The sequence below is a fragment of the Mesorhizobium sp. WSM4848 genome (genome assembly GCF_055811375.1).
In genome coordinates, this window is sequence record NZ_JBVVPX010000009.1 from 51,223 (window position 1) to 166,565 (window position 115,343).

General features: G+C 63.1%; 99 protein-coding genes. 45 read left to right on the forward strand and 54 right to left on the reverse strand.

The features are described 5' to 3' along the window. Positions 1-318 precede the first annotated feature (318 nt). Positions 319-1,146 carry a formate dehydrogenase accessory sulfurtransferase FdhD gene (fdhD, locus tag AC0L16_RS11270; protein WP_473620757.1) on the forward strand — a complete coding sequence of 276 codons (828 nt, stop codon included), beginning with the start codon at positions 319-321 and terminating at the stop codon, positions 1,144-1,146. After that, positions 1,136-1,483: a formate dehydrogenase subunit delta gene (locus AC0L16_RS11275; RefSeq protein WP_473620759.1), complete on the forward strand. Its 348-nt coding sequence runs from the start codon at positions 1,136-1,138 to the stop codon at positions 1,481-1,483. The genes fdhD and AC0L16_RS11275 overlap by 11 nt, the downstream gene beginning before the upstream one ends. A gap of 59 nt (positions 1,484-1,542) precedes the next feature. On the opposite strand, the gene AC0L16_RS11280 is transcribed toward AC0L16_RS11275, so the two are convergent. From AC0L16_RS11280 to AC0L16_RS11310, 7 genes are all read right to left on the reverse strand, one after another. Further along, positions 1,543-2,970: a gamma-aminobutyraldehyde dehydrogenase gene (locus AC0L16_RS11280; protein ID WP_473620760.1), complete on the reverse strand. Its 1,428-nt coding sequence runs from the start codon at positions 2,968-2,970 to the stop codon at positions 1,543-1,545. Positions 2,971-2,999: 29 nt separating this feature from the next. Next, positions 3,000-3,815: an ABC transporter permease gene (locus AC0L16_RS11285; RefSeq protein WP_473620761.1), complete on the reverse strand. Its 816-nt coding sequence runs from the start codon at positions 3,813-3,815 to the stop codon at positions 3,000-3,002. Continuing rightward, on the reverse strand, positions 3,805-4,770 hold the full coding sequence (locus AC0L16_RS11290) for an ABC transporter permease (protein ID WP_473620762.1): 966 nt from the start codon (positions 4,768-4,770) through the stop codon (positions 3,805-3,807). Before AC0L16_RS11290 ends, AC0L16_RS11285 begins: the two co-directional genes overlap by 11 nt. A gap of 226 nt (positions 4,771-4,996) precedes the next feature. Further along, a complete protein-coding gene (locus tag AC0L16_RS11295; protein WP_473620763.1) occupies positions 4,997-5,995 on the reverse strand; it encodes an ABC transporter ATP-binding protein in 999 nt (332 codons plus the stop codon). A gap of 214 nt (positions 5,996-6,209) precedes the next feature. Next, positions 6,210-7,361 carry an ABC transporter substrate-binding protein gene (locus AC0L16_RS11300; RefSeq protein WP_473620765.1) on the reverse strand — a complete coding sequence of 384 codons (1,152 nt, stop codon included), beginning with the start codon at positions 7,359-7,361 and terminating at the stop codon, positions 6,210-6,212. 124 nt (positions 7,362-7,485) lie between these two features. Further along, positions 7,486-8,412 carry a LysR family transcriptional regulator gene (locus AC0L16_RS11305; RefSeq protein ID WP_473620766.1) on the reverse strand — a complete coding sequence of 309 codons (927 nt, stop codon included), beginning with the start codon at positions 8,410-8,412 and terminating at the stop codon, positions 7,486-7,488. 76 nt (positions 8,413-8,488) lie between these two features. Continuing rightward, positions 8,489-9,265 (reverse strand): DeoR/GlpR family DNA-binding transcription regulator, encoded by a 777-nt coding sequence (locus AC0L16_RS11310; RefSeq protein ID WP_473620883.1) that lies wholly within the window; start codon positions 9,263-9,265, stop codon positions 8,489-8,491. A gap of 423 nt (positions 9,266-9,688) precedes the next feature. Between AC0L16_RS11310 and AC0L16_RS11315 the strand changes: the two genes are divergently transcribed. Continuing rightward, the gene (locus AC0L16_RS11315; RefSeq protein WP_473620768.1) at positions 9,689-10,573 is read left to right on the forward strand and encodes a phosphotransferase; all 885 of its coding nucleotides are present in this window, start codon (positions 9,689-9,691) and stop codon (positions 10,571-10,573) included. After that, complete coding sequence (locus AC0L16_RS11320) at positions 10,570-13,023, forward strand: GcvT family protein (RefSeq protein ID WP_473620769.1); 2,454 nt, start codon at positions 10,570-10,572, stop codon at positions 13,021-13,023. The genes AC0L16_RS11315 and AC0L16_RS11320 overlap by 4 nt, the downstream gene beginning before the upstream one ends. Before the next feature lie 11 nt (positions 13,024-13,034). Here AC0L16_RS11320 and AC0L16_RS11325 read toward each other — a convergent pair whose 3' ends face one another. Continuing rightward, positions 13,035-13,673 (reverse strand): class I SAM-dependent DNA methyltransferase, encoded by a 639-nt coding sequence (locus AC0L16_RS11325; protein WP_473620771.1) that lies wholly within the window; start codon positions 13,671-13,673, stop codon positions 13,035-13,037. Positions 13,674-13,830: 157 nt separating this feature from the next. Here AC0L16_RS11325 and AC0L16_RS11330 point away from each other — a divergent pair, with 157 nt between their 5' ends. Further along, positions 13,831-14,733: a phosphotransferase gene (locus tag AC0L16_RS11330; RefSeq protein ID WP_473620772.1), complete on the forward strand. Its 903-nt coding sequence runs from the start codon at positions 13,831-13,833 to the stop codon at positions 14,731-14,733. Positions 14,734-14,752: 19 nt separating this feature from the next. Here the strand turns inward: AC0L16_RS11330 and AC0L16_RS11335 are convergent, their stop codons facing one another. The 4 genes from AC0L16_RS11335 to ilvD all read right to left on the reverse strand — a co-directional run bounded on the left by AC0L16_RS11335 (position 14,753) and on the right by ilvD (position 19,298). Continuing rightward, on the reverse strand, positions 14,753-15,673 hold the full coding sequence (locus tag AC0L16_RS11335; RefSeq protein ID WP_473620773.1) for a DMT family transporter: 921 nt from the start codon (positions 15,671-15,673) through the stop codon (positions 14,753-14,755). A gap of 140 nt (positions 15,674-15,813) precedes the next feature. Then, positions 15,814-16,068 carry a hypothetical protein gene (locus tag AC0L16_RS11340; RefSeq protein ID WP_473620774.1) on the reverse strand — a complete coding sequence of 85 codons (255 nt, stop codon included), beginning with the start codon at positions 16,066-16,068 and terminating at the stop codon, positions 15,814-15,816. Between the two features lie 46 nt (positions 16,069-16,114). Then, positions 16,115-17,425 (reverse strand): amidohydrolase family protein, encoded by a 1,311-nt coding sequence (locus AC0L16_RS11345; protein WP_473620775.1) that lies wholly within the window; start codon positions 17,423-17,425, stop codon positions 16,115-16,117. A 28-nt stretch (positions 17,426-17,453) separates the two neighbouring features. Beyond that, positions 17,454-19,298, reverse strand: a complete 1,845-nt coding sequence (gene ilvD, locus AC0L16_RS11350; RefSeq protein WP_473620777.1) for a dihydroxy-acid dehydratase — start codon at positions 19,296-19,298, stop codon at positions 17,454-17,456. 286 nt (positions 19,299-19,584) lie between these two features. Here ilvD and AC0L16_RS11355 point away from each other — a divergent pair, with 286 nt between their 5' ends. Then, positions 19,585-20,058: a VOC family protein gene (locus AC0L16_RS11355; protein ID WP_473620778.1), complete on the forward strand. Its 474-nt coding sequence runs from the start codon at positions 19,585-19,587 to the stop codon at positions 20,056-20,058. Between the two features lie 203 nt (positions 20,059-20,261). Here AC0L16_RS11355 and AC0L16_RS11360 read toward each other — a convergent pair whose 3' ends face one another. Further along, positions 20,262-21,854, reverse strand: a complete 1,593-nt coding sequence (locus tag AC0L16_RS11360) for a peptide chain release factor 3 (protein ID WP_473620779.1) — start codon at positions 21,852-21,854, stop codon at positions 20,262-20,264. Between the two features lie 136 nt (positions 21,855-21,990). Here AC0L16_RS11360 and AC0L16_RS11365 point away from each other — a divergent pair, with 136 nt between their 5' ends. Continuing rightward, a complete protein-coding gene (locus tag AC0L16_RS11365) occupies positions 21,991-23,061 on the forward strand; it encodes an NAD(P)/FAD-dependent oxidoreductase (RefSeq protein WP_473620780.1) in 1,071 nt (356 codons plus the stop codon). Here AC0L16_RS11365 and AC0L16_RS11370 read toward each other — a convergent pair. The 3 genes from AC0L16_RS11370 to AC0L16_RS11380 all read right to left on the reverse strand — a co-directional run bounded on the left by AC0L16_RS11370 (position 23,055) and on the right by AC0L16_RS11380 (position 25,666). Beyond that, complete coding sequence (locus AC0L16_RS11370) at positions 23,055-24,428, reverse strand: amidase (protein WP_473620781.1); 1,374 nt, start codon at positions 24,426-24,428, stop codon at positions 23,055-23,057. The two genes, AC0L16_RS11365 and AC0L16_RS11370, sit on opposite strands and share 7 nt — an antisense overlap. Before the next feature lie 169 nt (positions 24,429-24,597). Beyond that, complete coding sequence (locus AC0L16_RS11375) at positions 24,598-25,398, reverse strand: class II glutamine amidotransferase (RefSeq protein ID WP_473620783.1); 801 nt, start codon at positions 25,396-25,398, stop codon at positions 24,598-24,600. Between the two features lie 13 nt (positions 25,399-25,411). Next, positions 25,412-25,666, reverse strand: coding sequence for a DUF6356 family protein (locus AC0L16_RS11380; protein ID WP_473620784.1), 255 nt, complete (start codon positions 25,664-25,666; stop codon positions 25,412-25,414). A gap of 115 nt (positions 25,667-25,781) precedes the next feature. On the opposite strand from AC0L16_RS11380, the gene AC0L16_RS11385 reads away from it, so the two are divergent. The 5 genes from AC0L16_RS11385 (at position 25,782) to AC0L16_RS11405 (ending at position 29,640) form a co-directional block, all read left to right on the forward strand. Further along, positions 25,782-26,252 carry an Lrp/AsnC family transcriptional regulator gene (locus AC0L16_RS11385; protein WP_473620786.1) on the forward strand — a complete coding sequence of 157 codons (471 nt, stop codon included), beginning with the start codon at positions 25,782-25,784 and terminating at the stop codon, positions 26,250-26,252. An 84-nt stretch (positions 26,253-26,336) separates the two neighbouring features. Next, a complete protein-coding gene (dut, locus tag AC0L16_RS11390) occupies positions 26,337-26,822 on the forward strand; it encodes a dUTP diphosphatase (protein WP_473620787.1) in 486 nt (161 codons plus the stop codon). A 151-nt stretch (positions 26,823-26,973) separates the two neighbouring features. After that, positions 26,974-27,642, forward strand: a complete 669-nt coding sequence (locus AC0L16_RS11395; protein ID WP_473620788.1) for an HAD family hydrolase — start codon at positions 26,974-26,976, stop codon at positions 27,640-27,642. A 202-nt stretch (positions 27,643-27,844) separates the two neighbouring features. Further along, positions 27,845-28,648 carry an isocitrate lyase/PEP mutase family protein gene (locus AC0L16_RS11400; RefSeq protein ID WP_473620789.1) on the forward strand — a complete coding sequence of 268 codons (804 nt, stop codon included), beginning with the start codon at positions 27,845-27,847 and terminating at the stop codon, positions 28,646-28,648. Further along, positions 28,645-29,640: a proline racemase family protein gene (locus AC0L16_RS11405; RefSeq protein ID WP_473620791.1), complete on the forward strand. Its 996-nt coding sequence runs from the start codon at positions 28,645-28,647 to the stop codon at positions 29,638-29,640. Before AC0L16_RS11400 ends, AC0L16_RS11405 begins: the two co-directional genes overlap by 4 nt. Positions 29,641-29,740: 100 nt before the next feature. Here AC0L16_RS11405 and AC0L16_RS11410 read toward each other — a convergent pair whose 3' ends face one another. Further along, on the reverse strand, positions 29,741-30,436 hold the full coding sequence (locus AC0L16_RS11410; RefSeq protein ID WP_473620792.1) for a sulfate transporter family protein: 696 nt from the start codon (positions 30,434-30,436) through the stop codon (positions 29,741-29,743). Positions 30,437-30,644: 208 nt separating this feature from the next. On the opposite strand from AC0L16_RS11410, the gene AC0L16_RS11415 reads away from it, so the two are divergent. Then, the gene (locus AC0L16_RS11415; protein WP_473620793.1) at positions 30,645-31,637 is read left to right on the forward strand and encodes an adenosine kinase; all 993 of its coding nucleotides are present in this window, start codon (positions 30,645-30,647) and stop codon (positions 31,635-31,637) included. 17 nt (positions 31,638-31,654) lie between these two features. Here the strand turns inward: AC0L16_RS11415 and AC0L16_RS11420 are convergent, their stop codons facing one another. Beyond that, on the reverse strand, positions 31,655-33,934 hold the full coding sequence (locus AC0L16_RS11420) for an NADP-dependent malic enzyme (protein ID WP_473620795.1): 2,280 nt from the start codon (positions 33,932-33,934) through the stop codon (positions 31,655-31,657). A 142-nt stretch (positions 33,935-34,076) separates the two neighbouring features. On the opposite strand from AC0L16_RS11420, the gene mutS reads away from it, so the two are divergent. Continuing rightward, the gene (gene mutS, locus AC0L16_RS11425; RefSeq protein WP_473620796.1) at positions 34,077-36,827 is read left to right on the forward strand and encodes a DNA mismatch repair protein MutS; all 2,751 of its coding nucleotides are present in this window, start codon (positions 34,077-34,079) and stop codon (positions 36,825-36,827) included. 222 nt (positions 36,828-37,049) lie between these two features. On the opposite strand, the gene AC0L16_RS11430 is transcribed toward mutS, so the two are convergent. The 3 genes from AC0L16_RS11430 to AC0L16_RS11440 form a co-directional block, all read right to left on the reverse strand. After that, positions 37,050-37,895, reverse strand: a complete 846-nt coding sequence (locus AC0L16_RS11430) for an aldo/keto reductase (RefSeq protein ID WP_473620798.1) — start codon at positions 37,893-37,895, stop codon at positions 37,050-37,052. Between the two features lie 82 nt (positions 37,896-37,977). Then, a complete protein-coding gene (gene copM, locus AC0L16_RS11435) occupies positions 37,978-38,376 on the reverse strand; it encodes a CopM family metallochaperone (RefSeq protein WP_473620799.1) in 399 nt (132 codons plus the stop codon). Positions 38,377-38,418: 42 nt separating this feature from the next. After that, positions 38,419-40,923, reverse strand: a complete 2,505-nt coding sequence (locus AC0L16_RS11440; protein WP_473620801.1) for a heavy metal translocating P-type ATPase — start codon at positions 40,921-40,923, stop codon at positions 38,419-38,421. Between the two features lie 309 nt (positions 40,924-41,232). On the opposite strand from AC0L16_RS11440, the gene AC0L16_RS11445 reads away from it, so the two are divergent. Together AC0L16_RS11445 and murJ are read left to right on the forward strand one after the other, a co-directional pair. Then, positions 41,233-44,034, forward strand: a complete 2,802-nt coding sequence (locus AC0L16_RS11445; protein WP_473620802.1) for a [protein-PII] uridylyltransferase — start codon at positions 41,233-41,235, stop codon at positions 44,032-44,034. A gap of 46 nt (positions 44,035-44,080) precedes the next feature. Then, complete coding sequence (gene murJ, locus AC0L16_RS11450; RefSeq protein ID WP_473620803.1) at positions 44,081-45,679, forward strand: murein biosynthesis integral membrane protein MurJ; 1,599 nt, start codon at positions 44,081-44,083, stop codon at positions 45,677-45,679. On the opposite strand, the gene AC0L16_RS11455 is transcribed toward murJ, so the two are convergent. After that, positions 45,654-46,058 carry a type II toxin-antitoxin system VapC family toxin gene (locus AC0L16_RS11455; RefSeq protein WP_473620805.1) on the reverse strand — a complete coding sequence of 135 codons (405 nt, stop codon included), beginning with the start codon at positions 46,056-46,058 and terminating at the stop codon, positions 45,654-45,656. The genes murJ and AC0L16_RS11455 overlap by 26 nt on opposite strands. Further along, positions 46,058-46,303, reverse strand: a complete 246-nt coding sequence (locus AC0L16_RS11460; RefSeq protein ID WP_473620807.1) for a type II toxin-antitoxin system VapB family antitoxin — start codon at positions 46,301-46,303, stop codon at positions 46,058-46,060. Before AC0L16_RS11460 ends, AC0L16_RS11455 begins: the two co-directional genes overlap by 1 nt. Positions 46,304-46,661: 358 nt before the next feature. Here AC0L16_RS11460 and trpS point away from each other — a divergent pair, with 358 nt between their 5' ends. The 3 genes from trpS to AC0L16_RS11475 all read left to right on the forward strand — a co-directional run bounded on the left by trpS (position 46,662) and on the right by AC0L16_RS11475 (position 49,081). Then, complete coding sequence (gene trpS, locus AC0L16_RS11465) at positions 46,662-47,744, forward strand: tryptophan--tRNA ligase (RefSeq protein ID WP_473620809.1); 1,083 nt, start codon at positions 46,662-46,664, stop codon at positions 47,742-47,744. Positions 47,745-47,832: 88 nt separating this feature from the next. After that, positions 47,833-48,324, forward strand: a complete 492-nt coding sequence (locus AC0L16_RS11470; protein WP_023796709.1) for a universal stress protein — start codon at positions 47,833-47,835, stop codon at positions 48,322-48,324. A gap of 187 nt (positions 48,325-48,511) precedes the next feature. Beyond that, positions 48,512-49,081 carry a NifU family protein gene (locus AC0L16_RS11475; RefSeq protein ID WP_023796710.1) on the forward strand — a complete coding sequence of 190 codons (570 nt, stop codon included), beginning with the start codon at positions 48,512-48,514 and terminating at the stop codon, positions 49,079-49,081. Positions 49,082-49,194: 113 nt separating this feature from the next. Here AC0L16_RS11475 and AC0L16_RS11480 read toward each other — a convergent pair whose 3' ends face one another. Then, positions 49,195-49,812, reverse strand: coding sequence for a L,D-transpeptidase (locus AC0L16_RS11480; protein WP_473620884.1), 618 nt, complete (start codon positions 49,810-49,812; stop codon positions 49,195-49,197). A gap of 226 nt (positions 49,813-50,038) precedes the next feature. Between AC0L16_RS11480 and cueR the strand changes: the two genes are divergently transcribed. Together cueR and AC0L16_RS11490 are read left to right on the forward strand one after the other, a co-directional pair. Next, complete coding sequence (cueR, locus tag AC0L16_RS11485; RefSeq protein ID WP_473620810.1) at positions 50,039-50,461, forward strand: Cu(I)-responsive transcriptional regulator; 423 nt, start codon at positions 50,039-50,041, stop codon at positions 50,459-50,461. Between the two features lie 76 nt (positions 50,462-50,537). Continuing rightward, positions 50,538-51,038: an MmcB family DNA repair protein gene (locus AC0L16_RS11490; protein WP_473620812.1), complete on the forward strand. Its 501-nt coding sequence runs from the start codon at positions 50,538-50,540 to the stop codon at positions 51,036-51,038. A gap of 368 nt (positions 51,039-51,406) precedes the next feature. Here the strand turns inward: AC0L16_RS11490 and nhaA are convergent, their stop codons facing one another. The 4 genes from nhaA to hrpB all read right to left on the reverse strand — a co-directional run bounded on the left by nhaA (position 51,407) and on the right by hrpB (position 57,381). Next, positions 51,407-52,603: a Na+/H+ antiporter NhaA gene (gene nhaA, locus AC0L16_RS11495; RefSeq protein ID WP_473620813.1), complete on the reverse strand. Its 1,197-nt coding sequence runs from the start codon at positions 52,601-52,603 to the stop codon at positions 51,407-51,409. Positions 52,604-52,786: 183 nt separating this feature from the next. Further along, complete coding sequence (locus AC0L16_RS11500; RefSeq protein ID WP_023796717.1) at positions 52,787-53,350, reverse strand: ActR/PrrA/RegA family redox response regulator transcription factor; 564 nt, start codon at positions 53,348-53,350, stop codon at positions 52,787-52,789. A 63-nt stretch (positions 53,351-53,413) separates the two neighbouring features. Beyond that, positions 53,414-54,739: an ActS/PrrB/RegB family redox-sensitive histidine kinase gene (locus AC0L16_RS11505; RefSeq protein WP_473620886.1), complete on the reverse strand. Its 1,326-nt coding sequence runs from the start codon at positions 54,737-54,739 to the stop codon at positions 53,414-53,416. Between the two features lie 32 nt (positions 54,740-54,771). Then, a complete protein-coding gene (hrpB, locus tag AC0L16_RS11510; RefSeq protein WP_473620815.1) occupies positions 54,772-57,381 on the reverse strand; it encodes an ATP-dependent helicase HrpB in 2,610 nt (869 codons plus the stop codon). Between the two features lie 401 nt (positions 57,382-57,782). Between hrpB and AC0L16_RS11515 the strand changes: the two genes are divergently transcribed. The 14 genes from AC0L16_RS11515 (at position 57,783) to AC0L16_RS11580 (ending at position 71,171) form a co-directional block, all read left to right on the forward strand. After that, a complete protein-coding gene (locus tag AC0L16_RS11515; RefSeq protein ID WP_473620816.1) occupies positions 57,783-59,114 on the forward strand; it encodes an ABC transporter substrate-binding protein in 1,332 nt (443 codons plus the stop codon). A gap of 126 nt (positions 59,115-59,240) precedes the next feature. Next, positions 59,241-60,188, forward strand: coding sequence for a carbohydrate ABC transporter permease (locus tag AC0L16_RS11520; RefSeq protein ID WP_473620887.1), 948 nt, complete (start codon positions 59,241-59,243; stop codon positions 60,186-60,188). Next, positions 60,185-61,135 (forward strand): carbohydrate ABC transporter permease, encoded by a 951-nt coding sequence (locus AC0L16_RS11525; protein WP_473620817.1) that lies wholly within the window; start codon positions 60,185-60,187, stop codon positions 61,133-61,135. Before AC0L16_RS11520 ends, AC0L16_RS11525 begins: the two co-directional genes overlap by 4 nt. Further along, on the forward strand, positions 61,132-61,338 hold the full coding sequence (locus AC0L16_RS11530) for a hypothetical protein (RefSeq protein WP_027151572.1): 207 nt from the start codon (positions 61,132-61,134) through the stop codon (positions 61,336-61,338). The genes AC0L16_RS11525 and AC0L16_RS11530 overlap by 4 nt, the downstream gene beginning before the upstream one ends. Before the next feature lie 3 nt (positions 61,339-61,341). Next, positions 61,342-62,454: an ABC transporter ATP-binding protein gene (locus tag AC0L16_RS11535; protein ID WP_473620818.1), complete on the forward strand. Its 1,113-nt coding sequence runs from the start codon at positions 61,342-61,344 to the stop codon at positions 62,452-62,454. Beyond that, the gene (locus AC0L16_RS11540; protein WP_473620819.1) at positions 62,447-63,466 is read left to right on the forward strand and encodes an ABC transporter ATP-binding protein; all 1,020 of its coding nucleotides are present in this window, start codon (positions 62,447-62,449) and stop codon (positions 63,464-63,466) included. Before AC0L16_RS11535 ends, AC0L16_RS11540 begins: the two co-directional genes overlap by 8 nt. 29 nt (positions 63,467-63,495) lie before the next feature. Next, entirely contained in the window at positions 63,496-64,098 is a 603-nt protein-coding gene (dhaL, locus tag AC0L16_RS11545; RefSeq protein WP_473620888.1) for a dihydroxyacetone kinase subunit DhaL, read from the forward strand. Continuing rightward, positions 64,095-64,484: a dihydroxyacetone kinase phosphoryl donor subunit DhaM gene (gene dhaM, locus AC0L16_RS11550; RefSeq protein WP_473620821.1), complete on the forward strand. Its 390-nt coding sequence runs from the start codon at positions 64,095-64,097 to the stop codon at positions 64,482-64,484. Before dhaL ends, dhaM begins: the two co-directional genes overlap by 4 nt. A gap of 20 nt (positions 64,485-64,504) precedes the next feature. Next, a complete protein-coding gene (locus AC0L16_RS11555) occupies positions 64,505-64,807 on the forward strand; it encodes an HPr family phosphocarrier protein (protein WP_473526172.1) in 303 nt (100 codons plus the stop codon). After that, the gene (gene ptsP / locus AC0L16_RS11560; protein WP_473620822.1) at positions 64,791-66,392 is read left to right on the forward strand and encodes a phosphoenolpyruvate--protein phosphotransferase; all 1,602 of its coding nucleotides are present in this window, start codon (positions 64,791-64,793) and stop codon (positions 66,390-66,392) included. The genes AC0L16_RS11555 and ptsP overlap by 17 nt, the downstream gene beginning before the upstream one ends. A gap of 8 nt (positions 66,393-66,400) precedes the next feature. Beyond that, positions 66,401-66,826 (forward strand): hypothetical protein, encoded by a 426-nt coding sequence (locus AC0L16_RS11565; RefSeq protein WP_473620823.1) that lies wholly within the window; start codon positions 66,401-66,403, stop codon positions 66,824-66,826. Positions 66,827-66,861: 35 nt separating this feature from the next. Beyond that, on the forward strand, positions 66,862-67,848 hold the full coding sequence (dhaK, locus tag AC0L16_RS11570; RefSeq protein ID WP_077376896.1) for a dihydroxyacetone kinase subunit DhaK: 987 nt from the start codon (positions 66,862-66,864) through the stop codon (positions 67,846-67,848). A gap of 198 nt (positions 67,849-68,046) precedes the next feature. Next, positions 68,047-69,954, forward strand: a complete 1,908-nt coding sequence (locus AC0L16_RS11575; protein ID WP_473620825.1) for a propionyl-CoA synthetase — start codon at positions 68,047-68,049, stop codon at positions 69,952-69,954. A gap of 134 nt (positions 69,955-70,088) precedes the next feature. Further along, positions 70,089-71,171, forward strand: a complete 1,083-nt coding sequence (locus AC0L16_RS11580) for an acyltransferase family protein (RefSeq protein ID WP_473620826.1) — start codon at positions 70,089-70,091, stop codon at positions 71,169-71,171. A gap of 386 nt (positions 71,172-71,557) precedes the next feature. On the opposite strand, the gene AC0L16_RS11585 is transcribed toward AC0L16_RS11580, so the two are convergent. The 6 genes from AC0L16_RS11585 to AC0L16_RS11610 form a co-directional block, all read right to left on the reverse strand. Next, positions 71,558-73,939 (reverse strand): polysaccharide biosynthesis tyrosine autokinase, encoded by a 2,382-nt coding sequence (locus tag AC0L16_RS11585; protein WP_473620827.1) that lies wholly within the window; start codon positions 73,937-73,939, stop codon positions 71,558-71,560. A gap of 264 nt (positions 73,940-74,203) precedes the next feature. Then, the gene (locus AC0L16_RS11590; RefSeq protein WP_023796734.1) at positions 74,204-75,100 is read right to left on the reverse strand and encodes a UTP--glucose-1-phosphate uridylyltransferase; all 897 of its coding nucleotides are present in this window, start codon (positions 75,098-75,100) and stop codon (positions 74,204-74,206) included. A gap of 58 nt (positions 75,101-75,158) precedes the next feature. After that, positions 75,159-76,127 (reverse strand): glycosyltransferase family 2 protein, encoded by a 969-nt coding sequence (locus AC0L16_RS11595; protein WP_473620829.1) that lies wholly within the window; start codon positions 76,125-76,127, stop codon positions 75,159-75,161. Next, entirely contained in the window at positions 76,117-77,067 is a 951-nt protein-coding gene (locus AC0L16_RS11600) for a glycosyltransferase family 2 protein (RefSeq protein WP_473620830.1), read from the reverse strand. The genes AC0L16_RS11595 and AC0L16_RS11600 overlap by 11 nt, the downstream gene beginning before the upstream one ends. Beyond that, the gene (locus AC0L16_RS11605) at positions 77,067-78,062 is read right to left on the reverse strand and encodes a glycosyltransferase family 2 protein (protein WP_473620832.1); all 996 of its coding nucleotides are present in this window, start codon (positions 78,060-78,062) and stop codon (positions 77,067-77,069) included. Before AC0L16_RS11605 ends, AC0L16_RS11600 begins: the two co-directional genes overlap by 1 nt. Before the next feature lie 25 nt (positions 78,063-78,087). After that, positions 78,088-79,257 carry a glycosyltransferase family protein gene (locus tag AC0L16_RS11610; protein WP_473620833.1) on the reverse strand — a complete coding sequence of 390 codons (1,170 nt, stop codon included), beginning with the start codon at positions 79,255-79,257 and terminating at the stop codon, positions 78,088-78,090. Between the two features lie 205 nt (positions 79,258-79,462). Here AC0L16_RS11610 and AC0L16_RS11615 point away from each other — a divergent pair, with 205 nt between their 5' ends. Then, positions 79,463-80,959, forward strand: coding sequence for a lipopolysaccharide biosynthesis protein (locus AC0L16_RS11615; protein ID WP_473620835.1), 1,497 nt, complete (start codon positions 79,463-79,465; stop codon positions 80,957-80,959). 38 nt (positions 80,960-80,997) lie between these two features. Further along, a complete protein-coding gene (locus AC0L16_RS11620) occupies positions 80,998-82,020 on the forward strand; it encodes a phosphoribosyltransferase (RefSeq protein WP_473620836.1) in 1,023 nt (340 codons plus the stop codon). Between the two features lie 55 nt (positions 82,021-82,075). Here AC0L16_RS11620 and AC0L16_RS11625 read toward each other — a convergent pair whose 3' ends face one another. The 8 genes from AC0L16_RS11625 to AC0L16_RS11660 form a co-directional block, all read right to left on the reverse strand. Then, a complete protein-coding gene (locus AC0L16_RS11625) occupies positions 82,076-83,155 on the reverse strand; it encodes a glycosyltransferase (protein ID WP_473620837.1) in 1,080 nt (359 codons plus the stop codon). Positions 83,156-83,237: 82 nt separating this feature from the next. Beyond that, positions 83,238-83,687: a hypothetical protein gene (locus tag AC0L16_RS11630; RefSeq protein WP_473620838.1), complete on the reverse strand. Its 450-nt coding sequence runs from the start codon at positions 83,685-83,687 to the stop codon at positions 83,238-83,240. Beyond that, on the reverse strand, positions 83,684-85,144 hold the full coding sequence (locus AC0L16_RS11635; protein ID WP_473620840.1) for a GMC oxidoreductase: 1,461 nt from the start codon (positions 85,142-85,144) through the stop codon (positions 83,684-83,686). Before AC0L16_RS11635 ends, AC0L16_RS11630 begins: the two co-directional genes overlap by 4 nt. A gap of 91 nt (positions 85,145-85,235) precedes the next feature. Continuing rightward, positions 85,236-86,567, reverse strand: coding sequence for a UDP-glucose dehydrogenase family protein (locus tag AC0L16_RS11640; protein WP_473620841.1), 1,332 nt, complete (start codon positions 86,565-86,567; stop codon positions 85,236-85,238). A gap of 61 nt (positions 86,568-86,628) precedes the next feature. Continuing rightward, the gene (gene exoK / locus AC0L16_RS11645; RefSeq protein ID WP_473620842.1) at positions 86,629-87,498 is read right to left on the reverse strand and encodes an endo-1,3-1,4-beta-glycanase ExoK; all 870 of its coding nucleotides are present in this window, start codon (positions 87,496-87,498) and stop codon (positions 86,629-86,631) included. A 145-nt stretch (positions 87,499-87,643) separates the two neighbouring features. Next, positions 87,644-88,042: a hypothetical protein gene (locus tag AC0L16_RS11650; protein WP_473620844.1), complete on the reverse strand. Its 399-nt coding sequence runs from the start codon at positions 88,040-88,042 to the stop codon at positions 87,644-87,646. Positions 88,043-88,305: 263 nt separating this feature from the next. Beyond that, the gene (locus tag AC0L16_RS11655; RefSeq protein WP_473620845.1) at positions 88,306-89,319 is read right to left on the reverse strand and encodes a glycosyltransferase family 2 protein; all 1,014 of its coding nucleotides are present in this window, start codon (positions 89,317-89,319) and stop codon (positions 88,306-88,308) included. Positions 89,320-89,741: 422 nt separating this feature from the next. Continuing rightward, positions 89,742-90,062: an exopolysaccharide production repressor exox gene (locus AC0L16_RS11660; protein ID WP_473620846.1), complete on the reverse strand. Its 321-nt coding sequence runs from the start codon at positions 90,060-90,062 to the stop codon at positions 89,742-89,744. Positions 90,063-90,616: 554 nt separating this feature from the next. Between AC0L16_RS11660 and AC0L16_RS11665 the strand changes: the two genes are divergently transcribed. From AC0L16_RS11665 to AC0L16_RS11675, 3 genes are all read left to right on the forward strand, one after another. After that, on the forward strand, positions 90,617-91,291 hold the full coding sequence (locus AC0L16_RS11665) for a sugar transferase (protein WP_023796749.1): 675 nt from the start codon (positions 90,617-90,619) through the stop codon (positions 91,289-91,291). 172 nt (positions 91,292-91,463) lie between these two features. After that, entirely contained in the window at positions 91,464-92,672 is a 1,209-nt protein-coding gene (locus AC0L16_RS11670) for a polysaccharide biosynthesis/export family protein (protein ID WP_473620847.1), read from the forward strand. 176 nt (positions 92,673-92,848) lie between these two features. Continuing rightward, positions 92,849-93,637, forward strand: a complete 789-nt coding sequence (locus AC0L16_RS11675) for a class I SAM-dependent methyltransferase (protein ID WP_473620848.1) — start codon at positions 92,849-92,851, stop codon at positions 93,635-93,637. Between the two features lie 135 nt (positions 93,638-93,772). On the opposite strand, the gene AC0L16_RS11680 is transcribed toward AC0L16_RS11675, so the two are convergent. Both AC0L16_RS11680 and AC0L16_RS11685 read right to left on the reverse strand, forming a co-directional pair. Continuing rightward, on the reverse strand, positions 93,773-95,035 hold the full coding sequence (locus AC0L16_RS11680; protein ID WP_473620889.1) for an O-antigen ligase family protein: 1,263 nt from the start codon (positions 95,033-95,035) through the stop codon (positions 93,773-93,775). 105 nt (positions 95,036-95,140) lie between these two features. Continuing rightward, positions 95,141-95,416, reverse strand: coding sequence for a hypothetical protein (locus tag AC0L16_RS11685; protein WP_473620850.1), 276 nt, complete (start codon positions 95,414-95,416; stop codon positions 95,141-95,143). A 67-nt stretch (positions 95,417-95,483) separates the two neighbouring features. Here AC0L16_RS11685 and AC0L16_RS11690 point away from each other — a divergent pair, with 67 nt between their 5' ends. From AC0L16_RS11690 to AC0L16_RS11700, 3 genes are all read left to right on the forward strand, one after another. Then, positions 95,484-96,413 (forward strand): TIR domain-containing protein, encoded by a 930-nt coding sequence (locus tag AC0L16_RS11690; RefSeq protein ID WP_473620852.1) that lies wholly within the window; start codon positions 95,484-95,486, stop codon positions 96,411-96,413. A 208-nt stretch (positions 96,414-96,621) separates the two neighbouring features. Next, positions 96,622-97,374 (forward strand): SDR family NAD(P)-dependent oxidoreductase, encoded by a 753-nt coding sequence (locus tag AC0L16_RS11695; protein ID WP_473620853.1) that lies wholly within the window; start codon positions 96,622-96,624, stop codon positions 97,372-97,374. 51 nt (positions 97,375-97,425) lie between these two features. Continuing rightward, positions 97,426-98,766: a glucoamylase family protein gene (locus AC0L16_RS11700; RefSeq protein WP_473620855.1), complete on the forward strand. Its 1,341-nt coding sequence runs from the start codon at positions 97,426-97,428 to the stop codon at positions 98,764-98,766. Positions 98,767-98,972: 206 nt separating this feature from the next. Here the strand turns inward: AC0L16_RS11700 and AC0L16_RS11705 are convergent, their stop codons facing one another. Further along, the gene (locus AC0L16_RS11705; RefSeq protein WP_473620891.1) at positions 98,973-100,409 is read right to left on the reverse strand and encodes an aldehyde dehydrogenase family protein; all 1,437 of its coding nucleotides are present in this window, start codon (positions 100,407-100,409) and stop codon (positions 98,973-98,975) included. A gap of 265 nt (positions 100,410-100,674) precedes the next feature. On the opposite strand from AC0L16_RS11705, the gene AC0L16_RS11710 reads away from it, so the two are divergent. Next, positions 100,675-101,706, forward strand: coding sequence for a hydroxyacid dehydrogenase (locus AC0L16_RS11710; protein WP_473620857.1), 1,032 nt, complete (start codon positions 100,675-100,677; stop codon positions 101,704-101,706). Positions 101,707-101,734: 28 nt separating this feature from the next. On the opposite strand, the gene AC0L16_RS11715 is transcribed toward AC0L16_RS11710, so the two are convergent. From AC0L16_RS11715 to AC0L16_RS11755, 9 genes are all read right to left on the reverse strand, one after another. After that, positions 101,735-102,220 carry a hypothetical protein gene (locus tag AC0L16_RS11715; protein WP_473620858.1) on the reverse strand — a complete coding sequence of 162 codons (486 nt, stop codon included), beginning with the start codon at positions 102,218-102,220 and terminating at the stop codon, positions 101,735-101,737. A gap of 101 nt (positions 102,221-102,321) precedes the next feature. Beyond that, on the reverse strand, positions 102,322-105,189 hold the full coding sequence (locus AC0L16_RS11720) for a nitrate reductase (RefSeq protein ID WP_473620860.1): 2,868 nt from the start codon (positions 105,187-105,189) through the stop codon (positions 102,322-102,324). A gap of 2 nt (positions 105,190-105,191) precedes the next feature. Further along, the gene (gene nirD, locus AC0L16_RS11725; RefSeq protein ID WP_473620861.1) at positions 105,192-105,527 is read right to left on the reverse strand and encodes a nitrite reductase small subunit NirD; all 336 of its coding nucleotides are present in this window, start codon (positions 105,525-105,527) and stop codon (positions 105,192-105,194) included. Further along, on the reverse strand, positions 105,527-108,013 hold the full coding sequence (nirB, locus tag AC0L16_RS11730) for a nitrite reductase large subunit NirB (protein WP_473620862.1): 2,487 nt from the start codon (positions 108,011-108,013) through the stop codon (positions 105,527-105,529). The genes nirD and nirB overlap by 1 nt, the downstream gene beginning before the upstream one ends. An 11-nt stretch (positions 108,014-108,024) precedes the next feature. Continuing rightward, on the reverse strand, positions 108,025-109,776 hold the full coding sequence (locus AC0L16_RS11735) for an ABC transporter ATP-binding protein (RefSeq protein WP_473620864.1): 1,752 nt from the start codon (positions 109,774-109,776) through the stop codon (positions 108,025-108,027). A 9-nt stretch (positions 109,777-109,785) separates the two neighbouring features. Continuing rightward, positions 109,786-110,871 carry an ABC transporter permease gene (locus AC0L16_RS11740; protein WP_473620866.1) on the reverse strand — a complete coding sequence of 362 codons (1,086 nt, stop codon included), beginning with the start codon at positions 110,869-110,871 and terminating at the stop codon, positions 109,786-109,788. A gap of 75 nt (positions 110,872-110,946) precedes the next feature. Further along, positions 110,947-112,347, reverse strand: coding sequence for a CmpA/NrtA family ABC transporter substrate-binding protein (locus AC0L16_RS11745; protein ID WP_473620868.1), 1,401 nt, complete (start codon positions 112,345-112,347; stop codon positions 110,947-110,949). A gap of 355 nt (positions 112,348-112,702) precedes the next feature. Continuing rightward, positions 112,703-113,941 (reverse strand): CmpA/NrtA family ABC transporter substrate-binding protein, encoded by a 1,239-nt coding sequence (locus AC0L16_RS11750; protein ID WP_473620869.1) that lies wholly within the window; start codon positions 113,939-113,941, stop codon positions 112,703-112,705. A 2-nt stretch (positions 113,942-113,943) separates the two neighbouring features. Next, positions 113,944-114,543: an ANTAR domain-containing response regulator gene (locus AC0L16_RS11755; protein ID WP_023796771.1), complete on the reverse strand. Its 600-nt coding sequence runs from the start codon at positions 114,541-114,543 to the stop codon at positions 113,944-113,946. Between AC0L16_RS11755 and AC0L16_RS11760 the strand changes: the two genes are divergently transcribed. Continuing rightward, a complete protein-coding gene (locus AC0L16_RS11760) occupies positions 114,499-115,146 on the forward strand; it encodes a hypothetical protein (protein ID WP_473620871.1) in 648 nt (215 codons plus the stop codon). The two genes, AC0L16_RS11755 and AC0L16_RS11760, sit on opposite strands and share 45 nt — an antisense overlap. Positions 115,147-115,343 lie beyond the last annotated feature (197 nt).

The following is a 115,343-nucleotide window of genomic DNA, read 5'->3' on the forward strand; positions in this document are numbered from 1 at the left end:
CCCCAACCCCCCGCCCCATCGCGCCTGTTCACGCCGTGTACTATGGGGCCCGCCTAATCCCACAAAAACCTAAAAAACCCCCCCCCCGGCCCCCCCCCCACCCCCCCCCCCCCCCCCCCCCACCTCTCCCCCGATCGACGGGGGAGAGGAAAGCGCGCGAACTCCAGGCTCCCTTCCTCTCCCTCCGGAGGGAGAGGTGGCGCTGCGAAGCAGCGATGGAGTGGGGGATGGCCTAGGAAAGCAACTGCCATTTGAAGCAAGAGACCTTCGACGCTTGCTAAGTAAAATGGCCGGCAGGCCAGAGGGGGGTGCCGCGTGATGCCCAAACGTTGCGCTATCACCCAGATCTCCCGCCTCGCCCACCGCGCTGGCGGCAGTGCGGCCGCCAACCGGATGGTGCCGGAAGAGACGCCGGTGGCGTTCTCCTTTGCCGGCACCACGCACGCGGTGATGATGGCAAGTCCGGCCGATTTCGAGGATTTCGCGCTCGGCTTCTCGCTGACCGAAGGCATTGTCGCCGACGGCGGGGAAATCGAGGCGATCGAGGTCGAGGATCACGGCGCCGGCATCGACATCCAGATCAGGCTGAAGGACCAGGCCAATACGCGCTTCGAGGCGCGGCGCCGACGCCTGGCCGGCCCGGTCGGCTGCGGGCTGTGCGGCATCGAGTCGATCGAGGAGGCGATGCGCTCGGTCGAGGCGGTCGGTTCGTCCAGACTTACGCTTGCGGCGGACGACATCGTCCGTTCGGTCAAGCTTCTGTCGAAAGTGCAGCCGTTGCACGCCGAGACCGGTGCGGTCCATGCCGCCGGTTTTTATATCCCAGGCAAGGGCATCGTCATGGCGCGCGAGGATGTCGGCCGCCACAATGCGCTCGACAAGCTGGCCGGGGCACTCGCCAAAGCCGGCATCGATGGCACCTTGGGTGCCGTCGTGGTGACGTCGCGCGTTTCGGTCGAGATGGTGCAGAAGACGGCGGCGATCGGCGCTGCGTTCATCATTGCCGTTTCGGCGCCGACGGCACTTGCCATCCGTACCGCCGGGGACGCCGGCATGACGCTGGTGGCTTTGGTGCGCGGCGATGATTTCGATATTTTCACCCACCCCGAGCGGGTGGCTTGCGGAGTTGCCAAGCATGTCGCATGACGAAGGCCACATCATGAGCACCAGCGAAAAGCTGGTCCGCATGGCCAACCAGATCGCCGCCTTTTTTCACTCCAAGCCGCGCCAGGAAGGCATTGCCGGCGTCGCCGAGCACATCAACAAGTTCTGGGAGCCGAGGATGCGCCGGCAATTGTTCGAGATGCTGGACAAAGGTGGCGAAGGCTTCAAAGAGCTTGTTATCGCCGCCGCGCCCAGGATCAAACGGCCGGCCGCGCCTGAAGCAGCGGGCTTAGGCCTCGATGCCGGGGCGTCGTTCCAGGCGGAAAAGGCCCTGGGGCCCGGTGAGTCGAAAGCGGGGATCGCCGCTTCGCAGAAGTAGGGCTGCCCCTCATCCGGCCCTTCTGGCCACCTCTCCCCAAACGGGGAGAGGAAAAGGCGCTACCCGTGCGCAACCATTACATGGCGGACGGCGGTATAATCTTCCAGAGCATAGAGCGACATGTCCTTGCCGTAGCCGGATTGCTTCAGCCCGCCATGCGGCATCTCGTTGGTCAGCATGAAGTGGGTGTTGATCCAGGTGCAGCCGTACTGAAGCCGCGCGGCCGTCGCCATGGCGCGCGAGACATCCTTGGTCCACACCGAGGAGGCTAGGCCATAGTCGCTGTCATTGGCCCAGTTCACCGCCTCGTCGACTTCGGAAAAGCGGGTGACGGAGACAACCGGCCCGAACACCTCGCGGCGCACGATCTCGTCTTCCTGCAGCGCGCCGGCGACGACGGTCGGCTGGTAGAAGAAGCCGGAGCCCTCGCCCGGCTTGCCGCCGGTGGTGATCTCGATGTGTTTAAGCTCCGAGGCGCGCTCGACGAAGCTCGAGACGCGGTCGCGCTGGCGGCGTGAGATCAGCGGCCCGATCTCGTTTTCGGTGTCGTCGGGGCGGTTGTACTGGATGGTCGAGACGGCGGAGGAAAGGTCGGCGACGAGCTTGTCGTAGATCTTCTTGCCGGCATAGATGCGGCAGGCGGCGGTGCAGTCCTGGCCGGCATTGTAGTAGCCGAAGGCGCGCAGGCCGTTGACCACCGCGCCGAGATCGGCATCGTCGAAGACGATGACCGGCGCCTTGCCGCCGAGCTCGAGATGCGTGCGCTTGACCGATTTGGCGGCGGCCTGCAGCACCTTCTTGCCGGTGGCGACATCGCCGGTGATCGAGATCATGTTGATTTTCGGGTGGTTGATCAGCGTGTTGCCGACGCTGTCGCCGCGGCCGAGCACGACGTTGACGACGCCCTCGGGCAGAATCTCGGCAAGGATCTTTGCCAGCTTCAGCGCCGTCAGCGGCGTCTGCTCGGACGGCTTGAAAACGACCGTATTGCCGCCGGCAATCGCCGGCGCCAGCTTCCAGGCCATCATCATCAGTGGATAGTTCCACGGCGCGATCGAGGCGACGACGCCGATGGCATCGCGGCGGACCATCGAAGTGTGGCCCGGGATGTATTCACCGGCGACCTGGCCGGGCATCGAGCGGACAGCGCCGGCAAAGAAGCGGTAGCAGTCGACGATTGCCGGGATTTCGTCGTTGAGCACGGCATTGATCGGCTTGCCGCAATTGAGCGCCTCTAGGGCGGCGAAATCTTGTGCCGCGGCCTCGATGCGATCGGCGATTTTCAGCAGATAGGCTGAGCGCTGCGCCGGCGTGGTGCGCGACCAGGTGACGAAAGCCTTTTCGGCCGCCAGCACCGCCGCCTCGATCTGCGCCTGGCTGGCTTCAGGCAGGTTGAGGATAGTCGCCCCGGTCTTTGGATTGAGGATCGGCTCCTCGGTGTCGGTGCCCCTCTCGAATTTCGAGCCGATCAACATCTTCGTGTCCATGGCAGTCTCTCCCTTATGGATTCTTGACGTCATTTGCCCGAACCGGCGATCTGGTCGCCGTCGCGGGTCAGGTAATAGGCGACGAGGATGGGCAGCAGCGTCACCAGCACGACGACCACGGCCACCACGTTGGTGACCGGGCGCTGGCGCGGACGGATCAGCTCTTCCAGCATCCAGATCGGCAGCGTCTGCTGCTGGCCGGCGGTGAAGGTGGTGACGATGACCTCATCGAACGACAGAGCGAAAGCGAGCATGCCGCCGGCAAGCAGGGCGGTGGCGATGTTGGGCAGCACGACATGCCGAAAGGTCTGGAAGCCGTCGGCGCCGAGGTCCATCGACGCCTCGATCATCGAGCCGGAGGTGCGGCGAAAGCGGGCGACGGCGTTGTTGTAAACGACGACGACGCAGAAGGTGGCGTGGCCGAGCACGATCGTCCAGAACGAGAACGGAATCTCGGCCAGCGAAAAGGCTGAACGCAGCGCGATGCCGGTGATGATGCCGGGCAGCGCGATCGGCAGGATGACCAGCAGCGAGATGATTTCGCGGCCAAAGAACCGGGTTCGCGACACGGCGGCCGCGCAGAGCGTGCCGAAGACCAGGGCGACAACTGTCGAGATGGCGGCGACACGGACCGACAGCGACAGCGCTTCCCACACGTCCGGGCGGTTCCAGGTGACGGCGAACCATTGCGTCGTCAGCCCCGGCGGCGGCCAGGCGAAGCTCTTTTCCTCGGTCGTAAAGGCATAGACGAAGATCAGGAAGATCGGCAGATGCAGGAACAGCAGGCCGCCGGCGGCGGCGACCTTCAGGCCGAGAGGAGCGGATGGCGAGCCATCAGAGCGCATCGAAGGCCCCCATGCGCTTGGCGCCCCAGAGGTAGAAACCCATGATGACGATCGGCACCACGGTGAAGGCGGCTGCGAGCGGGATGTTGCCGGCGGTGCCCTGCTGCGAATAGACGGCCTGGCCGATGAACAGCCGCGAGGTGCCGATGATCTGCGGGATGATGTAGTCGCCAAGCGTCAGTGAGAAGGTGAAGATCGAGCCGGCGACGATGCCTGGCAGCGCCAGCGGGAACAGCACGTTGCGGAAGGTCTGGCCGGGCGAGGCGCCGAGATCGGATGAGGCCTCGACCAGATTGCCCGGCACGCGCTCGAGTGCCGCCTGCACCGGCAGGATCATGAACGGCAGCCAGACGTAGACGAAGACGATGAAGGTGCCGGTGGACGACACCGACAGCGAGTTGCCGCCGACGACCGGCAGCGACAGCCAGCCATCGAGCAGCCACAGCAGATGCAGCTTGGCGAGCAGCCAGGTGAGAATGCCTTCCTTGGCGAGAATGAGCTTCCAGGCGTAGATCTTGACCAGATAGCTCGACCAAAGCGGCAGCATCACGCCGAGATAGAACAGCGCCTTCCAGCGGCCGCGCGCATAGCGCGCCGCGTAATAGGCGATGGGAAAGGCGATGATCGCCGCGGCGAACGTGACCAGGGCCGCCATCGTCACCGTGCGCAGGATGATGTCGAGATTGGCGGCCTGCAGCAGGTCGCCATAGGTCTTCAGCGTGAACTGCCGGTTGATGAGGCCGGAGAATTCGTCGATCGAGAAAAAACTCTGCAGGAGCAGCGCGAACAGCGAGCCGACATAGACGATGCCGAGCCACAGCACCGGCGGCAGCAGCATCAGCAGCAGCAGCAGCTTGGGCTTGCGCCAGAACAGGTCGGACAGGGCGCCGCGCACGCCGCCCGCGCGAGGAAGGAGGGCTGGGGCAGATTTTGCCTGGGTCGCGGTCAGAGTCATGGTTTCTTCGACAGGTCGCGTTCCTTCGCACCCCCCTCTGTCCTGCCGGACATCTCCCCCACGAGGGGGGAGATCGGCAGCCTCGCCAGCGGCGCCTCTTCTGCAACGTTGGTGACTGGCGAAAGTGGTTGCAACAGCCGATCTCCCCCCTCGTGGGGGAGATGTCCGGCAGGACAGAGGGGGGCGCCGTGAAGCGCCTTGCCTCGGCTATTTGCCGAAACCTTCATCATCCCGGCTCGTCCATCAGGTGCAAATGCTCGCGGTTGAAGGTGAGCACGACCGCCTCGCCTTCCCTGGGCAATTTCGCACCGGCCGGCACAATAGCATGCAATCTCAGCCCGTCGGCATCGAGCGCCAGTCTGGTCGTGGCGCCGAGATAATTGGTCGAGACAAGGCGAGCAGCAACGCCGTCGCCCTTCGCTGCCCGACCGATGCGAATGGATTCAGGACGCAGGCTGCCCCAGCGATGCTGGCCGGAGTAACGCTGGACGAAATCCGGCGGCAGCACATTGGACGAGCCGACGAAATCGGCGACGAAGCGCGTCTTCGGCCGCTGGTAGATGTCCTCCGGCGTGCCGATCTGCATGATCTTGCCGTCGTTGAAGACCGCGACGCGATCAGCCATCGACAGCGCCTCGCCCTGGTCGTGGGTGACGAAGATGAAGGTGATGCCGAGCGCCTTCTGCAGCGACTTCAGCTCCTCCTGCATGTTCTCGCGCAGCTTGAGGTCGAGCGCGCCAAGCGGCTCGTCGAGCAGAAGCACCTTCGGCTGGTTGACCAGCGCGCGGGCGAGCGCGACGCGCTGGCGCTGTCCGCCGGAAAGCTGGCTCGGGCGGCGGGCGCCGTAGCCGGGAAGCCGGACCAGCGACAATGCTTCCTCGGCGGCCTTCTGCCGCTCCGGCTTGCCGACGCCCTTGACCATCAGCCCGTAGGCGACGTTGTCGAGCACGTTCAGATGCGGAAACAGCGCGTAGTCCTGGAACACGGTGTTGACGTTGCGGCGATAGGGCGGAACGCCTTCGGCGCGTTCGCCGAAAATGGAGATTGAGCCCGATGTCGGCTGCTCGAAGCCGGCGATCAGCCGCAGGCAGGTCGTCTTGCCGGAACCTGAAGGTCCAAGCATGGCAAAGAACTCGCCCGGCACGATGTCGAGATCGACCATGTCGACGGCGCGCACGCTGCCGAAATGGCGCGAGACTTTTTCGAAGGAAACGGCTGATGTCATGGGCTGTCAGTCTGTTGCCGGTTTGGTGTGTTGACATCGCCGGCGCCGCCACGGATAGCAGGCGGGGCCAGCGAACTGCGCGGCGCCCTACCTCCCCCTTGTGGGGAGGTCAAGGCGAAGCCGCGGGTGGGGGTCCTTTGGCAAGAACTGCCGAGCGGACCCCCACCCCGACGCTGCGCGTCGACCCTCCCCACAAGGTGGAGGGTAAGAGAACTCACCGTCCGCCGATGACGCCGATATAGTCCGACACCCAGCGATAGTAAGGCACGCACTGGTCCTGGCTGGCGCATTTCGACACCGGCGTCTTCCAGAACTTGATCTTTTCGAAATTGTCGTATCCGTTGGTCTTGCAGCCTTCGTCGCCGAGCAATTCGTTGCCCTTGCAGGCGGCCGGCACCACCGGCAGCGAACCGAACCAGGCGGAGACATCGCCCTGCACTTTCGGCGACAGTGAGTGCTCCATCCACATATAGGCGCAGTTCGGGTGGGCTGCGTCGGCTGCCAGCATGGTCGTGTCGGCCCAGCCGGTGACGCCTTCCTGGGGGATGGTCGAAGCGACCGGCTTCTTGGCAGCAACCAGCGTGTTGACCTGATAGGGCCATGAACCGGAGGCAACGACGCCTTCGTTCTGGAAGTCGTCGACCTGGATGGCGGCGTCATGCCAGTAGCGTCCGACCAGCGTGCGCTGGACGCGCAGCAGATCGAGGGCGGCCTTGTACTGATCCTCGGTCAGCTCGTAGGGATCCTTGATGCCGAGCTCCGGCTTGTGAAACATCAGATAGTTGGCAGCATCGGCGATGTGGATCGGCCCGTCATAGGCCTGAACGCGGCCCTTGTTCGACTTGCCGTCAGGCAAGCTCATCTCCTCGAAGACGACGTTCCAGCTCTTCGGCGCTTCCTTGAACACCTCGGTGTTGTACATCAGCACATTCGGCCCCCACTGGTAGGGGGCGCCGTAGTGGACGCCGCCGACCGTGAACCACGGCGCATCCTTGAGCCGGTCGTCGACCGTGTTCCAGCTCGGGATGAGATCGGTGTTGATCGGCTGGACCCGCTTGCCGGCGACAAGGCGCAGCGACGCGTCGCCCGAGGCGGTAACAAGGTCGAAGCCGCCCTCATTCATCAGCGCCACCATCTCGTCGGAGGTGTTGGCGGTCTTGATATTGACCTTGCAGCCTGTGTTCTTCTCGAAAGAGGTGACCCAATCATAGTTCTTGTCGGTTTCGCCGCGTTCGATGTAGCCGGGCCAGGCGACAATGTTGACTTGGCCTTCGCCCTTGCCGAGTTCCTTAACCTGGGCGATCGCCTGGCCGGAGAAGGCCAGCGCGACCGTCAATGCAGTGCATGACTTCAGGAATGAATTCATCTCGATCTCCCATCTGAGGGGCCGCACTCTCGCGGCGGCTTGGTCCCTGATTGTCAAAGTGCTGCGAAATTTCCGGTTTCGCAAATTCATTTGTCAGAAAGACGATATCGGTTTTTCCGATAGGTCAGCGGCCATTCTTGTCCGGCCGCTGACGAACCATGCGCTGCGACTGGGCAAGCCCGATGAAGTCGCGCGCCGCCTGCGGCAGGCTGGAGCCGCGCCGCCAGACCGTGCCGACCTGGACAACCGGCAACGAGCCCGAAATATCGCGCGATTCGATGCGGTCGCCTTCCAGCGACCATGGCCGGTAGACGAGGTCCGGCAGCAGCGCCACGCCGGCGCCGGTGGCGACAAGGCTGCGCACCGCTTCGACCGAGCGGGTGCGGAAGGCGACATGCGGCTTGGCGGCGATCGCCGCCAGCAGTTTTCCGGTATTCTCTTCGATCTCGTCGACGGTCAGCATGATCAGCGGCTCCGACGCGATATCGCTGATGCCGATGATGTCGGCGCTGGACAACGGATGGCCAAGCGGCAGCCATAGCCGGTAGGGCGAGACTTCGAGAATTTCCGATTGCAGGGCGGTGCGGTCGCGCAGGTTCGAGGTGACCATGACGGCGATGTCGAGCTTGCCGCCGACCAGCAGATGTTCGAGGTAGTCGCCATTGTCCTCGATGGCCGAGATCTCGACGCCGGGATAGGCGCGGCGATAGCGGGCAAGAAGGTCGGACAGCACATAGCCGGCGACCAGCGAGGTGACGCCGAGTTGCAGCCGGCCGCCAGCCGCCGCTTGCTCGCCGGAGAAGGCGCGGCGCGCATCGGAAACATCGGCAAGGATCTTTGTCGCGTGGCGCAGGAACTGGTGGCCTTTGTGGGTGATGTTGAGGCCGCGCGGATGGCGCTCGAACAGTTCGACGCCGAGATCGCCTTCAAGCTCCTTGATCGCTTCGGTGACCGACGATTGCGAGATCGACAGGTTTTGGGCGGCGCCAGACACGGTGCCTTGCTCGGCGACGGCGATGAAGAACTGCAATTGGCGGATTGTGAAGGCCATGGCCGGACTAAACACCGGGACGGCAAGGAAGAAAAGCCGTCGATCCCAGGCTCACCGCATTACTGCTCTGGCCAGGTCAGATCCCGTTTTCGCTGCCGGCAATGCTGAGCCGTGCGCCGGCCTGGGCAAGGGCTGCGGCGATGGCGCGCGGCGGCGGCCGATCGGTGACGAGCTCGGAAAAACCGTCGAGGCCGCAGACCTGGACCAGGCCTTGGCGGCCGAACTTGGTGTGGTCGGTGATGACGAGCGAGCGCTGGCCGCGCGACAGCACCATGCGGGCGAATTCCGCCTCTTCCAGATCGTAGTCCATCACCCCGGTGACGGCATCGACCGCGCCGGTGGAGATCACAGCGTGGCTGACGGAAAAGCGGCTGACGAATTCAATGGCCGTGACGCCGAAGGCGGCGCCCGAATCGCTGCGCAGTTCGCCGCCGGCCATATAGACCTTGTTGCCGTTGACCGTGGCCAGCGTGCGGGCGATGTCCGAGGAGTTGGTGACCACCGTCAACCGCCGGTGGCCGAGCAGTTCGCGGGCCAGGAAAGAGGTGGTGGTGCCGGTGTCGAGCATGATCGCTTCGCCGTCGCGGATGGTGGCGGCAACCATGCGGGCGATGGCGCGCTTGGCATCGGCATTCTCGCGCATGCGCCGCTCGAACGGCGCCTCGCCGGCCATCGACGGCAGGCCGACGGCGCCATGCATCTTCAAGATCGAACCGTCACTGGTCAGTGGCTTGACGTCGCGGCGCACGGTCTCCAGCGAGACGCCCAGCCGGTCGGCCAGGCTGGCGATGGTGACGGTGCCTTCCTCATGCAGGAGACGCAGGATTTCGCCATGCCGCTTCGAGTGCATCAGTCTCACCCACTCGGCTTGTTGTGCTACTGACCGCTTCTAAGGCAAATCGGCCACAGTTTTCAAGAAATCCTTGTGATTTCGGGCAAAAAGCCACAAGTTTTCGTTGACAAGCCAGATCACATAGCGTGACACTGGCTTGTGACAGGCTTCGGAACTGCCACGGGAGAACGATGGCAGAGCCGCACCAAAATTCGCCTGCCCGAACGTCCGGGAAATCGTCTGACGTAAGGGAAAAGGACTTTTTTGAATCCGCGGGGGCGGATGCCGGAGTCAAAGAACCCGGCACTGGGGCTCGTCGGTGCGGTGCGGGGTACCGATCCCGGGATCCCGCACCGACGAGAACTTCGCATTGCTCCCTCCTGCCGGCCGCCATCCTTGCGTCGCCCGCGACGCCCTGACCGCCGCCCAACGAGGGATGAACCTGTGACCGCCGAGGACCGCATCCGCGCCCTGCCCTGCTGGACCGGCAGCGTCGAGATCGCGCCGCTGCCGGGCGGCCTGAGCAACGCCAACTATCTGGTCAAGGACGCCGCCGGGCCGCATGTCGTGCGCTTTGGCCAGGACTTTCCATTCCATCACGTCTTCCGCGAGCGCGAGGTGATGACCGCGCGCGCGGCGCATGCCGCCGGCTTCGCGCCGGCGGTCCACCATTCCGAGCCCGGCATTTTGGTAACGGAATTTCTCGGCGCCAAGACCTATGTCGCGGAAGACGTCCGCGCCAATATCGACCGCGTCGCCGCCCTGATGCGCGGCTTCCATCGCAAGATGCCCAATCATGTCTCCGGCGCCGGCTTCATGTTCTGGGTATTCCATGTCATCCGCGACTATGCGCGAACGCTGGAGGAAGCCGATAGCCGCATGCGAAGCGAGTTGCCGCGGCTGCTGACGCTTGCGGACGAGCTCGAACGGGCGCAGAAATTGCTGCCAATCGTCTTCGGCCATAACGATCTCCTGCCGGCTAACATTCTCGACGACGGCCATAGACTGTGGCTTATCGATTTTGAATATGCCGGCTTCAACACGGCGATGTTCGACCTCGCCGGCGTCGCCTCGAACGCCAGCATGAACGACGAGCAGTCCTTCGCCTTCCTGACCGCCTATTTCATGAAGGAGCCGGACGAGGCGATCCGCCGCTCGCATGCGGCCATGCAATGCGCATCGCTGCTGCGCGAGGCGATGTGGAGCATGGTTTCCGAACTTTATCTCGACGCGCCCGGCATCGACTACGTCGCCTATACCTGCGAAAACCTGACGCGGCTCGATGCCGCGCTGGAAAACTACAGAACAAAATACGGACAGAAATCATGACATTGCCCGCCCACGCCGAGATCGTCGTCATCGGCGGCGGCATAATCGGCTGTTCGACGGCTTATCATCTGGCGCGTGACCACAAGGCCGATGTCGTGCTCCTGGAACAGGGCAAACTGACTTCGGGCTCGACATGGCATGCGGCGGGGCTGGTCGGTCAGTTACGGTCTTCGGCCTCGATCACCCGCCTGCTCAAATATTCGGTCGATCTCTATAAGGGGCTGGAAGCCGAAACCGGGCTGGCCACCGGCTGGAAGATGACAGGGTGCCTCAGGCTCGCCACCAAAGCCGACCGCTGGATCGAGTACAAGAGGCTGGCGACGACGGCGAAAAGCTTCGGCATGGATATGCAGTTGCTGTCACCGGCCGAGGTCAAGGCAATGTGGCCGCTGCTGGCAACCGGCGATCTCATCGGCGCCAGCTGGCTGCCGACCGACGGCCAGGCAAGCCCTTCCGACATCACGCAGTCGCTGGCCAAAGGCGCGCGCATGCACGGCGCCAGGCTGTTCGAAGATATCCGCGTCACCGGCTTCGACATGAAGGATGGCCGCATCACCGCGGTGAAGACCAACAGCGGCGATATCGCCTGCGACAAGGTGGTGAACTGTGCCGGGCAATGGGCGCGGCAGGTGGGGGCGCTGGCCGGCATCAACGTGCCGCTGCAGCCGGTGAAGCACCAGTACATCGTCACCGAGAGAATAGACGGGTTGGCGAGCGATGCGCCGACGATCCGCGACCCCGACCGCCGCATCTATTTCAAGGAGGAGGTCGGCGGGCTGGTGATGGGCGGCTATGAGCCGAACCCGCAAGCCTGGACGACCGATCTTCCCGGCGGGGATGTCCCTGACGACTGGCAGTTCCGGCTGTTCGACGACGACTACGATCATTTCGAGCAGCATATGAAACAGGCGATCACGCGGGTTCCGGCGCTCGAAACCGTCGGCGTCAGGCAGATGATCAACGGGCCGGAGAGCTTCACGCCGGACGGCAATTTCATTCTCGGCGTGGCGCCCGAATGCGCCAACATGTTCGTCGGCGCCGGCTTCAACGCCTTCGGCATCGCGGCAGGCGGCGGCGCCGGCTGGGTGCTGGCGCAGTGGGTGGTCGACGGCGAGGCGCCACTCGACCTGTGGGTGGTCGATATCAGGCGCTTTTCCGACCTGCACCGCGACCGGCAATGGGTCCGCGACCGCACGCTGGAAGCCTATGGCAAGCACTATACGATCGGCTTCCCGCATGAGGAGTATGTCACGGGTCGGCCACGGATCGTGTCGCCGCTCTATGAACGGCTGCAAAAGCACCGCGCCGTGTTCGGCTCCAAACTCGGTTGGGAGCGGCCGAACTGGTTTGCGCCCGAAGGCGTCGAGCCGAAGGATATCTATTCGATGGGCCGGCAGAACTGGTTCGCGCCGGTCGGCGACGAGCACCGGCACGTGCGCGAGAACGTCGGCATCTTCGACCAATCGTCCTTCGCCAAATACGAAATGACCGGCGCGGATGCGCTGAAGGCGCTCGACTGGATCTGCGCCAACGACGTCGCCAAGCCGGTCGGCCGGCTGACCTACACGCAGCTTCTCAACACGCGCGGCGGCATCGAGGCCGACCTGACCGTGGCGCGGCTCGGCGAAGACCGATTCTACGTCGTCACCGGCACCGGCTTTAGGACACATGACTTCTCGTGGATCGGCGACCATGTCGGCAGCGAACTCGACGTGACGCTCACCGATGTCACCGAGGATTTCGGCACGCTGTCGCTGATGGGGCCGCGCGCCCGCGACGTGCTGGCTGCGGTGACCGATGCGGACGTGTCGAACACCGCTTTCGCGTTCGGACACGTGCGGGAAATCTCCATCGCCGGCCACACAGTTCGGGCGCTGCGCGTCACCTATGTCGGCGAGCTCGGCTGGGAGCTGCATGTGCCGATCGCGGCCACGGGCGAAATCTTCGACGCGCTGATGACGGCGGGCGAGAAATACAGCATCCGCCCGGTCGGCTACCGGGCGCTGGAATCGCTGCGGCTGGAAAAAGGCTACCGCGCCTGGGGCTCCGACATCACGCCCAACGACACGCCGCAGGAGGCAGGCCTCGGCTGGGCGGTGAAGCTTCGCAAGAATACAGATTTTCTCGGGCGGCGCGCGCTGGAAGACATCGGCGGCGCGGCGCTGAAAAAACGCTTTGCCGGCTTCACCGTCGATGATTGCGAGATCGTGCTGCTCGGGCGCGAAACGATCCTGCGCAACAGCGAGCCGGTCGGCTACCTGACCAGCGGCGGCTATGGCTACACGGTCGGCAAGAACATCGGCTACGGCTATGTGCGCAACGCCGACGGCGTCAGCGACGATTTCCTCACCTGCGGCGACTACGAGTTGGTGGTGGCCATGGAGCGGACGCCGGCAAAAATCCATCTCGAGTCGCTTTACGACCCGGCCGGAGAAAGGATCAGAGCCTAAGAGCGGGATGGTCAGTTCACGCGCAGAACGAGGCCGCGGCTGGGCACGGTGTCGGCCTCGCCCGGCATGGAGACATAGGGCGATGTCTCCTCGGCGCGCGTGACGACGCCCTTCGCCTCGAGGTTGGCGATTCGTCCGGAAAAGCCGGCGTCCCACAGCGTGTTCTTGACCGTCAGCACGATTATCCCGCCCGGCCGGCAGATGCGGATCAGTTCGTCCAGCCCCTCAGCGCCGACATGGCCTGAGGTGAAGACGCCGGCCGATATGATGCCGGCATAGGCATCATCCGCGAAGGGCAGCGGTCCGCCGAGCGCCAGGCAGTGAAGCGCCGAATAGACGCCCTTGCGCGCTGCCTGGGCCAGCATGCCTTCGGAAATGTCGAGCGCCTCGACCTGCGGATAGCCCGCGATCTTCAGCCACTCGCCGATGAGCCCGGTGCCGGCGCCGGCATCGAGGAGCGGTGCCGCGCCGCGCGGCAGGTGGCGGGCAAGCAGGGCGAGGCAGATGATCGGATGGCGATAACCGGCCGCCGACATGTCGGCGTCGTAGGTGTCCGACCAGCGGTCGTAGAGCGCCGCCACTTCTTCAGGCCGCTTCGCCGCATAGGCCTCGGCGAGCGCGCCTTTATTTTTATTTTTCCTGTCCGCCATCACAGTCTCGTCCGCAAATCAAAGCGCCGCAGCGCCCCTAGCGCGTCCTGCGGGAGCGCACGGCGCTGAAGTGAATCGCATGCCGGCAATGATAGCCAAACGGTGAAATTTGTGGAACCGTCGTCACCACAAATAGACGCGAAAGAGGGCAGAAGCGATGGTGGACGAGGAAGCACGCGCGGCGCTTGCAGCCATTCCGGCACTGGCCGGCTACGAGGGGCCGCTGGAGCGGCTGGGTGGCCTCACCAACCTCGTCTTCAGGGCTGGAGATGCCTGCCTGCGGATTCCCGGCAAGGGCACGCAGGAGTATATCAACCGCGCCAACGAGGCGGTGGCGGCGCGGGAAGCCGCCAAGGCTGGCGTCAGCCCCGAGCTGCTGCATGTCGACGGCGAGACAGGCGTGATGGTGACGCGCTTCGTCGCCGGCGCCGAGACGATGTCGCCGGAAAAATTCAAGACCCGGCCGGGCAGTCCGGCGCGTGCCGGCAAGGCCTTCCGCAGATTGCATGCATCCGGCGCGGTGTTTCCCTTCCGCTTCGAGCTGTTTGCGATGATCGACGACTACCTGAAGGTGCTGTCGACCAAGGACGTCGCCCTGCCTGCCGGCTACCACGACGTCGTGCGCGAGGCAGAAACCGTGCGCTCGGCGCTTGCCGCGCATCCCCTGCCTCTCGTCGCCTGCCACTGCGATCCGCTGTGCGAAAACTTCCTCGATACGGGCGACAGGATGTGGATCGTCGACTGGGAATATTCCGGCATGAACGACCCGCTTTGGGATCTCGGCGACCTCAGCGTCGAAGGACAGTTTGATACGGCGCAGGAGGAAGAGATGATGGGCGCCTATTTCGGTGGCGAGCCAACGCCGGCGGAGCGCGGCCGCATCGTCATCTACAAGGCGATGTGCGATCTGTTGTGGACGCTGTGGGGGCTGATCCAGCTTGCCAACAACAATCCGGTCGACGATTTCCGCGCCTATGCCGACGGTCGTTTTTCACGATGCAGTGCGCTGATGGAGACGCCCGACTTCTCAACGCATCTGGCGGCGGTGCGCGCGGGCTAAGACCAGAGAAAATCTGGATTCAGTTGACGCCTTTCGGCACGTTTTCGGGCGGCACGGTGTCGACCACCTTCTGGCGATGGAAGATGAACAGGCCGGCCAGCACGACGATGCCGGAGCCGATCAGGATGCGCGTGCCGGGCATGTCGCCGAAGAAGGCCAGCCCGAAGATGACGGCCCACAGCAGCAGGCTGTAATGCAGCGGCGCCAGCGTCGACGCCGGCGCCAGCTTCAGCGCCCTGGTGATCATCAGATGCGCGCCGCAGGAGACGATGCCAAGAAGCAGCATGGCGCCGAAATCGGGCGAGGACGGCGTCTGCCAGTTGCCGATGGTGAGAAACCCGCCGACCAGCAGCGTGCCGATGGTTTGCCAGGTAACGAGCGAGGTGTCGCTGGTGCCACGCAACCGACGGTTGAGAATGATGGCGAAGGCGAATGAAACGCTTCCGGCCAGCGCGAAGGTCGACGACAGCGAAAACGCGGCCGAGGACGGTTCGAGCATGATCAGCACGCCGCAGAAGCCGAACAGGATTGCCATCCAGCGGCGCCAGCCGACCTTTTCGCCGAGCAGCAGGTGGGACAGCGCCGCCACGTAGATCGGCCCCGCCATGTAGAAGCTCATGACGTCGGCGAGCGGCAGATAGACGACGGCGGCGTAAAACAGCGCCGTGTCAAGCGTCGTCATGACGACGCGCAAGACCTGCAGTTCCAGGCGCTCCATGCGGAACAGCTTGGCCGCGCCTTGACGCCCGATCATCGGGCCGAGCACGAAAAAGGCGCCGATCGAGCGGATCAGCACGACCTGGCCGACGGAAAAGCTGGCGACCAGCCATTTGCCCATCGCATCGTTCAGCGCAAACAGGAAATCGCCGGCCAGCATCAGCAGAATGCCAGCCAAAAGCACGTTCCTGATCTTCGAATTCTGGGCTGTTGGCTCTGCCATGCCGATGTCGCTTGCTCCCGCATGAATGCCCGGTGAGCAGCGTCGTAGACGCAAGCAGCCGCTTTGACGAGTGGAAATCGGGAAGCCGGCCAGACCAGGGACCGGAAATCGGCTGGGCCTGTACGGACGATCGCAACCGCCTACTTTGGCCGTGGCCGAATGATAACCGGACGATAGATCACCGGCCGATCCCAGGGATCGAAGACCGACGCACTTGTGAGCTCGGCGCGGCGCGCCAGATCGATGCGCTGCAGACATTCGGCGAAGGCATCATTCTTCCTGACGAAGCCGTAGGAACGGCATTTCGCCTCGTCCGCGGCACGACGGTCTTCGGCCGTCATGCAACCTGCACAGGCCGCCGCCAACACGGCCACCATCGCCGTCATGTGCCACATGGTATCCTCCTCGGCATAAAACTGGAGGTTGATTGTAGGCTTGCGGTCAGGACCTATCAATCTGGTTGATGGAGTCTTGAGACGGGCGATGCCTGCGGCTCACTGTTGCCGGCCGTCCGGCGATCGAGAGCCGTGTTTCCTGCCTGGCCCGCTCGGCCACCACCTTGCCCCTGGCGATGACGCAGAGTCGCTCGGGACGCAGGCGCAAGGCCTCGATCGGATCGCCGCAATCGAGGACGACGAGGCTGGCGCGCTTGCCGACCGCCAGGCCGAGATGGTCGAGGCCCATGATGGCGGCGTTGACGTTGGTAACCATGTCGAAGCAGCGCGTCATGTCGGCCGGGCTGGACATCTGGGCGACGTGAAGGCCCATGAAGGCGACGTCGAGCATGTCGGCGGTGCCGAGCGAATACCAGGGGTCGAGCACGCAATCCTGGCCCCAGCCGACCCGGATGCCGTGGGCAAGCATTTCCTTGACCCGCGTCAGGCCGCGGCGTTTGGGGAATGTGTCGTGGCGGCCCTGCAGCATGATGTTGATCAGCGGATTGGGGATCGCCGAGACGCCTGCCTCTGATATCAGCGGCAACAGCTTCGAGACATAGTAATTGTCCATCGAGTGCATCGACGTAAGATGCGAGCCGGCGACCCTGCCCTGCAGGCCGAGGCGTTGCGTCTCATAGGCCAGTTGTTCGATATGGCGCGACAGCGGATCATCGGTCTCGTCGCAATGCAGGTCGACCATGAGGCCGCGTTCTGCCGCGATTTCGCACAGTTCCGTCACCGAACGGGTGCCGTCGGCCATGGTGCGCTCGAAATGCGGAATGCCGCCGACGATGTCGACACCCATGTCGAGCGCGCGGATGGTGTTATCGAGCGCCGTCGGCGAGCGATAAAACCCATCCTGCGGGAAGGCGACCAGTTGCAGGTCGATATAGGGCGCGACGGTCTTCTTCACATCGAGCAGGGCTTCGACCGCCAGCAGCCTGGTATCGCAGACATCGACATGGCTGCGGATGGCGAGCAGGCCCATGGACACTGCCCAGTCGCAATAGGCGAGCGCGCGGTCGCGCACCGTTTCGTGCGTCAACAGCGGCTTCAGTTCGCCCCACAGCGAGATGCCTTCGAGCAGCGTGCCCGACACGTTGATGCGCGGGATGCCCAGGGAGAGCGTGGCGTCCATGTGAAAATGCGGATCGACGAAGGGCGGCGAGATCAAATTGCCATGGGCGTCGATCGCCGTACCCGCGGTTACGGTCAGCTCCGGCTCGATGGCGGCGATCGTCTCGCCGATGATGCCGATATCGGCGATCCTGCCGTCGGGCAGCGTGCCGCCGCGGACGATAAGGTCAAAATCCATCTATCGTCATCCCTTTGCAGAAGCGAACCTACTCCGGCACATGCCGTACCGCACCCTTTGCAGCACTGGTCGCCATCGAGGCGTAGGCGCGCAAGGCCATTGTCACCTTGCGCTTGCGCTTTTCCTCGGGTTTCCAGGCGGCGGCTCCCTTGGCCTCCATCGCGGCGCGGCGGGCGGCCAGTTCGGCATCGTCGACGGCAAGCCGGATGGTGCGGTTCGGGATATCGATCTCGATCGTGTCGCCCTCATGCACCAGCCCGATCAGCCCGCCTTCCGCCGCCTCGGGAGAGGCATGGCCGATCGACAGGCCGGAGGTGCCGCCGGAGAAGCGGCCGTCGGTGACCAGCGCACAGGCCTTGCCGAGGCCCTTCGACTTCAGATAGCTGGTCGGGTAGAGCATTTCCTGCATGCCGGGGCCGCCGCGCGGCCCTTCGTAGCGGATGACGACGACATCGCCGGCCCTGATCTCGTTGGACAGGATCGCCTTGACGCTGGCGTCCTGGCTTTCGAACACCCTGGCCGGGCCGGTGAATTTCAGGATCGATTCATCGACGCCCGCGGTCTTCACGATGCAGCCGTCGAGCGCCAGGTTGCCTTTCAGCACGGCAAGGCCACCATCCTTGGAAAAAGGATATTGGGCCGAGCGGATGACGCCCTTCTCCCGGTCGAGATCGAGTTCGTCCCAGCGCCGATCCTGGCTGAAGGCGACCTGCGTCGGCACGCCGCCCGGGGCTGCCAGAAAGAAGTCGCGAACATTCTGGCTCGACGTGCGCGAGATATCCCAATGGTCGAGCGCTTCGCCGAGAGTTGCGGTGTGCACGGTCGGCAGGTCGCGGTTGATCAGTCCGGCGCTATCGAGCTGACCGAGGATCGCCATGATGCCGCCGGCGCGGTGGACGTCTTCCATGTGCACATCCGCCTTGGCGGGGGCAACCTTGCATAGCACCGGCACCTTGCGTGACAGCGCGTCAATGTCGTCCTGATCGAAATCGATCTCACCCTCATGCGCGGCAGCCAGGATGTGCAGCACGGTGTTGGTCGAGCCGCCCATGGCGATGTCGAGCGTCATGGCGTTCTCGAAAGCGCCCTTCGAGGCGATGCTGCGCGGCAGCGCGGTGTCGTCGTCCTGCTCGTAGTAGCGCTGGGCGAGATCGACGATCAGATGGCCGGCCTCGACGAACAGCCGCTTGCGGTCGGCATGCGTCGCCAGCGTCGAACCGTTGCCGGGCAGCGAAAGGCCGAGCGCCTCGGTCAGGCAATTCATCGAATTGGCGGTGAACATGCCCGAGCAGGAGCCGCAGGTCGGGCAGGCCGAGCGCTCGATGGTCTTGACGTCCTCGTCGGAGATCTTGTCGTCGGCAGCCGCGACCATGGCGTCGACCAGGTCGAGCGCCTGCGTCTTGCCGGCGAGCACCACTTTGCCGGCTTCCATCGGCCCGCCGGAGACGAAGACTGTCGGGATGTTGAGGCGCAGCGACGCCATCAGCATGCCCGGCGTGATCTTGTCGCAATTGGAGATGCAGACCATGGCGTCGGCGCAGTGGGCGTTGACCATGTACTCGACCGAGTCGGCGATCAGTTCGCGCGACGGCAGCGAATAGAGCATGCCGTCATGGCCCATGGCGATGCCGTCGTCGACAGCGATGGTGTTGAACTCTTTCGCAACGCCGCCGGCCTTCTCGATCTCGCGAGCGACCAGCTGGCCAAGATCCTTGAGATGTACATGCCCCGGAACGAACTGGGTGAAGGAATTGACGACAGCGATGATCGGCTTGCCGAAATCGGAATCCTTCATGCCGGTGGCGCGCCACAGGCCGCGGGCGCCGGCCATGTTGCGGCCATGGGTGGTGGTGCGGGAACGATAGGCAGGCATAGGCAGTCCTTGCTGTCTGCGTCGCGCCCGGCAAGGCGCGGAAAACCGGAATTGAGCGGCGTTATATACGCCGCGGTCCGGTCTGGCCACGGTTTTGCGATGCGCCAGATAGTGGAACCAGCGGCGATGGTCTCGAGCCAAAGCCGGCAGCCGGGCCAGACCGTAAAAAAAGTCGGAGGTGTTGTCGGATCGTGTTTTGTTTGAGCGTCCTTGGGCAGACGGCGGCGACCGGCATCAATCGCCAGCCGGCCGTTATACGAGTGAAAACCAGCGCGAGGAGCAAGAAATGCAAAAGATCACCCCCTGCCTGTGGTTCGACGACCAGGCCGAGGAGGCCATGAACCATTACATCTCCATCTTCAAGAACTCGAAGGTGCTGAGCGTGATGCGCTGGCCCAAGGGCAGCGGCGATAATGAGGGCAAGGTGCTGGTGACCTATTTCGAGCTCGACGGCGTGCAGTTCCAGGCGCTCAACGGCGGGCCGCAATTCAAGTTCTCCGAGGCAGTCTCGCTGTCCATCGACTGCAAGACGCAGGAGGAGGTCGACTATTTCTGGGACAGGCTCATCGAGGGCGGTGGCGAGCCCAGCCAGTGCAGCTGGCTGAAGGACAAATTCGGCGTCTCCTGGCAGGTCGTGCCGGAGCAATTGCCGAGGCTGCTGCAGGACCCCGACACCGAAAAGGCCGGCCGTGTCATGCAGGCGATGATGCAGATGACCAAGATCGATATCGCCAAGATCGAAGCGGCGGCCATGGGGTGAGTGATCTTCCCTTCTCCCCTTGTGGGAGAAGGTGGCCGAGCGAAGCTCGGTCGGAAGAGGGGTGCTGGACGGATCCCTACCTTGAAGAAGTAACTGCTTAATATCCTTCGACGTTTCACGCCGAGTTTCTTCCAACACCCCTCTTCCGTCTCGACGCTGCGCGCCGATCCACCTTCTCCCACAAGGGGAGAAGGAGAAGGTGCTCAAGCCGCCTTGTCGCGGACCTGATAATCCTTGACCGCCGCAAAACGGATCGCCTTCCAGCGCTCGGCCTCGTAGTTGAGGGAGAAGGCGTGCTGGGCCAGGAACACCGGATCGTTGTCGAGGTCGCGGGCGATGTCGCCGCGATGCGCCTCGATGAAGCGATGCATCTCGGCCTTGTCGTCGGCCGCTATCCAGCGGCAGACGGAAAAGCGCGACATCTCGAAATCGACGGGCAGCGTGTATTCGATGTTCAGCCGCTCCTTCAGCACGTCAAGCTGCAGCGCGCCGACGACGCCGACGATCGCCGGCGAACCGTCCTCCGGCGAAAACAATTGCACGACGCCTTCCTCGGCCATCTGGTGCAGCGCTTCCTTCAGCTTCTTGGCCTTCATCGCGTCGCCGAGGCGGACGCGGCGCAGGATTTCCGGGGCGAAATTCGGCACGCCGCGAAACAGGATCTCCTCGCCCTCGGTCAGCGTGTCGCCGATGCGCAGCGTGCCGTGGTTGGGGATGCCGACGACGTCGCCGGCAAAGGCCTCGTCGGCGGTGACGCGGGTGCGGGCAAAGAAGAATTGCGGCGCCGACAGGCTCATCGGTTTTCCCGTGCGCACCAGCTTGGCCTTCATGCCGCGCTCGAGCTTGCCCGAGCAGACGCGGACGAAGGCGATGCGGTCGCGGTGGTTGGGGTCCATATTGGCCTGGATCTTGAAGACGAAGGAGGTCATCCTATCCTCGGTCGCCTCGACCTTGCGGGTGTCGGCCTCCTGCGCGCGCGGCGGCGGCCCGTAGGCGCCAAGCGCCTCGATCAGATCGCGCACGCCGTAATTGCGCAGCGCCGAACCGAAATAGACCGGCGTCAGATGGCCCTCGCGGAACGCACCGATGTCGAGCGGACGGCAGGCTTCGCGCGCCAGCTCCAGCTCCTCGATGAAAGCCTCGCGCTCGTTCTCCGGCAACAGGCCGGCGACGCGGTTGGAGTCGGGACCATTGACCGGCGTGCGTTCCTTCTCCGCGTCGCCCTTGCGCACGGCGTTCAGCGCCAGGTGGTAGGTGCCGGAAAAGGTCTTGCCGCGGCCGATCGGCCAGGTGATCGGTGCGGTGTCCAGTGCCAGCTTCTGCTCGATCTCGTCGAGGATCTCGAACGGGTCGCGGCTTTCGCGGTCCATCTTGTTGACGAAGGTGATGATCGGGATGTCGCGCAGCCGGCAGACCTCGAACAGTTTTAGCGTGCGCGGCTCGATGCCCTTGGCGGCGTCGATGACCATGACCGCCGCGTCGACCGCCGACAGCGTGCGATAGGTATCGTCGGCGAAATCCTCGTGGCCGGGCGTGTCGAGCAGGTTGAAGACATTGTCCTCATACTCGAAGGTCATCACCGAGGTGACGACCGAAATGCCGCGCTCGCGCTCGATCTTCATCCAGTCCGACCGGGTCTGGATGCGATCCTTCTTGGCCTTGACCTCGCCGGCAAGCTGGATGGCGCCGCCGAACAAAAGCAGCTTTTCGGTCAGCGTCGTCTTGCCGGCGTCCGGATGCGCGATGATCGCGAAAGTGCGGCGGCGCGCCACCGCGTTCGTGATGTCTTCAGCCAATTTGTGGAATCCCATGTGGTGCGCGGGCTTCTAGCAGCGCTTTTGCAGCCTGTCGAACAATTTTGGGCGGTTGCCCGGCCTTGAGATAGGTCCGCCGCAATGGCATCAACAGAGGCGGTTCGATAAAGGTCCATCCATGAGCGCAGCCAAGCAGGTCATCGTCGTCGGCGCCGGCATCATCGGCGCGTCCATCGCCTGGCATCTGGCGAAGGCTGGCGCGAACGTGACGATCGTTGCCGACAGCGGCGGCGTCGCCACGCCGAATTCCTTTGCCTGGATCAATGCCAGTTGGGGCAATCCAGAGCCGTATTTCCGGCTGCGTACCCGTTCGATGGCCGAGTGGACGCGGCTTGCTCATGACGTGCCCGGCATTCCGTTGAAATGGTGCGGCGGCCTGTGCTGGGACCTGCCGCCGGCCGAGCTTGAGGCCTATGCCGCCGAGCATTCTGCCTGGGGCTACGGGATCGCCCGAGTCGACCGCGTGGGAGCCGCACGTATAGAGCCCAATTTGACCGAGCTTCCCGACTTCGCCCTTCACGTCGCTGAGGAGGGCGTCGCCGAGCCGGTCGCGGCCACGCAGACGCTGCTGGCCGATGCCGAGCGGCTTGGCGCGCGGGTGATGACCGGCACGACAATCACCGCGCTGATACAGACCAATGGCAGGATCAGCGGCGTGGATACGTCAGGCGGACGGATCGTCGCCGACGAGGTGGTGATCGCGGCCGGCGCCGGCTCTGCGGCAATTGCGGCGACGGCCGGGCTAAAACTGCCGATTGAGACGCCGCCCGGCCTGATCGTCCATTCACGCCCCCACGAAAAGCTGCTCAACGGCCTGGTGATCGGCGACCGGCTGCACATGCGCCAGACTGTCGAGGGCCGCATCATCGCCGGTTCGGATTTCGGCGGCGCCGATCCGGGCATGGATGCCGAAGCCACCGCTTGTGAGCTGTTTGCGGCGATGAAGAGCATGTTGCGCGGCGCCGACCAGCTGGAGTCGGATTTCCACACGGTCGGCTACCGGCCGACGCCCGTCGACGGCTTTCCGATCATCGGACGGGCTGAAGGCATCGGCGGACTCTACGTCGCGGTCATGCATTCCGGCATCACGCTGGTGCCTGCCGTCGGCCTGTTTGCCGCCCGGGAAATCCTCGACGACGCGCGCGATCCGCTGCTTGAGCCCTATGGGCTGGCGCGGTTTGCTCAATAGCCGGGCGGACGGCGAAAACCGCCGCTCAGCGGCGCTATCGCCCTACCGATGCCAAGCAGCCGCGATTCGGACCAGCGACGGCCGACCAGTTGTACGCCGATGGGCAGGCCGTCGCGGTCCTGCCCGCAGGGCAGCGAAAGTGCGGGGTGGCCGCTGTAGTTGAACACCGCGCCATAGGCCGGCAGCAGCCAATAACTCTGCTCCCTGTCATCGACCTTGATCGGTGTTCCCGGCTCGCAATGCGCAAAGGCCGTCGTCATGGCGACGGGGCAAAGCAAGACATCGCAGCCTTCGAAAAACCGGTCCCAGGCAAGGATTGACCGGTCACGGCGGGCGAGCGCCTCGAACCAGCGCGAGACCGGCGTCGGCTGCTCTGGCGGCTCAGGCTGCGTAGCCTCCAGCATCATGCCGATCAGCGCACCGCCTTGCGTCAGATCGTCATCCAGGTCGAGCGTCGGCAGTCTTGCTTCGTCGACGGTCGCGCCCGCAGATTTGAGTTGCTCAGCCAGACTTTCGACCGCGGCCCTGATCTCGCCGGCCACGGGAAAACCCGGAAAGGCCGGCGCGAAAGCGATGCGCAGGGTCTTGAGATTGACCTCAGGCATGTCCTCGACCAGCACCGGGGCAAGGTCGGTGTCGCTGCCATCCGGTCCTGCAATGATCCTCAGGATCAGCGCCAGATCTTCGACGTTGCGGGCCAGCGGACCGATGCAGGACATCAGCCGTACGCAGCGCGGTACGCCATCGGGGTTGGGAAAGGCACCGGCTAAGGAGACGCGATGCTCGGTCGGCTTGAGGCCGTAGACGCCGCAGAAGGCTGCGGGCAGGCGGATCGAATCCTGCATGTCGGTGCCGATTTCGAATGGCGTCATGCCCGCGCAAAGTGCTGCCGCCGCTCCCCCGCTGGAACCGCCGGCGGTGCGCGATAGATCCCACGGATTACTGGTGCGGCCGAACAGCGGGTTGTTCGACTGCCAGTCGCCCAGCATCGTTGCGACATTTGTCTTGCCGACCAGCACGCCGCCGGCAGCCTTCAACCTGAGGACGACCGGGCTGTCTTTGCTCGCCACATAGTCGGCAAAAGGGGGGAAGCCGACCGTCGTCTTCATCCCCAGTGTTTCGTGGGCGTCCTTCAGCGTGAACGGCACGCCGTGCAGCGGCCCGAGAGCGTCGCCGCGCGCCTGCGCTTCGTCGGCCTTCTTCGCGCGAGCGCGAGCCCCTTCCCTGTCGAGCGTGACGACCGCGTTGACCGCCTCATTATGCCTGTCGATCTCAGCCAAATGCGCGTCCAGCGCTTCCACGGCGGAAATCTTGCGGTCGCCGATCGCGGCAGCCAATTCTCTAGTGGAGGAAAAGACGAGGTCCATGACCAATGCTCCGGCTTGCTAGCGGCGCCAGCCTCACCAAATGGCGGGCTACGGCGCGTCTTCAAGCCGAGTTCAGCATTCGAGGACTGGCGGTGCTTGATTGGAATTGCGCTGCGAGGGTCTGCTTAGGTCGGCGCCGTCCCGCGATATTGCCGCGATAGCGAGGGATCTACACGGCCAGCGCCAGTCTTGCCGGCTCCGGCGCGAACGGACGAATGGTCATGCCGTCTCTGGTAATGGTGACGAAGCTAGAGGGCGGGATCGGCTGCCAGTCGCCGCCATCACGGTCGAAGGGCTCCGACATAAGGCATCGTCCGCCGCCATTGCGGAAGACGGAGGTGTAGAGCGTCGGCGCGTGGGCATCGGTCGCATAGCGCACCGCATGGAGCGATTCGCCGTCCGACAAGGCTGCGGTAAGTCTCAGCGCCGGTTCGAGGCCGGCGCGGCGCGAGGTGTCCATAACGCGGCTGGTGGCGCGGAGAACAGCGCCCTCCGGATCACCCGACAGCCCTTCGTCGATCATCAGGAGAAAGAAGAGTTCGGAATCGGTGGTGCCTTCGCGCTGGGCGAAGCCCGCGTCAGAGAGCGAATTTTCCAGCGCGCGGCGGATCCTTTCGAAGCCGCCGATCTGGCCGTTGTGCATGAACGACCAGCGGCCGGCAGCGAAGGGATGACAGTTCATGCGGCTGGTGGCGCCGCCGGTCGAGGCGCGCACATGGGCAAGGAACAGGCTGGACCTGATCTGGCGGCACAGGCTCTTCAGATTGGGATCGGACCAGGCCGGCAGGATGTCGCGATAGAGACCCGGTTCGGGCCGGTCGCCGTACCAGGCGAGGCCAAAGCCATCGCCATTGGTCGGCGACTTGGCTTCCTGGGCGCAATGACTCTGGGCGATCAGCGAATGGCAGGGCGCCGTGACGATGTCTTCGAGGAAAACCGCTTCGCCCAGGTAGGCCGCCCACCGGCACATCGCTTAATCCCCCTCAGGCGCGATCCATGAGAGCCGCAGGCTCCTTGATTGCGTGTGTGCCTCTGTTGTGCGTGCGCTCATAGAGCTCGCGAACGATTCGGCTGGCCGTAGTCTCAAACAAAAACGGCAAGAAAGCGTGAATGAGTGCGGCGAACGCTGCCATGAACAGGCGCGAGCAGAACCACGCCGCGAAGGTCATATGGCTGAAATAGGTCTCGCCCACCTTGGCCGGGTGAGAGGTAAAGAGCCTTGCAAGCCGTGTCGTCATGGTGATGCCTCCTGCCAGCGTAAGCCCCCGATGCTGAGCATTCTGGCACGAGCTTTCGGTTCATCGATCCCAAATCATCCTTGTGTTTGGCCAATTTTTGGGACAAATATCCCACATGTCTCTGGAAATCGATGAGATCGACCGAAGATTGCTGGCCGAGTTGCAACGCGACGGCACATTGTCGGTTGACCAATTGTCGGAAAGAGTGTCGCTGTCGCGCAACGCCTGCTGGCGCCGGGTGAAGCGGCTGGAAGAAGACGGCGTCATCACCGGCCGGGTGGCGCTGGTCGATGCCGACAAGCTTGGCCTTGGCCTTTCGGTGTTCATCCTGGTCCGGACCTCCAATCACGATCCGGACTGGCTGCAAAAATTCCGGGCGGCAGTGAGCGGCTTTCCCGAGATCACCGGCGTCTACCGCATGTCCGGCGACCTCGATTATGTCTTGCGCGCCCGCGTCGCCGACGTGAAGGCGTATGACCGGCTCTATCAGCGGCTGATCGCCAAGGTGGCGCTGTCGGACGTTTCGACCTCCTTCGTCATGGAGGAGATCAAGGAGACGACGATCGTTCCCGTAGAACTGCGCTGAAGCGGAACTGCACTGAAAGAAAGTCGTTGATAGCCTGGGCGCCGAGTTGACTGAATCGGCGTTGATAGCGATAGGATCAGCCTCATGCGCGCAGCCCTCTACACTTCCTCCGTCATCGGTCCGGCCGTCGGCTTCATCAGGCTGCCGCATGGTGACGGCCTACCGCTTCCCGCCTATGAAAGCTCGGGCGCCGCCGGCATGGATCTGCGCGCCGCGGTGCCAGACGACCGGCCGCTGCTGATCCTGCCGGGAAAACGCGCGCTGGTGCCGACCGGGCTGATCCTGGAGATCCCGGAGGGCGTCGAAGGCCAGGTCCGGCCGCGCTCCGGCCTCGCCTTCAAGCATGGCCTCACTTGTCTCAACACGCCAGGCACCATCGACAGCGACTATCGCGGCGAGGTCAAGGTGCTGCTGATCAATCTCGGCGACGAGGATTTCGCGGTGACGCGCGGCATGCGGATCGCCCAGATCGTCTTCGCCCCGGTGACGCAGGCGACGGTCGAGGAGCGTAGCTTGGCCGGCGGAACGGCGCGCGGCTCCGGAGGCTTCGGATCGACCGGCACCGCCTGATGTCTGGGTCGTATCTCAGTCATATTGAACCATTCTACCGGGTTAATTCGAGCCAAATCCTTCGGCCTTCGGACTTGGCCGTGCCACCAGCACGGCCGACGCCGAGAGGCCTCGACCTTGACCCGAATTCCCTCCGGCAGAATGGTTCAATATGACTGAAATACGACCCCTACCCAAACTGGTCATCTTCGATTGCGACGGGGTTCTGGTCGACACCGAGAACTTGGCCAATCGACGCCTCGCCGATTGGCTCAGCGCCGCCGGGTATCCAGCAAGCTTCGAATATTGCCGCAAGTATTTCTCCGGCCGCGCCATGGTCTCGGTGCAGAAGGAAGTCGAGGCGACCGGCGTCAGCCTCGGCGCCGATTTCGTCGACCGTTGGAACGCCGGTCTGCCGGACCTGTTCGCGCATGGCGTCGAAGCCGTTCCCTATGTCAGGGAGTTCATCGAAGCCGTGCACGCGGCCGGCATCGCAACCTGCGTCGCGTCGTCGGCGCGGGTGTCTAAGATGCACATCACTCTCGGCCAGACCGGGCTGCTGCCGCTGTTCGAGCAAGCGCTGTTCAGCTCGACAATGGTCTCCCGCGGCAAGCCGTCTCCCGACCTGTTCCTGCATGCCGCAAGCACGATGGGCTTCGCGCCCGCCGACTGCATCGTCATCGAGGACAGCGTCGCCGGGACATTAGCCGGCATTGCCGCCGGCATGCGCGTCTATTCCTACCACGGCGACCCGCACTCCGACCGCGACGGCCTGACCGAGGCCGGCGGCATCCTGTTCGACGACATGCGCGAACTGGCCGGGCTGGTGCCGATCCACTGATCTGATATCGAGCTGCTTCTCCGGCTGTACGCCTCGGTCGTCCGTATCAGCTTTCGAACGCTCGACAGTCCGAGGCGTCAAGAGGTCCGGCGCACCGGACAAATTGGCAGGAGAGAATGCCAATCGCTTCTGAACCAATCGCATTCGTTTGCCCGGCGCGCGACGGCGGGATAAAATGCGCTTCGCACTCTGGGGAGCATCCATGAACAAGGGCAAAATCTTTCGCGATCTGCACAGCTCGATCTTCGTCATGCCCAACCCCTGGGACGTGGGCACGACGAAACTGCTGGCCTCCTTCGGTTTCAAGGCGTTGGCGACGACCAGCGCCGGCTTTGCCTTTTCGCGCGGCCTGCCCGACGGCGCCGTGACCTTCGAGGCGATGATCCACCACTGCCGCGACGTGGCGGCGGCGACCGGCCTGCCGATCTCGGCCGATCTCGAGAAGGGCAAGGGCGACAGCGCGACAAGTGCATCCGAAACCATCTTCGCGGCCGAAGCGGCAGGCCTCGCCGGCTGCTCGATCGAGGACCACACCGGCGAGCCCGACAAGCCGATTTATGATTTTTCGCATGCCGTCGAGCGCGTCGCCGCTGCAGCCGAGGCGGCACGGGCGCTGAAGCACGACTTCATCTTCACCGCGCGGGCCGAGAATTTTCTGTGGGGCAAGCCAGACATCGACGACACGATCAAGCGGCTGCAAGCCTTCGAGAGGGCCGGCGCCGACGTGCTCTACGCGCCGGGAATCTGTGACATCGAGACGGTGCGAACCGTCTGCTCGGCGCTGACCAAGCCGGTCAACGTTATGGTCAGGCCCGACTTCACCGTCGCCGAGCTTGCGCTCGCAGGGGTCAAGCGCATTTCGCTCGGGCCCTGGCTGACCAATTACGCCTTCGGCATGCTGGAAACGGCGGCGCGTGAGATCCAGCAGGACGGCACCTTCGGCTTCACCCGCACCGCCATGCCGTTCGGCAGGCTGCAGGCGTTGTTTTCCGAACCCAACGCATGATGCTCAGCGTCGTCGACATGCACACCGGCGGCGAGCCGCTGCGGATCGTCACCGGTGGCTACCCCAGGATTCCTGCAGGCACGATCCTGGAAAAACGCGCCTATGTGCGCGATCACCTCGATCATCTCAGGAAGATCCTGATGTTCGAGCCGCGCGGCCATCACGACATGTATGGCGCGCTGCTGGTGGAACCCGACCTGCCCGGCGCCGACCTCGCCGTGCTGTTCATGCACAATGAGGGCTATTCGACGATGTGCGGCCACGCCATCGTCGCGCTCGGCCGCTACGCCGTCGACGAGGGACTGGTGGCGCGGCAGGAGCCGCTGACGACAGTCAACATTGAAGCGCCGTGCGGGCTGGTCGTCGCCTGGGTCGAGGTGAAGGACGGCAAGGCCGGTGCAGTGTCGTTCGAAAGCGTGCCGGCCTTTTTGTTCGCCCGCGACCAGGAGATCGAATTACCGGGCCTCGGGGCGATCGTCTTCGACATCGCCTATGGCGGCGCCTTCTATGCACTCGCCGATTGCCGCCAGTTCGGGCTGGAATTCGGCAAAAACCGGGTGCGCGATTTCGTCGATGCGGCGACGGCGCTGACCGGGAAACTGAAGGCCGAGTTCCCGCTGTCGCATCCCGACCATGCCGACCTTGCCTTTCTCTACGGCACCATCCTGACCGACGGACAGGACGTATTTTCCGATAGCCCGACCAAAAACATCTGCGTCTTTGCCGAAGCCGAGGTCGACCGCTCGCCGACCGGATCTGGCGTCACAGCGCGGCTGGCGGCAATGCATGCCAAGGGCGAAATCGCCGGCCAGATGCGGCTGTTCGAAAGTATCGCCGGCTCGCGCTTTTCCGGCAGCGTAGCGAGGACCGCGAAAGCCGGGCCGCATGGCGCCATCATCGCCCGCGTCGGCGGCCGCGCCTTCTACTGCGGCCGGGCCGAATTCATCGTCGAACCCGACGACGAGTTGGGACGCGGTTTTCTTCTCCGCTAACGCCGGGGCCCAACAAACGAAACCGAGCGTAACGCTGGGTACGCCCCGGAAGCGCAGGAAACCGCCATTCGCAACCCGCATCACCAGAGCATCAGCACTCCTAAGCCGCTTCCCGCGCCGAGATCGCCTTGTGCAGGTGCACCATCATGGCGGCGGCGAACAGCGGCGTCAGAAGGTTGAGCAGCGGCACCGCGAGGAAGGCAGCGACAACCAGCCCGGCGAGAAACACTGTGACGGCATGTTTTTTGCGCAACGCCCGGGCCTCGGCCTCCGGGCGAAAGCGCATCGCGGCAAATTCGAAGAATTCGCGTCCCAGCAGATAGCCGTTGACGATGAAGAAGGCGGCGATGTTGATGCCCGGCACCAGCAGCAGCAGCAAGGCCACGATGTTGCCGAGGATGACGACGCCAAAAAATCTTATCGCCAGTACCAGCGAGCGCAGTGCCGGCATGGCGCGGCCGGGCAGGTCATTGGGATAGTCGGTGCGCTCGACCAGTTCGGCGGCGTCGTCAAGGAACAGGCCGGCGATGATCGCCGTCACCGGCGCGATCAGCAGCGCCAGACCCAGCGCCAAACCGATCCCGGCGACGATGAAGCCCAGCCATCCGGCCCAGGACGGCAGGGCGGGCAGCCATGCGTCGATCCATGGCCAGGCCAGCCATTCGAACAGGCTCTCGATGGCGAACCAAAGTGCGGCGAGCGCCAGCAAGGTCAGGCCCAGCGTTTTTACGAACACCGAGCGGAATTCGGGCGAGAACAGCTGGCTGGCGGCGGCGCGGGCGGCGCTGGAGATCACGGCGTTTCCAATTCCATGTTGAACAACTGCGAAATAGGCGGAGACACGACAAGTCACAAGCGCAACCAAGGGGCGCAACCAAGGGCGCAACCACATGCGGCGTCACGCCATTTAAAAATCACGGCCTAGGCAAAGCCGCATCAAATCGCTAGACCCGCCCGCGGCCGGCATGGCAGAAAGCCGGTGGTTTTTCGCGGAGACATCATTGATGCCGAACTATGACGTGCTTTGTATCGGTAATGCCATTGTCGACATCATCGCCCAGTGCGACGAGGCATTTCTGGAAACCAACGGCATCATCAAGGGCGCGATGAATTTGATCGACACGAGGCGCGCCGAACTGCTCTACAGCCGCATGGGCCCGGCCATCGAAGCCTCCGGCGGCAGCGCCGGCAACACCGCGGCTGGCGTCGCCAGCTTCGGCGGTCGCGCCGCCTTCTTCGGCAAGGTCTCGAACGACACGCTCGGCGAAATCTACGCCCATGACATGCACGCGCAGGGCGTCGCCTTCGACACCAGGCCGCTCAACGGCGAACCGCCGACGGCGCGCTCGATGATCTTCGTCACGCCGGACGGCGAGCGCTCGATGAACACCTATCTCGGCGCTTGCGTCGAGCTCGGGCCGGAGGATGTCGAGGCGGACAAGGCGTCTGGCGCCGCCGTCACCTATTTCGAAGGGTATCTGTGGGACCCGCCGCGCGCCAAGGAAGCGTTCCGGCAGACGGCGAAGCTCGCCCATGCAGCCGGGCGCGAAGTGTCAATGACATTGTCGGATTCGTTCTGCGTCGACCGCTACCGCGACGAGTTTCTGGAGCTGATGCGCTCGGGCACCGTCGACATCGTCTTTGCCAACAGCCACGAGATCAAGTCGCTCTACCAGACCGCCTCCTTCGACGAGGCGCTGGCCCAGATCCGCAAGGATTGCAAGATCGCCGCCGTCACCCGCTCCGAAAAGGGTTCGGTCATCGTGCGCGGCGACGAGACGGTCACCATTGACGCGACGAAAATCCGCGAGCTGGTCGACACCACCGGCGCCGGCGACCTATATGCCGCCGGTTTCCTCTACGGCTACACGCAAGGGCGCAGCCTGAAACATTGCGGCGACCTCGGCTCGCTGGCGGCCGGGCTGGTCATCCAGCAGATCGGGCCAAGGCCGCGGCAGAACCTGCGCCACGAGGCTGAGCAGGCAGGGTTGATTTAGGAAGAGGCGCCCGCTCCTCACGCCCCCGCCGTATATGCGGCAATCGCCGCCATGTTGACGATGTCTGAGTCCTTGGCGTTGAGCGAGACGATCTGAACCGGCTTGTCCAGGCCGACCAGCAGCGGGCCGATGACGGTCGAGCCGCCGAGCTCCTGCAGCATCTTGGTCGAGATCGAGGCCGAATGGAAGGCCGGCATGATCAGCACATTGGCCGGGCCGGTCAGCCGCATGAACGGGTATTGCGCCATGGCGCGCGCGTTGAGCGCCACGTCGGCGGCCATCTCGCCGTCATACTCGAAATCGACGCGCCGCTTGTCGAGGATGCGCACCGCTTCCTGGACGCGCTCGGAGCGCTCGCCCTGCGGATGGCCGAAAGTGGAATAGGCAAGCATGGCCAGCCGTGGCTCATAACCCATGCGGCGGGCAAAGCCGGCGGCCTCCTCGGCGATGTCGGCGATCTGTTCGGCATTCGGCATGTCATGCACGGCGGTGTCGGCGACAATCACGGTTCGTCCCCGCGCCAGCACGATCGAGGCGCCGATGACGCGGTGGCCGGGCTTGGCGTCGATGATGCGGCGGATGTCGTCGAGCGCCGTCGAGTAGTTGCGGGTGACGCCGGTGACGATGCCATCGGCATCGCCCAGCGCCACCATGCAGGCGGCGAAATGGTTGCGGTCGTTGTTGATCAGGCGCTGGCAGTCGCGAAACAGGAAGCCCTTGCGCTGCATGCGCTCGTACAGATAGTCGGTGTAGACGCCGTTGCGGCGCGACAGCCTGGCATTGATGATCTCAATGCCTTGCTTGTTCAGTTCGATGCCGGCGTTCCTGGCGTTCTCCTTGATGATGTCGTCGCGGCCGAGCAGGATGGCGGTGCCGAGCCGCTGGTTCACATAGGAGACGGCGGCGCGCATCACCTGCTCCTCCTCGCCCTCGGCGAAAACGATGCGCTTGGGCTGGCGGCGCACGCGGTCGTAGATGCGCTGCAGGGTCGAGGCGATCGGATCGCGGCGAGCAGAAAGCTCCTGCGCGTAGCGGTCGAGGTCGAGGATCGGCTTGCGCGCGACGCCGGATTCCATCGCGGCCTTGGCAACCGCAATCGGAATGGCCGAGATCAGGCGCGGGTCGAACGGCACCGGGATGATGTAGTTGGGGCCGAATTTCGGCCTCATGCCCTGGTAGGCGGCGGCGACGTCGTCGGGCACATCCTGGCGCGCCAGTTCGGCGAGCGCACGCGCCGCGGCGATCTTCATGTCGTCATTGATGGTGGTCGCCCGCACGTCCAGCGCGCCGCGGAAGATGTAAGGGAAGCCGAGCACGTTGTTGACCTGGTTCGGATAGTCCGAACGGCCAGTGGCCATGATGGCATCGGCGCGGATTTCGGCGACTTCCTCCGGCGTGATCTCGGGATCGGGGTTGGCCATGGCGAAGATGATCGGCTTCTCGGCCATCGACTGCACCATCTTGGTGGTCAGCGCGCCCTTGGCTGAGAGGCCGAGGAACACGTCGGCACCGTCGAGCGCCTCGGCCAGCGAGCGCGCGTCGGTCTTGACGGCATGCGCCGACTTCCATTGGTTCATGCCTTCGGTGCGGCCCTCGAAGACGACGCCTTTGGTGTCGCACAGGATGATGTTTTCGGGCGCAAAGCCCATCGCCTTCATCAGCTCGATGCAGGCGACGCCGGCGGCACCGGCGCCGTTGCAGACCATTTTGGTGGTCTTCATGTCGCGGCCGGTGATTTCCAGCGCGTTGATCAGGCCCGCCGCCGAAATGATGGCGGTGCCGTGCTGATCGTCATGAAAGACCGGTATGTCCATAAGTTCGCGCAGCCGCTGCTCGATGATGAAGCATTCCGGCGCCTTGATGTCTTCCAGATTGATACCGCCGAACGACGGCCCGAGGAAACGCACGCAATTGATGAACTCTTCGGCATCCTCGGTATCGACCTCGAGATCGATGGAATCGACATCGGCGAAGCGCTTGAACAGCACCGCCTTGCCTTCCATCACCGGCTTGGCGGCCAGCGCGCCGAGATTGCCGAGGCCGAGGATGGCGGTGCCGTTGGAGATGACGGCGACCATGTTGCCGCGCGCCGTGTAGTCGAAGGCGCGGCTGGGATCCTCGGCGATGGCGAGGACGGGGACCGCGACGCCCGGCGAATAGGCGAGGCTCAAGTCGCGCTGGGTGGCCATCGGCTTGGTGGCGACGATCTCCAGCTTGCCCGGGCGGCCCATGGCGTGGAATTCCAGCGCCTCCTGCGCACTGACGGAGGGGCCGTTGCTTTCGGTTTTCTTGGCCATGATGCTTTCGATTTCCTCACCCGTGCAGCACCTCGTTGAGACGGGCGCGATGCTTTCTTTTGTGGAACGTTCGGGATTAAGGCTACACTTCGCCGCTGTAAACCGCCAAGCAGATGGCTTGGGAAATTTTGGAAGCAACTTCTTGAACGACGAAACGCCCATTCGCAGCGACAGCGCCACGCCGGCCTTTGCGCCGGCAACGCCGATGATGGAACAGTATATCGAGATCAAGGCGGCGAACCCGGATTCACTGCTGTTCTACCGCATGGGCGATTTCTACGAACTGTTCTTCGACGACGCCGAGAAGGCGAGCCGGGCGCTCGGCATCGTCCTGACCAAGCGTGGCAAGCACCAGGGCCTCGACATCCCGATGTGCGGCGTGCCGGTGCATGCCGCCGACGATTATCTGCAGAAGCTGATTGGACAAGGGTTCCGCGTCGCCGTCTGCGAGCAGATCGAGGATCCGGCAGAGGCGAAGAAACGCGGCGGCAAATCGGTGGTGCGCCGCGACGTGGTGCGGCTGGTGACGCCCGGCACCATCACCGAGGACAAATTGCTGGCGCCGTCGGAATCGAGTTTCTTGATGGCACTTGGCCGGGTCAAGGGCGGGGCCGATCCAAGAGGCGGCGAGCGCGGCAGCGCGACAGCGAACCAAGGAAGTTTTGCGTTGGCCTGGATCGAGATCTCGACCGGCGCCTTCCGCGTTGCCGAGACGACCGCCGACCGGCTGCTCGCCGATGTCTTTCGCGTCGACCCACGCGAGTTGATCGTCGCCGAGCCGGTGTTTTACGATCCGGAGCTGAAACCGATGTTCGATGTGCTCGGCCGCGTCGCCAATCCGCAGCCGCCGAGCCTGTTCGACTCGGCGTCGGCCGCCGGGCGCGTCGCCCGTTTCTTCGAGGTGGCGACGCCGGACAGTTTCGGCACGTTTTCCCGCGCCGAGCTGTCGGCGATCTCAGGCGCCATCGCCTATGTCGAGAAGACGCAAAAGGCCGAGCGGCCGCCGCTATCGCGACCCGAGCGCGAGGAGCAGGGTTCGACGCTGTTCATCGATCCGGCGACACGCGCCAATCTGGAACTGCTGCGCACGCTGTCCGGCAGCCGCGAGGGTTCGCTGTTCAAGGCGATCGACCGCACGGTGACCGGCGGCGGGGCGCGGCTGCTGGCCGACCGGCTGATGGCGCCGCTGACCGATCCGGCGGCAATTGTCGCAAGGCTGGATTCGGTGTCGTTCTTCCGGTCCGAGACACGGCTGTGCCAGGCGGTGCGGGCGAGCCTGAAGAGCGTCGCCGACATGCCACGCGCCCTGTCGCGGCTGGCGCTCAACCGCGGTGGCCCGCGCGATCTCGGCGCGCTGCGTGCCGGGTTCGAGGCAGCCGGCGCCATTGCCGAACTGTTTGGGGCGGCCGCCCTTCCGCCAGAACTGGCGGCGGCGCTGGCGGCGATCAAGGCGCTGCCACGCCCGCTGACCGAACATCTGACGCGGGCGCTCGGCGACGAACTGCCGCTGCTCAAGCGCGACGGCGGCTTCGTCCGCGGCGGCTATCACGTCGATCTCGACGAGATGCGGGCACTACGCGACGAGTCGCGAAAAGTGATCGCCGGGCTGGAGCGCTCGCTGATCGACGAAACCGGCATCCGCTCGCTGAAAATCCGGCACAACAATGTACTTGGCTATTACATCGAAGTCACCGCCAACCACCATGCGACAATGACGAGCAGCGATGGGGCGAAGGCGCGCTTCATCCACCGCCAGACCATGGCCAACGCCATGCGCTTCACCACCACCGAACTGGCCGAGCTGGAATCGAAGATCGCCAATGCCGCCGACCGGGCGCTGGCGATCGAGCTTGCCGCCTTCGACAGGCTGACGGCGGAAGCGGTCGGCGAGGCGGACAAGATCCGCGCCGGCGCCGAAGCACTCGCCGTGCTCGACGTGTCGGCGGCGCTGGCGCTGCTTTCCGAAAGCGAGGCCTGGTGCCGACCCATCGTGGACGCGAGCCTCGCCTTCGCCATATCGGGCGGGCGGCATCCGGTGGTGGAACAGTCGCTGCGGCGTTCGGGCGAAGGACCGTTCGTCGCCAATGATTGCGATCTGTCGCCGGAAGGCAATGCCAGAAACGGCGCGATCTGGCTGCTGACCGGCCCCAATATGGGCGGCAAATCGACCTTCCTCAGGCAGAACGCGCTGATCGCCATACTCGCCCAGACCGGCTCGTTCGTGCCGGCGACATCAGCCCATATCGGCGTCGTCGACCGGTTGTTTTCACGGGTCGGCGCCTCCGACGATCTGGCGCGGGGCCGCTCGACCTTCATGGTCGAGATGGTCGAAACGGCGGCGATCCTCAACCAGGCCGGCGAACGCGCGCTGGTGATCCTCGACGAGATCGGCCGCGGCACTGCCACCTTCGACGGCCTGTCGATCGCCTGGGCGGCGGTCGAGTATCTGCACGAGAAAAACCGCTGCCGGGCGATCTTCGCCACCCATTTCCACGAAATGACTGCGCTGGCCAGCAAGCTCGCTCGACTGCACAATGTCACCATGCGGGTCAAGGAATGGGAGGGCGACGTGGTCTTCCTGCACGAAGTCGGCAAGGGTGCCGCCGACCGCTCCTACGGCGTGCAGGTGGCGCGTCTGGCCGGCTTGCCGGAGGCGGTGGTCGGGCGGGCCAGGGAAGTGCTGCACCAGCTGGAAGCGGGCGAGGTTTCGGGCAAGGCCAACCGGCTGGTCGACGATCTGCCGCTGTTTTCGGTGGCGGTGAAACGGGAAGCATTGAGCCCGGCAAAGAGCGATGGGCTGAGCGCGGCGCTGGAGGAGATCAACCCCGACGAGATGACGCCACGGGAGGCGCTGGAAGCGCTGTACAGATTGAAGGGGATGGCGGGGAAGTAGCCAGCCTTCGTAGGATAGCGCTCTACGGCGCCCCCCTCTGTCCTGCGGACATCTCCCCCACAGGTGGGGAGATCGGCTATCAGCATCGTTTTCGCCAATCTCCAACGCTCGAGAAAAGATGCAGTCTGCGAAGCTGCCGATCTCCCCCCAAGTGGGGGAGATGTCCGGCAGGACAGAGGGGGGCGCGAAGGAACGCGGCCTTAGTTTTTCCCCGCACCATCTTCAAATCATCTGCAGGCCCTGCTTCCCCCTCGGCGCCGGGAAGGCGCGGTCGATGTCGGCGGAGTCTTCACGCGTGAGCTCGATGTCGAGCGCCGCAGCGTTCTGGCGGATATGCTCCTGTTTGCTGGCCTTTGGAATGGCGATGAAGCCGTCCTGTGCCATCACCCAGGCCAGCGCCAGCTGAGCCGGCGTCGCATCGTGGCGGGCGGCGATGGCTTCGAGGCTGGCGTTGCGCGCCAATACGCCCTGGTCGACCGGCGAATAGGCCATCAGCGGAATGCCGCGCTGCCGGCTCCAGGGCGCAAGGTCGAATTCTGGGCCGCGCTGGGACAGATTGTAGAGGATCTGGTTTGTCTGGACGCTGTCGCCGGCCGGCAGGCTGACCAGTTTCTCCATCTCATGAGTGTCAAAATTGCTGACGCCCCAGTGGCGGATCTTGCCGGCTTTCTTCAACGCTTCGAAGGCCTCGACCGTTTCCGCCAGCGGCACGCTGCCGGGCCAGTGCAGCAGATAGAGATCGATGCGGTCGGTGCGCAGATGCCTGAGGCTTGCCTCGCAGGCCGCCGGCACGCCGGTGCGCGAGGCGTTGGACGGCAGCACCTTGGAGACCACAAAAACCTCGTCGCGGCGCCCGGCAATGGCATCCGCCACCACCTGCTCGGCGCCGCCGCTGGCATACATTTCGGCGGTGTCAATCAGCGTCATGCCGAGATCCAGCCCAAGCTTCAGGGCATTGACCTCATCGGCATGGCGGCGGGCGTCCTCGCCCATTTTCCAGGTGCCTTGACCCAGCACGGGAACGGCTTCGCCCGAAGGCAATGTTGTGGTTCTTATCGTTGACGGCATGGCGTGCTCCAGTCGATGTCCGATGGCAGCACAGCCCCGGGCAGAAATCCAGACGAAAGTCCTTCCCGCGAACTGCCTGATGCTACTTCACCGGATGGGCGGCCAGCCAATCCTGCATCTGCTTGATCTCGGCTTCCTGCGCCGCGATCACCGCTTCGGCCAGCTTGCGCATTTCCGGATACTTGCCATTGGCAAGCTCGACCTTGGCCATGTCGATAGCCGCCTGGTGATGCGGGATCATGCCGCGGGCGAAATCGAAATCGGCATTGCCGGAATATTCGATCGCCGTCATCGCGGTGTGCATCTTGTCCATCGCCGCCCTGTAGCTATCGGTCGAGGCACCCTGCGCGCCCATCGCGCCCATGTCGTGCGCCCCCATGTCGTGTTTCGTCTCCTGGGCTTGCGACGGAATGCTTTCCAGGAAAACGGCAAGCAGCATTCCGGCCGCCATCATCAGCAGCAGCACGATCTTCTTGGTCATTCATGATCTCCTTTTTGGGCGAATCCTATCTGGGGACTTGGCTCAGAGTTTCAACGTCCTGAGCCGCAACGCGTTGGTGATCACCGAAACCGAGGACAGGCTCATCGCCGCTGCCGCAAGCATCGGCGACAACAGCGTGCCGGTGAGTGGATAGAGCACGCCGGCGGCGACCGGCACGCCAAGCAAATTGTAGAGGAAGGCAAAGAACAGGTTCTGGCGGATGTTGCGGATCGTCGCCTGTGCGAGCGTGCGGGCCCGGACGATGCCGTTGAGATCGCCCTTGACCAGCGTGATGCCGGCGCTTTCGACCGCGACATCGGCGCCGGTGCCCATGGCGATGCCGACATCGGCGGTGGCCAGCGCCGGCGCGTCGTTGACGCCGTCGCCGGCCATGGCGACGCCGCTGCCGCTGGCGCGCAACGCCTCGACCAGCGCGCTCTTCTGTTCCGGCAGCAGGCCGGCACGCACCTCGTCGATGCCGAGTTTGCTTGCGATGGCTTTCGCCGTGCGTTCGTTGTCGCCGGTCGCCATGATGATCTTCAGGCCGCGCTCGTGCAGTGCCTTGATCGCCTCTGATGTCGTCGCCTTGATCGGGTCGGCGACGGCGATGATGCCGGCCAGTTTGTTGCCGACGGCGACGAACATCGCGGTCTTGCCCTCGGCCTGCAGCGATTCGGCGCTGGTCGAGATGGATGCGATATCGATGCCGAGAGCTGCCATCATCGCGGCGTTGCCGAGCGCCACCTTCTGTCCCGACACCGTGCCGGAAACGCCCTTGCCGGTGACCGCCTCGAAACCGCCGGCGTCGGGAATTTTTACCCCGCGTTCACGGGCGCCTTCGACGATCGCCTCGGCCAGCGGATGCTCCGAGCCTTTTTCGAGGCCGGCGGCAAGTGCCAGCAGATCATCGTCCGCCATGCCCTCGGCAGCGACGACGTCGGTCAATCTCGGCCGGCCTTCGGTCAAAGTGCCGGTCTTGTCGACGATCAGCGTGTCGACCGAGGCAAAGCGCTCGAGCGCCTCGGCGTCCTTGATCAGCACGCCGGCATGCGCACCGCGCCCTGTGGCGGTCATGATAGACATCGGCGTGGCAAGCCCCAGTGCGCAAGGACAGGCGATGATCAGCACCGAGACCGCCGAGACGATGGCAAAGATCAGGCTGGGTTGCGGCCCGAAGATCGCCCAGGCGATGAACGCAATGATCGCAACCACGACGACGGCGGGGACGAAATAGAAGGAGACGCGGTCGGCCAGGCCCTGGATCGGCGCGCGCGAACGCTGCGCCTTGGCGACGAGCGCGACGATGCGCGCCAGCGTGGTTTCGGCGCCGATCCTCTCGGCGCGCATAATCAGCGAACCGTTCTTGTTGAGCGTGCCGCCGGTGACGCTATCGCCTTCAGTCTTTTCGATCGGCAGCGGCTCGCCGGACAGCATCGATTCGTCGATGGAAGAGCGGCCTTCCAGCACGATGCCGTCGACCGGCACGGCATCGCCGGGGCGGATGCGCAGGCGGTCGCCGGCCTTGACCGTGTCGAGCGGCACGTCGTTTTCGGAACCGTCCTCGCCGATCAGCCGCGCCGTCTTCGGCGCGAGGTCGAGCAGCGCGCGGATCGCCGAGCCGGTTTTTTCACGGGCGCGCAATTCCAGCACCTGGCCGAGGAAAACCAGCGCCACGATGACGGCGGCTGCCTCGAAATAGACCGGCACCGTGCCCTCATGACCGCGGAACTGGTGTGGAAACAGATCCGGGAATAGCGCGGCGACGACGCTGTACAGATAGGCGGCACCAACGCCGAGCGAAATCAGCGTCCACATGTTGGGGCTGCGGTTGAGAACCGAATCCCAGCCGCGATGGAAGAAAGGAAAAGCCGCCCACAGCACAACCGGGCTGGCGAGCGCCAATTCCACCCAGATCTTGGTCGAATCCTCGATGGAGGCGCTAAAAGTCAGGCCGAGCATCGGCGCCATGGCGAATATCAGCAATGGCACCGACAGCACGGCACTCACCCAGAAGCGCCTGGTGAAATCGACCAGTTCCGGGTTCGGGCCCTCGTCGCCGGTCGGCACGCCCATCGGCTCCAGCGCCATGCCGCAAATCGGGCAGGCGCCTGGCTTGTCGCGGATGATTTCGGGATGCATCGGGCAGGTGTATTGCGTGCCTTTCGGCATCGCCTGCGGCTCCAGCCTGTCGCCAAGATACTTTGCCGGCTCCGCCTCGAATTTCACCTTGCAGCCGGCCGAGCAGAAATAGAAGCCTTGGCCTTCATTCCGGGAAAAGTGCTTCGCGGCGGCACGCTCGACACGCATGCCGCAGACCGGGTCGGTGGCGGTAATGTAGTTTTCCGGCTCGGCCGTGAATTTCGAACGGCAGCGCTCGCTGCAGAAATGATAGCGATGGCCGCCATGCTCGGCGGTCGGCTTGCCGGCGGCCGGATCGACGGTCATGCCGCAGACCGGATCGCGAATGACCGCGTCGGCAACGGACGGAGCAGCTTTCGGCGAGCAGCAACCGCTATGGGCATGATGGTCGTGGTCGGAATGCGTCAATGCGGAAAGGCCTCTCTGTCTCGAACTTGCAACAGAGGTAGTGCTTCCAGTGACTGGAAGGTCAAGAGCCAATTTCGACCTTTGGTGCCGTGGTGCATGCCAGACTGTCTGACCCAAACCGCTTCCATGCTTATGGCCGCCGCCACTTCTGGGCTTGGCAATATCGTCCAGCAAGACCATCTATCAACTGCGGCAGGAGGCGATCATCCGGTTTCGGCTCCCGTGGAGAGCGTGTCCTTCCGCCCCATACCCAGCGCCGCGGAAACGCGCTATAGACGCCGCCAAAAACGGCGAGGCCGAACGGCACTTATGGCAAGAATCTCTCTAAAGCTCGACGAACTGATCGACGGCGAAGCCTTGCGCCGCGAGATGACCGCGCTGACTGCAGCCACGGCAGGCGACGGCTCCGGCAAGGCTGCGCGTGCCGGTGTTCTCCAGCTTCTCAAGGGCAGGCTAGCTGCCGGCCGCAGCATCGCCGAACGCATGCTGATGGACGACGGCAGCGGGACTGCCTGCGCCGCCCGGCTATCGCATCTCATGGACGAAATCATCCGCGCGCTCTACGAGTTCGCCGCCACCCACATCTATCGCGTCAAAAATCCGTCATCGGCCGAACGCATGGCCGTCGTCGCGGTCGGCGGCTATGGCCGCGGCACGCTGGCGCCGGGATCCGATATCGATCTGCTGTTCCTGCTGCCCTACAAGCAGACGCCATGGGGCGAGCAGATCGTCGAATACATGCTCTACGTGCTGTGGGACCTGGGGCTGAAGGTCGGCCACGCCACCCGCAACATCGACGAATGCCTGCGGCAGTCGCGCACCGACATCACCATCCGCACCTCGATCCTGGAGGCGCGTTTCCTGTGGGGCGAGCAGAAGCTCTATGACGAGCTCTTGCAGCGCTTCGACCGCGAGGTGGTGCGCACGACCGGACCCGAATATGTGCAGGCCAAGCTTGCCGAACGCGACGAGCGTCATGCCAAGGCCGGCGAAAGCCGCTATCTGGTCGAACCCAACGTCAAGGACGGCAAGGGCGGCCTGCGCGACCTGCAGACGCTGTTCTGGATCGGCAAGTATTTCTACCGGGTCCGCACCGGCGAGGAACTGGTCGACAAGGGCGTCTTCACCGGCACCGAATACCGGGAATTCCAGAAGGCCGAGGACTTCCTGTGGGCGGTGCGCTGCCACATGCATTTCCTCACCGGCAAGGCCGAGGAACGGCTGCATTTCGACATCCAGCGCGAGATCGCCGAGCGGCTGGGCTACACCACACATCCGGGCCTGTCGGCGGTCGAGCGCTTCATGAAGCACTACTTCCTCGTCGCCAAGGACGTCGGCGATCTGACCCGCATCTTCTGCGCGGCGCTCGAGGAAGAGCAGGCCAAGCATGTGCCGGGCTTCAACCGCATCTTCCTCACCTTCTCGCGTCGCAAGCGCAAGCTTGCCGGCACGTCAGATTTCATTGTCGACAACCATCGCATCAACATCGCCGACGACCTGGTGTTCGAGCGCGACCCGGTCAATCTCTTGAGGCTGTTCTGGTTCGCCGACAAGCACGGGCTGGAATTTCACCCCGATGCGCTGAAGCTGCTGACCCGTTCGCTCCGCCTTGTCGGCAAGGCGCTCAGGCGCGACGAGGAAGCCAACCGGCTGTTCCTCGACATATTGACGTCGGACCGCAATGCCGAACTCAATCTCAGGCGCATGAACGAGGCGGGACTGCTGGCAAAACTGATCCCGGATTTCGGCAAGATCGTCGCCATGATGCAGTTCTCGTTGTACCACCACTATACGGTGGACGAGCACCTGATCCGCTGCATAGGCGTGCTGGCCGAGATCGAGCGCGGCGACGGTGAAAAGATCCACCCGCTTGCCCACTCGCTGATGCCCGGGCTGAAGAAAAGCCGCGAGGCGCTCTATGTCGCGGTGCTGCTGCACGATATCGCCAAGGGCCGGCCCGAGGACCATTCCGAAGCGGGCGCCCGGATCGCGCGGCGCATCTGCCCGCATATGGGGCTGTCGGCGGCCGAAACCGAAACGGTCGCCTGGCTGGTCGAGAACCATCTGGCCATGTCGATGACGGCGCAGACCCGCGACCTCAACGACCGCAAGACGATCGAGGACTTTTCCGCGATCGTGCAGTCGGTCGAACGGCTGAAGCTGCTGCTCGTCCTAACCGTCTGCGATATCAGAGGCGTCGGGCCTGGCGTCTGGAACGGCTGGAAGGGGCAGTTGCTGCGCACGCTCTACTACGAGACCGAACTGCTGTTGACCGGCGGGTTTTCGGAAGTGTCGCGTGCGATGCGCACCGCAGCCGCCCGCGAAAAGCTGGCCGAGGCGCTCGCCGATTGGCCGGAAAAGGCGCGCAAGCGCTATGTCGCCAAGCACTATGAGAATTATCTGCTGGCGGTCGATCTCGCCGACCAGCTTCGCCACGCCGAATTCATCCGCGAGGCGGATGCGGCAGGCAAGAAGCTCGCCACGATGATCAAGACCCATCAGTTCGAGGCGGTGACCGAGATCACCGTGCTGGCGCAGGACCATCCTCGCCTGCTGTCGGTCATTGCCGGCGCCTGTGTGGCGGCCGGCGGCAACATTGTCGACGCGCAGATCTTCACCACCTCCGACGGCCGCGCGCTGGACACCATCCTGATTTCAAGGGAATTCGACCGCGACGAGGACGAACGCCGCCGCGCCGAACGCGTCGGCCGCCTGATCGAGGACGTGCTGTCGGGCAAGAGCTGGCTGCCGGAGATGATCGAGAAGCGCACCAAGCCGCGGCGCGGCGCCAAGGTTTTCCGCATCCAGCCGCGTGCCGAAATCCGCAACACGCTGTCGAACCGGTTCTCGGTGATCGAGGTAGAGGGACTGGATCGGCCGGGCCTGCTGTCCGAGATCACCGGGGCGCTGTCCGACCTGTCGCTCGACATCGCCTCGGCACACATCACCACGTTCGGCGAAAAGGTCATCGATACCTTCTATGTCACTGATCTCACCGGCCAGAAGATCGACAGCCCGACGCGCATGGCCGCCATCCAAAACAGGCTGATCGCCGTCCTCGAAGGCACCGTGCCCGAGCGCGGCGGCAAGGCCAAGGCTGCGGCCGAGTGAACGCCGTCCTCGATTTTTCCAGATCACCCAGGCAATCTCCACACAAATGAGCCTTGTCAAAAAGTTCGCCACGGTCGCTTCCGGCACGCTGATGAGCCGCGCTCTCGGTTTTGGCCGTGAAATGCTGATGGCGGCCGCGCTCGGCACCGGGCCAATCGCCGACGCCTTCAACGCCGCCTTCCAGTTTCCCAACACATTCCGCCGACTGTTTGCCGAAGGCGCCTTCAACGCCGCCTTCGTGCCGCTCTTCGCCAAGGAGATCGAGACCCACGGCACCGACGGCGCCAAGCGCTTTTCCGAAGAGGTGTTCGGCGTGCTGTTCACGGCGCTGCTGGCGCTGACCATCGCCATGGAACTGGCGATGCCGCTGATCGTGCGCTACCTGGTGGCGCCGGGCTTTGCCGACTCGCCGGGAAAGTTCGAGATGACGGTCGGGCTTGCGACCATCATGTTTCCCTATCTGATCTGCATGTCGCTCGGCGCCATGATGGCCGGCATGCTGAATTCGCTGCGCCGCTATTTCGCCGCCGCGGTGGCGCCGGTGTTCCTCAACGTTATCCTGATCGGCGTGCTCGCCTATGCCTGGCACAAGGGATCGGACGCGCGCAGCGTTGGCTTCGCACTGGCCTGGGGCGTGCTGGCGGCGGGGCTGGTGCAACTGGCGATCGTCTGGGTGGCGGTGCGCCATGCCGGCATCTCGATCGGCTTTCGCCGGCCAAGGATGACGCCCAATGTCAAGCGGCTGCTGATCCTGGCGCTGCCGGCGGCGATCACCGGCGGCATCACCCAGATCAACCAGCTGATCGGCACCGCAATCGCCTCGGCGCAGGACAGCGCGGTGTCGTCGCTCGCCTATGCCGACCGCATCTACCAGCTGCCGCTCGGCGTCGTCGGCATCGCCGTCGCCATCGTGCTTCTGCCCGAACTGTCGCGGGCGCTGAAGTCAGGCAACCTGATCGAGGCGGCCAATCTGCAGAACCGGTCCGTGGAGTTCACGCTGTTCCTGACCTTGCCGGCGGCGGCGGCACTGCTGGTCATGGCGGAGCCGATCGTCGGACTGGTCTACGAACGCGGCGCATTTGCCGCCAACAACTCGACGCCGACCGTGGCGGCGATCCTGGCGATCTTCGGCTTGGGCCTGCCGGCCTTCGTCCTGATCAAGGCGTTCACCCCCGGCTATTTCGCCCGCGAGGACACGCGCACGCCGATGATCTTCGCCGCCATCTCGGTGGCGGTGAACATCACCACCGCGCTGACGCTGTTTCCGCAGATGGGCGCGCCGGGCATCGCCGTCGCCTCGGCCGTCGCCGGCTGGGTCAATGCGCTGATGCTGCTCGGCGTGCTGATCCGGCGCGGCCACTGGGGCCGCGACGTGCCGCTCATGAGACGCATCCCACGGCTGGTGCTGTCGGCGGCGGTGATGGCGGCGGCGCTGTATTTTGCCGAGCACTGGTTTGCGGCCAGCCTCGCTTCCGGCTCGCCGCTGGTGGTCAAGACTGCAACGCTGCTTGGGCTGGTCGCCGGCGGGGCGCTGATTTATTTCGTCACCGCCTTCGTCACCGGGGGGGCAGATTTCGGCATGATCCGGCGCAGTATCAGGCGAAAGGCCTCCCCTTCGACTAGGGAACAGTCTCCAGATCCGTGAAGCGGAATTCGTCTGCGGTCGAAAGCATCGCAACGCCATAGTGGCGCACGCATGTATAGTGGAAACAATCGGCCATGTTCAGGCGGCCAGCGTTGTTGCGAAACCGCGACGCGGCCTCCACAGACAGAGTTGCTGCGTCAGACGCCGGTGGTAGCTCTCGCAAGGCGATTCCGCGCTCCTCGAGAAAACGGCTGACTATCTTGAAGCTTGTGACGACCGGTGTTGCCAGCTTTTCCGATCGCGAAAGCGCCATCGCGGCTTCCCAAACCGCGATCGCAGACGTGAACGGAGCCGACGCTTTCATGACTGCCTGCGCGCAGCGCTCGGCTTCGGTCTCGTGGCTCAGTATTGCGACGATAGCGGCTGCATCGATGAACATCAGTTTTCGCCGGACAATTCGTCGTAGACCGAGCGCGGCAGCGGGTTTCGCGCCTGCTCGCTTAGCTCAATACCGAACTCGGCCCGGAGCCGTGCCGCAGTCTCCAGCGGCGTCTCGCGGTTGCGCCGGCGCTCCAGAGCTTCACGCATAGCGATCACAATCGCCTCGGTGATGCCGACGCCCTCAAGCTTCGCGAAAGCACGCGTCAGATTGTCAGCCTCCTTGTTGTTGATATTGATCGTCATCGGTTTTGGCCCATTGATGTAGTTGGTATTATGTAGCTATCTACATTGCCTCGTCAACGCCGGGCGAAACGGAAGCCGATCGTCCCGGCGTTAAGTCAAATTTTGTTCTCGCTTTGTGCCGACAGTTATGCTAATAATTTTTTATGGTGCTGATTTGCGCCGCCCACCCGCCGCAAGGCCGGTCTTTTGTTTCTAAGTCGTCGCTATTCTCCAAACAGGGCGTCTTGCTCAGCCGAGGCCAAAGCCCTGCGCCGCTCAGCCACAGCCTCTTGATCCCCTCTCCGCTCTCGTCCATAAGCGCGCCGTCGCAAGACTTTCGCCGCGCGCGAAACGGCCCTCCACAAGCCATGGAAGCACCATGACCGACGCCAATCAGCCCGCCTTCAAGCCCCTCGTCTTTTCCGGCGTCCAGCCGACCGGCAATCTGCACCTCGGCAACTATCTCGGGGCAATCAAGAAATTCGTCGCGCTGCAGGACACCTCCGATTGTATCTATTGCGTCGTCGACCTGCATTCGCTGACCGCGCAGCTTGTCCATGAGGATCTCAGGGACCAGACGCGCGCGATCACCGCGGCGTTTCTCGCCTCCGGCATCGACCCGAAGAAGCACATCGTCTTCAACCAGTCGCGGGTCATGCAGCACGCCGAGCTTGCCTGGATCTTCAACTGCGTGGCCCGCATCGGCTGGATGAACCGGATGACGCAGTTCAAGGACAAGGCCGGCAAGGATCGCGAGAACGCCTCGCTTGGGCTGCTTGCCTATCCGAGCCTGATGGCGGCCGACATTCTCGTCTACCGCGCCACCCATGTGCCGGTCGGCGGCGACCAGAAGCAGCATCTGGAGCTGACACGCGACATCGCGCAAAAATTCAACAACGACTTTTCCGACCGCATCGCCGGCCTTGGTGTCGGCGTCGAGATGAAGGTCGGCGAGGAGACGGTCAACGGCTTTTTCCCGCTGACGGAACCGATCATCGGCGGACCGGCGGCGCGCATCATGTCGCTGCGCGACGGCTCGAAGAAGATGTCGAAGTCGGATCCGTCGGACCTGTCGCGCATCAATCTGACCGACGATGCCGACAGCATCTCGAAGAAAATCCGCAAGGCCAAGACCGACCCGGAGGCGTTGCCCGGCGAATTGGACGGCCTGGCCGGCCGGCCGGAAGCCGAAAACCTCGTCGGCATCTATGCGGGTCTCGCCGAGATGTCGAAGGAGGCGGTGCTGAAAGAGTTCGGCGGACAGCAGTTTTCGGTGTTCAAGCCGGCGCTGGCCGATCTTGCCGTGGAAAAGCTGGCGCCGGTCGCCGGCGAAATGCGCCGCATTTCCGGCGACCGCGCCTATGTCGACGCGGTGCTCAGCGATGGCGGCGAGCGGGCCGGCCTGCTGGCCGAGGCGACGATGAAGACCGTGCGCGACATCATCGGCCTGCTGCAGGGTTAATCTGCAGCCAATATCGCTACATCCGCCGGTCGCTTGCGGCCGGGCTGTGGCGGTGGCAGATTGCGACCGAAACCATCGAAGGTAGAAAATGGTCTCCAAACGCCTCAGCCGCGAAGCCGGCCATCGCCGCAAGTTTTTGGCGATCATCGACGACACGCCCGAATGCGAACGGGCCGTCGTCTACGCCTCGAAGCGCGCGCAGAGCACCAGCGGCGTGCTGGTGCTGCTCTATGTGATCGAGCCGGACGATTTCCAGCATTGGCTGGGCGTCGAGAAGATCATGCGCGAGGAGGCCACCGCCACCGCGCGCGCCGCACTGGACAGCTATGCCAACAAGGTGCGCCAGAAGCTCGGCATCGAGCCGGAACTTGTGGTGCGCGAAGGCAAGCCGACGGAAGAGATCCACAAATTGATCGAAGAGGACCAGGATATCGCCATCCTCGTGCTGGCGGCCGGCGCCGGCAAGGAGGGGCCGGGGCCGCTGGTCGGCGCGGTCGCCGGCAAAGGCGCCGCCTTCCCCATTCCAGTGACAGTGGTGCCGCAGAACCTGTCGGACGAAGAAATCGACAGCCTGGCCTAAGGTGTGCTGATATTCAGGTGAGGCCGGCATGCAAACGGCGGCTTCCTGCGCTTCCGGTGCGGCGGGCAGAAGAAAAAACATTCTCTCGGGCGGCGGTTCCGGTGCTGCGTTTCGCTTGAATGTCCTGCCGATAAGGCCTATTTAGAATTATTCCAAACTATCTGCCCGAACGGGCTCGGAGACGTCCATGTTCATCCAGACCGAATCGACGCCAAATCCGGCGACATTGAAGTTCCTGCCCGGCAAGGAAGTGCTTGTCGAAGGCACCGCCGATTTCCGCGATGCCGACAGCGCCGCCGCGGCTTCGCCGCTGGCCGGCCGGCTGTTCGAGATCCCCGGCGTTACCGGCGTCTTCTTCGGCTATGATTTCGTCACCGTGACCAAGGACGGCCCCGACTGGCAGCATCTGAAGCCGGCGATCCTCGGCGCCATCATGGAGCACTTCATGTCCGGCGCGCCTGTCATGGCCAGGGCCGGCCCCGCCGCCGAGACCAGCCAGACCGGCGAATTCTACGACAAGGCCGACGAGGAACTGGTCATCACCATCAAGGAACTGCTCGACACGCGGGTGCGCCCGGCGGTCGCCCAGGACGGTGGCGACATCACCTTCCGCGGCTTCGAGAATGGCACCGTGTTCCTGCACATGAAGGGCGCCTGTGCCGGCTGCCCGTCGTCGACGGCGACGCTGAAGCACGGCATCCAGAACCTGCTCCGGCATTTTGTGCCCGAGGTGCAGCAGGTCGAACAGGTCTCTTGAGAGGCAACGTCCAGGAACAATTCGCGCTCGAGCAAAAACAAAAAACCGGGCCAAATTGCCCGGTTTTCTGTTTTGGGACGTCAGTTGTTGCCTAGACGGTCCGCGTATGAGCTCTAGAGAACGATAACCTTGGCGCCGACGGAGGTGCGCTCGTAAAGGTCGATGATGTCCTGGTTCATCAGCCGGATGCAGCCCGACGACATCGCCTTGCCGATCGAGTTCCACTCCGGGCTGCCATGCAGGCGGTAGCCTGAATCGCCGCCCTTGTTGAACAGATACAGGGCGCGCGCGCCGAGTGGGTTGGTCAATCCGGGATCCATGCCGCCGGCAAATTTGGCGAGTTCCGGCTGGCGCTTGATCATCGCCGAAGGCGGCGTCCAGGTCGGCCATTCGCGCTTCACCGCGATGCGGGCGGTGCCGCGCCATTCAAAACCCTCGCGGCCGACGCCGATGCCGTAACGCATCGCCTCGCCGCCGCCCATGACGTAGTAGAGAAACTTGTTCTGCGTATCGACGACGATGGTGCCCGGCTTTTCGTCGGTGTCATAGCTCACCACCTGCCGGCGGTACTTGAATGGCACCTTTTCGATCGGAACGCGCGGCAGTTTATAGCCTGCATCGGTCATCGGGCCATAGTTGTTGGTGAAGATCTGCGAGCTGATGGTGCTGCAACCAGCAATTGCCGTCGACAGCGCAAATGCGGCGACGATTGCGAATGACTTCATGCGCATGAAAAGGTCCGATGCCCCGCCCGAAAGATAGCGGCACGAAACGGCCGCCTTGTCGCCATCATTCATGCTGGCATTTGCTTTGCTTGCCAAGCGGGCGATGCCTATATGCAAGGGGCTTACATGCTGGTAAGTCGGTACCTGTGGCTTTTCGGCAACGGCTCTCATAAGATTATGTAGGAAATTCAATGGGCAGTCCGCCAGGCCGCCGGAAGTCAGGGAACCAATCATGAATGTCGGAGATGCCGCCCAGCGTTCCGGCCTCCCGGCCAAGACCATTCGCTACTATGAGGAGATCGGCCTGATCCGTCCCGCACGCGCCGGCAATGGCTACCGCGATTATTCGAGCGACGACATCCACCGGCTGACGTTTCTGCGCCGCGCGCGCAATCTAGGCTTTTCCATCGACGACTGCCGCCAGCTGATGGCGCTCTACCAGGACCGCAGCCGCGCCAGCCATGACGTACGCGAGATCGCCGCCGCGCATGTGACGGCGATCGAGGAGAAGGTGCGCGAATTGCAGTCGATGCGCTCGACCCTGCAGAAGCTGATCCATGCCTGCCACGGCGATGACAGGCCGGACTGCCCGATCCTTGACGATATTGCGGGGGCGGTTTTGCCAAGTGATGAAGTCGTTCCCGCACAGATGTGAAGGTTGCGCACGCAAAAACCACCTTGGGTGCCTCAAACGGGTTCAAACCGTGAACAAAGTCTGGCATGATGCCGCCATGCCAATTATCTCACCGATTCCTCTCAATCCCCTGATCGATGGCCGCCAGTCGGAGCGCGCGATGCTGGTTCGGCGCGGCGTCCAGCGGCTGCTCAGGGAGATGGGCGCGCATGTGCTGCCGGAACTGTCGCTGGCGACCGGGCGTCGCGCCGACCTCGTCGCGCTGACCCGCCAGGGCGACATCTGGATCATCGAGATCAAGTCCTCTATCGAGGATTTCAGGGTCGACCGCAAATGGCCGGATTACCGGCTGCACTCCGACCGGTTCTTTTTTGCCACGCATCCCGGCGTGCCCTCGGATATTTTTCCGCAGGAATGCGGCTTTATCCTTTCCGACGGCTACGGCGCCGAAATCCTGCGCGATGCGCCCGAGCACCGCATGGCGGCGGCGACGCGCAAGGCGCTGATGCTGAGGATCGCGCGGGCCGGTGCAGCGCGGCTGCTGGCGGCGGAACTCGCTGGCGTGGCGGTGCCGGCGCTGGAGGGCGAGAGCGAGTAGCTTCCGACGTTTTCGCTGCCCCTCATCCGGCCGCCACCACCCCTCTCCCAATGGGAATCAAGTGCGGCTGCCTTCTCAGAACCTGGGTTCCTCGCCCCACGAAGTGGGGAGAGGTGGCCCGGCGAAGCCGGGACGGAGAGGGGCCCTTCGCGGCGTCCGGGAGGTTGTTCCCCTCAAGGCCTCCTGACAGGCTTCGTTTCATGGCCGTCAAGCGCCCTGACCTTCACCGGTTCTGGCTACGCAAGCGTCGTCCCCCTCTCCGTCCCGGCTTCGCCGGGCCACCTCTCCCCCGCTTAGCGGGGGCGAGGAACCCAAGAGCTGCAAATCGGCGATGGCAAGGCAATGAGGGGCGGCGCGACGTTTGTCGGCTACTCTTCCTCCTCGTCCATCCCATTCGCCGCCGGCGCCATCAGCAGCACGGCGGCGCCGAGGATGGCGGCGATGAAGGAGCCGGCGAGGATGCCGACCTTGACCGCCTCCTGCAGCTCGACATTGCTGGCGAAGGCGAGCAGGCCGATGAACAGGCTCATGGTGAAGCCGATGCCGCAGAGCAGCGAAATGCCGACCATGTGCAGCCAGCCGGCATTGACCGGCAGATCGGCGAGGCCGAACCGGATGGCAAGCGCGGAAGAACCGAATACGCCGACCAGCTTACCGGCAATGAGGCCAGCGGCGACGCCCAGCGTCAGCGGCTCGACCAGGGTGGCAGCACTGAGGCCGGCGAGCGAGACGCCGGCATTGGCGAAGCCGAAGATCGGGACGACGACGAAGGGCACTATCCTGTGCAAGCCGTGCTCGAGCCGGTGCAGCGGGGAATGGTCTGAATCCCGGCTGATGCCCGGGGTGATCTTCAAAGGTATGGTCAGGGCCAGCGCCACGCCGGCGAGCGTGGCATGGACGCCAGATTTCAGCACCAGCACCCACAGGACGACACCAAGCAGGAGATAGGGCAGCAGCGTTAGCACCTTCATGCGGTTGAGCACGATGAGCAGAGCGATGACGGCGAAGGCGGCGCCGAGATAGGCGAGTGACAGGCCGCTCGTGTAGAACACCGCAATGATGATGACGGCGCCAAGGTCGTCGATGATGGCGAGCGCGGTGAGGAATACCTTCAGCGACCCCGGCACGCGACTGCCGAGCAGCGACAGCACGCCGAGCGCAAAGGCGATATCGGTGGCGGTCGGGATCGCCCAGCCGGACAGGGCGGCTGGATTGTCGCGGTTGATGGCGACATAGACAAGTGCCGGCACCAGCATGCCGCCGGCAGCGGCGATGCCGGGCAGAGCGCGGCGTGGCCAGGACGACAGCTGGCCGTCCAGCATCTCGCGCTTGATCTCCAGGCCGACCAGCAGGAAAAACACCGCCATCAGGCCGTCATTGATCCAGTGCGAGACGCTGAGCGGTCCCAGATAGGCGTGAAGGGCGTCGAAATAGGTTTCGGCCAGCGGCGAATTGGCGACGACCAGCGCCAATGCGGCGGCGGCCATCAGGACGATGCCGCCTGCCGCCTCGCTGGCCAGGAATTCGCGAAAGATGGAGATCGGCCGCGGCTTCTGGTCCTGCATGTCGTCTCCATCGTGTCGGCCGAAAGGGCCGGTGTCGCCTCATGCGATGATGCGCAACCGCCGATGGCAGGGCAAGCCTCTACAGCGCGGCGTATCCTTTGGGCGCGCAAAGGGCGCTGTAGCACCTTGATTTGCGCGTGATGCCTGCTATTCGCCGACACGAACCTTCGGTTCGGTCAGGTGTCAGCGCGGCGCGCGCTTGGCGAGTATCCGCTGCAGCGTGCGGCGATGCATGTTGAGCCGGCGCGCCGTCTCGGAGACGTTGCGGTCGCACATTTCGTAGACGCGCTGAATGTGCTCCCAGCGAACGCGGTCGGCCGACATCGGGTTTTCAGGCGGCGCGGCGCGTTCGCCCGCAGTGCGGGTAAGCGCCGCGAAAACCTCGTCGGCATCGGCTGGTTTCGACAGATAGTCGATGGCTCCCAGCTTCACCGCCGTAACTGCGGTGGCGATGTTGCCATAGCCGGTGAGGATGACGGCGCGGGCGTCGTCGCGCTTCTCGCGGATGGCGGCTACGACGTCGAGTCCGTTGCCGTCGGCGAGCCGCATGTCGACCACCGCGTAGGCTGGCGGATTGGCGCGCGCCTTGGCCACCGCCTCCTCGACGCTCTCGGCCGTCTCGACCACGAAACCCCTGGTCTCCATGGCGCGCGCAAGCCGCGTGAGGAACGGCCTGTCGTCGTCGACGATCAGCAGCGAGGTGTCCTCGCCCTCAACCATTGCGCCAATCGTTTCGTCGCCATTCATTGTCTTGAAGTTCCTGCTGCCTGAATTTTACGCAAATATAGTTTTGCAGCGCTATTGTCCAATTCAAGCCGTGTCAAACATGGTGGCCGAAGCCGATTCAGGATTGAGGAAGACGCTGCGCGGCCACGATATCCGCACGACGGCGCCCTCGCCCGGCTCGTTTGAATTGCGGAAATCGAGCGTGGCGCCCGAGCGTTCAAGCAGGGTTTTTGCGATGAACAGCCCCAGTCCGAGGCCGCCGCCGGCCTCGGTGCCCTGGCGCGTCGACATATAGGGCTCGCCGATGCGATCGATGATCTCGGGAGGAAAGCCCGGCCCGTCGTCGGTGATCGAGAAGGTGACCGTGGCCTCGTTCCAGCTCCAGCGTACGGTGACGCTCTTGCGGGCAAAATCGACGGCGTTCTCGACCAGATTGCCGAGGCCGTAGATGACGCCGGGATTGCGCCGTCCGACCGGTTCAGGGCCGATGCGCTCGCCGGGGTGAAGCTTGATCGAGATGCCGAAATCGCGGTGCGGGGCGGTCATCTCCTCGACCAGCGAGGTCAGCGGCAGGCGGGAGAGATGCGCCTCGCCCTCGGAGGACAGGCTGGTGAGGCGTTTGAGGATCTCGCGGCAACGCTCGCTCTGCGAGCGCAGCAGCGTCACGTCCTCGCTGTATTTCGGATCATTGCGGAGCGCCTTCTCCATCTCCTTGGCAACAAGCGTGATGGTGGCGAGCGGTGTGCCGAGCTCATGCGCGGCGGCGGCGGCAAGGCCGTCCAGCGCCGACAGGTGCTGCTCACGCTGCAGCACCAATTCGGTGGCGGCAAGCGCGTTGGCGAGCAGCCGGGCTTCCTCGGCCACGCGGAAAGCGTAGATCGCGGTGAAGGCGATCGAGGAAAACACCGCCATCCACATGCCGGCGACGTAAATGAACGGCATCTCCAGCGGCGCGCCCTCGTACCAGGGCAGCGGCAGATGGAAGAACACCAGCAGGCTCGCCGTCACTATCACCAGCGCGCCGAGGATGGCGGTCAGGCGCAGCGGCAGCGACGTCGCCGAGATAACCACGGGCACGGTGACCAGCACTGAAAACGGGTTGGTGAGCCCGCCAGTCAGGTAGAGCAGACCGGCAAGCTGCAGGCTGTCGATGGTCAGGATGGCGAAAGCCGGCAGCGGGGTCAGCCGATGCGCCGCCGGATAACGGAAGGTCAGCAACAGGTTCATCCAGGCCGAACAGGCGATCAGCGCGAAGCAGAGACTGACCGGCAGCGGGAATTTCAGCCCGTAGGCAACGACAAGAACCGCCAGGCTCTGGCCAACAATGGCAAGCCAGCGCAGCCTGATCAGCGTGTTGAGGCGCAGCCGCTGGCTTTGCTGGAAGTCGGGCGCCCGCAGGATGTTTATCATGGCCAAGGATTATAGCCGGAAAAGGATAAAGGCTAGGTCCCCCGCGGTTTGGCGCGGCTGGTGGCGGTGGCGAGAAGCGGGTTCTCCGGCCAGACATGCCTGGGATAGCGGCCACGCATCTCGGCCCGCACATCGGCCCAGGAGCCGCGCCAGAAACCGGGCAGGTCGCGCGTCGTCTGGATCGGCCGATGCGCCGGCGACAATAGCTCGAGAGTCAGCGGCACCGCGCCGTTGGCGATCGCGGGATGCCGGTCGAGACCGAACAGCTCCTGGACGCGGATCGCCAGCACCGGCCATTCACCGTCATAGCGGATCGGCACGTGGCTGCCGGATGGAAGGTCGAAATGGGTCGGCGCCAGCGCCTCGATCTGGCGCTGCAGATCGTGCGGCACCAATGCCATGAGGCCGGCCGAAAGCACGCCCGGATCAATCGCGGCAAAGGACGCCGCGCCGGAAAGGAAGGGCAGCAGCCAGTCGTCGAGACGGTCGATGAGCGCCGCGTCGGAAACATCTGGCCAGGGCGCGCCAAGACCGCGATGCAGCCAGCCGAGCCGTTGGCGCAGCGTTTCGGCCTCCTTGCCCCACGGCAACAGCGACAGCCCGTGTTGGCGCAAGGCGTCGAGGATGGCGCGATCGGCGTCAACGCCGGCCGGCGCCGGCAGCATGCGTTCGGACAGCGTGATGGCGCCGAGGCGAACGGTTTCACGCACACGCACTGCGCGCCTGTCGCGGTCGAAACCGGTTTCGCGGTTTGTCTCGATCTTATCGGCGAGCGAGGCGCGAATGTCGGCCTCGTCTATCGCCGCCGCTGCCGTAATGCGGGCGTTCTGCGCCTTGCCCTGCAGATCGGCGACGACAAGCCAGGTTTCGCCCGCCAGCGGATCGGCGGCGTCGAGCATGGCGCCCGAACCGTTGGCCAGCACGAAACGGCCGCGCTCGCCGCGCGCCTTGGCGACGCGGTCCGGCCAGGCATGGATGAGGAGAGCGCCGGCGCTACCCTCCTCCTCGAGGGGAGGGTCGGCGAGTGAGCCTTGCCCAGCAAGGCGAGGGAGACGGGGTGGGGTCGGCGATGGCGTGCCAGCCCCCATTCCGTCCCGCTCCGCTTCGCGGATCGACGTACCGGGGCGAGCCACCGGTCTCGCCCGTGCTTCGGACCCTCTCGATGGTGAAGCCTGTTTCGCTAGCCGCTCGGCGAGCTGCCGCGCGGCGGTGGCTAGCGGTGATCTTTCGGATCGGAACCGAATCAGCCGCCTTTCGAGGTCGGCGCCTTCGCCGCCCAGCCCACGCTCGGTGAGCAGCACGGCGAGCATGGCCGCTTCGAACGCCTGGCCGGTGTTTGCCGCCTCGGCGACCATGTGGGCCAGGCGCACCGGCAGTGCCAGCCTGCGCATTGCAGCACCCGATTGCGTCAGGCGCCCTGCCTCGTCAATGGCGTCGAGCGCACGAAGCAGCGCCCTTGCCTCGCTGAGTGCCGGGGCCGGCGGCAGATCGAGGAAGCAGAGGCTCGACGGGTCGGCGACACCGAAGGCGGCGCAATCGAGCAGAAGTCCGGAAAGGTCGGCCTCGAGGATTTCCGGCGGGGTGAAGGCGGGAAGTGCCGCGGTCTGCTCGGCCCGCCACAACCGGACGGCGACGCCCGGCTGGGTGCGGCCGGCGCGGCCGGCGCGCTGGTCGGCGGAGGCTTTGCTGACCCGCACCGTCTCCAGCCGCGTCAGGCCGCTGGCCGGCGCGTAGCGCGGCAGGCGCGACAGGCCGGAATCGATGACGACGCGCACGCCGTCGATGGTAATCGAGGTCTCGGCGATCGAGGTCGCCAGCACCACCTTGCGGCGGCCGGACGGCGCCGGCTTGATCGCGGCGTCCTGCGCCTTGTTGTCGAGCATGCCATAGAGCGGCACGATGTCGGTGTCGGCACTGACGCGGCCTTGCAGCCGCTCGGCGATGCGCTCGATCTCGCGCTGGCCGGGCAGGAAGGCGAGCACGCTGCCGCTCTCCTCGGCAAGGGCCGCGCGGATCGCCTTGGCCATGGCGTCCTCGATGGCGACGCCGGCCGGCCGCTCGTCGTAGCGGATGTCGACGGGAAAGGCGCGTCCCTCGCTCTCGACCACCGGGGCGCCGGAAAGCAGCCGCGCGACGCGCGCGCCGTCGAGCGTCGCCGACATGACCAGCAGTCGCAGATCGGGCCGCAGCGCACCTTGCACATCGAGCGCCAGCGCCAGACCAAAATCGCCGTCGAGCGAGCGCTCGTGGAACTCGTCGAAGAATACCGCCGAGACACCGGGCAACTCCGGATCGTCGAGGATCATCCGCGACAGCACGCCTTCGGTGACGACAAGGATTCTGGTCCTCGCTGAAGTGCGGTTCTCCATCCGCATGGCATAGCCGACCGTTTCGCCGGGCTCATCGCCGAGCAGTTCGGCCATGCGGCGGGCAGCGGCGCGGGCAGCGAGCCGGCGCGGCTCGAGCAGGATGATCTTTCCCGGGCCGAGCCATGCCGCGTCGAGCAGTGCCAGCGGCACCAGCGTCGTCTTGCCGGCGCCGGGCGGCGCCACCAGCACGGCACTGTTGCCATGGCCAAGCGCTTCACCGAGCGCCGGCAGGACGGCGGAGACCGGAAGCTCTGGCAAGGGTTTTCTGGTCATTGTTTCAGGGGATGCATCCATCCAACCGCGGCAGGTCGGTCGCGCTCCGCATATCAGCGGTGACGGTCGCCGCGCAACCGGGCAACGGACCAACTCAAAGCGGGTCCACCTCCTCGCCATAGTCAAAGGCGGAGCCCCCGACGATGGCGCGGCCGAGGAGCGACAGGAAGTCGGGATATTTCCTGAGAGAACGGCGGGCCGGGACCACCGCCCAGATACAAGCGAATTTATGCTGCAGCGCAGCGACGAATTCGCTTGCGTTGTTTAGTAAAAATTGCATCACTAAACAAATTACTAAACATCGGACGCGCTACCGCGCGTCGTCATGTTTAGACCCCTGAGGAGGGGGTTGAGGTTTTTGGAACCGTCATCCGGGCGCGTTTCGCAAATGGGAGGAAGGCATGAAATCGACCTTGAAACTGACGTTGGGACTGACATCGGCGATGTTTGCGTCGACCGCCGTTTCGAATGTCGCGCAGGCTGAAGAGCTGACGCTTTGCTGGGCAGCCTGGGACCCGGCCAACGCGCTTGTCGAATTGTCAAAGGATTTCACCAAGGAAACCGGCATCGGCATGAAATTCGAATTCGTGCCGTGGACCAACTATGCCGATCGTTTCCTCAACGAACTGAATTCCAAGGGCAAGCTGTGCGACCTGATCATCGGCGACAGCCAGTGGATCGGCGGCTCGGCCGAGAACGGCCACTACGTCAAGCTGAACGACTTCTTCGACAAGGAGAAGATCAGCATGGACGACTTCGTGCCGGCGACCGTCGTCGGCTACTCCGAATGGCCGAAGAACTCGCCGAATTACTGGGCGTTGCCGGCCATGGGCGATGTCGTCGGCTGGACCTATCGCAAGGACTGGTTCTCCAAGCCGGAACTGCAGAAGGAGTTCAAGGAAAAGTACGGCTGGGATCTCGCAGCGCCGACGACCTTCGACCAGTTGAAGCAGATCGCCGAGTTCTTCCAGAAGCGTGAGATCGACGGCAAGACAGTCTATGGTGCGTCGATCTACACCGAGCGCGGCTCCGAAGGCATCACCATGGGCGCCATGGACGTGCTCTACAGCTTCGGCTTCAACTATGAAAACCCCGACAAGCCCTACGAGATGGACGGCTTCGTCAACTCCGAGAAATCGGTGAAGGGTCTGGAGACTTATAAGGCGCTCTATGACTGCTGCACGCCTCCCGGGGCATCGAACAGCTACATGGGCGAAGGCGTCGACGCCTTCAAATCCGGCCAGGTGGCGATGCACATGAACTTCGCCTTTACCTGGCCAGGCCTGCAGAAGGACGAAAATGTCGGCGGCGACAAGATTGGTTATTTCGCCAATCCCAAGGGCCCCGACGGCGATCAATTCGCCCAGCTTGGCGGCCAGGGCATCTCGGTGGTCTCCTATTCGGACAAGCAGGAGGCGGCGCTCAAATACATCAAGTGGTTCGCCAACAAGGATGTGCAGGCCAAATGGTGGTCGCTCGGCGGCTTTTCCTGCCTCAACGCGGTCGTCAAAGATCCAGGCTTCCCGGCCAGCCAGCCTTACGCGCAGACCTTCCTCGACTCCATGGCCATCGTGAAGGATTTTTGGGCAGAGCCCAGCTATGCGCCGCTGCTGCAGGCGTCGCAGAAGCGCTTCCATGACTATGTCGTCGCCGGCCAGGGTTCGGCCAAGGATGCGCTTGACGGCCTGGTCAAGGACTGGACCGAGGTCTTCCAGGACGACGGCAAGATGTAGTTGGGGCAAGACCTAACCGGCTCCTCCCGAGCCACGACCGCGTGTCCCGTGCCGCTCTTGGCACGGGACACAGTTCAGATAAATTCCATTGTCGAGACAACCCAAGTGACCGAAGCGGGACTGACCATGCTCAATCGGACTGCGGACAGCGTTGCCCGGGCTACGCCTGAGCCGTTGGCCCGCAAGTTCCGGGGCATCAGCGACAAGGGCCTCGCTTGGCTGTTCATCTCGCCGACGATCCTGTTGCTGCTCGCCATCAATATCTTCCCGCTGTTCTGGGCGATTTATCTGTCCTTCACCAACTACCGCGCCAACCGTCCGAACGAGGTGGTCAGGAATGTCGGCCTTGCCAACTACAAACGCATCCTCGGCGACCAGGACATCTGGATCGCCATGCAGACGACGGCGCATTTCGTGTTCTGGACCATCCTGCTGCAGACGCTGATCGGTTTCACGCTGGCCTGGCTGATCGACCGGAAGTTTCGCGGCCACGCCTTCTGGACGACCATCATTCTGGTGCCGATGATGCTGTCGCCGGCAGTCGTCGGCAATTTCTGGCGCTTCCTCTACGAGCCGCAGATCGGCCTGTTCGCCTATGCCATCTCGTTCGTCATCGGCATTCCGGCAACGCAGATCGGCATGCTCTCCAACGTGTCGCTGGCGCCGTGGTCGATCGTCATCGTCGACACCTGGATGTGGACGCCTTACGTGATGCTGATCTGTCTCGCCGGCCTGCGCTCGATCCCCGAATACATCTACGAGGCAGCCGAGGTCGACCGTGCCTCCAACTGGCGGCAGTTCTGGTCGATCACGTTGCCGATGGCGCTGCCCTTCATCATGCTGGCGGTGCTGTTTCGCGGTATCGAGAACTTCAAGATGTTCGACATGGTCAACCTGCTCACCGGCGGCGGACCCGGCTCGACCACCGAAGTCGCCTCGATCACGCTGAAGCGGCAGGCCTTCGAAAGCTGGCGGACCGGCTATTCCTCGGCCTTCGCCATCATCCTGTTCGTCGCGGTGTTCGGACTTGCCAACATCTACGTCAAGGCGCTCAACAAGGTGAAGCAGAGATGAGCCTGACGTCAGCCCATTCGGTCGTCGCACCCTCGGCCATTTCGAAGCGCGTCGCCGGCACGATCATCGTGCTTTACGCGCTGATCTCGATCGTGCCGCTGCTGTGGATCTTCGCCACCAGCTTCAAGACACCGCCGGACTCAATCGCCTATCCGCCAAAGATCCTGTTCCAGCCGAGCCTCGAGGGCTACTGCAATTTGTTCTCGACCCGCACACGGCAGACACCGGAATACATCAACTCGCTGGGACCGGCGACGGGCGTCTGCGACGAGACCGTGCGCAAGCGCAACATGGTGATCGCCGGCCCGTCCAACTTCATGCCGCGCTTCGTCAATTCGCTGATCATCGCCTTCGGCTCGACCTTCTGCGCGGTGTTCCTCGGCACGTTGTCGGCCTATGGCTTCTCGCGCTTCAAGGTGCCGTTGGCCGACGATCTGCTGTTCTTCATCCTGTCGACGCGGATGATGCCGCCGATCGCGGTCGCTATTCCCATCTACCTGATGTATCGCGAGCTTGGCCTGTCGGACACCGCGCTCGGCATGATCCTGCTCTACACGGCGGTCAACGTGTCGCTTGCGGTGTGGCTGCTGAAGGGCTTCATCGACGAGATCCCGCGCGAATATGAGGAAGCGGCGATGATCGACGGCTATACGCGGCTGCAGGCCTTCTGGCGCACCGTGCTGCCGCAGGCGACCACCGGCATTGCCGCGACCGCCATCTTCTGCCTGATCTTCGCCTGGAACGAGTATGCGTTCGCCGCCCTTTTGACCTCGGGCACGGCGCAGACCGCACCGCCCTTCATCCCCACGATCATCGGCGAAGGCGGCCAGGACTGGCCGGCGGTCGCCGCAGGCACGACGATCTTCCTGGTGCCGATCCTGGTCTTCACCATCCTGCTTCGCAAGCAGTTGCTGCGCGGCATCACCTTCGGCGCGGTGCGCAAATGAGCATGACCCAACCCGCAAAACGCAAGTCGCGCTGGCCGGTCTGGGCGAGGCGCGGATTGATGGAGAACATCGCCACAGTAATCATAGCCATTGGCTTCCTGATGCTGTTCCAGCCGTTCGCGCTGTCGCTCTACACTTATTCGTTCATCACCATGCTGGCCGGCACGGCGATGTTCATCATCGTCTCGAAGTTTCCGGAGTAGACGATGGCGGAGATCAGGGTCGAGCATCTGAGGAAGGCATTCGGCGATTTCGTCGCCGTGCAGGATTCCAACTTCGTCGTCGGGGATGGCGAGTTCTTCGTCATGCTGGGGCCGTCGGGTTGCGGCAAGACGACGACGTTGCGCATGATTGCCGGGCTCGAACTGCCGACCGGCGGCAAGATCCTGCTCGGTGGCGAGGACGTCACCATGCGGCGTGCCCGCGAGCGCGACATCGCCTTCGTCTTCCAGCTGTTCGCGCTCTATCCGCACATGAATGTGCGCAAGAACATCGGTTTCCCGCTGTTGGCACAAGGCATGCCAGGCATCGAAATCCGCCAGCGCGTCGAAGAGACGGCAAAGCTGTTGCGCATCGACCATCTGCTCAACAAATCGGTCTCCGGCCTTGCCGGCGGTGATCGCCAGCGCGTCGCACTCGGCCGCGCCATCGTGCGGCGGCCAAAATGCTTCCTGATGGACGAGCCGCTCGGCACGCTCGACACCGAATTCCGCGATCTCATGGTCCATGAGCTGCGCGAACTGCACAACCGCATCCACGCCACCACGGTCTATGTCACGCATGATCAGATGGAAGCGATGTCGATGGCCGACAAGATCGCGGTTATGAACCACGGCGTCATCGAGCAGTTCGGGACGCCACGCGAAATCTACGACCGGCCGGCGACCATGTTCGTCGCCGATTTCATCGGCTCGCCGCCGATGAATTTTCTCGGTTTCGGCGGCGGGCTTTCAAAGGGCGCCAGGGAGATCGTGGTGCAAGGCGCCAAGGTGGCAGTGCCGGAGGTGCGTGAGGACATCGCGCCGGCCGAGATGGCGCTCGGCATCCGACCGGAACACATCCGCTTCGACGACGCGTCGAAGCTGCGCGGCGCCATCTATGGCACCGAATATCTCGGCACCACGCAGATCGTTGCGGTGGAGACATCCGGGGGCATCATCAAGGCGCGGGTGCCGGCCGAAATCCGGCTCAATGCGGGCGACCACGTCGGCCTGGCGCTGAGCAGCGCACGGCTGTCGCTGTTCGAGAAGGGCTCCGGCCGCGCGGTGCGAACCGCAATCCATGACGGGGCTTCCCAGGGAAGAGCGCATCATGGCTGACGTGCAGATCAAAGGCGTGACCAAGAGCTTCGGCGAACATGTCGCGGTGGACACTCTCGATCTGCACGTCGCCGACGGCGAATTCGTCGTGCTGCTCGGCCCGACCGGGGCCGGCAAGACGACGACGCTCAGACTTATCGCCGGATTGGAACGGCCGGACACGGGCTCGATTCATATCGGCGGCCGCGATGCGACAATGTTGTCGCCGGCCGAGCGCGACACCGCCTTCGTCTTCCAGCAATATTCGCTCTATCCGCATCTGTCGGTCTACGACAACCTGGCCTTTCCGCTGCGCTCGCCGGCGCGGCGGCTGGGCGAGGACGCGGTGCGCCGCCGCGTCGAGGATGTGGCCAAGATGGTGCGTATCCACCACAAGCTCTCCAACCGCTCCACCAAGCTTTCCGGCGGCGAGATGCAGCGCGTCGCCATCGGGCGCGCCCTGGTGCGCAAGCCCTCGATCTATCTGATGGACGAGCCGCTGTCGTCGCTCGATGCCAAGCTGCGCGCCGATCTCCGGCTCGAGCTCAAGCGCATCCAGGCCGAGGTCGGCGCCACCATGCTCTATGTCACGCACGACCAGATCGAAGCGATGACGATGGCCGATCGCATCGGAATTCTCGCCGACGGCGTGCTGGTGCAGATCGGCACGCCACGCACCATCTACTCGGAGCCGGCAAACCTTCATGTCGCCGCAAGGCTCGGCCAGCCGGCGATCAATCTGTTGCCGACCGGCCTGCTGCCGGATGGCGACATGCCGGCGGGAACCAAAACGATCGGCGCGCGTACAGAACATCTGTCGATCGGCAAGGCATCGAATGGCCCCGCCGACGGCGTTGTTAACTGGGTCGAACATTTGGGCGACCAGAACCACCTGCATGTGACGGTGGGGAGCAGAAAGCTGGTTACGCTGACCGATCCCGACATCCAATTGGAAAAGGGCGACCGGGTGATTATCCGCTACCGGGCGCCGCTGTTCTTCGACCAGGCCGGCAACAGGATTGCAAACCGATGAGCGCTGAGACGATGGTCAAGACTGGGACGATGGACAAGGTTGACCTGAAGACACTGATATCCGTCACCGCCGACACGATTGCCGCCCACGCGGACGAACTGACCGCGCTCGACCGGGCGACCGGCGACGGCGACCATGGGCTGAACATGAAGCGCGGCTTCGAGGCAGTGCGGGCGGAGGCCGAGGCGTTTGCTGCAAAGCCACTGCCGGAGGCGCTGAAGGCGATCGGCACCAAGCTGGTGATGACGGTGGGCGGGGCATCGGGACCGCTGTTCGGGACGCTGTTCATGGCGCTCGGCAAGGAGATTTCCGCAGAGCCGGATCGCGCCAATCTGGCTATGGCTTTCGGCAAGGCAATCGAGGCGGTGGCAGCCAGGGGCAAGTCGCAGGTCGGGCAAAAGACCATGCTCGACGTGCTGCAGCCAGTGCATGACGCCCTGCTGCAGGGAAAAACCGAGGCGGAAATCGCCGATGTCGCGGACAGTGCGGCCGATGCCACCGTGCCAATGAAGGCGTTGCGCGGACGCGCTTCGTTTCTCGGCGACCGCTCGATCGGCCATATGGATGCCGGCGGGCGCTCGATCGCACTTCTGGTGCGGGCTGTCACTGAGACCATCGAGGGGCACGCATGAGCAATGTCGGCATCGTTATCGTATCGCATTCACCGCTGGTCGCCGAGGGCACGGCCGACATGGTGCGCCAGATGGTCGGCGACGAAGTGCCGCTTGCATGGTGCGGCGGAAACGGCCATGGCGGGCTGGGAACCAATGTCGAGGCGATCATGGGCGCCATCAACAAGGCCTGGTCGGAGGCGGGTGTCGCCATACTTGTGGATCTCGGCGGCGCCGAGACCAACAGCGAGATGGCGGTCGAGATGATCGGCGAGCCGCGTGCGCACAAGATCATCGTCTGCAATGCGCCGATCGTCGAGGGCGCGGTGATGGCGGCGACGGAGGCTTCCGGCGGCGCTTCGCTCAGGGAAGTGGCGGCGACGGCACACGAATTGTCGCCATCGTGAATAACAGGAATTTTGACAGCATGTCGGCATCCGCAGAAGCCACCGTCCTGATCAGCCATGAGGTGGGCCTGCATGCGCGCCCTTCGGTGAAGTTCACCAAGCTCGCCAAAACATTTTCGGCCGAAGTCGAAGTGGCGCTCGCCGCCAACGGGCCCTGGTTCGATGCCAAGAGCATCGTCAAGGTGATGGCCGCCAAGGCGCCGAAAGGGACGGTGCTGCATATCCGAGCGAGGGGTGACGGCGCCGGCGAGGCGGTCGGCGCGCTGGTCGAGCTGGTGCGGCGCGATTTCGACGAGGGCGTGGACCATGCCCGAACCGCTTAGGCTGCAGGGGATTTCGGCTTCGGCCGGCTATGCCGAAGGGCCGCTGTTCAACCTCGATCCGGTTGTCGCGCGCTATGGCCGTAAGGCGACCGCCGCGGACGAGAGGCTCGCGCTCGAAACGGCAATCAAGGCAGCGACAGGCCGGCTTGCGACGTTGATCGAAGCGACCAAGGGCGACGCCGCCGACATTCTCGAATTCCAGCTCGCCATGCTGGATGACGATGCGCTGACCGGCCCGGCCTTTGCCGCGATTGCCGCCGGCCAGCCGGCCGATGCGGCCTGGCGGCAGGCGCTCGACGCCGAAATTGTCGGCTATGAAACGTCAGACCAGGATTATTTCCGGGCGCGCGCCGCCGACATGCGCGACATCAGAGACCAGGTGCTGCGCGCACTGACCGAGGACAGCGACCCTGCGGCGCCGGCAGGAGCTATCTTCTACGGCGAGGACATCGCGCCGACGCGCTTTCTCGAAACCGACTGGAGTTCCGGCGGCGGCATCGCACTGAAAGCGGGCAGTGCCGCCAGCCACGTCGCCATGCTGGCGCGCTCGCGCGGCGTGCCGATGGTCGTGGGGCTTGGGGCAGTCGGGCTCGGTGCTTCGCCGGCTCATCTTGCCGGCGTCGCCCTGCTTGATGCCGAGCATGGCGGCATCATATTGGCGCCATCAAGGGCAGAGGTCGAGGCGTTCCGGCGATCATCGTCCTCTTTCGCGGCGCGTCGCGACAGGGCGGAAACTTTTTTGGCCCGGCCGGCGGTGACGAAAGCCGGCACGGCGGTGCGGGTGCAGGTCAACATCGCCGATCCGTCCGATGTCAACAACATCGATGTCTCGACCTGCGACGGCGTCGGGCTGATGCGGACCGAGTTCCTGTTCGGCAAGACGCTGCCGGACGAGGAAACGCAGTATCGCGCCTACCGCAAAGTGCTCGAATGGGCTGGGGACAAACCGGTGACCATTCGCACCGTCGACGCCGGCGGCGACAAGCCGGTGCCGGGCTTCACCGTCGAGGAGGGCAATCCGTTTCTCGGCCTGCGTGGCATCAGGCTATCGCTGGCGAGACCGGAGGTTTTTCGGGTGCAGATCAAGGCGCTGCTGCGCGCCGCCTTGCATGGCAATCTCAAGGTGATGTTCCCGATGGTCGCCGTGTGGGACGAGTATCAGCGAGCAGCTTCGCTCTTCTCGGAAGAGCAGGCCGCGCTTGCCGCGCGCGGCGTCGCGCATAAAATGCCGCCGCTCGGCATCATGGTCGAGGTGCCGTCGGTGGCGATCGCACCGGAGGCGTTTGCCGAGGTCGCCTTCTTCTCGATCGGCTCGAACGACCTGACCCAGTATGTGATGGCGGCGGCGCGCGACAACGCGTTGGTTGCGCATCTCAATTCGATCAGGCATCCGGCCGTGCTTCGGCTGATCGCCTCGGTTGCGGCGTTCGGCCGCATGCAAAGGATTCCGGTCAGCCTATGCGGCGACGCCGGCGGCGATCCGGCGGCGATCCCGGGGCTGATTGAGGCCGGCCTGCGCGACCTTTCCGTGGTTCCCGCCCAACTCGCAATGGCCAAGGCGGCCATTGCGAACGTTTCGATCTAGGCACCGGCATGGCCGACACGACACCTGAAGCCGGCTCCGAAGAGGCGATCCGCGCCTATAAGACGATCCTGTCGCAGGTCCTCGACCAGCGCCCGTCCGGGATGCGCCAGCGCCTCGCCGACGCGTTGGGCAAGCATCGCAGCTTCGTCACGCAGATTTCCAGCCCGGCCTACTCGATCCCGATCCCGTCAAAACATTTGCCGGCTATTTTCTCCGTCTGCCATTTCAGCCCGGCCGAACGCGACCATTTTCTAGCCGCCTACCATCAGGCGCATCCCGGGAAAATGTCGATGGCATCAGGCATGCGCAAGACGCGGCATGTCTCGCTGATCGTTCCCGATTTCGGCGACGACAAACAGAACGCGGCGCTCGACAGGGCGGTCAACGATTTCATCCAGAAGATCACCAGCATCGCCGGCAAGGGCGGGATATAGTCGCGCCACGTTCAGCTATTTGGGGAGAGACGGCCATGAAGAAGTTTCTGAATTCTGTGGACACGGTGCTGACCGAAAGCCTCGACGGATTCGTTGCCGCCCATGCCGATATCCTTGTGCTTGGCGACGAGCATAAATTCGTGCGCCGCAGGACACTCAAGCCGGGCAAAGTGGCGCTGATTTCCGGCGGCGGCTCTGGCCACGAGCCACTGCATGGCGGGCTGGTCGGGCATGGCATGCTGGATGCCGCCTGCCCCGGCCAGGTGTTCACCTCGCCGACGCCGGACCAGATGATGGCGGCCGCGGAAGCGGTCAACACCGGTGCCGGCTGCCTGTTCATCGTCAAGAACTACGAGGGCGACGTGATGAATTTCGACATGGCCGCCGAAATGTCGGAGGGCGTGATGCAAGTGGTGACCAATGACGACGTCGCGGTCGAGAACTCTTCCTACACCACTGGCCGGCGCGGCGTTGCCGGCACGCTGGTGGTCGAAAAGATCCTCGGCGCCGCGGCCGAGCAAGGCATGGCATTGAAGCCGTTGAAGACGCTCGGTGAGCGCGTCAATGGAGCAACGCGCTCGATGGGCGTTGCGCTGACCAGTTGCACCGTACCGGCCGCCGGCAGGCCGACCTTCGATATTGGCGACGGCGAGATGGAGTTCGGCGTCGGCATCCATGGCGAACCCGGGCGCCGCCGCGACACATTGAAGAGCGCCGACGCCATCGCCGAGGAGATTTGCGCGGCTATATCTGGCGATCTGGGTGACCAGGCAAAAGGTCCGGCGCTGCTTTTCGTCAACGGCTTCGGCGGTACGCCGCTGATGGAGCTCTACCTGATGTACAACAGCGCCCGGAAAATCTTCGAGAAAAACGGCGTGACGGTCGCCCGTTCACTGGTCGGGTCCTATGTGACATCGCTCGACATGGCCGGCTGCTCGATCACGCTGACCATGCTCGACGACGAGACGACCGCACTGTGGGACGCACCGGTGCATACGGCTGCGCTGCGCCGGGGGATGTAGCACGGCCAACACCGCGCCACGGCTGTAGGAACAGTCTTAAGCAAGCAGGCGCATTCTACGCACCTGGCCGGTTGCGGCGATAAAGCGGCGGTCACGTCCATTTCGACCAAAGCGAGGTCGCCAAGACGAATTTGCACGTGCTTGCAAAAGCAGCATACGCTATTTCCAAGGACAGAAACATTCCTGGGAGAAAGCTGGATGGCGTCACGCTACCACGAGGTCTATGACGGCTGGAAACGCGATCCGGAAAAATTCTGGGCGGATGCGGCCAAGGCCATCGACTGGTTCTCGCCGTTCGACACGGTCTTCGATCCGAATGCCGGCGTCTATGGGCGCTGGTTTGGCGGCGCCTCCTGCAACACCTGCTTCAACGCCGTCGACCGCCACGTGGCGGGTGGCCGCGCCGATCAGATCGCGCTGATCCATGACAGCGCGATTTCCGGCACGGTCAGGAAATTCACCTATGCCGAATTGAAACGCGAGGTGGTCGCGCTGACCTCGGTGCTGAAGAACCGCGGCGTCCAAAAAGGCGATCGGGTGATCATCTACATGCCGATGGTGCCGGAAGCTGCGTTTGCCATGCTTGCCTGCGCCCGGATCGGCGCCGTGCATTCGGTCGTCTTCGGCGGCTTTGCCTCGCACGAGCTCGCCACGCGCATCGACGACGCCAGGCCGAAGCTGATCATTTCCGCCTCTTGCGGCCTGGAGCCCGGGCGCGTCGTCGCCTACAAGCCGCTGCTCGACAAGGCGATCGAGATGTCGCGGCACAAGCCCGAAGCCTGCCTCATCCTGCAGCGCGATCAGCTGCGCTGCGAGCTAAAGGAGAACCACGACATCGACTATGCCGACGCCGTCGCCCGCGAGCGGGCCGCGGGCGCCAATGTCGACTGCGTTCCGGTGCTCGCCACCGACCCGCTCTACATCATTTACACGTCCGGAACGACCGGCCAGCCCAAGGGCATCGTGCGCGACAATGGCGGCCACATGGTTGCGCTGAAATGGTCGATGGAGAACGAGTTCGGCGTCAAGCCGGGCGAGGTGTTCTGGGCGGCTTCCGACGTCGGCTGGGTGGTCGGCCATTCCTACATCGTCTACGGCCCGCTGCTGCATGGCTGCACGACCGTCCTGTTCGAGGGCAAGCCGGTCGGCACCCCCGACGCCGGCACCTACTGGCGGGTGATATCAGAGCATGGCGTCGTCGCGCTGTTCACCGCGCCGACCGCATTCCGCGCCATCAAGGGACAGGACCCCAAGGGCGAATTCGTTCCGAACTACGACCTGTCGAAATTCCGCACGCTGTTCCTCGCCGGCGAGCGCGCCGATCCGGAAACCATCAAATGGGCGGAGCAGAAACTGAACGTGCCGGTGATCGACCATTGGTGGCAGACCGAGACGGGCTCGCCGATGACGATCAACCCAGCCGGATTAGGGCTACTGCCGGTGAAGTACGGCTCGCCCGGGGTACCGATGCCCGGCTACGACATCCGTGTGCTCGACGATGCCGGCCACGAAGTGCCGCGCGGCACGTTGGGCAATGTCGTGGTCAAGCTACCGCTGCCGGCCGGCTGTCTGCCGACGCTGTGGAATGCCGATGACCGGTTTCGCCAAGCCTATCTCGAGGAATTCCCCGGCTTCTACAAGACGGCGGATGCCGGCATGATGGACGAGGACGGCTATTTGTTCGTGATGGCCCGCACCGACGACATCATCAATGTCGCCGGCCACCGGCTGTCGACCGGCGCCATGGAGGAGGTGCTGGCCGCGCATCCGGACGTTGCCGAATGCGCCGTCGTCGGCATCGCCGATGCGATGAAGGGCCAGGTGCCGCTCGGCTTCGTCGTGCTGAATGCCGGTGTCACGCGCGACAGCGGCACTATTGAGACCGAGGTGGTCACGCTGGTGCGCGAGCGGATCGGCCCGGTCGCCGCCTTCAAGACGGTGGTCACGATCAAGCGCCTGCCCAAGACTCGCTCCGGCAAAATCCTGCGCGGCACCATGCAGAAGATTGCCGACAAGGAAGACTGGACAATGCCGGCGACCATCGATGACCCGGTCATTCTCGACGAAATCACCGCGGCGCTGAAGGGACGCGGAATCGGGCTTTAGCTGTTTCCGGAGCGCGGCAGGCGGATCGCGGCTTCGGACGAATTCACGAATTCATCCCGCACTGCAATCGCCTGTTGTGCAATGCAGCAATAGCCCTTAAACTTCTGCGTGGGGGGCCGTTCCGAAGGCACGGCATGGCTCAGCAAAAAACCACATTCGGCGGCGTCGACATCCTGCGTTTTGTCGCCGCTGTCCTCGTGATGGTCTACCACTACGGCTTCTGGCTGTGGGCGTTCCCCGAGGGCGTATCGGCGCGCGCGGCGGGCGACATCCCGCCGCATCCGGAAATAGGCGGACTGGTCCAATTCGGATGGGTCGGCGTCCAGATATTCTTCGTCATCAGCGGCTTCGTCATCGCCTTCAGCGCCGAGCATTCGACACCGCTGCGGTTTTTCGAGGCAAGGGTGAAACGATTGGCGCCGGCCGTCTGGATTTGTGCGCCGATCACCGCGATGGTGCTGCTTCTCGTCGATCTCAGTTGGCCGGCGGACGCTATCACCACGCTCATACGCACCGCGCTGTTCGTTCCGTTCAACCCCTGGGTCGACAGCGTCTACTGGACGCTCGGCATCGAGATCGCCTTTTATGCCGTCGTCTGGACCCTGCTGCGGCTCGGCCGCTTCGACCTGATGGAAGCGGTGGCAGTTGCGCTCGGCGCGATCAGCACGCTTTTCTGGTGTCTGTACTATCCATTCGACTGGACGGACCTTGCCGAGGCGCGCTGGCTCGACCTGCTCCTGGTGCATCACGGATGTTTTTTCGCGACAGGTGTGCTGTTCTGGCTGATGCGTTTCAAGGCAGTGACGCCCGCCCGCCTTGTCTTCTGCGCCTTGTTCCTGGCCGGCGGCGTGCTGCAAATCATAAGTGCTGTCGACGTCCGCAGCGTCAAGGTCGAAGCCGCGATGCCCTACGCGCCGCCGATCGTCCTGTTCCTCGCTGCCATGGCGCTGATGGCGTGGTCGTTACGGCTCGACCTGTCATGGCGCGGCTGGCGCCGGATCGGCCTGATGACCTACCCTCTCTATCTGATCCATAATGTCGTCGGCGCAGCCATTCTCGGCGCCTTGATGCGTGCAGGAGTGCCATACCTGCTTTCGGTGGTGATCGTCGGGGCGACCATGATCGCCGCGAGCTGGCTGATTGCGATCGAGGCCGAACCGCGCATCCGGCTTCTGCTCGACCACACCATCTTCCGCTACCGTCTCAAGGCGGCGTAACGCGCCAGCGTTGTCACGCCGGTTCCTGGCCGCAAACGTCCTATCCAACAGTGGAATGTCCGGCACAAAGCAGGGTGCGCACGCTTTTGCGCGACCCGTCGCGGCCCGGCGATCTCTACTGGTCAAGCGAGGAAATCGACCGGCACCCTAAGAGACCGTTTGGAAAGTCTACTCTGGCGGCCATCTGATGGCGTTTTCTGCGCTTCCGGTGCTCACGGACCCAAATGTCCGCTGCGCGCCGGTTCTCGAAACCACCACCATATGACTCGCCAGAGCGAATTTCGAAACAGTCTCCGAGGGACATCATTCTTATGACGGCCTCGGGCCCGGTATCGGCCTCGCGGCGGAAGACGACGCTTGCTCAATATCGATCCGACAGACCGGCCTCAGCTGTTCACCTTCGTCCGCGCTTCCGACTTCTCCAGATAGTATGACGAATATCTGTCGAAGAATTTTTCCGAGCCGCCGATCGATCCATACTTCGCCAGCTTCTTCAAATCGACCTTGTTGAGAACCACGCCGACGATCTTGTTGGCGATATAGGATTCCGAACTCAATATGGATTGCACCATCGCACGCGGCGTGCGCCCCCACTCGGTCACTAGCACGAAGCCGTCGGCAAGCGGAGCAAAGGCCTTGGCATCGACCACGGGGCCGAGCGGCGGCAGATCGACGATGATGTATTGGAAGGTCTCCTTGGCATTGTCGATGAAACGCCGCATCCCGGCCGACGACAGAAGCTCGCTTGTGTGCGAGAAATGACCGCGCGGCACGGCGGGGACGATCGCCAGCTTGGTCTGTCGGTCGATCTTGCCGACGGACTGCCAGGTCTGCCCGCTCACCACCGCTTCCATCAGGCCTTGCTCGGCCTCCATGCCAAGGCTGCGGCTAAGGCCGGGGTTACGCAGGTCGCCGTCGACCAGCAGCGTTTTCGACCCGTTGGCGGCAAGCAATCCGGCCAGATTCGCCGCCACGGTCGACTTGCCCTCGCCGGGAAGGACCGAGATCACGCCAATGACCCGGCTGCCTTGCCCTTCCATCACCACGTCGAAGGCAATCTTGGCGCTCCGCAGCGTCTCGGAAAACATCGATGCCGGGGCGTCGATGCTCACCCGCATGCGCGCGCGTCTTTCAGCCGCCGACGGCGATTGGGCGTTTTTGATATCCGCCTGACCGTCATCGCGCTTATCGTCCTTAGCGACCTTGCTGCCAATGATCGGCAAATAGCCGAGGAATTTGAAGCCGACGCGATCGCGAACGTCTTCGCCGGTCCTGAAGAACCGCTCCCTGAACTCATTCAGGCCACCAACCCCGGCTCCCAACATCACGCCAAGCACGAGCGAAAGTCCCAGCACTATGGACGTGCGCGGGGTTGCCGCGGACTTTGGCAGCGTCGCATCCGAGATGACGCGGATCTTGCCGACCGGGAAGGATTGCTGCTGGGAGGCTTCCTCGTAGCGGCCAAGGAAGGTTTGATAGAGCGTCGAGAGCGCCGTTGCCTTCTGCTCCAGTTCGCGCAGCTTGACCTGCGACTGGTTGTCGATGGAACTCTTGCCAGCCGCTAACGCAACATTTGCGCGGAGCGCCGTCTCGCGCGCCAGAGCGACTTCGTACTCGTTGCGGTAGCTTTCGGTCAATTGCTTCAGCTCGCCGAATATCTGCGCCGATATGTCGGCCTTTTCCTTGGCAAGCGCGACCGCCTGGGGATGCTCAGCCCCAAAATTGGCTTCGATATCCTGCTGCCGCTTGGCGACAGTGAGATAGCGGGTCTTGAGCGTCGAAATGATCGAGTTGGCCGGCTGGTCGGCGGATATGGCGGCGTCCCTGAACGCGTTGTCCGAACCGCTTTCGACGATCGACTTGTATTGCTGGTAGCGGGCGCTGGCGCGCGCGGTATCGGCCTGCGCCTCAATGAGCTGGCCATTGAGGTCCGACAGTTGCTTGTCACTGATCAACTGGCCGTCATCGACGGCCAGTCCATGTTCGGCCCTGAACTTCTCGACGGCGAGCGCCGCTGCCTGGGAACTTTCACGAAGCTCCGTCAGCCGGCCTTGCAGCCAGACCGCCGCCCGCTCGGTCGCATCGAAGCTCGCATCGAGCTGATCGGCGAGATAGGCGTCGGCATAGGCTTTCGTGACCGCGGTCGCAAGTGCGGGGTCCGTCGCCTGGTAGGCGATGGAGATCACATAGCTTCGACCAATGCGCTCGGCTTGCACCTCGTCCTGCAGTTTGAGGATTGCGTAATCGCGCCGTGACGAGGCAATCATCGCGTCACGCGTCGCCGGATCAAGCTGAGTAACGTCGGCCGTACCCACGGAGGGATTGGGACGGAAATACCGGACCACGCCGCGCACAAAACCGGCAGCCTTCGACACGGCCGACGTCGGAGGATCCATGAAAGCGTCGTTCTGATCGAGTTTCTGCTTGTCGACGACCACCGCCGCCAGTCTCGCCGAGTGGAGTATTTCGATTTGGCTCAGAATGGCGGAGTCGGTCTGCATGCTGACCGACGCCGCCGAGACCTCGTCAACGACCTTGTTCAACCCTTCGTCGATCAGCACACGGCTTGTCGCCATGTAGGTGGGAGGCGTGGTCTGCAAATAGAGCACGCCCAGAAAAAGACCGATGGCAGCGCATGCCGCAACCACCTTTGCCTGCCTTGCTGCCATGCCGAGCAGGCGCTCGACATCGATGAAATCGTCGGCGCTGACTGGGTCCGAACTCGGCAATGGTTTCCTCTTGTCGAGAGGAAAATTGGCATAATTCATCTTCGGTCCAATTCAAGTTTGCATCTAGAGCGGCGGTCTCTCAAGTCGAACGCGCCGCCGCTCTATCTTTGTTCGAGCCTCGGATTTTCCCAAACCCTGTCTCCACTCGGGTCCGCTGCTCTCGTTTGCAGGCGCTAGCGCAGATCGGGAGCATCAGCATATGCCCAACGCAAGCTTCATGCCAGCCACCGCGAGACCTGGGCAGCCAAACATATCGGCATGTCTTGCGTCACCATTCATATGCTTGCTCCCAAAAAATGGGCTTTATGCGGCTTCCACCCGGCGCTCATGCAACCGGACGAACTCCTGAAGCATCTCGAAGATCGGTCCCTTCATGTCGTCGCGCGCCAGCGCGAAGGCGACATTGGCCTGGATGAACCCTTCTTTCGAGCCACAATCGAACATCCGGCCGTTGAAGGGCTGGGCGAAGAAAGCCTGGCTTTGCGCAAGGCGGACCATGGCGTCGGTCAGTTGGATCTCATTGCCGGCGCCGCGCTGCTGATTGCCGAGCAGCCCGAATATCTCGGGCTGCAGGATATAGCGGCCGTTGATGTAGTAGTTCGACGGCGCATTCGCCGGAGCCGGCTTTTCGACCATGGCGGTGACCTCGAAGCCCGAGCCGACATCGGCGCCGCAGCCGACGATGCCGTATTTGCTGGTCTCGGTCGGGTCGCAGCGCTCGACGGCGATTACGTTTCCGCCGGTCTGCGCATAGAGGTCGGCAATTTCAGCGAGACATCCGCGGCCGCCGAAGGACACCATGTCCGGTAACAGCAATGCGAAGGGCTCATCGCCGATGACTTCCCGGGCGCACCATACCGCATGGCCGAGACCTTGCGGCGACTGCTGCCGGATGAAGCTCGTCGCACCAGCCACGGGAAGCAGGCTTTCCAGCGCCTGAAGCTGCGCCGTCTTGCCGGTCTGCTCCAAAGTTCCGATCAATTCTGGATGCAGGTCGAAATAATCCTCAATGACCGCCTTGTTGCGGCCCGTCACGAAGACAATATGCTCGATGCCGGCTTCGAACGCCTCGTCCACAGCATATTGCACGACAGGCCTGTCGACGACCGGCAGCATTTCCTTCGGCATCGATTTGGTCGCCGGCAGGAATCGCGTTCCAAGCCCCGCTACCGGTATGACTGCCTTCCTGACTTTCTTCATTGCATATTCCTTCTGAGGAGATCGACTTCAACCTGTCGCAGGCCGCGAAAACTATTTTTCAGCTGCCTGCACCCTTCACCTCCCCCGCACCCACGGCAAATTGCGCCGCCACCCTTCGCAGCCGAACGGCGATCGGCATGCTCATATGCCAAACCGCCGCCGGATCGCTCAGCGCCGTCCACACCGCCTTGAGTGGAGATCGCGCCTTGATGTGCTGGACCAGAGAAAGGAACGACGACGCCTTACGCAGGCTGCGCGTGCGCCTTGCGAAAGCGGCTGCGGCCTTTGCGTCCATCGAATGGGTTCTGGCGAAAACGAGGTCGGCCTTACGCATCGCCTCGACGTGATGAAGTTCGAGCACGCGGGAAATGGAGCCGGTCCGGATATGGTAGACATAGCCGGTCGTCGGCTCGACCACGCACTTGCCGCCCTTGGCCAGAGCACTGGCCATCAGGATGTAGTCCTCGCCGATGATCAGGCTTTCGTCATAGCGAAGCCCGTTTTCGTTCAGAAACCGGCGCTGGAAGATCGGTTTGAGATAGCCGAGATTGAACCTGGATTCGAAGACCACATTGCCAGCAATATAGTCCGCCAGCGAGATTTCACTCAAGCCCTCGAGATAGTCGGCCGGGAACATCGCCTCCTCGGCAACACCGTCCTCGCGAACGACCTGGAGATTGTCGACCGCGATCGCGGCGCCCGCTTTCTCGGCGCGGTCAATCATGGTGCAGATCCGCCCGGGATAGACCGCGTCGTCGGAATCGAGGACCGCCACCCACCTGCCGCGGGCAAGCTCAAGGCCGGCATTCCTGGCGCCGCCTGGACCGCGGTTTTGCTCAAGTGCGACGACGCGCACGATGTTTTCGGGGTAGGATCGCGCCAGATCGAGCGTCCGGTCGCGCGACTGGTCGTCGACGACGATCACCTCCACGCTGACATCGCGCTGGGCGATGGCGCTGGCGATCGCCCGCTCGATGGTCAACTCCGAATTGTAGGCGGCAATGACAAAGGTGACGTCAGGCTGCACGCTTGCCCCCTTCCTGCGGCGAGGGCAGGCCGTATTGGCGGATTTCACGCACCCCGACAAGACCGCTCACGACCCCGACATGCATGATGCCGCGAAGCACACTGCGGTTCCTGCGCATGGGACTGATGGCGACCGGGATTGCCGATGCGAAACAAAAAAAAGCCTTTGCCGAGGCGAGGCCGACTTGCCTGACCAGCGCGAGGCCATGCGCGTCGCGCCCCAGCAGGTGCCCATGCGTCTGCCCGACGCGGAACCGGCGGCGACGGAGCCAGTCGAAAGCCGCCCTGGCGCGCGGCACCACTTCATCGACCCAGGCCTGCGGCGAAAAGGCGATGCGACCGCCGGCCTTGACCATATGGTCGAAGAATTCGGTGTCCTCGCCGCCGGTCTGGCCACGCGCCAGGCTGAATCGCCGACCGCGGAGGCTGTCGGCGCCCATCCTGAGCAGGACGTTGCAGGTGTAGCCGGTGCGGATCTCGCCGCCCACCCAGACGGGCAAGGTGGAGTGAAAATCGCCGCGGCGCATCCAGTTGGGCGCATCCGGCCGGTAGCGCGCCCGCACTGGCCCGAGCACGGCGGCAGCGCCACTCAAGTCCGCCGTCGCAACCAGTTCGACGAGCCATCTGGGCGATGCCGTTTCGTCATCATCGAGGAAGGCGACGAAATCCGCCGTGCTGGCGTCGAGGCAGGCATTGCGGGCGATCGAGATGTTGCGTGCCGGGCAATGACGATAGCTGATCGGCAGCTTCAGCGTCTCCGCCAGCGTCGCCACCAGCAGTTCGGCCGTCGGCCCGTCATCATTGTCGGCGACGATGACGCGGATGTCGAATCCCGAAGGCACGTCCAGGGCGGCTACCGAGCGAAGTGTGTCGGCAAGCTCCGGCCGCCGAAACGTGCAGACGCAGATGTCGACGCTGCGGTTCTTTTCGGCCGCACCCATCACGCCACCCTGCGCTGTGATCGCGGTCCAAGCAGTTGCAGCCAGAAGCCGACGGACCAGCCGAAATGCATGACCATCGCCGAAATCCCGGCAAGCGCATTGTCCGGATTGCGCTGGCTGATGGCGGTCCACGCGCCATAACCGAGACAGACCGACGCCCACACCAGCAGCGGCGTGATCGCCAGCCAATGCACGAAGGAAAAAGCCGCGAAAATGACGACTGGGAACACCAGAAGCGGCACCATCTGCCGGACCTTCGGCATCATACGGTGCTTGAGAATGTTCTTTGCCCGGCCGCGGCCATAGCCGAGATACTGGAAATAGAGGCCGGCGAGCGATGAGCGCGGGTAATAGATCATTTGCGTCTTGCCGCTCATCCAAATCCGGTAACCGGCCTTGCGCAGCCGGTAGTCGAGTTCCGCATCCTCGTTGTGGCTGAACGTCTCGTCATAGCCGCCAACCACCTTGAAGGCCGATATTCGCATCAGCGCATGGTGGCCGTGATCGACCCACTCTCCCACTGAGAGATGCCGATGCTTGGAACCGCCAGTGCCGAGCTTGGAATTCTGTGCAGCCGCCACCGCTTTCTGCACGATACCGCTGCCGCTGGTCAGCATGGAGACGACGACCGAATCCGCGCCGGTGATCCGCGCCTCCTCGACCAGCCGGTCACAATAATCCGGGGGATAGCCGCCATGCGCGTCGATGCGAATGACATATTCAGCCCCTTCGCCATAACTGGCCACGGCGAGATTGATCGCCGCACTCTGGAGGCGTTTTTCGTTGTGAAGAAGGATGATTCGCGGATCCTTCCCGGCGATCTCCTCGATGATCGCCCTTGTGCCGTCCGTGCTGCCGCCATCGGCAACGATGATCCGGGCACCGAGCCTCTCGGCCGCCGGGCGAAGCTCATGAACAAGCGCGCCGATGTGAGCCGCTTCGTTCAGGCACGGAATCACGATCAGGCCGGACGGAAGAATTTTGGTCTGCATCATCGGCCCATATCCATCCATAACCATCCTAAGCCAGTGCCTTGGCAGCATATGAATCGGGCACGGCCGTCAACCCGCGAAGCTTTTCGACAAGCGCCCGGCAATCGCTGCGATTGTGGCTCCAGGTTCGCGGATTGCGGGCAAGAACACGCGCCCGCAATTTCCCGAAACGATGCTCCTCCAATTCACCCAAGGCGGCTTCGAGTGCCTCGGGCGTGGCTTGAGGCAAAAGAACACCAATTCCCTGCTGGTCGAGGAACCGGCCGGTTTCGGTGTGGCCCATCGAGATCGGCACGGCGCCGAAGCGGCAGCCCTCGTAGAGGCGGTTGGGCAGCAGCCATTCAGAATTCAGCCCCTGCTCGAAAAAATCGATGGCCCAGGAAAAATGAACCTCACGGTAGATCGTCGCCATATCTTCGGGATTCCGATAGGGCCCGCCAAACGAGAGCCAAGGCTCAGATTCGACGAAACCGTGGAAATCCGGAAATTCGGAAAGCGCCGGACGGCCCCTTAGGATGATTTCGAAGCGGCCCTCGAGTCGTCGGGAAAATTCGGCCAGCAGCTCCAGGGAGCGGCGGCATCGGAGCGCGCCGAACCAGCCGATCCGCCAAGGCGGAGCCACCGGCTCTGTCGCCATGCGATCATTCAGCGAAACCGCGGCAAGCTCGAAATATTTGTTTTCGAGCAGTTCGACCGGCGCGGCAATCTGCCCGAACGGCTTGAAATAGTTTGCGATGAAGGCCGGCGAACTGGTGACTAGCAGCTTTACATCCCTGGCCAGATAGCGCTCCGCGCCGCGCATCGCCTTGCCCAGAAAATCGTCGCGAAGCATCAGACGATGGATGTCGAGACACTCATAGACGATCGGCACGGTTGCCTGGAACGCCGATTTGGCACGCCGGGCAAGCGCCAGCATTTCCAGATTGCGCGCGATGATGAGGTCGGGTCTGGGCATCGAACCGAGTTTCGACCCGATCGAAACCGCCGCCTTGGTGACCGCTGCCAGCCGCTGGGCGAATCGCCCATTGCGCGTTGCGCCAAGATCGATCGGATGCAAGCCCTCGACCTCGGCGATAGGGCTCGCTGACCGGCGAAAGCCTGCCAGTGTGACCTGGGCGCCGCCTGCCTTGAGCATTATGATCCGCCGGCGCACTGCCGGGTCGGAGACGTCGTGCACCAAGTACAAGACATGCAGCATGAAAAACTCGACCGCTGTTGGCCCACCCGAAAGAATCCTAGTACAGCTTGTGCTGCATCGCAACATTTTTGGTGCAGCGTAGCAGGAATCGACGTTTTTTGTGTCGACGTTTTTTGTTGCGCTGCAAAATTATTGCCGTAGTTTGATGGCAGCATCGGGCATGGATCGGGACTCCGGGACCGGCACGAAATCAGGGACCCTGAATTTGCAAGCCAATGCATTCGACCCGCCAGAGGGCTCTCTCCGCAGATCGGTCGGACGCGGCGCTATCATTACGGCTTTGGCGCAATCGGTGCGGGTTGCGACACAGATCGTCTCCGTCATCGTGCTGTCGCGCCTGCTCTCGCCGCAGGACTTCGGCGTCGTGGCGATGTGCGCGCCTGTGCTGGCTTTCATCGCGCTGTTCCAGGATTTCGGCCTAACCCAGGCGACGGTCCAGAAAAGCGGAATCAAGCATGAGGAGGTCAATTACCTCTTCTGGGTCAATGTCGCGGTTAGCGCATTGCTCGCCTGCGTGCTTGCCGGCGCGGCGCCTCTGGTCGCCGCCTTCTACAGCGAACCGCGGGTGTCAGGTCTGGTGGCGGCACTCGGGCTGCAGATCATAGCCTATGGGCTGGGCGCCCAGCATCTGGCGCTGCTGACACGCCGAATGCAGTTCGCCCGCTTGGCCATCATCGACGTCGCAAGTGCCATTGCCGGCCTTGCCGTATCGATCGCCTGGACTTTCATCGACCGTTCCTATTGGGCGCTTTTTGCCGGCACCCTGACAGCAGCCGTACTGCCCACGCTTTGCTATTGGGCAAACTCGCGATGGCGCCCCAGCCTGCCGCGCAAGGTCAACGGCATTAGCGAGCTGATCAATTTCGGCGCCGGCATCACCGGGTTCAACTTCGCCAACTTCTTTGCCCGAAACCTCGACAATGTGCTGATCGGAAAATACTGGGGCGAAGCGCAGCTTGGACTCTATGACCGCGCCTACAAGCTGCTTCTGTTTCCGTTGAGCCAGATCACCAATCCGCTGTCGAAGGTCATGGTGCCGGCTCTTTCCAGGCTGAAGGACGAGCCGGATCGCTACCGCAGCGCTTATCTTCGCGTCATGCCGCTGATATTGCTGGTCGCACTTCCAGGTGTCGCCTTCGCCATCGCCATGGCCGACGTGCTGATACCGTTCGTGCTCGGCGAGCAGTGGCGGCAGAGTTCCAGCATCTTCCTGGCGCTCGGTTTTGCCGGGCTGCTGCAGCCGCTCAACAACCCGGCGGGATGGCTTTTCATCAGCCAGGGCCGCTCCGGCGATTTCATGCGCTGGGGCATCATAACAGCCTTGACGTCGGTGCTGGCCTTCCTGGTCGGCCTGCCCTATGGCGCGCTGGGCGTGGCGATCGCCTATGCGGTCAGCGAGTATCTCAGAACGCCTTTTCTGTGGCTGTATATCGGCAAGACCGGGCCGCTGCGGGCAAGCCATATGCTTCGCGCGGCAACGCCCTTCGTGCTTGGCGCGCATCTGGCGCTTGCCGCAATTTGGTTCGCCAAGCCGCTGCTACCGCAACAGCATATCCTCGCCATGGTGAGCGCGGTTGTGCTGTCCTATATGGTCACCATTGTGGTCGCGCTGGCGTTTGCTTCCGGCCGCGAGGCGTTGCTGGAGGCCGTAAAACTGCTGCCGGCACGGGCGCCTGCGGCAGCACCAGGCGAGGCGAAGTAACTTGCACGGACATCCATACGAGGACCAGGTCTGATCCCATGCACTACCGATCGATTTCCGACATGAATGATGCGATTGTCAGGAACCTTCACCGGTTGCCGCGCGACATCGACCTGGTGGTCGGGGTCCCGCGAAGCGGCATTCTCGCCGCCACCCTGCTCAGCCTGACGGCGAACATTCCGATGACCGACCTGGACAGTTTCCTGGCCGGAAAGATCTATACTTCGGGCGTCACCAAACGCCGCGCGGCGCTCGACCGCCAGGCGACCGATATGCGCAAGGTCCTGGTGATCGATGACAGCGTCAGCGGCGGCGCTGCCATGAGAGAGGCGCGGAGCCGGGTAGAGGCCGCCGGCATAAAGGCGGACTTCACCTTTGCCGCGGTGTTCGGCCTGCTGCCCCAACACGACGAAACCGACATCGTCCTCGAGGTCGTTCCGCATCCAAGGATGTTCCAATGGAACTTCATGCACCACAAATTCCTCGCGCAATGCTGCGTCGACATTGACGGCGTGCTTTGCCTGGACCCGACCGAAGCAGAGAACGACGACGGCCCCGCCTATGAGAAATTCCTGGGCGAAGCGCTGCCTCTGTTTGGCCCGACCCGCAAGATCGGCTGGCTCGTCACCAGCCGACTCGAGAAATACCGCGCGCTTACCGAAGCATGGCTGGCAAAGCACAGCATAGAATACGACAAGCTGATCATGCTTGACCTGCCGAGCAAGGCAGAACGGCAACGGCTTGGCGTGCATGGCAGTTTCAAAGCCGATTTCTACCGCAAATCCGATGCCATCCTGTTCATCGAAAGCGAGCACCAGCAGGCCCTCAAGATCGCCGAGCTTTCCGGCAAGCCGGTGCTGTGCGTGGAAACGCATCTGGTAATTTATCCCGACACGCTGTCACTTCCGGCACTTGGACAGGCGGCGCGCAACCTTCCGGGCAGGTTGCGGCAGATCAGTTCGCCTGACGGGCGCAAGACGGCAATCAAGACCGTCGCGCGCACGCTGCTTGGCGAACGCGGTTACGAGACGCTGAAAAGCCGGGTCAAACGACCGGCTTGAACCTGGTTCGGGACTTAAAGCGCGTCACGCGACGCGCGTTTTTGCGCGACATGCGTTAGGCGGCTTGCCGCGAAGGCTGTCGTGTCGCCCTCTCGAGCATCGAGAAGAAGGTCGCGAACTGACCCGCCGGATCGAGTTCCGGGCGCTCGGAGAATGCACGCGCCGCCGCTGAGAGCCGCCCATATTCCTGGCTGTCGGTCCACAGACGCCTGACCACTGCCACCCAGTCGGCGAGTGGGGCATCGTAATCCAGCACCACGCCACCGGAGCCGATCGCTTCGGGCAGGCCGCCACGACGTGAGCCGACGACTGGAATGCCGCTGCAATGGGCTTCCGACGCCACCCGGCCCCAGGCCTCTTCCCATTTGCTGGGAGCCAGCAGGATTTTCGTGCGGCCGTAGACCGTCTTCATGTCGTTGGTCCGGCTCTCCAGCGTGACGTTGCCGAGCGGCGCGATCGTCTGCTCGATCCGGGCCCGATGATCATCGTCAAGCTTCCAGCTTTCGACGAACAGGAACGGGATTTCAGAGCAGGCGGCGGCGATGCGCACCGCAAGCTCGAAACCTTTTTCCTCATAGGGGTTGATCAGCGTGACAAACTCGCCTGTCGTCGGCGTGCGGTAGAGCGCGGGATTGATGGTCGGCGGTATAATCGTCGAATCGATATCGAATTTCGCCTTGTAGGTGCGCGCCGTGAACTCGGAATTGGCGATGTAGAGCGCCGAATGCAGTTCGCGCAGATCGCCGCCCAATTCGTGGAACTCGACGTTCCTGAGATAGACGACTAACGGCACGCCTTCGACCTGCAGCGCCTTACCGATCGGAACCGACTTGTGGCACTGGACCACGGCGACATCCGGCCTCAGCTTTTCGACGGCAAAACCCGCTGCCTCCCAGGGAAACCAGGCGCGCACGACCGGATAGCCCGGAAAGCTGTCGATGACAGCGCGTTGCCTCAAAAGCTTCATCTTGGCGCGCGCCTTGTAGCCGAAGACGCCCTGGCCGAACAAGGCGGCGAGCACCGAAGCCTCATGCCCGCGCTCGCGCAACTGTTCGGCAAGATGATGGGTGCTGGACTGGACACCGCCGCTGAACTGGGGCGTGTAACCGTTACCGCCTGCAAAAAGCACTTTCATGGTTTCGGCTCCTTGTCGCATTCTCAAAGTTTAACGGGCAATGATACACGGCTTATTTACGGATGCTGGCTTGCGACCCGCTTCAAGCATTCTGCTGCGTCTCTAAATTGGCGAACGGATTGGTGCATGGCTGCCATCCGGTGAAGCGGACCGGGTCGGCTGGCGAACTGCGCCGGGCGTAGTCGGTCAGCATATGGAACTCGGCAATGACCCAGCGGTCGAAATGTCTCAGATCCTCTTTTTTCTGTTCGGGCAGAAACCGGCGTGCGGCGCCCAATTTCAGCTCCTCAAGCAGAGTGACAGCATCGCCCAGCTTTGTGTTCGGAAATATCCAGGGGTTCCGCTTCTGGAATTCCAGGACGAACTGCTGCAAATGCTCGATGCGCATGTTCAGCCTGCCGAAATATCTTTCGAGCGTGACACGCACCAGGTCCTCGTCCGAAAGCGAGGAAACAGTGGCGTAGGCGATGCCGGTCGAAGCAACTCCGCCAGCCATGATGGCCAGTGCCGCGCGTCGCGAAACCGTGGTCATCCGGCCATTTCCTTTCCTGCTATCCGGCTCGCCGCCCGCAGGGAGAGGGCTGCCGCCGTCAGGCTCGGGTTGGCGCAGGAGCAGCTTGGATATGTGCTCGAGCCGACGACAACCAGGTTCCTGAGCTGATGGTGGATCATGTCCCGATCGACGACCGAATCCGCCGGGCCCGAGCCCATCCGCAACGTGCCCTGGACATGCGACTCGGTGCGCCGGATGCCGCGATCGAAGATCTCTTCGACCGGCAGCGGCGCCAGAAGCGCCGCCAATTTCTCCTTTGCCCGCGCCATGCCCTTGACCGCATAGTCGGATGCTCCCGCGAAACTGACAAAGGCGTTTTCATCCTCGTCGAGAATCACGAGATTTTCCGGGTCGAGCAGGTCTTCGGTAACAATGATGAGGGGAAGCGTCTGACGGACACGTCCCTTTTCGGGGCGCATCCCGTGCTGCCAGCGGTTTTCGAAATAGACCAGCGCCGCCGCATGGTCTGATCTGTGAGCGCCGTCATAAAGGCCGAAATTCAAGCCGGTGGTGATGGTGCTTCCGTCGAAATTATCGACACTGTCGAGATAGGCTTCGAAGTTCCATCCGTAGGATTCGTGCAGGCCGCGCCCGACGAATTCGCCCGACAGGCCGGACCGCAACATGATCGCCGGGCTCTGGATGGCATTGGCACCCAGTATGAAAAGATCGCCGCTGACCGAATATTCCTTGCCCTCATGCACGAATGCGACCGAACGGACCGAACCGCCGACATGGTCGAGCCGGCGCACTTCAGCGCCAAGGCAGACCGAAACGTCGGGATGCTCGAAGACGTGCATCAGGCCATTGTTGGCGGTGAATTTGGCATCGACCGGGCATAATCCGCATCGCAAGTTGGCGCAGCACGAAGACCGCTGCGCGGTCGGCACCCGCGCCCGGGCTGTCGGCATGACAAAATGCTGGTCCGGCTGCGCCGCTTTCATCATCCGGTCCGGCGTCGACATGTGATGCGGTGGCTGGGGAAATGGCCTGGAACGCGGCATCATCGCCGCCATGTCGGGGTCGCCTGAAATCGACATGACGTCCTCTGCATCGCAGTAGAACGGCTCGAGCTCGTCATAGCTGATCGGCCAATCGTTACCGACGCCGTAGAGACTTTTCAGCCTGAAGTCGTTCGGATGAAAGCGCGGCGTCTGCGCGAACCAGCAATTCGTTCCGCCACCCAATCCGATGGTATAGTTCCACGGCTTGTCTGAGTTGGTCTTGTAGGTGGTCTCGTCCTCGATGTCGGTGTTGACGTTCTGCTCGAGCTGCCAATCATGCGTGTTGTGCCGGCCCCATTCCAGAACCAGAATGCGTGCCTTTCGCTGCTTGGCGAACGCATGCAGGAAGAAGGCCGAACCGAAACCGGAACCGACTGCGACAAGATCGAAATGCTCGTTGGCGATCTGTTCCGGCCTGATGCCCAACACCATCAGAGAAGACCCCTTGTTGACACGAGCGCGTTCATCGAAGCCTTCGCGACCATCCTTGATGTCCTAGCCGGCCGGCCTATCCCGCACGGTCTCACGCCGCCATCCTGCCGATCGAGTGATATTCGATGCCGTAGCGAGTGATGACCTTGGGATCGTAGAGGTTTCGGCCGTCGAAGATGATCGGCGTGGACAGCGCATCCTTGATCGCGTCGAACGACGGCGCCTGGAAGGTCTTCCAGTCGGTGGCGATCATGAGCGCATCGGCGCCACGCAGTGCTGCCTCCTTGGTCCCGCACAAGAGTAGATCCTCGCGCAGTCCGTAGATGGCCTGGCATTCCTGCATCGCCTCGGGATCGTAAGCCTGCACTTTGGCGCCGGCCTTCCAGAGCGCTTCCATGAGAACCCGAGCCGGCGCCTCGCGCATGTCGTCGGTATTGGGCTTGAAGGCCAGGCCCCACAGCGCAAAAGTCTTGCCCTTCAGATTGCCCTTGAAATAGCGGTTCACCTTATCGAACAGGACCGATTTCTGTTCGTTGTTGCGTTCCTCGACGGCGCGCAGCAGCTTGGCATCGAATTTGACGCCTTCGGCGGTCTTGATCAGGGCGCGCACATCCTTGGGGAAGCACGAGCCGCCATAACCGAGGCCCGGATAGATGAAGTGGTAGCCGATGCGCGGATCGCTGCCGATGCCCTTGCGGACCTCCTCGATGTCGGCGCCGAGTTCCTCGGCCAAATTGGCCATTTCGTTCATGAAGCTGATCTTGGTCGCCAGCATGCAATTGGCCGCGTATTTGGTGAACTCGGCGCTGCGCACATCCATCACGATCATCTTCTCGTGGTTGCGGTTGAAGGGAGCGTAAAGCTCACGCATCACCGCCTCGGTGTCCTCGCTGCCGGTGCCGACGATGATGCGGTCGGGCTTCATGCAGTCGGCCACCGCGGAGCCTTCCTTGAGGAATTCCGGATTGGAGGCGACGTCGAAAGTCAGATCCTCGCGGCCCCGCGCCTTCAGCGTCGCGGCGATCTTGGCCTTTATCTTTTCGCAGGTGCCGACCGGCACGGTCGACTTGCCGACGACGATCTTGGGCGCGGCCATCTCCCGGCCGATGGCCTCGGCAACGGCCAGCACATATTTGAGGTCGGCCGAACCATCCTCGCCCGGAGGCGTGCCGACAGCGATCATCTGGATCTGGCCATGCTTGACGGCGGCTGCGGCGTCGGTGGTGAACTTGATGCGGCCGGCCGCATGGTTCTCCTTGACGAGGTTTTCGAGCCCGGGCTCGAAAATCGGGATGAGGCCCTGATTGAGCCGCTCCACCTTTTTCACGTCGATGTCGACGCATACGACCTGATGGCCGACTTCGGCAAGCACCGCCGCCTGCACCAGACCGACATAGCCGATTCCAAAGACCGTCAAATTCATGTGATTTCATTCCTGTTCAAGACTTCGGAGCGCTTTCGGCCCGGCCGGTTCAGATTGGTCTTTACTTAATGCTGCATGCCAGCGATTCCGGAAACTGGCATGGCTGGCCGAGCGCCGTGAATGCGACGCGATCCACTTGCAAGGTAAGCTTGCGACCCGGATCCGAAAACGGCCCCAGCCATTCCTTCATCGTGTCGCTGCCCCAGAGGCTAAAAAATATCTTTTGCGCATGGCTGGGCAGCTTTGCCGGATCGGTGATCGTGTTCACCAGCTCGCCATTGACGTACCAGCGCAGCCGGTCCTTCTCCCAGACGAAGGCGTAATCGTTAAAAGCCTTGTCGGTGCCGCCAGCTACATCCACCACTTTCTCGTTATTGCCCTTGCCGGCGATGTAGGCGTTGACCTGCACTTTGGAGGTGTCCTTGGTCAGCACCTCGAAGTCGATTTCATCCCACGGCTGCTTATCGGTGGGGCCGATGTAGGTGAAGAAGGAGGCGTTGATGCCAGAGCCCGAATCGGTTTTCATCCGCGCCTCATAGGTGCCATAGCCGAAGCGCTGCTTGGATTGGACCTCGCCGCAGGCAAAGTCGCGATCCTTCACCTTCTGCTTTTCGAAACCGAGCGTCAGCATGCCATTGGAAAGCTTGACCTGTCTTTTGGACCAGATGCAGTTCTGATACTTGCCGTTCGCCCAGCCGTCGGCAATGTACCAACGCGCCCGGTCGAAGCTGGTGAAATCATCGAAGAACGATGGCGCAGTCGGGATGTCCTGCGAACGGGAAGGGGTCGGGCCCGCAAGCAGGCTGCCGAGTGCGACCAGCAGAAACGCACCGCCCGAACATAGCTGCCTCAGTTTCCCTTGCCTCATCAAGTGCGTGAACGGCCGGCCGCCGGTTGCTGGGGTGGACGTGCTTTTCGAATCCGCGTTCATACCAAACTCACCTTGTGCTGTGCGCCCCCCCAACCCAAAGTCGATGTCAAAACCATGACGAACCGAGCTGACCTTGACCTTCTGCCGGTAGCTTCCCCGGTTGCCTGGTTGTTGCCCAGTGGCGCCACCCAGGATCTTTGAAATTTCACCCCGCGCCGGCGGCCGGGTTGGCGAAATCAGCCTTGGTGGTCGAGCTTGGCTGGGCGCTTTCGTCGAAGATAGCATCCAGCGAATGCCGGAGATCCTTCATCAATTCGTTCTGGCGGGCGAGCGCCGCGATGCGCCGCTCGTAATTCAGGATCGACTTCGTCAGTTCGCTGACCTCGGAGGATCTGCTGGAGGAGGCCGCGCCATTTTCCATCGCCTCGACCAGGAAGGCTGCGTTGGTGGCCTTTGTCCGGTAGCGATTCTCAAGCCCGTTTTTCTCCGCCTCTATCTCGGCTGCGATCTGGTCAAGCAGCTTTGCCAGGCGGTCAAGGCGCGAGACATCGGTCTGCCTGTCTCGAGCCGGATCCCTTGATCTGAAGCCAAATATCGAGGCCATGCGCTCAGTTTCCTGTCATAGCCGGCCTAAGCCATCCCTTGTGCCCGGCCGGGCCAAAAAGTTTTTGTCGCATCGTCCAGCTCCTCTGACAGGCGGACATTTTCGGCCGATTCAAACAGCCAATCAAAATTGCTGCACCGCAACATACATGCCATCCCTAAAGCGAGTAGGCAACCACCTAGTGCGGCGAATCGGAAATTCGCATCGCTTTGAGGCAGGGTAAGGACCTGTTGACATGACCGGCATGGCGCCGGCGGACCAGCTCAAGCCTCGCCGACCGGGCTGGTTGCGGCCATGAGAAAGCGCCGCGGCGGCACAGGCTGTTTCGGGCCAAAGCCGGCGCGGCGAAACAGCGCATCCAGCTTGTCGGCTGCCACGCCGCGAACGATGGGGATGAGATTGGATTGGCTGGCCAGGGCGTAGGCCGCAGCCGCTGTCAGCCCTTTCTCGTTCTTCACGTCGAGGAAGTTTCGCAACCGATATTTGTCGCGCACCTGCCGTTCGTGCTTTCTGAGGACGGCCTTGGAGCCTTCCGGCAAACTGTCGATCGCCAGCAGCGCCAGATCCGCGTCGGCCAGACGCTTAAGATCCTGCGTCTTGTGCTGGCCGCTCAGCGAATCCGCGCGAACGATCGCGCCGTAGCCGCAGGACCTGATGACCTTGAAGCGCGCCCCGCAAGCAACCGCGCGCGCGTAGAGTTCATAGTCTTCGCCCAACCGCAGGTTTTCGTCATAGCGCAGCCCATGCCGGTCCAGAAAAGCGCGGCTGATCACCGGTTTGAGGAAACCCAACTCACCTCTCTGCACACGACGACTGGAGATGTTGCCTTCGATGAAGCGCTCGAAATCGAGAAATTCCGGATCGGCCGAAAACCGCGGAGCGGTGATTTTCGAAACGTCGGTCGCCGCATCGTCCCTGATCATCATGATGTTGTCGGCAGCGAAATCCCAATCGGCGCTGGCGAACAACTCGCGAAATCTGCCCTGGAGAAAAAAATCGTCGGCGTCCAGAATGCTGATGAACGGCGATTTGGAGCTGGCGATCGCGACGTTGCGGGCGAAGGAAGGACCGCCGTTGACGTCGAGCCGGATGACGGAAAGCCTGCCGCTGCCATCGTCGGCCGCCCGAGCGACTTTCGCGGTATCGTCAGTGGAGGCGTCATCGACGACGACGACTTCGGCCACCTCCGGCTCGCGCAAGGCCGATGCGATGGCAACCGCAATTGTCCGCGCCGCGTTGCGGGCGGCGATGATCACGCAGACTTCCGGTTCTGTCACCAATTCGCCTCTCGACTGCACAGGTAGCTCCGAATTTTCTCCCCCTTTGATGTCCAATGCAGCTCTCGTTCTCACTGACTGCCCGGCTGTACGAAACATCAGCCGGCGCTATGCTGCGAGTGCGAAGCATCGTTAAAATCATTCGGTCCGTCCAGTCTTTCCTTTCGGTGTCGTCATGGCGCAAATCGACGGGCGGTGAAATGCCAACGGATAGGCGGGCCGCTTCGCACACCGTCCCTGCCCATTCTGGATGGGGCGTCAGCGCACTCGAGTCGCTGATCACCAGGTCGATCGACAGAGTTTAGGCAGTGGTGGCTGAGTCAGAGGATCCGAGGCTGAAAGGGGGAAATCCGCAAGTCGGTTGCCCAGGATGCGGTTGGGCGAGCAGTCCGCCAGGGACCTGGACGCTACCTGCCGTCAGGTCAGTGGAGGCTTCTCCTGACACTGAACTTCTCGCCATCGGCCGCTTCGGTCGAACTCAGCCTTCGTTCGGCGTCGCGAATCTTATCAGCCGACGTCGGGGTATTTCTGGCAACCATGGCGAAAACGAGCAGAAAGTAGCCCAGTTGAATGACAATGGCGCAGGCTATAGCGCGAAAAAGCGTTGTGCCTAGCGAAGCGCCGTCGAGATAAGACCAGGCGACCACGATCGCCATCGCGAAAATCATGCCAATAATGAATTTTGGTAGCGACATACCCGACAGCCCGTCAACCTGCTCGGGCAAAAATCGATGATTGACCACCCCGAGCCTCCCTTCGCCATGCGAGCTTGTTGAGGCCACCCGCTTTTTAGCCGGTTGCTTCCGGCCTTCCCACGCTGTCCAAACTCTGACAGAAACAATTTGCAACTCTATTAAGGTGTGCAATAGCGGGCAAGGCCAACCGCAAATTATTTTGGATAAGTTCGGGGGATCGACTCTGCCATGTTGCAATGCACACGCTGGTATCACGACCAATCACCCGGTATGGACTCACTCCAGTAAGAGCAACAATATTAACCAGTATTTTACTTTAATAGCGCTCTATTTTTTACAAAGCTACAGCACGATATTTCTCAACCACGCGGCACAAAGAGCGATACGCCCAAAATCAGCCTCAAAAAGGCACTAAATTTTTCAAGATTGCCCATAATTTGTCACGAACGCGCCACAAAAGGCTAAAATTCGCGCAGGATCGGTTCATTATTTAATCAATGCATGACGTGATTATTTCAGGCGCTCAAGGAATTGTGTGTTGCGATGCAGCATTTTTTTGATATCGTGCGGCAAACCATCCGTTCAACGTATGGAGTTTACGCATGAGGGACGTAGCCAAGCCGGCCGACGCGAATTTTCCGCAGGCCGGTATCGACTTTCCACCAATCGGCGGCCTGCTTAAACGCAGCTTCGATATTGCCGGTTCACTGATTGGCCTGGTTGCTCTCAGTCCGCTGTTTGTGATGGTCGCGCTGCTTGTCAAGTTTTCCGACGGCGGCCCGATTTTCTACGGTCACAGCCGGATTGGGCGGGGAGGACGGATTTTCCCGTGCCTCAAGTTTCGCACTATGGTACAGAATGGCGAACAGGTGCTGGCGGCATACCTTGCCGCCAACCCGGAAGCCAAGGCCGAATGGATAGCCACCCGCAAGCTCAAGAACGATCCACGCGTCACGCGTGTCGGGGCCGTGCTGAGGAAGCTCAGCCTCGATGAACTGCCGCAGATCATCAATATCCTTCAGGGTGACATGAGCCTTGTCGGTCCTCGCCCGGTGGTGCGCGACGAGCTCGAAATCTATGGCAGTTCGGCCGTCTATTACCTGAAATCGCGCCCTGGCCTGACCGGGCTCTGGCAGGTCAGCGGCCGCAATGACGTTTCCTATGACAGCCGCGTCGCATTCGATCGCCACTATGTCGAGAACTGGTCGCTGTTCGAGGACATTCGCATTATCATCAAGACCGTGCCTGCCGTCTGGATGTCGCGGGGCTGCTATTGACGGGCCGGGAGCCGGTTGTGTGCGGAGGAGTGACTGTCCAGGCGCCAAGCATTCTGCAGCAAGCTTCATCGGGCCGGGCTAAAGCGAATCGGAAAACGTACAGTTGAAAACAAACATCTTCGACATCTCCTGGGCCGGCACGGTTAGCAATCGCATGCGACGGATGCGGCTTATGACCACTTGCCTCGCGCTGGCGCTCGCCGTTCCCCAACTCGCCGCGGCCGACGAGTACCGGCTTGGATCCCAGGACAAGCTGACCATCCGCGTGGCCGAATGGCAGACCGTTGAAGGCACGTTCCGCGACTGGACGGCCGTCAACGGAGAATACACGGTCGGTCCGTCTGGAACATTGTCGGTGCCGTTCGTCGGCGAAATGCCGGCATCCGGCAAGACCACATCCGAGATCGCGGCAGCGATCAGCCAGGCGCTCCAGCGCAAGCTCGCTCTGGCGGACCGGCCGGAAGCCTCCGTCGAAATGGCACAGTACAGGCCGTTCTACATTTCTGGGGAGGTCCAGACGCCGGGCCAGTATCCCTACGTGCCCGGCCTGACCGTCCTGCGGGCGATGAGCATCGCCGGCGGCGTCCGGCGGGCCCCCGAAGGACAGCGGTACGCCCGCGACATAATCAACGCCAAGGGCGAGTTTGACGTTCTCCAAGACCAACGGGTCCGACTGATCGTTCGGCGCGCGCGCATCGAAGCGCAGATCGCCGACAAGCCGACATTCGACGTGCCGAAGGAGGTGACCGAGGATCCGAAGCTGGCAAGCATCGTTGCCGACGAGATGGCGATCCTGACGGCCGATCAAACGAATCTCAAACTGCGCCTTGAGGCGCTCGACGATTTGAAGAAGCTATTGCAGAGCGAGATCGATTCGCTGCAGAAAAAAATCGTCAACCAGCAGCGGCAGGTCGACCTGGCAAAGGAACAGCTCAGCGGCATCGGTTCGCTTGCGCAAAAGGGCCTTGTCGTCAACACTCGGGTTCTGACTTCGCAGCAAACGATCGCCGACCTGGAAGGAAAAATCCTGGATTACGAAACGGCTATCCTCACCGCCAGGCAGTCGATCAGCAAGGCCGACCAGGACGCCATCGACCTGGAGAACACCCAGAATGCGGATCTCGCCACCGGCCGGCAACAGGCAGAAGCCGATCTCAGCGAAACAATGCTCAAGATGAACATGCACACCGGCCTGATGGCCGAAGCCATGTCGGGGAGCCCGGCGCTACAACGCTATCGCGACGGCGAAGAGCCAGCGATGTCGTTTGGCCTGGTTCGGGTTGTCGACGGCAAGACCAGCGAAATCGCTGCCAGCGAAGATACGCCCGTGCTGCCTGGGGACGTGATCAAGGTGAAGCTGGTGCCAATGGCAAGCCAGTAGGCATTGGAGCGATCGGCCGATCCGACCGCGCGCCGTACAGATTCGATCTGCAAGGAGTTCGACCCGGACGAGTTCGACCTTGAACTCGTCGACACTGTGCTCGCCGCCCCGACAAGCTGGCCTACCGCCAACTCGGGACGTGAGTAATTGCAGCGCAAGGAGATGTTGTGCTTTAGTTGCAACTTAAATCCGAGGAGGACTTTGTCGTGCACAGTGAAAGGGACGAAATCGTCAGTCGAGAAAGAGAATTTCACAATCTCAGATTCAGTCAGGAGGAGGATCCAAGAGGAAGCCTGGACAAGTGGTATCGAACAATTCGTCACGGCGCTGAACGTCAAGACGAGCAGATAAAACGGCTTTCGAAAAACGCAGACGTGCTCGAGTACGGTTGCTCCGATGGGGGGTGGTCTCTGCATTCCCTGCACCTGCCCGATCGTTGCCGATCTCTGACGGGGATTGATATTTCGGATGTAGCAGTAAACAAGGCGAACGAACGGGCGAGCACGCTTGGAAGCACGAACGCTACATTCCTGACGATGAATGCGGAAGCCATGTCGTTCGAGGACAATAAGTTCGACCTGGTGTATGGACGCGGGATCATCCATCACCTGGACCTGGACCGGTGTTTTTCCGATGTGGTCCGTGTCCTGAAGCCGAACGGCGTGGCGTCCTTCTACGAGCCGATGGGACACAATCCGCTCCTGAATGCCTACAGAAATCGGACACCCCTCATCCGCACCGCTGATGAACATCCCTTGCTAATTTCGGACTTCGCTTTGGCCCGCCGCTATTTCAGCAATGTCCAGGTGGACTATTTCGGCCTGTGCTCCGTAGGAAGCGCGCTGATGCCGCGAACCATCTCGGAGACCGTCTACAAAGTTGGCAAAGCTGTCGATTCAGTACTTTTGACGCTTCCCTTTGTGAAGCGGTTCGCATGGTATGCGCTCCTGACCCTCAGGGCCTGATCAATAGGCAGCAAACCCAACGCGGGCGAGGCTCGCCTGCTGCCTGTGAGATGAAATGATTGCTTGGCCTTGGCGCTGTCAGGCGGCGTTTTTGTGCGCGGCACCAAAAATCAGGGTAATATTTTAGCCCTTTGCTTAGCGCCCCGCAGTTTCTGGTTCCGCGAGGTCGGCCGCGGTCCATCGGGGACGGGCGACATGCACCCTGACCAGCCTGAAGTAGCTGTAATACAGGAGGAAGGAGCCCATGATGTAGGGGTTGAAGGTGTCGATCTCAACGAAGGACCGGATGAGCAGAAGCACCATCACGCCGCCAAGAATCACCGACTCGGCTTGCCATGTCCTGAATATCAGGGCCGATATATGGCCCCATAGCGTGCGCACGATGATCAGCGAAATCAGCGTCGCCCCGACATAACCTAGCTCGACGAGGGCTTCGATATAGGTGTTGTGGAAGTGGAAGCCGCTTCGGGTGGTGATGTAGAATTCGTTCCAAAGCCGCTCGGCCTCGGCAAACCCCTGCACCCAATAGGCCGCGTAGCCGACGCCGAGGATCGGCGCTTGCTGCGCCGCTTCCCAGCCCTGCTCCCAGAGATAGGTCCGTCCGGTGAGCGTGGAATCCTTTCCGAAGGCGCCAAGGACGAAATCCAGAAGTCCTGCAAAGGCAACCGCGGTGACCACGACCAGCCCGCATGCGCCGACAACGAAAATCACCCGTCGGTAGCGGAGTGGAAGCTTCTTGGCCATGGCAAGCAGAGCCACCAGAGCGAGAACTGCCGGTATCGAAGCCGTCGAGGTGGCGGAATGCGCCATGATCAGAAGATAGGCCGATAGGACGAAGATGGGCGCCGTCAGGATAAAGCTTATCCGGCCGCGCCTGAGAAAGACCAGGAAGACAATGCAAAAATAGATGCCAAGGGAGGCGACAAAGCCGAGCTGGTTCTTGGAGCTGAATGCGCCGACGAAATTGTACGTCCCGTCGAGCATATCATAGGAATATCCCCCGACCTTGAGTGAATAGAGCAGGACGACAAAAATCCCTATCAGTGAGCCGATCGTCAACGTCCGGACGCTGACGGTGCGCGCGGCGATGTAGGCGCAGGCGATATGGGAGCAATATTGGATTGACGTCCTCAACGTGATGCCGGGGGCATCCGACCAGAACACCGAGAGGCAGACATAGAATGCAAACGCCAACGGCAGCCACGCGCTGGAGGCATGTCGCAACAGCCGCCGGTAGTCTACCAGAACCAGGGGAAGCCAGACCGCATAATAGGCCAGGATCAGGATCGGGCCGAAAACCGAGGAGTAGGAGAACGCGCAAATGGAGATGGCAACAGCAAATGCGCCGTAGACCGTGCTCTTCTCCGGGTCGACCAACAGAGATTTTGGAATCTTCATCTCGGTAGCGAATTCCCGTCCATGCAGTTCAATGCCGATTCGCCGCCGCGCCATGCGCGAACGCTTCTATTGTGCAGTGCAATATAACCCATCCCCCGCAGCGTGTCACCCAAATGAGGCAAAAACAGTCCCAAGGCGCCCCGGGACGGCGGCAAAAGGCCACGACAGACGGTGCGTGCGGCAAGAACCGAACATCCCGGCGCAGGGCTGGGCATAGCTTTCGGCGCCGTCAAAAACCATCGCCGCCGCATTTAACGAGAGGCTCGGCATCACCTCCGCGCGGAACTGTTTTTGCAGTTCTTTCAGCACCGGACCGAAAAATAGCAGTCGGCATTCGTTGCAATGAATGAGGCCCTCCGCGTACGCTATCTCGGGGACCACCAGACGATGGCCACACCAACAATTGGCAGGCGCTGGTCGTCCCAGATCTGCTGGGTTGGAGCAACGGATGGACAAACCTCGAATCTTCCTGGGCTCGTCGGGGAAGCAGAAAAAACTGCTGCAGGCGCTGACACGCGGTCTTGAAGAGATCGCGCATGTGGAACCCTGGACGACATCCTTCAATCCGGGGACAACCACCCTGGGGCGCCTCCTCGAGCTCACGCGTGAGGTCGACTTCGCCGCTTTCGTCTTCGCCCAGGACGACTGGACGAGTGTAAGCCTGCCAGCATCATCTGCTTCTGTATCCGCTCAAGCTTCTCCGCGAGACAATGTCGTCTTCGAAGCCGGCCTTTTTGGCGGAGTCCTTGGAATGCGCCGAACGTTTATCCTTCATGCCAACGGTTCCAAGCTTCCAAGCGATCTCTTGGGCCTGACATCCGTGAGGTATGGCGAAGCGACGACCGCCGCGGAGATGAGAGCGGTCAACCAAAAGCTGCGAAAAGCTATTGAAAATGAAGGCCGCGTCGCCCGAATAGAGGGCCTTTGGTGGCAGTTTTCCCTGTCGGAGCGGACCGTAAAGGAACCTTCCGCCGTGAGCCTCCTGCGTATCGCGCGAGACCGCGATGGTGCGTTGGAGTTGGCCGGCCGCTCATGGCAAGAGAATGGCAGCCTGTCAGCCAGATACTGGAGCGAGGCGGTAAAGGAGAGAAAGGAGCCTGCCGGCATCTTCTACTTTTGGAATGGAGAACGGCCCTTGGATGCGAACGCGTCGCAGTTGTACGGGACAGGAGAGATCCGGCTGGAGTCCGCCGATCGCGCGTCGGGGTACTTTACCACCCGCGCCGACACACAGCCAAAACTGAACGCGCGCACCTCAGGCGTCTACTTGCGGGCCGAACCGGAGGACTTGAGCATCCTGGACGGACGCGACAACCAGCGACGCGTGGAGTTGATCGCGGAGCGGCTGAGCCATTGGAAGTCGATCAAGAACGTTTGAACTGTGCGCGGGGAAGTCGCCTTGCAGCGACGGCAGCATCGAATGGACAGGTCGTAGCCAAGAGCGGCTCTCAACCGCCTGCTGCTGGCCCGCCATGAACCTGTTCGAGGCTGCAGTCCCCGGGTTGAACTTCTCCGCCGTTGACTTCACATTCGCCGCCGGCGGTGCCGCCAAGCGCCCGTCGGGACGGGCAATGAGGGAAGACCATATGCCAATGAGTTTTGTGGGACGGTTTGCCGGACGATCGGCCGTGGTCACCGGTGGTGCCTCAGGCATCGGCCTGGCCGTCGCGCAAAGAATCGTTGAAGAGGGCGGGCGCGTCTGCGTCTGGGATCGCGACTCCACCCAGATCGAGCAGGCCAAGGCTGTCATTGCCGACTTGCACGGCGTGACTGTCGACGTCGCCGATCCCGTAGCGGTCGCACAGGCCTCTCGGCAGACGATCGAAGCCCTTGGCGCGGTCGATATCCTGGTCACCAGCGCGGCCATCACCGGACCGAACATGACGACCTGGGACTATTCGGTGGAGGATTGGCACCGGGTCATCGACATCAACATCAACGGCGTCTTCTACTGCAACAAGGCGCTGGTTCCGCACATGCTTGAGCGCAATTACGGCAGGATCGTCAACATCGCTTCGATCGCCGGCAAGGAGGGAAACCCGAATGCCTCTGCCTACAGCACCTCCAAGGCGGCGGTGATCGGCCTGACCAAGTCGCTGGGCAAGGAACTGGCCAAGACCAAGGTGACGGTGAACTGCGTCACCCCGGCGGCGGTGCGCACCGCGATCTTCCAGCAGATGAGCCAGCAGCACATCGATTTCATGCTGTCGAAAATACCGATGGCGCGGTTCGGCGAGGTCGAGGAGGTGGCGGCGCTGATCTCGTGGATCGCTTCCGAGGAATGTTCCTTTACGACGGCCGCCGTTTTCGACATTTCCGGCGGCCGGGCGACCTATTGAAGCAACTGGAACGCTTTGCACCCACGGACGCCAGACTGGAGTTCCCGTCGTTTGCGTAGGGTCGAACCTCCACTGTCCGACGAAGAACTGCTCGACCGCTTCCAGCGCGCCGCCTTCGGCTATTTTCTGGAAACCGTGAATCCGGAAAACGGACTGGTTGCCGACACGTCGCGGCCAAATTGGCCGGCAAGCATCGCGGTCGTCGGCTTCGCCCTGTCCTGCTATCCTGTCGGGGTCGAGCGCGACTGGATAGCGCGAGACGCAGCCGTGAAGCTGACGCTTGCCGCACTGCGCTTCTTCTGGAACAGCCGGCAAGGCGATGGCGACGACGTCACCGGCCACAAAGGCTTTTACTATCATTTCCTCGACATGCGGACCGGCCTGCGCGCGTGGCGATGCGAGTTGTCGGTGGTTGACACGGCGCTGCTGATGGCCGGCGTGCTCGCGGCTGGCGCCTATTTCACAGGCGACACTGACGACGAAACCGAAATCCGCGAGCTGGCGGAAATGCTTTACCGGCGCGTCGACTGGCGATGGATACAAGGCAGCAGACCGACCTTGCGACAGGGCTGGAAGCCGAAGAGCGGTTTTCTGCGTTATGGCTGGGAAGGCTACAACGAAGCGACGATCCTTTACATCCTGGCAATGGCCGCCCCCGACAAGCCAGCCTCGGACGACAGCTATGCCGGCTGGACGGCGACATATCAGTGGGAAAACATCTACGGCTACGACGTGCTCTATGGCGGCCCGCTGTTCATGCACCAATTCTCGCATGCCTGGATTGACTTCGATGGCATCAGGGATGCGTTCATGCGGGACAAGAACTCGGACTATTTCGAAAACAGCCGCCGCGCGACCTACCTTCACCGGGACTATGCGCGGCACAACCCCTCTGGCTATGATGGTTACGGCGAAGCACTTTGGGGACTTTCGGCGGGTGACGGACCCGGCAAATTCCGCGCGCGGATCGAGCGGCGGCCGCGCAAATTTTCCGGCTATGTGGCGCGCGGCGCACCGTTCGGCCCCGATGACGGAACGATCGCTCCGTGGTCGTATCTCGCATCGCTGCCCTTCGCGCCTGAAATCTGCCTGCCGGCGCTGCGCCATCTCAGAGAACGCCACCCTGAGGTGGTCGACAGTTTCAGGATGCCGAGCGGCTTCAACCCGACGCTGGCGAACCGGCGGAAGTTCGGGCCGAGCGGCTGGATATCGGATGCGCATTATGGACTGGACCAAGGCATCGTCGTGCTGATGATCGAAAACCACCGCTCGCGCCTGATCTGGGACCTGATGCGGTCGAGCCCGCATATCCGTCGCGGCCTGTGCAAGGCCGGGTTCAGCGGCGGCTGGCTGTCGCAGCCGGCGAGCACTCCTCGCAAGGACCCCCGCTGAACGACGGCTAAAGCGCGCCGCGTTTGACCGGCCTCCTGCGACGCGCTTTAGGTTGTTTTTTTATGCATGTCGTTATCGCAAAACCGCTGAACACTTTTGCGCGACCTGCATTAGCGCCCAGCTGTCGCTGTTGTGTCGGGCACGAAGACGTTCGCCCTTCCCAGCAACGCTGGGAAGGCCGTTCGATTTCGTCCCGCTTGATTTATTTAGCCGGCGAAGGTGTAGGCGGTCTTTACCGTAGTGTAGAATTCCGCCGCGTAGCGGCCTTGCTCGCGCGGGCCATAGCTCGATCCCTTGCGTCCGCCGAAAGGCACGTGGAAGTCGACGCCCGCCGTCGGCAGATTGACCATCACCATGCCGGCCTCCGAGTTGCGCTTGAAATGCGTGGCGTGCTTGAGGCTCGAGGTGCAGATACCCGACGTCAGCCCGAACGGCGTGTCGTTGGCTACCGCCAGCGCCTCGTCATAGTCCTTGACGCGGATGACGTTGGCGACCGGCCCAAAAATCTCCTCGCGTGAAATGCGCATGGCGTTGGTGGCTTCCGTGAACAGCGCCGGTTGCAGGTAGAAGCCGCGGGTTTCGCGATCGAGCCGCTCGCCGCCGAAGGCGAGATCGGCGCCATCCTGGCGGCCGATGGCGATATAGTCTTCGTCCTGTTTCAACTGGCTCTGGTCGACGACGGGTCCGATCTGGGTTTTCGCATCGAGAGCGTCGCCGACGACCAGCTTGGCGAGGCGATCTTTCATCGCATCGACGAAGCGGTCATGGATGCCGTCCGTCACGACCAGGCGGGACGACGCCGTGCAGCGCTGGCCTGTCGAGAAGTATGCGCCATTGATCGCGCAGTCGACGGCGACGGCAAGATCTGCATCGTCGAGCACGACGAGCGGGTTCTTGCCGCCCATTTCGAGCTGGTACTTGCGCATGTGCTCGACGCTGGCGGCAGCCACGCGCTTGCCGGTGCCGACCGAGCCGGTGAAGGTGATGGCATTGAGGTCAGGGCTGTCGAGCATGGCCTGGCCGACCACCGAACCCTTGCCCATGACGAGATTGAGCACACCCTTGGGCAGGCCGGCGCGGTGCAATATGTCGACAATGATCCAGGCGCTCTCCGGAACCAGCTCGGCCGGCTTGAAGACGATGGTGTTGCCGTAGGCCAGGGCAGGAGCGATCTTCCACGCCGGGATGGCGATCGGGAAATTCCACGGTGTGATGATGCCGACGACGCCGACCGCTTCGCGTGTGATCTCGACACCGACGCCGGGCCGCACGCTTGGAACCAGCTCGCCCGACAGGCGCAGCGTCTCACCAGCAAAGAAATCGAAGATCTGGGCGGCCCGCACGGTTTCGCCAATACCCTCGACCAGCGTCTTGCCCTCCTCGCGCGCCAACGCCCGGCCGATTTCATCTTTCCGCGCGGTGATCTCGTCCGACGCCTTCCTCAGCACCGCATGGCGTGCCAGCAAGCCCGATCGGGACCACGCCGGAAATGCCGCTTTCGCCGCCGCGATGGCCTGCCGCGCCTGCTCGGCGTCGCCCGACGCATATTCGCCGACCACGTCGTCGAGATTGGAAGGGTTGATGTTGCGGGAGCCGGCATCGCCCACCCACTCGCCATCGATGAGGTTCTTTCGAAACGGGATCATGTCGCTGTCTTCCTTGTCGTCCTTCGATTGCCGTCTATCTGGACCACCGGCCGCCACACCGCAAGGCCGTCAGCGGCAAAGTTCTGCTCCTCGACAGGCATGTGCTAAGCAGGTTTCGGAAAAGTGTCCGATGGTTTTCCGATAAAAACCTGCGACAAACAAAAACCCAGCAGGCGAAGCCGCGCAAGCCTGCTTGGGCGTCGAGGGGGTAAACCATGATTCTAGTGCGGCGCGACGCGGATCGCGCCAAGAGGAAGCCGCCATGTCCGAGAGCGCATTGCCGCTGGTGATCAGCGCGCCCGAGCCGCGCACGCTCGACCTGATTTTCACGCCCGAGGCCCTGGCGAGATTCCGCGCCAGATACCGTATCGTCGAAACGTCGCCGGAAGGCGTCGCGGGCCTGCCACACGATGTGCTCGCCGAGGCGCGCTACATCGTCGGCCAGCCGCCGATCGCGCCGGAGACGCTGGAAAGGATGACGGCGCTGCGCTGTGTCTTCAATGTCGAGAGCAACCTCATCAACAACATGCCGTATGAAGCGCTGTTTTCGCGCGGCATTCATGTCGTCACCACGGGTATGGTGTTTGCCGAGCCGGTGGCCGAGCTCGGTCTTGCCATGGCGCTCAACCTCGCCCGCGACATCGTCGACGCCGATCTTGCGTTTCGTCAGGGCAAGGAGCTGTGGGGCGGCGAGGGCAACCGGGCGGCGCGGCTTCTCTCCGGCGCGGATGTCGGTATCATCGGCTTCGGCGATCTCGGCCGTGCGCTCAACCGGCTGCTGTCGGGCTTTCGCACGCGGACCAAGGTCTTCGATCCGTGGCTGCCGCCGTCGATCCTGATCGAGAACGGCGTCGAGCCGGCTTCCCTCGACACGGTTTTGTCGAGTAGCGATTTCGTCTTCGTCGTCGCTTCGGTGACCAGCGAAACCCAGGGTTTTCTCGGCACTGAGGCCTTTGCCAGGATGCGCAAAGGAGCCGCCTTCATCCTGCTCAGCCGTGCCGGCGTGGTCGATTTTCCGGCGCTGATGGATGCAGTTCGCAGCGGCCACATCGTCGCCGCCAGCGATGTGTTTCCGCAAGAGCCGCTGGCGCAGGACCATCCTGTCCGCACGCTGCCCGGCTTCCTGCGCTCCGCCCACCGGGCCGGCGCGCTCGACATCGCTTTCAAGCGCATGGGCGACATGGTGCTGGAAGACATGGACCTGATCGACCGCGGCCTGCCGCCAATGCGTTCGAAGCGCGCCGAACGCGAGACCGTTTCGCGCATGCGCTCGAAGCCAGTCGACAAGAACTGAGCCGTCAGGCCAGCGGCTGCGAGGTTTCTCAGATGGTGAACGACCAGAACAGGCAGGCGAGCGTCGCTGCGGCGAAAACGACAAAGAACAAGCTTCTCAACAGGATATTGCGGCGCAGCTCGTTCATGAAGAGATGGCAGCCGACGACGGCCACGACAAACAGGAACCGCCAATTCAGCAGTGCCGGCAGGACATTGCTTCGATCGAAAGCCCATCTGGCGGCGAGGCCGCCGATGATGGCCGCGAACAACACGATGACTGTCCAGAAGATCGCATCCGCAGCATGTGTCAGGACGATGCCGGCGACCCTGATCGGCAGGGTCATCATCAGCAGCGCGCTGAAGAAGTACACGGCCGCGAGCGGGATAAACGTCCCGGCATCGGCGACGTCGTCCAGGCGTTCTGCGCCGATCGCACCAAAGGGATAGCCATGCCTGGCCACCGCCAGGCTGAGAGCCATCAGCAAAGCCGTCAATATGGCCACCAATGCGAATGAAGTGAGGGCTTTGCTCATAAGGGTCCTGCTCCGAACGAATCGGATAAGGACGTTGGTAGCCCACGGTTTGTAAATTGCTGGTAAGCGCCGAGGCCCGGCGTGACAGACTTTTTAGCCCCTCACTCCGCCGCGTGAAGGCGTCGCGCCTCGATGATGGTCCTGATCTCGGCGCGGCAGGAGCCGCAATTGGTGCCGGCATGCAAGGTGGCGCCGATCGCTTCGACGCTTACGCAGCCTCCGCGCACCGCTTCGGCGATCTGATTGGCGCCGACCCCGAAACAGGAGCAGACAACGGCACCACGATCGACGCTGTTGCCGCCCGGCCGCCCCGCCACGATCGCCAGTCGCCCGCGCCGATCGGCATGGTCAGCGCTCAACTGCTCGACCGCCCAGCCGCGCGACACCGCGACCGGCCTGGGCGCAAAATAGAGCGCGCCAGTCAGCCGGCTGCCGGCAAAGCGGGCGAAGCGATAGTGCCCGCCGGCGACATCATGATAGGCGAGCGTCTCGCTTAGCGCGTCCGCCCCGAAAAGCGAAGCCGCGAAATCCGGCCAGTCCCGGTCGGCTTCCAGCGCAAGCTCGAGACGCCAGCCGGCAGCGCAGCGGGCGAGGCTCCAATAGTCGGCGTCGATCGAGGCTGGCCGTTCGGCAAGCACCGCGAAGCCGAACGCGACGGCAGCGAAGCGTTCCACCCGGGCGGCAACATTCTTCGAGGCCGGCTGTCCTGAAATCGGATCGGTGATGGCCCCCACCAGCGCATCGACACGAGCGCGCGCGGAAAACTGATCCGTCCAATGCATCGGCACGAAGACCGACCCTTGCCGCTGCCGCGCCGTCACCAGCGCACGAAGCAGCACCTCGCCATGCGCGGTCGAGACGCGCACGATGTCGGCATCGCCGATGCCGAAGTGCTGCGCGTCCGCCGGGTGGATTTCGGCGAACGGCTCGGCCAGGTGCTGCGACAGCCGCGGGCTTTTTCCCGTCCGCGTCATGGTGTGCCAGTGGTCGCGAACGCGCCCGGTGTTGAGCACCAGCGGGAATTTTTTGTTCGTGCGGGTTTGCGGAACTGGACGGATCGGGATGAAGCGCGCTTTGCGATTGGGTGTGTAGAAGTTGCCGTTGGCGAAAAAGCGGGTACTGGGTGAGGCACGCCTTGCCTGAACGCCCAAGTCTTTCTCACTTTCAGCCTGAGCACCCCCCTCTGGCCTGCCGGCCATCTCCCCCGCAAGGGGGGAGATTAGCAGTTTGGGCGCCGGCTCTCCCCTTGCAGTATTGGAGATTGGCGAAGGCCGTGGTGATAGCTGATCTCCCCCCTTGAGGGGGAGATGGCCGGCAGGCCAGAGGGGGGTGCCTGGGCTCGGCGCTGGCCATTGGAATGGCGCCAACTCCTCGTACGTCTCCGCATCGACCCCGGCATACGCACCGATGTCAAAATCGCGGGCGCCGTCATTCTCGAACGCCGACAGGGAGGCGTGCTCGGCGAAGATATCGGCCGGCGACGGGTGCGAAAACGCTTCGCCAAAACCCATCCGCTTGGCGACTTCGGCGACGATCCACCAGTCGGCCCTTGCCTCGCCTGGCGTGGCCAAAAAGGCGCGCTGGCGCGAGATGCGGCGCTCCGAATTGGTGACCGAGCCGTCCTTCTCGCCCCAAGCGGCGGCGGGCAGCCGGACATGGGCGTGGCGGACCGTGTCGGTCATGGCCAATACGTCCGACACCACGACAAACGAGCAGGCCTTGATCGCCGCCTCGACGGCATCGGCGTCCGGCATCGAGTCGACCGGGTTGGTCGCCATGATCCACAGCGCCTTGATGCGCCCGTCGGCTACCGCCTGAAACATCTCCACCGCCTTCAGGCCGGGCTTTTCGGCGACGGTCGGTGCGCTCCAGAACCGCTGCACGCGGTCGCGGTGCTCGGGGTTTTCGATCTCCATATGGGCGGCCAGCATGTTGGCTAGGCCGCCGACCTCCCGACCGCCCATGGCGTTGGGCTGGCCGGTCACCGAAAACGGGCCGGCGCCGGGCTTGCCGATACGGCCGGTGGCGAGATGACAGTTGATGATGGCGTTGACCTTGTCGGTGCCCGAGGACGACTGGTTCACGCCCTGGCTGTAGACGGTCACCGTCTTCGCCGTCGCGGCGAACAGGCTGTAGAAGCGGACAAGCTCGTCCTCGCCGAGGCCCGTGGCAGCGGCGATGCCGGCAAGGTCGAGCGCGGAAGCGGCAAAAAGGGCTTGCCCGAAGCCGGTCGTGTGCGCCGTGATATAGGTGCGGTCCAGCGCGTTGTGCTGGCCGAGATAGGCGAGCAGCCCTGTGAACAGCGCGACGTCGCCATCCGGCGCGATCGCCAGATGCATGTCGGCAATATCTGATGTCATCGTGCGGCGCGGGTCGACTAGCACCACCTTCATGTCGGGCCGTTTTTCCCGGGCAGCGGCAATGCGCTGGTAGAGCACCGGATGGCACCAGGCGAGATTGGAGCCGACCAGCACGATCAGATCGGCGAGTTCCAGATCCTCGTAGCTGCCCGGCACCGTGTCAGAGCCGAAGGCGCGGCGGTGGCCGGCAACCGACGAGGCCATGCACAGGCGCGAATTGGTGTCGATATTGGCCGAGCCGATGAAGCCTTTCATCAGCTTGTTGGCGACATAATAGTCCTCGGTCAGCAATTGACCGGAGACGTAGAAGGCGACCGCGTCGCGACCGTGCTCGGCGATGGTCCGCGAGAAGGTCGAGGCGACGAGGTCGAGCGCTTCGTCCCAGTCGGTGCGGCGACCGTGGATGTCCGGATAGAGCAGCCGTCCGTCGAGGTCGATCGTCTCGGCCAGCGCTGAGCCCTTGGAACAGAGCCGGCCGAAATTCGCCGGATGGTCAGGGTCGCCGCGAACGGTTATCTCACCGTTCGCGGCGACCTTCGCCAGCACGCCGCAGCCCACCCCGCAATAGGGGCAGGTGGTCCTCACCTCGCGCGCTTCGTCGATCTTCATGCTCAAGCCGCGCGACTGGCCAGCGCTTCCAGCGCAAGGAACAGACGCTCGCCCTCGATCCGCACCGGAATGGTGCGCACCGCACCTTCGTCAGCGCCAAGCGCCTTGCCGGTTTCCAGCGAGATCACCCAATTGTGCAGGGGACAGGTCACCGCCGCGCCATGGACGATCCCCTGCGAGAGCGGTCCGCCCTTGTGCGGGCAATGATCCTCGATGGCGAAGACCTGGTCCTCTGCCGTGCGGAAGACGGCGATCTTGCCTTCAGGCGTAGCGACGCAACGCGCGCCGCGGCGCGGAATGTCTGAGAGCGTGCCGACAGCAATCCAATTCATCATCATCACTCCGCCGCCTGCGCGAAGCCGACCGAAGCCATCGGCCGGAATTCGTGCTTGTCCTTGCCGGAAACGCGTTCCGACCACGGGTCGACCTGCGCGAACCTCTGCGAAAAGACGAAGCGGTCGAAATAGGCCTTGCGCTTCTCGCCATCGTCCATGATCTGGCGCTTGATCTCGGCGATGCCGATGCGCTTGGCCCATTTGTAGATGCGCTCGAGATAGCGGCCCTGCTCGCGATACATCTGCGTCAGCGCCACGATATGCTCCAGTGCCTCGTCCTCGGTCTTGACCAGGCCGAGCACCTCGGTTCCCTTGATGTCGAGGCCGGCAGCCCCGGCGAAATGGATCTCGTAGCCTGAATCGACGCAGATTACGCCGACATCCTTGCAGGTTGCTTCCGCACAGTTCCTAGGACAGCCCGACACCGCCATCTTGACCTTGGCCGGGGTCCACGAGCCCCACATGAATTTCTCGATGCGGACGCCGAACCCCGTCGAATCCTGCGTGCCGAAGCGGCACCAGTCCGAACCGACGCAGGTCTTCACTGTGCGCAGTCCCTTGGCATAGGCGTGGCCGGAGACGAAGCCGGCCTGGCCGAGATCGGCCCACACCGCCGGCAGATCCTTCTTGCGGATGCCGAGCATGTCGATGCGCTGGCCACCGGTGACCTTGACCATTGGAATTTCGAATTTGTCGACGACATCGGCAATGGCGCGCAGTTCGGCGGCATTGGTGACGCCGCCCCACATGCGCGGTACCACCGAATAGGTGCCGTCCTTCTGGATGTTGGCGTGGACGCGCTCGTTGATGAAGCGCGACTGATAGTCGTCGGCATACTCGTCCGGCCAGTCGCAGACGAGATAGTAATTGAGCGCCGGCCGGCATTTGGCGCAGCCGCAGGAGGTGGTCCATTCCAGTTCCTGCATGACGGCGGGAATGGTCTTCAGGCCCTTGGCCTTGATCAGCCGGCGGACCTCGTCATGGCCGAGCGTGGTGCAGCCGCACATCGGCTGCACCGCCGCCGGATTGTACTTGTCGCCGATGGTCAGCACCATCAGCTTCTCGACCAGCCCGGTGCAGGAGCCGCAGGAGGCGGACGCCTTGGTGTGAGCGCGCACGTCGTCGAGCGAGGTCAGGCCCTTGGCCGTGATCGCCCCAGTGATTTTTCCCTTGCAAACGCCGTTGCAGCCGCAGATTTCCGCATCATCCGGCAAGGCTGCAACGGCCGCCATAGGGTCCAGGGAGGCGCCTCCCTGGTATGACTGGCCGAAGATAAGCGTGTCGCGCATTTCCGATATGTCGGTCTGCTTCTTCTTGAGGTCGTTGAACCAGGCGCCGTCCGCCGTCTCGCCGTAAAGCACGGTGCCGATGATGCGGTCATCCCTGAGCACCAGCCGTTTGTAGACGCCGGCGGCGGCATCGCGCAGCACGATCTCCTGGCGGTCCTCGCCCTCGGCAAAGTCGCCGAGCGAGAACAGCTCGATGCCGGTGACCTTGAGCTTGGTCGGCGTGTCCGAATGGACGAAGGCGGCGGCCTCGTCGCCGGCCAACTGGCTGGCGGCGACACGCGCCATCTCATAGAGCGGTGCGACCAGGCCGTAGACCATGCCGTTGACCTCGGCGCATTCGCCCAGCGCGAAGATGTCGGGATCGTTGCTGCGCATGCCGGCGTCGACGACGATGCCGCGATTGACGGCAATGCCGGCGTCTTTCGCCAGCGTCGCATTCGGCCTGATGCCCACCGCCATGACGACCAGCGTCGCCGGGATGATGGTTCCGTCGGCGAGTTCCACCTGCTCGACCTTACCCTTGCCTGTTATGGCCTGGGTGTTGGCCTTGGTGATGACCTTGATGCCGCGTTGCTCGACAGCTCGCTGCAGCAGATAGCCGGCGGCCGGATCGAGCTGACGTTCCATCAGCGTCGGCATGACATGCAGCACGGTGACGTCCATGCCCTGCGCGTTCAGGCCCGCCGCCGCCTCCAGCCCGAGCAGGCCGCCACCGATGACCACGGCCTTGGCCCGCGACTGGGCGGCAAGCAGCATGGCCTGGACGTCGTCGAGATCGCGATAGGTGAGCACGCCGGGCAGATCGTGGCCGGGCACCGGAATGATGAACGGCACCGAGCCGGTGGCGATGACGAGCTTGTCATAAGGCTCGGTGACGCCATGGTCGGAGGTAACGGTCTTCGCCGTCCGGTCGATGGCGACGATCTTGTGGCCCTTGTAGAGGGTGATGCCGTTGGCAATGTACCAGCCGTCGCCATGGATGATGATTTCCTCAAAAGCCTTCTCACCCGACAGCACCGGCGACAGCATGATGCGGTCGTAATTGACCCGCGGCTCGGCGTTGAAGATGGTGACCTGGTAGCGACCGGGCGCCTGTTCGAAGAGATGCTCCAGCATCCGCCCGGGCGCCATGCCGTTGCCGATGATGACGAGTCTCTCTGTTGTCGTCGATTGAGCCAGTTCAATGCCGCTGGGCGTCATCCTTGAGCCTCCTATTCCGCTGCCGCGACACGAAGCGCGCTGTCGCCGCGGCGCGTACGGTCCGCGCGTTTCTGTTTGATCTGTTCCAGCAGCGCCGGGTCGGGATTGGCGCCGCCCTCATAGGCTTCGAGAAAATCGAGCAGCTCTTCCCGGTACGCGTAGTAGTGCGGGTGGGCGAGCAGCGCCTTGCGGGAGCGAGGGCGCGGCAAATCCACCTCCATGATGTTGCCGATCCGGGCGTTGGGGCCATTCGACATCATCACCACGCGGTCCGCCAACAGGATCGCCTCGTCGACGTCATGGGTGACGCAGATGGCCGTCACCTGCGTTCGCTTCCATACATCCATGAGGACGTCCTGAAGTTCCCAGCGGGTCAGCGAATCCAGCATGCCGAACGGCTCGTCGAGCAGCAGCAGCTTGGGCGACAGCGAAAAGGCGCGCGCGATGCCAACGCGTTGCTTCATGCCGTTGGAGAGCTCGGCGGCAAGCCTGTGCATGGAATCGCCGAGCCCGACACGATGCAGGTAATATTCGATGACGTCCTTGCGCTCGGCCGTCGTCGCATCGGGGTAGACCCGGTCGACCCCGAGCGCGACATTCTCACGCGCGGTGAGCCACGGCATCAGCGACGGCGCCTGGAAGACGACTGCGCGTTCGGGCCCAGCGCCCGTCACCTCTTTGCCGTCGAGGACGATGCCGCCGCTGGAAATGCCATTCAGGCCGGCCGCCATCGACAGCACCGTGGATTTGCCGCAGCCTGAATGACCGATGAGGGTGATGAATTCGCCCTTCTTCATCTTGAGGTCGAATCCGTCGACAACAGTGACCGGGCCCTTTGGCGTCGGATAGACCCTGCGCACCTCGTAGAACTCGACATAGCGACTTTGAGCCGGCGATGCCGACGCATCGCGGTAGGCTTTCGGCGGTTCGCTCTTCTGCCTGATCGGCACGATTTTCGGCAGCTCTATCCCGCTTTCGAGGTCGCCGCCTTCGGCGCCGGCGTCGATGAGATACTGGGTCACCGCGGCACGCAGCCGGATGAATTCCTCGTCATGGTTCATCGCCGCGCGGTTGCGCGGCCGTTCGATGTTGACGCGAAACGATGGTCCGAGCGTCGCTTTCGGCCCCGGCTTCAAGGGGATGATCCGGTCGGCAAGCAGGATCGCTTCGTCGACATCGTTGGTGATAAGGATGATGGTCTTCTTCTCTTTGCCGCAGATGTCGGCCAGTTCATCCTGCAGCTTGGCGCGGGTCAGGGCGTCGAGCGCCGACAAGGGCTCGTCGAGGAGGAGAATATCCGGCCGCGTGGCAAGCGCCCGGGCGACCGACACACGTTGGCGCATGCCGCCCGAAAGCTCGGCCGGCTTGCGATCGATGGCGTGCGAAAGGCCGACCAGATCGATGTATCGCCGCGTGATCGCCCGTCGCTCGGCCTTTGGCTTGGCTTTCAGCACGGCATCGACCGCCAGGGCGACATTGCCGTATACCGAAAGCCAAGGCATCAGCGAATAGGATTGGAAGACCACCCCGCGATCGGGTCCGGGGCCATCGATTTCCTTGCCGCGCACCAGCACGCCGCCACTGTCGGGCCGGACGAGGCCGGCGATCGCCGAAATCAGCGTCGTCTTGCCGGAGCCCGAAAAACCGACGATGGCGATGAACTCGCCTTCCTCGACCTTGAGGTTGATGTCGCAGAGGACGTCGGTCCGCCTGGCTCCCTCGCCATAGGCTTTCGACAGGCCGCTAACTTCAAGAATAGCCATCGCCTGCCTCTACCTGTTGGCCGAGAAGGTCAGCGCCGACTGCAGCGCAAACATGATGCGGTCGAGCGCGAAGCCGATGATGCCGATAGTGAGCACCGCGACCATGATGCGCGCGAGCGACGAAGACGATCCGTTCTGGAATTCGTCCCAGACGAATTTGCCCAGACCCGGGTTCTGGGCCAGCATTTCGGCGGCGATAAGGACCATCCAGCCGACACCGAGCGACAAGCGAAGCCCGGTGAAGATCAGTGGAAGCGCCGAAGGCAGGACGAGCTTGCGGATCGTGGTGGCCGTCGAAAGCTGAAGCACCTTGCCGACATTGACGAGGTCCTTGTCGATGGAGGCGACGCCGAGCGCGGTGTTGATCAGCGTTGGCCACAACGAGCACAGCGTGACGGTGACGGCGGAAATGACGAGCGATTTCGGCAGCGCGGCGCTGGTGTCGACATAGACCGCCGAAACGATCATCGTGACGATCGGCAGCCAGGCCAGCGGCGAGACCGGCTTGAATATCTGGACCAGCGGGTTGATGGCGCCGTTGAATGTCTTGGACAGTCCGGACGCAATGCCGAGCGGCACCGCGATGATCGTGGCGATGACAAATCCCAGGCCGACAGTTTCAAGCGACGTGACGATCTGGTCGAAATAGGTCGGCTTGCCGGTATAGGCGCGCTGCTTGACCTGGTCTGCCTTGTTCTCGGCCACCAGTTGCGCATTGCGCGCTTCGAGCCGCTGGTAGAATGCTGCTTCCTTTTCGCGTTCGGCCCAATGGTCGGCCCACAGAACGCCGGCCTGCTCCCAGACCTGGATCGGGCCGGGTATCGCCCCAAGCGACGTCTGCACACGCGGAGCGAGCACGCCCCACGCCGCGAGGAAGATTGCGATTCCAAGCAGCGGGATGACCAGGACACGCCTGAGTTCGCCGAATTGCTCGGAAAAGTTGTCCCCGGCGGCGATCCTAAGTATCGGCGCCAGCCAGGCAAGGCCGAATACTTCGAGCCACCTCGCCGCCCGGTTGATGCGGGCGAGGTGCTGCTCCTTGCGCATGGCTCGGGCCGTGTCCAGCCGGGTGCTTGTTTCGGTTGCGAATGTCATCGGTAAGCGATTCCTGTCTTCTTGGTCTGGCCGGGGATGGCAGCCGGATAGGACCGGCTGCCCGGATCGACGGGCCTATCCGCCAGCGATTTCAGTGCCTTCGATGATCTGCTCGCCCTTCAGCCCGATCGACAGGCTGTCGATATAGGCGTTGGGCTTCTTGCCGTCGTAGGGGATGCCATCGATGAACTCCGCGCTCGGTGCCCGGTAGCCGTCGCTCTCCCAGGGAAAGTCCGCCTTGCTGGCCTTGCCCTCGTCGACCAGCATTTTGGCGGCCTTGAGATAGACATCGGGCAGGTAGACGGATTTTGCAGTGTCGGCATACCACTGATCGTCCTTGCCGACCGGGATCTGGCCCCAGCGCCGCATCTGGGTCAGATACCAGACGGCGTCGGAATAGTAGGGATAGGTCGCGAAATGGCGGAAGAAGACATTGAAGTCGGGAACGTCGCGCTTGTCGCCCTTTTCATATTCGAATGTCCCGGTCATCGAATTCGCGATGACCGCCTCATCGGCGCCGACATATTCCGGCTTGGCAAGTATCTTCACTGCCTCCAGCCGATTGGCATTATTGTTCTCGTCCAGCCAGACCGCGGCGCGGATGAGCGCCTTGGTGACCGCAAGCGTGGTGTTTGGGTATTTTTGCGTGAACTCCTTGGTCATGCCGAAAACTTTTTCCGGATTGTTCTTCCAGATTTCGTAGTCGGTGATGACCGGGACGCCGATGCCCTTGAACACGGCAGCCTGGTTCCACGGCTCGCCAACGCTGTAGCCGACGATGGTTCCGGCCTCGAGCGTGGCCGGCATCTGCGGCGGCGGGGTGACCGAAAGCAGCGCGTCCGCCTTGATCTGACCGGACGTGTCGCCCGGCGAATAGTAGCCGGGATTGATGCCGCCCGAGGCCAGCCAGTAGCGCAGTTCGTAATTGTGCGTCGAAACCGGGAAGACCATACCCATGTTGAACGGCTTTCCCTCGGCCTTGAACGCATCGATGACCGGCTTCAGGGCGTCGGCCTTGATTGGATGGGCAGGCTTGCCGTTTTCAACCGGTATGTTGGGTTTCATCATTTCCCAGACCGCGTTGGAGACGGTGATGCCGTTGCCGTTCAGGTCCATGGAGAACGGCGTCACCAGATCGGCCTTGGTGCCGTAGCCGATGGTCGCGGCAAGCGGCTGACCCGCCAGCATATGGGCGCCATCGAGTTGACCGGTGATCACCCCGTCGAGCAGGACTTTCCAGTTCGCCTGTGGCTCGAGCGTCACATAAAGCCCTTCGTCCTCGAAGTAACCAAACTCCTTGGCGACAGCGAGCGGCGCCATGTCGGTGAGCTTGATGAAGCCGAACTTCAGCTCGTCCTTTTCTACGGCGAGCATTTCGGCACGGGCGGCAATGGGAGAAAGTTGGAGGCCGAGCGTGGCGACACCGGCCGCCAGCATCAGCCAGTGCATGAGGTTTAACGCGATCCGTTTCGTCATCGTCATCTCCGGTTGGGCGCGGCTTGGGATCAGCGCCATCGACTGCGTGTTGGACCAAAACAAAAAAGCCGCCGACCAGGCCGCCGCGTCCGGCAGTCCGGGATCGCGTGGTGACCTGAGCGGCAGCTTTGCCTGTGGCGCCCGCCATTGGACGCCGTGAACGGTGACCCGAGGGCCTATGAGTTACCAAGCACGAACCGTGCCAGTTCGGTCTTACGACAAATTCCGCAATGAAAACAATCGACCGCGCGGGCGCGACAGCTGGGGCGTCGGGCTGTCGATGCTCATGCGGCAGTCACTCTCATTGTGCAGTGGCACAAAAATTGTGCAGCGCACGATAGTGCGCAAGGAATGTTCAGCCTGTGGGCATAGCCCAGTCGCGGACAGCGAGATAGTCGTCGATCCTGTCGGGATCGAAGATGCGGCCGTCAAAGAAACCATCCGGACCAAGGACGAGGCTGGCGCCGGCCGAGCCTACCGGGGTGGCAGCGGTCAGCGCCCCCTCGACCTTGGCGTTGGCTCCCGGCAGGGCGACGCCGAGCGGCTTCAGCGCTGCGCGATAGAGGTCGGGCCGGTAGGTGTCGCGCGCGAGCGCCATGTGGGCAGCGCTGTGCTTGACCTGCCCCCAACGGACCATCTGCGTGTAGAACCACAGCGCGTGGCTTTTCCAAGGAAAGTTTGCCGCCTTGCCGAAAGGCAGAAAGAAGTCCTCGACGGTCAGCTCCGCGCCGCCGCCCAGCGCAAGATGGCCGGTCAGGATCGGCATCTGCAGCGCCGGTGAAAGGCCGAGGAAGGAAGGCTGCGCCATCAGGGCGGCCAGTTCGCCGCGGTTTGCCGGATCCTGGCACCAGCGCGCGGCATGATGGAGCGCGCGCAGCAGCGCCGAAAGCGCTTCCGGGTGTTTTTCGGCCCAGGCCTTGCGCACGCCGACGACCTTTTCGGGACTGGTCTTCCAGATGGTGGCCTTGACCGTGGCGATATGGCCGGTGCCGGCGACGACCGAGGCGCTGTTCCAGGGTTCGCCGGCGCAATAGCCGTCGATCCTGCCGGTGGCGAGTGCGTCGGCCATGAAGGGCGGCGGCACGATGACGATTTCTATTTCGCGCGACGGATCGATGCCGCAGGCGGCGAGCCAGTAACGCAGTTCGTAGTTGTGTCCGGAGTGCGGATGCACGACCGCAAAGCGCAGCGGGTCGCGACCGGTATTTGCCCGTTCACGGATCAGCGCTCCCAACGCCTTGCCGGCCCGCGCCGGATTGAGATCGGGCAAGGCCCCGTGCGCGGCCATGCCCGCCCAGAGCGCGTTCGAAACCGTTACGCAGTTGCCGCCCAGCCCCAGCGAGAACGGCACGATCGTGTCGGAGGCGAGTGGGGTGAGCCCCAGATTGCAGGCGATCGGCATCGGCCCCAGCATATGCGCCAGGTCGAAATGCCCGATCGCGATGCGGTCGCGGATGTTGGCCCAAGAGGTTTCGCGGCTGAGCGTCAGGTCGACGCCTTCGCGTGCGGCAAAGCCGATCTCCCTCGCTGCGACAAGGACGGCGCTGTCGAAGAGCGGTATGAAACCGGCATTGATCTGGTGTTCGGCCGCCATGCTCAACTTTCTCCGGGATCCAGAAGGCCTGCCGCCGTCACCAGGCTCTGCGCGATTTCGCTTATCTTGCGGTTCTGGTTCATGGCGGTCTTGCGCAGAAGCGTATAGGCCGCGTCCTCCGACAGGCCGCGTGATCGCATCAGGATGCCCTTGGCGCGGTCGATGACCTTGCGGTCCTCCAATTCACTGCGGGCCTCCTCCAGTTCGCGCGCCATCCGCGAGAACGCGTTGAAGCGGCTGATCGCCATGTCGAGGATCGGCTTGACGCGCTCCTGGCGCAGCCCGTCTACGACATAGGCGGAGACCCCCGCTTCCACCGCAGCTTCGATTGAAGCCTGATCCGACCGGTCCACGAACATGGCGATCGGCCGCTTCACCACGCGCGAAAGCTGGAACATGTTTTCAAGCATATCGCGGTTGGGATTTTCGAGATCGATGACGATTACGTCCGGTTCGATCTCGGCAATGCGCCGCGCTATTCCCGCAACATCGTGAACGACCGTGACCTGCTCATGCCCGGCCTCCCGCAATCCCGCCTCGATGATGGAGGCGCGGATGTGGTTTTCGTCGATCACCAGGACGGTGAGGGATTTGCGGATCATGCCGCATTTTGCGCACGGCGCGCGATTGTGCAATGCGGCAAGGTAAGAATTGACCAGTACGCTAAGCGCCGCGAGAGCAAGCGTCCGGTTCCGAAAATAAAAATCTCGATGAGCGACGATGGCGGCAGCCGCGTCGCATCGCTCACGGTGGATCACCCTGATCCGTCACTGGGCTATGAGCTCCTGGCCGAAGCCGTAGGCGCCGATAACGGCACTTTCCTTGCTGGCACTCTCGATTCACTGGCCAAGGCCGCTCAAGTCGGTAGCGTGGTGCGTGAGGGCGACATGAACTATGCCCTCTCCATGGTATGCGGGCTCCGACCGAAGGACCAGATCGAAGCGACTCTTGGTGTCCAGATGGCCGCCATTCACATGGCCACGATGAATGCCGCTATGTGCATGGGACAAGCAAAGACGTGGGAATTGAAGGAATCGCAGGAACGGGCATTGAATCGCCTCGCCCGTACATATGTGGCCCAGGTTGAGGCTCTGAAGCGTTATCGCAGCAAGGGAGAGCAGCGCGTGATTGTCGAGCGCGTGAACGTTGAAAAGGGCGGCCAGGCCATAGTGGGCAACGTGGGGCGGGGTGGGGGCGAGTCATAAAAATGGCGGTTAACCACATGCACTTGGCCATACGCTGCTCAGCAAAGAGCAAGCGGTCAGGCGTTCGATGTCATGCCCCGGCCGTACGAGGAAAGAACGTCTGCCGAATGCATGGTGCCTACGGTGGAGCTCCGAGCGGGTCGGCTCACGGACTGTACAAACATGGTCGCTACACATGCGAGGCCGTCGCCGATCGC

Bases quoted from the DNA above. Each gene is read 5' to 3' on its own strand.
- dhaM (WP_473620821.1), top strand. From the start codon at position 64,095: ATGAGCAATGTCGGCATCGTTATCGTATCGCATTCACCGCTGGTCGCC.
- AC0L16_RS11710 (WP_473620857.1), top strand. From the start codon at position 100,675: ATGTCCGAGAGCGCATTGCCGCTGGTGATCAGCGCGCCCGAGCCGCGC.
- ptsP (WP_473620822.1), top strand. From the start codon at position 64,791: ATGCCCGAACCGCTTAGGCTGCAGGGGATTTCGGCTTCGGCCGGCTAT.
- AC0L16_RS11620 (WP_473620836.1), top strand. From the start codon at position 80,998: ATGCACTACCGATCGATTTCCGACATGAATGATGCGATTGTCAGGAAC.
- AC0L16_RS11305 (WP_473620766.1), bottom strand. From the start codon at position 8,412: ATGGCCTTCACAATCCGCCAATTGCAGTTCTTCATCGCCGTCGCCGAG.
- AC0L16_RS11580 (WP_473620826.1), top strand. From the start codon at position 70,089: ATGGCTCAGCAAAAAACCACATTCGGCGGCGTCGACATCCTGCGTTTT.
- AC0L16_RS11340 (WP_473620774.1), bottom strand. From the start codon at position 16,068: ATGTGGCACATGACGGCGATGGTGGCCGTGTTGGCGGCGGCCTGTGCA.
- AC0L16_RS11420 (WP_473620795.1), bottom strand. From the start codon at position 33,934: ATGGCCAAGAAAACCGAAAGCAACGGCCCCTCCGTCAGTGCGCAGGAG.
- AC0L16_RS11740 (WP_473620866.1), bottom strand. From the start codon at position 110,871: ATGACATTCGCAACCGAAACAAGCACCCGGCTGGACACGGCCCGAGCC.
- AC0L16_RS11400 (WP_473620789.1), top strand. From the start codon at position 27,845: ATGAACAAGGGCAAAATCTTTCGCGATCTGCACAGCTCGATCTTCGTC.
- AC0L16_RS11750 (WP_473620869.1), bottom strand. From the start codon at position 113,941: ATGGCGGCCGAACACCAGATCAATGCCGGTTTCATACCGCTCTTCGAC.
- AC0L16_RS11610 (WP_473620833.1), bottom strand. From the start codon at position 79,257: ATGCTGCATGTCTTGTACTTGGTGCACGACGTCTCCGACCCGGCAGTG.
- hrpB (WP_473620815.1), bottom strand. From the start codon at position 57,381: ATGACCAGAAAACCCTTGCCAGAGCTTCCGGTCTCCGCCGTCCTGCCG.
- trpS (WP_473620809.1), top strand. From the start codon at position 46,662: ATGACCGACGCCAATCAGCCCGCCTTCAAGCCCCTCGTCTTTTCCGGC.
- AC0L16_RS11490 (WP_473620812.1), top strand. From the start codon at position 50,538: ATGCCAATTATCTCACCGATTCCTCTCAATCCCCTGATCGATGGCCGC.
- nhaA (WP_473620813.1), bottom strand. From the start codon at position 52,603: ATGCAGGACCAGAAGCCGCGGCCGATCTCCATCTTTCGCGAATTCCTG.
- AC0L16_RS11680 (WP_473620889.1), bottom strand. From the start codon at position 95,035: ATGAAGATTCCAAAATCTCTGTTGGTCGACCCGGAGAAGAGCACGGTC.
- AC0L16_RS11275 (WP_473620759.1), top strand. From the start codon at position 1,136: ATGTCGCATGACGAAGGCCACATCATGAGCACCAGCGAAAAGCTGGTC.
- dhaL (WP_473620888.1), top strand. From the start codon at position 63,496: ATGGACAAGGTTGACCTGAAGACACTGATATCCGTCACCGCCGACACG.
- AC0L16_RS11295 (WP_473620763.1), bottom strand. From the start codon at position 5,995: ATGACATCAGCCGTTTCCTTCGAAAAAGTCTCGCGCCATTTCGGCAGC.
- AC0L16_RS11605 (WP_473620832.1), bottom strand. From the start codon at position 78,062: ATGATGCAGACCAAAATTCTTCCGTCCGGCCTGATCGTGATTCCGTGC.
- AC0L16_RS11590 (WP_023796734.1), bottom strand. From the start codon at position 75,100: ATGAAGAAAGTCAGGAAGGCAGTCATACCGGTAGCGGGGCTTGGAACG.
- murJ (WP_473620803.1), top strand. From the start codon at position 44,081: ATGAGCCTTGTCAAAAAGTTCGCCACGGTCGCTTCCGGCACGCTGATG.
- AC0L16_RS11385 (WP_473620786.1), top strand. From the start codon at position 25,782: ATGTCTCTGGAAATCGATGAGATCGACCGAAGATTGCTGGCCGAGTTG.
- AC0L16_RS11665 (WP_023796749.1), top strand. From the start codon at position 90,617: ATGAGGGACGTAGCCAAGCCGGCCGACGCGAATTTTCCGCAGGCCGGT.
- AC0L16_RS11695 (WP_473620853.1), top strand. From the start codon at position 96,622: ATGCCAATGAGTTTTGTGGGACGGTTTGCCGGACGATCGGCCGTGGTC.
- AC0L16_RS11535 (WP_473620818.1), top strand. From the start codon at position 61,342: ATGGCGGAGATCAGGGTCGAGCATCTGAGGAAGGCATTCGGCGATTTC.
- AC0L16_RS11555 (WP_473526172.1), top strand. From the start codon at position 64,505: ATGTCGGCATCCGCAGAAGCCACCGTCCTGATCAGCCATGAGGTGGGC.
- AC0L16_RS11470 (WP_023796709.1), top strand. From the start codon at position 47,833: ATGGTCTCCAAACGCCTCAGCCGCGAAGCCGGCCATCGCCGCAAGTTT.
- AC0L16_RS11575 (WP_473620825.1), top strand. From the start codon at position 68,047: ATGGCGTCACGCTACCACGAGGTCTATGACGGCTGGAAACGCGATCCG.
- AC0L16_RS11635 (WP_473620840.1), bottom strand. From the start codon at position 85,144: ATGGTGTTGGGCATCAGGCCGGAACAGATCGCCAACGAGCATTTCGAT.
- AC0L16_RS11395 (WP_473620788.1), top strand. From the start codon at position 26,974: ATGACTGAAATACGACCCCTACCCAAACTGGTCATCTTCGATTGCGAC.
- AC0L16_RS11345 (WP_473620775.1), bottom strand. From the start codon at position 17,425: ATGGATTTTGACCTTATCGTCCGCGGCGGCACGCTGCCCGACGGCAGG.
- AC0L16_RS11625 (WP_473620837.1), bottom strand. From the start codon at position 83,155: ATGAAAGTGCTTTTTGCAGGCGGTAACGGTTACACGCCCCAGTTCAGC.
- nirB (WP_473620862.1), bottom strand. From the start codon at position 108,013: ATGACGCCCAGCGGCATTGAACTGGCTCAATCGACGACAACAGAGAGA.
- AC0L16_RS11520 (WP_473620887.1), top strand. From the start codon at position 59,241: ATGCTCAATCGGACTGCGGACAGCGTTGCCCGGGCTACGCCTGAGCCG.
- AC0L16_RS11335 (WP_473620773.1), bottom strand. From the start codon at position 15,673: ATGGCAGAGCCAACAGCCCAGAATTCGAAGATCAGGAACGTGCTTTTG.
- AC0L16_RS11455 (WP_473620805.1), bottom strand. From the start codon at position 46,058: ATGTTCATCGATGCAGCCGCTATCGTCGCAATACTGAGCCACGAGACC.
- AC0L16_RS11640 (WP_473620841.1), bottom strand. From the start codon at position 86,567: ATGAATTTGACGGTCTTTGGAATCGGCTATGTCGGTCTGGTGCAGGCG.
- AC0L16_RS11320 (WP_473620769.1), top strand. From the start codon at position 10,570: ATGACATTGCCCGCCCACGCCGAGATCGTCGTCATCGGCGGCGGCATA.
- AC0L16_RS11330 (WP_473620772.1), top strand. From the start codon at position 13,831: ATGGTGGACGAGGAAGCACGCGCGGCGCTTGCAGCCATTCCGGCACTG.
- AC0L16_RS11430 (WP_473620798.1), bottom strand. From the start codon at position 37,895: ATGCCGTCAACGATAAGAACCACAACATTGCCTTCGGGCGAAGCCGTT.
- dut (WP_473620787.1), top strand. From the start codon at position 26,337: ATGCGCGCAGCCCTCTACACTTCCTCCGTCATCGGTCCGGCCGTCGGC.
- AC0L16_RS11480 (WP_473620884.1), bottom strand. From the start codon at position 49,812: ATGCGCATGAAGTCATTCGCAATCGTCGCCGCATTTGCGCTGTCGACG.
- AC0L16_RS11300 (WP_473620765.1), bottom strand. From the start codon at position 7,361: ATGAATTCATTCCTGAAGTCATGCACTGCATTGACGGTCGCGCTGGCC.
- AC0L16_RS11565 (WP_473620823.1), top strand. From the start codon at position 66,401: ATGGCCGACACGACACCTGAAGCCGGCTCCGAAGAGGCGATCCGCGCC.
- nirD (WP_473620861.1), bottom strand. From the start codon at position 105,527: ATGATGATGAATTGGATTGCTGTCGGCACGCTCTCAGACATTCCGCGC.
- AC0L16_RS11540 (WP_473620819.1), top strand. From the start codon at position 62,447: ATGGCTGACGTGCAGATCAAAGGCGTGACCAAGAGCTTCGGCGAACAT.
- ilvD (WP_473620777.1), bottom strand. From the start codon at position 19,298: ATGCCTGCCTATCGTTCCCGCACCACCACCCATGGCCGCAACATGGCC.
- dhaK (WP_077376896.1), top strand. From the start codon at position 66,862: ATGAAGAAGTTTCTGAATTCTGTGGACACGGTGCTGACCGAAAGCCTC.
- AC0L16_RS11745 (WP_473620868.1), bottom strand. From the start codon at position 112,347: ATGACGAAACGGATCGCGTTAAACCTCATGCACTGGCTGATGCTGGCG.
- AC0L16_RS11285 (WP_473620761.1), bottom strand. From the start codon at position 3,815: ATGCGCTCTGATGGCTCGCCATCCGCTCCTCTCGGCCTGAAGGTCGCC.
- AC0L16_RS11355 (WP_473620778.1), top strand. From the start codon at position 19,585: ATGCAAAAGATCACCCCCTGCCTGTGGTTCGACGACCAGGCCGAGGAG.
- AC0L16_RS11755 (WP_023796771.1), bottom strand. From the start codon at position 114,543: ATGATCCGCAAATCCCTCACCGTCCTGGTGATCGACGAAAACCACATC.
- AC0L16_RS11500 (WP_023796717.1), bottom strand. From the start codon at position 53,350: ATGAATGGCGACGAAACGATTGGCGCAATGGTTGAGGGCGAGGACACC.
- AC0L16_RS11370 (WP_473620781.1), bottom strand. From the start codon at position 24,428: ATGGACCTCGTCTTTTCCTCCACTAGAGAATTGGCTGCCGCGATCGGC.
- fdhD (WP_473620757.1), top strand. From the start codon at position 319: ATGCCCAAACGTTGCGCTATCACCCAGATCTCCCGCCTCGCCCACCGC.
- AC0L16_RS11600 (WP_473620830.1), bottom strand. From the start codon at position 77,067: ATGGGTGCGGCCGAAAAGAACCGCAGCGTCGACATCTGCGTCTGCACG.
- AC0L16_RS11515 (WP_473620816.1), top strand. From the start codon at position 57,783: ATGAAATCGACCTTGAAACTGACGTTGGGACTGACATCGGCGATGTTT.
- exoK (WP_473620842.1), bottom strand. From the start codon at position 87,498: ATGAACGCGGATTCGAAAAGCACGTCCACCCCAGCAACCGGCGGCCGG.
- AC0L16_RS11365 (WP_473620780.1), top strand. From the start codon at position 21,991: ATGAGCGCAGCCAAGCAGGTCATCGTCGTCGGCGCCGGCATCATCGGC.
- cueR (WP_473620810.1), top strand. From the start codon at position 50,039: ATGAATGTCGGAGATGCCGCCCAGCGTTCCGGCCTCCCGGCCAAGACC.
- AC0L16_RS11280 (WP_473620760.1), bottom strand. From the start codon at position 2,970: ATGGACACGAAGATGTTGATCGGCTCGAAATTCGAGAGGGGCACCGAC.
- AC0L16_RS11630 (WP_473620838.1), bottom strand. From the start codon at position 83,687: ATGACCACGGTTTCGCGACGCGCGGCACTGGCCATCATGGCTGGCGGA.
- AC0L16_RS11380 (WP_473620784.1), bottom strand. From the start codon at position 25,666: ATGACGACACGGCTTGCAAGGCTCTTTACCTCTCACCCGGCCAAGGTG.
- AC0L16_RS11670 (WP_473620847.1), top strand. From the start codon at position 91,464: ATGACCACTTGCCTCGCGCTGGCGCTCGCCGTTCCCCAACTCGCCGCG.
- AC0L16_RS11735 (WP_473620864.1), bottom strand. From the start codon at position 109,776: ATGGCTATTCTTGAAGTTAGCGGCCTGTCGAAAGCCTATGGCGAGGGA.
- AC0L16_RS11585 (WP_473620827.1), bottom strand. From the start codon at position 73,939: ATGAATTATGCCAATTTTCCTCTCGACAAGAGGAAACCATTGCCGAGT.
- AC0L16_RS11690 (WP_473620852.1), top strand. From the start codon at position 95,484: ATGGACAAACCTCGAATCTTCCTGGGCTCGTCGGGGAAGCAGAAAAAA.
- AC0L16_RS11325 (WP_473620771.1), bottom strand. From the start codon at position 13,673: ATGGCGGACAGGAAAAATAAAAATAAAGGCGCGCTCGCCGAGGCCTAT.
- AC0L16_RS11475 (WP_023796710.1), top strand. From the start codon at position 48,512: ATGTTCATCCAGACCGAATCGACGCCAAATCCGGCGACATTGAAGTTC.
- AC0L16_RS11415 (WP_473620793.1), top strand. From the start codon at position 30,645: ATGCCGAACTATGACGTGCTTTGTATCGGTAATGCCATTGTCGACATC.
- AC0L16_RS11530 (WP_027151572.1), top strand. From the start codon at position 61,132: ATGAGCATGACCCAACCCGCAAAACGCAAGTCGCGCTGGCCGGTCTGG.
- AC0L16_RS11375 (WP_473620783.1), bottom strand. From the start codon at position 25,398: ATGTGCCGGTGGGCGGCCTACCTGGGCGAAGCGGTTTTCCTCGAAGAC.
- AC0L16_RS11405 (WP_473620791.1), top strand. From the start codon at position 28,645: ATGATGCTCAGCGTCGTCGACATGCACACCGGCGGCGAGCCGCTGCGG.
- AC0L16_RS11445 (WP_473620802.1), top strand. From the start codon at position 41,233: ATGGCAAGAATCTCTCTAAAGCTCGACGAACTGATCGACGGCGAAGCC.
- AC0L16_RS11290 (WP_473620762.1), bottom strand. From the start codon at position 4,770: ATGACTCTGACCGCGACCCAGGCAAAATCTGCCCCAGCCCTCCTTCCT.
- AC0L16_RS11460 (WP_473620807.1), bottom strand. From the start codon at position 46,303: ATGACGATCAATATCAACAACAAGGAGGCTGACAATCTGACGCGTGCT.
- AC0L16_RS11720 (WP_473620860.1), bottom strand. From the start codon at position 105,189: ATGAAGATCGACGAAGCGCGCGAGGTGAGGACCACCTGCCCCTATTGC.
- AC0L16_RS11715 (WP_473620858.1), bottom strand. From the start codon at position 102,220: ATGAGCAAAGCCCTCACTTCATTCGCATTGGTGGCCATATTGACGGCT.
- copM (WP_473620799.1), bottom strand. From the start codon at position 38,376: ATGACCAAGAAGATCGTGCTGCTGCTGATGATGGCGGCCGGAATGCTG.
- AC0L16_RS11650 (WP_473620844.1), bottom strand. From the start codon at position 88,042: ATGGCCTCGATATTTGGCTTCAGATCAAGGGATCCGGCTCGAGACAGG.
- AC0L16_RS11505 (WP_473620886.1), bottom strand. From the start codon at position 54,739: ATGATAAACATCCTGCGGGCGCCCGACTTCCAGCAAAGCCAGCGGCTG.
- AC0L16_RS11525 (WP_473620817.1), top strand. From the start codon at position 60,185: ATGAGCCTGACGTCAGCCCATTCGGTCGTCGCACCCTCGGCCATTTCG.